We start from the raw sequence: 114,812 nt of genomic DNA on the forward strand, positions 1-114,812 counted from the left end.
TCCCCCGCGGGGTGTGCGCCGTCGGGGCGGTCGCCGACGCCGTGCGGCCCGGTGTGCGGCTCCGTCATGGTCAGGCCATCCGCTCGTAGGTGCGGCGGTCGAGCGCCCAGCGGAGCGGTTCGCCGAGCGTCCACCGCTCGAACTCGCCGACCACCAGGTCGCCCAGGCGGCGGCGCTCCAGCGCCTGGCTGCCGGCCAGGTGCGGGGTGACCACGACGTTCGGCAGGGTGAACAGCGGCGAACCGGGCAGCGGGGGTTCGGGGTCGGTGACGTCCAGCACGGCGAACAGGTCCGGCCGTTCGGCGAGCACGTCGAGCAGGGCGGGCTCGTCGAGGACGGCGCCGCGGGCGGTGTTGACGAGCGTCGCACCGGGCTTCATCGAGGCGAGCAGGCGCCGGCCGACCAGCCCCCGGGTCTCCGCGGTGAGCGGCGTGTGGACGGTCACCACGTCGGCGGTGGCGAAGAGTTCGTCCATGCCGACCGCCTCCACGCCCGGTGGCGGAGCGGTGTAGGGGTCGTGGGCGATCACCCGCACGTCGTAGTCGCGCAGGCGCTCGCAGACCAGCCGCCCGGTCGCGCCGAGCGACAGCACGCCGACGGTGGCCCCGTAGGCGCCCGGGGCCCGGCCGACGCGGACCGGCGCGCGGGCGGAGCGGGCGGCGAGCACGTGCCGCCAGCCGTCCTTGAGCGCGTAGACGATCTGGGCGACGGTGAACTCGGCGACCGGCAGGGCGTTGGCGTGGGCGGCGGTGACGATCGGGATGCCGGCGGCCCAGAACTCCGGGGTGGCGATCCGGCGCACCGATCCGGCGCCGTACAGCACCAGGGCGAGCCGGGGCATCCGGGCGAGCGCGGCCGAGTCGAGGACGGGGCCGCCCCAGCCGGTGAACAGCACCTCGACGTCGCCCAGGGCGTCCGGATCGGCGGCCAGCCGTTCGGTGCTCCAGACCCCGCCGGGGGCGTCCGGGTCCTCGACCGGTTCCGCCCGCGCGGTCACCCGGGCGCACGCCTCGGGGCCGTACACGTCGGGGAAGCGGAGGGGGTCCATCGCGAAGGCGGCCGCGAACATCCGGGTCTCCTTTGGTCGAGTGCCCACGGAGAGTTTCTATCACACTGAGAAATAGTGGGCGATGGAGAGGCCCGGGAAGGACCGGTGAGGACCGGTGAGGATGGCGAGGGGCGGCTGAGGGTGCGGAGGGTACTGAGGGCGTGGCGGGGCCCGGAAGGGGTGCGGCGGAGCGCGGGAGGGGGCCGGAAGCGGCGGGGCGCGCGTCCGCCCCGCTCGTCCGGCCCGCTCGTCCGCCCCGCCGCCCGGCTCAGCGGGTGATGAAGGTCGCCCCGTCGGCGAGGCGTACGGCGGAGGCGGCCGCGCCGACCAGCTCGGTCGTGGTCGAGTGCACCACCATCAGGCGCGGCAGCACCGGGACCCGGCCCTGGAGGCGGGATTCGATCGCGGGCAGCATCTCGCCCCCGCTCTCCCAGAGCAACCGGCCGCCCAGCGCGACGAGTTCGGGGCCGAGCACGCTGGTCAGGTTGGCCACCAGCAGGGCCAGGTCGTCGGTGAACTCGTCCACCAGCCGGACCGCCGCGGGCTCTCCCTCGCGGGCCAGCCGGAACAGTTCGGCGACCCGCTCGGCCGAGGTGCCGGTGACGGTCAGCCCGGCCTCGGTGATCCGCCGGTCGACGGCGTGGTCGCCGATCCGCGACTGGGTGTCTCCGGTCCGCCCGAGCGGCCGGTCCAGGGCCCGGCGGTCGGCCATCAGGTGGCCGAGCGCACCGGCGGAGCCCAGCCGGCCCCGGTGCAGCCGCCCGCCGAGCACGATGCCCGCGCCGACCTCGATCCCGACCACCACCGCCGCGAGGTCGCCCACCCCGGCGCCGGCCTCGCTGTGCTGGACGGCCAGCGCGACCAGGTCGACGTTGCTCTCCACCGCGACCGGGATGCCCAGCCGCTCCTGGAGCAGCGCGCGGAGCCGCATCCCGGGCCAGTCCAGCGCCGGTGCGAACTCCACCAGCCCGGTCCGGTCCCGGACCACCCCGGGCACCCCGACGACCAGGGCGCGCGGGGCCCCGGCGTGCCGGCCGGCCCACGCGCGCAGGCCGTCGACCAGCGCCAGCAGCGGCCCGGTGAGGTCCTCGGCGGACGGCTCGCGGCTCCGGTCGGGGCCGAGACCGGTCCAGTGGTGCTCGGTCTCGTGCAGCACCGTGCCGTGCAGGTCGGCGACCACGCCGACGATGCGGCGCGGGCGCATCGCCACGGCGAGCACGGTCTGCGCGCCGGCGTTGTAGCGGACCAGCTGCGGCGGCCGCCCCCCGCTGGACGGCGCCCGCTCCGTCTCCACGATCACCAGGCCGGCCGCCCGCAGCACCTCGACCAGGCGGTGCACGGTCGCGGTGGACAGGCCGCTCTCCGCGGCCAGCCGTTGCCGGGAGAGCGAGCCGTGCCGGCGCAGGACCTCCAGCAGCACGGTCTGGTTGACCTGCGCCACGGTCTGGGTGGTGGCGGTCGCGGGGGTGCGCGGCGCGGTCCGTGCCGCGGTGCGGGGTGTGGTGCGCGGGGGCTGGGGCACCGGGTGCTCCTCGGGCGGGGACGGGCGGGGCCCGAGCGGGCGGGACTTCGTCTCGGCCCGAATATATCCGACCGGTCCGGCGGCGGGCCCGGCCTTCGTCGGACGGGAACGGCCGAAGGGCCCGGCCGCGCGGATCGCGCGCGGCCGGGCCCTGTCGTCACCCCGGTGGTCCCTGTCCGACCCCGGGGTGAGGGGGGACAGTTGGTCCGGTAGCCGTCGTGCCGTCCGTGTGTGCGGACGGGAGGGGCGGCTTAGTACCAGTGGTGGTTCTGCCAGAACGTCCAGGCGGCGTTCGGGCTGCCGTAGCGGGAGTTCATGTAGTCCAGCGCCCACTTGATCTGGGTGGTCGGGTTGGTCTTCCAGTCGGCGCCGTGCGTCGCCATCTTCGAACCCGGCAGCGCCTGCGCCAGGCCGTACGCGCCCGAGCTCGGGTTGGTCGCGGTCACGTTCCAGCTGGACTCGTGGGCGATGATGTTCTTGAACGAGGCGAGCTGGCCGGCCGGCACGATCTGGGCGGCGATGGCCTGCGGCGAGGCGGTCGCGGCCGAGGCGGTGGCGGGCACCAGGCCGGCGCCCAGCGCGGTCAGACCGGCGGCACCGGCGAGAAGAGCGGCAGAGGTGCGCATACGAAGCTTGAAAGCGGGCATGAAGAACAAGACCTCAATCAGGTTGGGCCGGTGCACGCCCCGCCCCGACCGCGGCCGGACAGGGGCCGAAACGGTCGCGGGGCGTGCCCGGCGAAAACTTTGCGGAAAGCCGCTCCCGGTGGGACAGGTACCGGGGGCGGCTGACGACTGAGCCATTGTTGCCAGACCCGCATGGCGCCCGCCAAGACCCCCCGGCTACGACGCCCCGTCGTAGCCGGGACCGGGCCCGTGAATCGAAGGCGGTCCGGCGTCGGGTGCCGTGGCGCCCGCTGAGCTGTGCCGATGCGCGGAGCGGGCGGGGCGTCCGGCCGCGCCCGGGGCGGGCGGTCCGGCCACTACGTGCCGTCGTGGCCGTCGATTCCCTGTGAGCGCACTCACCGCGCCGACCTGCGGCACCGTCACCGACCGGTGTTCCGCCGCCACCACGGGTGCAGAGGATCTGAGAGCGGCGCCACAGCCGGGGGGCGCCACAGCCGGGGTCGTCGGGGCCGGAGCCGTCCGGGCCGACGGTGCCAGGGCCGGAGCCGTCCGGGTCGACGGTGCCAGGGCCGGAGCCGCGGACGCGGTGGTCGCGCCGGTCCCACGGGATCCGGGGTTCACCGTGCGGTCGCGTCTCCCAGCAGCCGGTGCCGCCGGGCCCGCGCGGCCGACCGCTCCGCCTCCGGCACGCCCGACAGCGCGCCGAGCGCGTCACCGACGGCCCGCCCGAGCCGCTCGCAGAAGGCCGCCGGCTCCTCGGCGGCGTCCGGGAGCTCCGGCACGACCACGTCCACCAGCCCCACCCCGGCCAGGTCGTACGCGCCGATGCCCTGCGCCCGGGCCAGCTCGGCGGCGTGCGCGCCGTCCCGGTGGACGATCGCCGACGCGCCCTCCGGCGGCAGCGGTGCCAGCCAGGCGTTCCCGGCGGCGATCACCCGGTCCGCCGGCAGCAGGGCCAGCGCGCCGCCGCCCGACCCCTGGCCGAGCAGCACGGCCAGGACCGGGGTGCGCAGCGCCAGCAGGGTGGTCAGGCAGTGCGCGATCTCCACGGCGACGCCGTCCAGCTCGGCCTGGACGGAGAGCTCGGCGCCCGCCGTGTCCACCACCGTGACCAGCGGCAGTCCCAGCTGCTCGGCGAGCCGCGCGGTCCGTCGGACGGCGCGCAGGTCGGCGGCGGTGAACGGCCGCTCGCGGTCGCCGGCCTGCCGCTCCTGTCCGACCACCAGGACGGCGTGCCCCTCCAGGACGGCGAGCGCCCGCACCAGGGCGCCGCCCCGGCCGCACGGCGTGTCCAGCAGCACCAGGTCCTCGGCGGTCCGGCGCAGCAGCTCGCGGGTTCCGGGCCGGTCGGGGCGGCGGGTGCGGCGGACGGACTCCCACGGGTCGGGGCGCCCGGTGGGCTCAGGGGGAGTGGAGGGCTCGGGGTGTTCGGCGGGTGGAGCGACCGGTGCCGCGCGGGTCAGCACGGACAGCGACCGGCGCAGCACCTCGCGCAGTTCCTCCGGCGCCACCACCGCGTCCACCAGGCCGCGGTCGGCCAGTGTCTCGGCGCGCTGCACGTCGGCGGGCAGCTCCAGGCCCCGCAGCTCCTCGTAGACGCGGGGGCCGAGGAAGCCGAGCCTGGCGCCCGGCTCGGCGAACACCAGTTGCCCCAGCGTGCCCCAGGAGGCGAACACCCCGCCCATGGTGGGGTTGCGCAGGTAGGTGAGGTAGGGGAGCCCGGCCGCGCGGTGGGTCTGGACGGCGGCGGTGATCCGCAGCATGCAGAGGAAGGCGGCCGACCCCTCCTGCATCCGGGTCCCGCCGGAGACCGGCAGCGCGACCAGCGGCAGCCGCTCGGCGGTCGCCCGCTCCACGGCCCGGGTGATCCGCTCGGCCGTGGCCACCCCGATCGATCCGCCGAGGAAGCCGAACTCCGACGCGACCAGGGCCACCGCCTGCCCGCCGATCCGCCCGGCCCCGGTGACCACGGCCTCGTCCAGACCGGTCCGCTCGCGCGCCCGGTCGAGGCTCGCCCGGTACCCGGCGTCCGCCGTCTTCGGGGCGACCGGTTCGTCCCAGCCGTGGAAGCTCCCGGGGTCCAGCAGCAGCCCGAGCAGCTGACGTGCCGTCAGTGAGATTCCCACCTGGTCCACCCCGTCACCCGATCCACCCGCACCCGACGAAGATCACCCTAGGGGGAGGGCGGCCGGCTGCGGGGGATTGGCGGTCGGGTGTGAGGAGGCCGACAGCTTCGCGGGCGGAGCGGGCGGAGCGGGCGGGGGAGCGGGGGTGTGAGCGCGAGGGGGAGAGGGGGAGGCGTAGGCGGGGTTCCCCCGCGTGGGGGAGGGGGATCGGGCCTCCGCACGATTCCGCACGGTCGGCGGGCGCGGAGGCTGGACGCATGACGAACGCCGAGCTCCTCCGACCGACCGCCACCGCGACCGCCACTGCCTCCGCGACCGCCACTGCGACCGCGCCGGCGCCGGCGGCGGCGACTTCGACCGGGACTGCGGCCGGGGCCGGGCCGACCGCGGCCGCCGGGATCCGACCGGCCACCGCGCGGCCCGTCCCCCGCTGGGCCCTCGGGGTGGCGCGGGCGATCCCGCTGCTGGCCCTGCCGGTGTGCCTGTGGCGGTTGCCGATCGGCTTCGGCTTCCTGATGGGGATGGAGATGCCGAAGGCCGCGCAGCCGCTGTGGGTCACGGTGCCCTACGTGCTGGCGCTCAGCCTCCTCTCGGAGGCGTTCGCCCTGCTCTGCTCCGGACTCGTGCTGCCGTGGGGCGAGGTGCTGCCCGCCCGGGTGCCGTTCCTCGGCGGCCGGCGCGTGCCGCCGCTCGCCGCCGTCACGGCCGGTGCGGTGGCGGGCGCGGGGTTCACCCTGCTGGCCGTCGACTGGGTGCTCACCACCTTCGGTCTGGCCGGGTTCGCGGAGGTCGGCTTCGCCAACGGCTGGTGGCGGGCGCTCGCGACGGTGACCAGCGGCCTCTTCGTGCTGTGGGGGCCGCTGATCCTGGCGCTGACCTGCGCCTACCACCGTCGCCGCCGTGCGGAGCGGTAGGCGTACGACGGCCGGCGCGTGGTGCGCGCCGGCCGGTGGCAGGGGGAAGGTGGCCGGGGAGGGCGGACCGGGGCGGGGTCAGTGCGCCCCGGCCAGGGCGCGCCGGTCGGCGCGGGCCTGGTCGTAGCGGAGGGCGACGAGCCTCGCGACGGCGTCGTGGGTGCCGAGGGGAGCGCCGGTCCAGCGGGCGGGCGTGGCGGCGGCGCGGGCGGCGAAGAAGCCGGGGGCGAGCAGATGGGTGGCGACGGCGACCCGCCGGTGCCCGGCGGCGTGCAGGGCGGCCACCGCCTGCTGCGGGGTGGGGCGGGCGGCCGAGAGGTAGGCGGGGACGACGGGCCGCCCGTCGGCGAGCCGGTCGGCCAGCAGCCGGGCCATCCGCGCGGTGTCGGCGTTGGCGGCGGGGTCGGAGGAGCCCGCCGCGGCGAGGACGACCGGCCCGGCGTCCGCCGGTCGGCCGCTGTCGGCGAGCCGGTCGGCGAGTGCGGTGGCGAGCAGCGGGTGGGGCCCGAGGGCGGGGGCGAGCGGGAGGTGCGCCAGTCCGGCGGCGGCGAGCGCACCGGGGAGGTCGACGCGCAGGTGGTAGCCGCCGCCGAGCAGCAGCGGGACGAGCACGGCGGGCCGTCCGCGCAGCGCGTCGAGGGCCTCCGGGAGCGACGGTCGCGCGAGGTCCAGGAAGCAGTGGCGGACGTCGAGTTCGGGCCGCAGTTCGCGGACGCGCCGGAGCAGCGCGTGGCTCGCGGTGACCCCGGCGGCGGACCGGCTGCCGTGGGCGACGGCGAGCAGGACCGGGGGATCGCCGTCGGGCACCGGCGGACCGGAGCCGCCGGGGCCGGACGGATCGGGGCCGGACGCATCCGGGCCGGAAGCGCCGGGGACCGGCACACCGAGGACCGGCGGATCGGCGTCCGGCACGCCCGGGCCGGGTCGCACGGGGCCGCACGCACCGGGCGCGCCGGGCGTGCCGAGCACGGCGGTCGCGGTCGCCGTCCGGAGCCTGGCGGCGGTCCGGAGTCGGGCGGCCATCAGTCCGCCGCCAGCCGGTAGCCGCGTTTGGGCACGGTCCGGATCAGCCGGGCGTGCGGCCCGAGCGCCGCCCGCAGACGGCCGACCGCCGCCTCGACGGCGTGCTCGTCGGCGGCCGCGTCGGCCCAGGCGGTGCGCAGCAGGTCGGCGCGGCTGAGGACGTGGCCGGGGCGTTCGGCGAGGGCGCGCAGGACGGCGGCGCCGCGCGGGCTGAGCCAGCGGCTCTCGCCGTCGACCAGGACGGCGTTCCCCTGGAGCGTCAGCACCCGCCCGCCCAGGGGGAGTTCGCGGCGTCCCCGGCTGGGCAGGGTCTCGGCGAGCAGGCGGACCAGCGCGCCCAGCCGCCCCCGTTCGGGGAACTCCGCGGGCAGGCCCAGATCGGCGAACGGCCGGGCGCACAGCGCGCCGACGCAGACCGCCAGGACGTCCCCGCGCAGCGCGTCCAGCAGCTGTTCGCGCAGACCGTCGGCGGCGGCCGTCTCGACGAACGAGGTGACGGCGGGGGCGCTGGTGAAGGCGAGGGCGTGCACCTGGCGGCGGACGGTCTGCTCGACCAGCCGCCGGACCGGGGCCGGATCGTCCGGCGGCGCCCAGCGGTAGACGGGGACGGAGATCACCTCGGCGCCGCGTTCGCGCAGTGCCGCCGCGAAGGCGTGCAGCCGGATGCCGTGCTCCTGGACGGCGATCCGGCGGCCGGCCAGTGGCCGGGCGAGCAGCCAGGTCAGCAGTTCGTCGGTGGCCTCGGAACCGGGGGAGAAGCCCTCGCCGAGGCCGCTGGCCCGGACCGCGCCGGTGGCCTTGGGGCCGCGGGTGAGGACGACGGCGTGCCGGCAGGCCTCGGCGAGGGCGACGCCACGGCCCCAGCCCTCGGCGGCGCTCATCCAGCCGCGCCAGCCGACACCAGTGGTGGCGACGACGTAGTCGAGCGGGGCGGCCAGGCACTGTTCGGTGGCCTGGCGCAGGGCGAGGTCGTCGGCGAGCGGCATGATCTGCAGGACCGGCGCCTCCACCACCTGGGCGCCGCGCCGGGTGAGCAGCGCCACCAGCTCGTCGCGGCGGCGGGCGGCGGTCACCCCGATGGTGAAGCCGGTGAGGGGTCCGGGCCGCGGGGTGGGGCGCGGTCCGGTGAGGGTGGTTGTTGCCATGGCCGAAAGGGTGCGGGGCGCGGGTTACGGGCCGATTGCCCGCCGGTCACCTGCGCGTTAGTGAAACGGCTGCTCCGGTTACGGCGGATGTCCTGCGGCGCACCACGGGTGCCGGACGGCGTGAGGTACGCGTGCCGCGCACGCAACACGGCGGACCCGGCGGCGAAACGACGGGCGGCCACATTTTCTGCCATGCCCCCCGCCGCCGCCACCGCCCTCACCGCTCTCACCGCCGTCCCCACCGCCACCGCCGTCCCCACCGCCACCGCCGTCCCCACCGCCACCGCCGTCCCCACCGCCACCGCCGTCCCCACCGCCACCGCCCGAGAGTGAGCGGCGCCCGAGAGTGAGCGGCCCCCGCACCCCCCACCACCCGTCCCACCGCCCCGCACCACCCCGAGGAGTCACGCCATGACGTCGCACACGCCCGACCGGCCGCGCGAGCTCGTCCTGGTCGGCCACGGCATGGTCGGCCAGCGCTTCCTGGAAGCCTGGACCGAGCAGCCGGGCGCCGACCGCTGGCGGGTCACCGTGCTCGCCGAGGAACCCCGCCCCGCCTACGACCGCGTCCACCTCAGCGCGCTGTTCGACGGCCGCACCGCCGAGGACCTCACGCTCTGCCCGCCCGGCTTCCTCACCGAGCACGGCATCGACCTGCGGCTCGGCGACCCGGTCGCCGCCGTCGACCGCGCCGCCCGCACCGTCACCACCCGGGCCGGCCGGCGGTTCCGGTACGACGCCCTGGTGCTGGCCACCGGTTCGGTGCCGTTCGTGCCGCCCGTGCCCGGCCACGACGCCGCCGGCTGCCACGTCTACCGCACCGTCGAGGACCTGGAGGCGATCCGGGCGGACGCCGCGGGGTCCGCGACCGGTGTGGTGGTCGGCGGCGGACTGCTCGGCCTGGAGGCGGCGGGCGCGCTCCGGGCGATGGGACTGGCCGCCCACGTGGTCGAGTTCGCGCCCCGGCTGATGGCCGTCCAGGTGGACGAGGGCGGCGGCGCGGTGCTCCGCCGCAAGATCGAGGACCTCGGCGTCACCGTCCACACCGCCGCCGGTGCGAGCGGCGTCGCCACCGGCCCGGACGGCCGGGTCCGCGCCCTCACGCTCTCCGACGAGCGCGAACTCGCCGCCGACCTGGTGGTGTTCTCCGCCGGGATCCGTCCGCGCGACGGACTCGCCCGCGACTGCGGCCTCCCGGTCGGCCCGCGCGGCGGCGTCGTGGTCGACGAGCGCTGCCGCACCGAGGACCCGGCCGTGCTGGCGATCGGCGAGTGCGCCCAGGCCGCCGACGGCCGGGTCTACGGACTGGTCGCCCCCGGCTACCAGATGGCCGAGACCGCCGCCCGCGAACTCGCCGGCCGCCCCGGCGACGGCTTCACCGGGGCCGACACCTCCACGAAGCTCAAGCTGCTCGGCGTCGACGTGGCCAGCTTCGGCGACCCGCACGGCACCGCCGACGGCGCCCTCGACGTGCTGTACAGCGACAGCCGGCTGGGCGTCTACCGCAAGCTGGTGATCGGCCGCGACGGCGCACTGCTCGGCGGGGTCCTGGTCGGTGACACCGAGTCCTACGGCGTCCTGCGCCCGCTCGCGATGGCGGGCAAGCCGCTCACCACGCCGCCCGAACAGCTGGTCCTGCCCGCCGGGTCCGCCGCCGCCGGCCCGGTCGCACTGCCCGACGACGCGGTGCTCTGCTCCTGCCACAACGTCACCCAGGGCGCCGTCCGCACCGCGGTCCGCGACCAGGGCTGCGAGACCGTCGCGGCCGTCCGGACGTGCACCCGGGCCGGGAGCGGCTGCGGCAGCTGCCTCAAGCAGCTGACCACCGTGGTCGGCGAGGAGCTGGCGGCCGCCGGCGCGGCCCCGCAGACCGGACTCTGCGAGCACTTCCCGCAGACCCGCGCCGAGTTGTACGAGATCGCCCTGGTCACCGGGATCACCGGCTTCTCCGGTCTGGTCGACCGCTACGGCACGGGCGAGGGCTGCGACATCTGCAAGCCGACCGTCGCCTCCATCCTCGCCAGCCTCTCCAACGGCCACATCCTGGACGGTGAGCAGGGCGCGCTCCAGGACTCCAACGACCATTTCCTCGCCAACCTGCAGCGCAACGGCTCCTACTCGGTCGTGCCCCGGGTGCCCGGCGGCGAGATCACCCCGGACGGCCTCATCGCGATCGGCGAGGTGGCCCGCGACTTCGGCCTCTACACCAAGATCACCGGTGGCCAGCGGATCGACCTGTTCGGCGCCGGCGTCGACCAGCTCCCCGCCATCTGGAGCCGCCTGGTCGACGCGGGGTTCGAGTCCGGACACGCCTACGGCAAGGCGCTGCGCACCGTGAAGTCCTGCGTCGGCGAGACCTGGTGCCGCTACGGCGTCCAGGACTCCGTCGCCCTCGCCATCGAACTGGAGCTCCGCTACCGGGGACTGCGCTCCCCGCACAAGCTCAAGTCGGCCGTCTCGGGCTGCGCCCGCGAGTGCGCCGAGGCCCGGAGCAAGGACTTCGGCGTCATCGCCACCTCCGCCGGCTGGAACCTCTACGTCGGCGGGAACGGCGGCATGACGCCCCGTCACGCCGACCTGCTCGCCGCCGACCTGGACCGCGCCACCCTGATCCGCACCGTCGACCGGTACCTGATGTTCTACATCCGCACCGCCGACCGCCTGGAGCGGACCTCCGTCTGGCTGGAGCGGCTGGAGGGGGGCCTGGACCACCTGCGTGCGGTCGTCCTCGACGACTCGCTCGGCATCGCCGCCGAGCTCGACCAGCTGATGGCCCGTCACATCGGCTCCTACCAGGACGAATGGGCCGCCACCCTGGCCGACCCGGACCGGCTGCGGCGGTTCGCCTCCTTCGTCAACGCCCCCGGCACCCCCGACCCGGCCGTCACCTTCGTCCCCGAACGCGGCCAGATCCGCCCCGCCCGCCCCGACGAGGACGGGCGCCTGCTCACCGCCTACGCCCCCGCCCCTTCCCCCGGCCCCGCCCTTTCCCCCGCCCCGGTCCTGGTGGCCGGTCCCCGACTGGAGGTGCTCGCCAAGTGACCGTGGAGATCCACGACGGCAGCCGCTGGCAGCCCGTCTGCACCCTCGACGACCTGCAGCCCGGCCGCGGCGTCGCCGTCCTCCTGACCGCCGCCGCCGACGACGCCGCCGCCGACGCCGACGACGCCGCCGACACCGACACCGGCACCGGCACCGGCGTCCAGGTGGCCCTCTTCGTCGACCGCGCCGGCACCCTGCACGCCGTCGACAACCGCGACCCGTTCAGCGGCGCGCACGTGCTCTCCCGGGGCCTGCTCGGCAGCCGCGGCGGCCGGCCCACCCTCGCCTCGCCGATGTACAAGCAGGTCTTCGACCTCACCGACGGCCGCTGCCTCGACGAGGACACCGCCCCCGACGGCAGTCCCGCCGTGCTCAGGCTCTGGCCCGTCCGCACCACCGCGTCGCACACTGCTGCGGACACCACGTCAGGAACCGCCCCGCACACCGCCCCGCACACCGCCCCCACACCCCGGGAGGACCAGGCATGAGCACCGCCGTCGACACCCCGCCCGCCCGCGCCGCCAGAGCCGGCGCGCCCACCATCACCCACTGGGACCCGGAGGACACCGACTTCTGGGAGCGCACCGGAGCCCGGACGGCCCGCCGCAACCTGATCTACTCGGTGGCCTCCGAACACATCGGCTTCTCGGTCTGGAGCCTCTGGTCCGTCCTGGTGCTCTTCCTCGGCCCCGAGTACCACATCGACCCGGCCGGGAAGTTCACCCTCACCGCCCTGCCCACCGCACTCGGCGCCGCGCTCCGCCTCCCCTACACCTTCGCCGTCGCCCGCTTCGGCGGCCGGACCTGGACGGTGGTCAGCGCCCTGCTGCTGCTCGTCCCCACCTCGCTCGCCGCGCTGATCCTCACCCCCGGCGTCTCCTACGGCACCCTGCTCGCCGTGGCCTGTGTCGCCGGGGTCGGCGGCGGCAACTTCGCCTCCTCGATGGCCAACATCAACTCCTTCTACCCGCACCGCCTCAAGGGCTGGGCGCTCGGCATCAACGCCGGCGGCGGCAACCTCGGCGTCCCCGCCGTCCAGCTCCTCGGACTGCTCGTCCTCGCCACCGCCGGGGCCGGCCACCCGCGGCTGCTGCCGCTGCTCTACATCCCGCTGATCGTGCTGGCCGCCGTCGGCGCCTGGCGGCGGATGGACAACCTGCCCGCCGCCCTGCGCGGCGCCGACCGCTCACTGCGCGAAGTCGCCCGCGACCCCTACGGCTGGGCCGTCTCCACCCTCTACATCGGTACCTTCGGCTCGTTCATCGGCTTCGGCTTCGCGTTCGGCCAGGTCCTCCAGGTGCAGTTCCACGACCGCTTCGACACCCCGGTCAAGGCGGCGGCGCTCACCTTCCTCGGTCCGCTGCTCGGCTCCCTGCTGCGCCCGGTCGGCGGCCGGCTCGCCGACCGCTGGGGCGGCGCCCTGGTCACCCTCGTCACCTTCATCGCGATGGGGGCCGGCACCGCCGTCGTCCTGGCCGCCTCGCGGGCGGGCTCGCTGCCGCTCTTCCTCTCCGGGTTCATCGCGCTCTTCGTGCTGAGCGGCATCGGCAACGGCTCGACGTACAAGATGATCCCGGCCCACTACGAGGGCCTGGTCCGCACCGCGGTCGTCGCGGGCGCGGACCCGGTCGAGGCCGAGGCCGCCGGCCGTCGCCGCACCGCGGCCCTGATCGGACTGGCGGGCGCGATCGGCGCCTTCGGCGGGGTGCTGGTCAACCTGGCCTTCCGGCAGTCCTTCCTCGCCAGCCACAACGGTGACGCCGCGTACCTGGCCTTCCTCGCCGCCTACCTGTTCTGCTCGGCGCTGACCTGGGTGGTCTGGCTCCGGCCCGGCGCCCGCCGCTGACGGGCTCGGCCCCGCCCGCGGGGCGCCCGGCACGTCGGCGCCGGTGCGGCGCCGGTCCCGGACGCGGCGTGCACGCGTCCGGGACCGGTGCTTCGGTGCTCCGGTGCTTCGGCGCTGCGGAGGCGGGAGCGCCGCCCCGGCGGCCGGGGACCGTCAGCTGTGCATGGTGCTTCCGCAGGCGGCCGGCGGCAGCGGCAGGAAGCCGTGGCTGCGGATGGCGGGGAGGCCGCCGTCCTGCCGGCAGACCCAGCCGTTGCGGCCGAGGATCCGCTGCAGCGCGGTGCCGTGCGCGTCCGTCGACAGCCACTCGTACTCGCGCACGGTGTTGACGAGCACCCGGCCGTACCGGGTGGCGGCGAAGGACGTGTTGATGGTGTGCGTGGCGGCGCTGACCGGCTGGACGCCGTCGAGCGCGTGCGGGACGAGCAGGCCCGGGTTGTCCGTCGGGGTGGTGTGGCCGCCGTAGGCCTGGCCCAGGTAGCGGCCGACGGAGTACGGGACGATCGCGTTGGGGTCGTGCAGGATCGCGTCGACCCCCTGGTTGTCGCGGTCGACGGGCGTCACGCACGGCCCGGGGACGAGCCCGTGGTCCCGGCCGGACTGGTCCAGGGCGTGGTTGAGGTAGGCCGCGGTGTCGGAGGCGAGGTACACGTCCCCGTTCTCGAAGACGCGGAAGTACCCGGGGAGCACCGGCCGGATGACGGCGTCCGGGAGGGCCGGGTCGATCTGCCGCCAGTTGGTGATCTGGCAGTTGTAGATGTACTTCAGCTGGGCGGCCGACAGGCTGGCCGGGGCGTTGCCGCCGGTCGGGGCGGCCCAGCTCACGGCGTCCTTCGCCAGGGCGACGAACCACGCCGAGGTGGGATCGCCGATTTTCGGCGCCCGGGCGCTGCGGGCGAAGTCGACGGTCCGGCTGCTGTTGGCGAGGAGCGAGACCACGGCGCCGTCGGAGTTGTACGGTCGGACGATCGAGTCGGCCCCGGTCTTGGGGGTGATCGTGTACGACCCGGTGGAGTCCCAGCTGTAGAGGCGCGGTGAGCCGGTGTCCCCGGCGGCCGTCAGCGAGGCGTTGTACTCGGCGGAGAACTGGTTGAACAGCGACTCCGTGACCTGGGCGCCCACGCCGACGATGTCGACGGCCCTGGGCGGGGGGACGGGGATCGGCACGGGCGGGTCGGCGAGTGCGGGCGCGGTGGTGGCGAGGGCCAGCGCGGAGGCCAGTGCGAGGGTCGAGGCGACCCGGGTGACGAGGCGCAGCATGAGGTGGACTCCCGGTCGGGGTTGGGTGGAGGGTCTCCGGGATCATCGGAGGGCCGGTCCGCCCCCGGGAAGATCCCAGGCTTCTGGGGGGCCCGCGGGCCTCGCAGGTCACCCCCGGTGTCCGCGTGTCCGGGCCGCCGCCTGTTCTTCCACCGGCCGCCCCCCGTCCACGCCCGCTCCGGCGGTGTCCGGCACCCGCCCGTCGGGCCGGCCACCGCGTGCCGGTGGCGGGCCGGGGGGGGGAGGGCCGAGGGCCGTTCGTGCGGAGGAGAGGTCCTACATGTGGGTGATCGATCCGCAGGCGCCGGGGGGAATCACCAGGAAGCCGTGGCTGCGGATGCCGGCCAAGGCAGCGGGGTCCCTGCAGATCCACCCGATGACGCTGAAGATGCGGCGGAGGGCCTGCGTGTGGGCGTCGCTGCCGTTCCACTCCGCGGCGCGGACGGTGTTGTAGAGGACGTACCCGTACGGTGACGCGGCGAACGTCGCGCTGATGCTCGTGGTGCTGATCGGCTGGATCCCGTTGAGGGCGCGCGGGACGAGCGCTCCCGGCTCGTCGCCGGGGCCGGTGTGTCCGCCGTACGCCTGGCCGAGGTAGCGGCCGACCGAGTAGGGCACGACGGCGTTCGGGTCGTGGAGGACGGGGTCGGTGCCCTGGTTGCCCCGCTCGACGACGGAGACGCACGAGTGGTCGGTCGCGTTGTCGTTGAGCAGGATGCCGTGGTAGTTGATCTTCGCGAGGAAGTAGGTCGTGGTGTCGGTCGCGAGGCCGTAGGCTCCATTCCGGTCCACCGCCATGTGACCGGCCACGACGGGTCGGATGGTGGCATCCGGCAGCGCCGAGCTGATCTGCCGCCAGTTGGTGATCTGGCAGGAGTAGATGGCGCCCAGCTGGGCGGTGGTGAGGTTGGCCGGGGCGTTGCCGCCGGTCGGGGCGGCCCAGCTGACGGCGTCCTTGGCCATGGCGACGAACAGCGTGGTCACCGGGTCGCCGAACTGGGGCGTCCTGGTGTCCCGGCTGAAGTCGAGGGTGCGGCTGGTCGTGGCGCTGAGAGCGGTGATGCCCGCGCTGGATTCGAACGGGCGGACGATGGTGTCGGCCCCCGTTTTGGGGGTGATCGTGTTCGACCCGGTGGAGTCCCAGCTGTACAGGCGGGGCGAGGTGGAGTCGCCGGCGGCGGTGAGGGAGGCGTTGTAGTCGCCGGAGAACTGGTTGAACAGGGACTGCGTCACCGACGATCCGACGCCGACGATGTCGGCGGCCTTGGGCGGGGGCACGGGGATCGGCGCGGGCGGGTCGGCGAGCGCGGGGGCGGCCGTGGTGAGTGCCACGGCGGTGGCGAGCGCGAGGGCCGAGGCGGCCCGTGCGGCGAGGCGTAACATGGAGGCAACTCCAAGCAGGGGATGGGTGGTTGGGGATCCATCGGTATCCTCGGTGGAGCCGGACGGCAGCCGGAAGTCCCCGGCGGGCAGGTCGGCCGGGGCAGCCGCAGGTCACCCCGGGTCGGCCGGTGTGCCGACCGCCGCCTGTTCTTCCACCGGCCGCCCCGCGGTCACCGCCGGGTCATCGCGGTCGGCCGACGGCGCCCACGGCGCCGGGTGACCGCGATCCGGTGGTGCGGCGGTGCATGGAGGGCGGGCGACGGTTCGGTCGGCGTTTCCGGTGGAAAACGCCCGAGTTGCTAGGGTCGGGGCATGGCAGCGAGCGGCGCCGGCGGCGCGAACCCCCCGGGGCGGATGCGGCGCGACGCGCAGCGCAACCGCGATCTACTGCTGGCCACCGCCCGTGACCTGTTCGCCCGGCACGGGCTGGACGTGCCGCTGGACCAGATCGCCAAGGACGCGGGCGTCGGGAACGCCACGCTCTACCGGCACTTCCCGACCCGCGAGGCGCTGATCGGCGAGGTGTTCGCGGACGCCGCGACGCTGCTCGGCGACGCCGGCGCGGAGGCGCTGGCCGCCGAGGACGCCTGGGGCGCCATCGAGCGCTACTTCGAGCGGATCTTCGAACTGGTCGCCGCCGACCGGGGCATCAACGACCTCGTCACCCAGGCCATCCCCACCGTCCCCGGGATGATCGAGATCAGCCGGCAGAACGCCGAGACGGTCGGCGCGCTGGTCGCCCGGGCGCAGCGGCAGGGCACCATGCGGGCCGACGTCGTGACCATGGACCTGCTCTTCATGCTCGGCCCGCTCTGCCGCGCGCTGCCCGCCACCACCGACCTCCGCCCGGACCTCTGGCGCCGCTACCTGGCCCTGCTGCTCGACGGCTTCCGCGCCCGGGCCGCCCACCCGCTGCCGGTCCCGCCGATCGGGGACGAGCACCTGGACAGGATGTTCGCCGACCTCTGGGAGGCGGACGGGCCGGGCGCCTGAGGCCGGCCACCCACGCCCGCCGGCGCCCGCACCCGCGCCCGCGTCCGCCGGTCACCCGCGCCCGCGTCAGGAACCCGTACGGACCGCCCGCCCGCGCGTCAGGGGTCCGTCAACGAACGGCCCGATCCCCTCCGCCGGGGCTTGGCTGGAGCTGAGCACCAAGACAGCGAACAGCCATCCGGAAGGACGGACAGGGCCATGGCGGACAACGGCGCCGGCACCCACGCGGACGAGCCGATCGGCCCCCCGGTCGGCCCACGGAACGGGGCGGCCGCGGACGGCCGGTACGGGGCGGACGCGAACCCCGCCGCCGGGAACGGCGCGGACGGCGCGGAGGACGCGGACGTAGCGGACGGCGCGGACGACGGCGACCGGGGCCGGATCGTGGTCGGCGTCAGCGGCTCGCTCGGCAGCCTCGCCGCGCTCCACCGCGCCGTCGCGGAGGCCCGCCGCCTCGACGCCGAAGTCCTCGCCGTGCACTGCTGGACCCCGGCGGGCGGCGAGTTCGGCTACCGCCGCTCCCCGTGCCCGCCGCTGCTCACCGCGTGCCGCGACGCCGCCGCGGCCCGCCTGCGCGAGGCCCTCGACCAGGCCTTCGGCGGCGTCCCGGCCGGCGTGCGGCTGCGCAGCGTGGCGGTCCGGGGCGAGACCGGGCAGGCCCTGGTCCACTGCGCCGACCGGCCCGGCGACCTGATCGTCCTGGGGGCCGGCGGCCGGGGCGCGCTCGCCCGGGCGCTGCGCCCGTCGGTCACCGCCTACTGCGTCCGGCACGCGAGCTGCCCGGTGCTGGCGGTCCCGAGGCCGCCGCTGCAGCGCGAGCTGGAGGCGTTCCGGCACCACCGCCGCATCCGGCTGTCGGTGCCGGCGTGAGCGCCCGCCTCGCCCCCGCGATGTCCGGCGCCGTCGCCCTGACCGCCTCCGCCGCGCTCCTCCCCGTGCTCGCCGTACTCGGAGAACTCCGGCCCACCTGGGTCGCGTCGGCCGCCTACGCCGCGCTGTGCGCCGGCGTCGGCCGCTCCGCGCGCCCGGCCGCCGCCCCGCTGATCGGCCTGGCCGCCTGGCTCTTCCACAACGGCTTCGTCGAACACCGTCACGGTGCACTCGGCTGGTCCGGCGCCGCCCCTGAGTTCGGCCACCTCCTCCTGTTCACCGCCGCCGCGCTCGCGCTCGCCGTCCTCACGGGCCTGCGCCGCGGCCGCCGCGACCGGCTTCCGCGGCCCCGCGGCCGCCGCCCCGGCGGCCGGTACGGGCTGACGGCCTGAGCGGCGGGCGGTCCGAGCGGCGGGCGTCCCGAGCGGTCCCGGCGGTGCGGCGGCCATCCGGGGTTCTCCCGTGGTTCGGACGACTGTTCCGAGCTGGTACTGTTCTTCTCGTCGCGAGGGAGATGATCTCTCGTCAGGCGTCAGTGGTGCTACCAGAGCACGTCCTACTTTCAGTAGGGAGAGTCCGTGCGACCCGGGCCTGGCGCTCCAAGTCGGACGGGGTCCGGCACCTGTGAGGGTGCCGGGCCCCGTTCGCGTTTCCGGGCCGGCGGGTGTGCGGACCGGGTTTCGTGGCAGGGGCTCTGACCTGCTAGTCTTCTTCTCGTCGCGAGGGAGACGATTCCTCGTCAGGCGTCAGTGGTGCTACCAGAGCACGTCCTACTTTCAGTAGGGAGAGTCCGTGCGACCCGGGCCTGGCGCTCCAAGTCGGACGGGGTCCGGTACCTGAGAAGGTGCCGGGCCCCGTTCGCGTTTCCCCGGCTCCCGGCCGCCCCGGCCCGCTTCGTCCCGGCCCGTCGTCCTTCGTCCGCCGCCGACGGCATCCCGGTCTTCCGGCGGCGCGCCTCGCGGCTCCCCTATGATGTGTCAACTCGCTGACAGGCAAGGGATGGGGATCTCGGTGTTCGAGCAGGCGAAGGAATCGGGCGCGGCGGTCGGCACGGTCGGAGCGGTCGGCGACGGCGTGAGGGCACTCGACTTCCTGGTCTCCATCGACGACACGGAGCGGGAGCGGTCGGCCGCGGTGGGCGAGAAGGGCCTGTTCGGCCGCCGTGACGGGGCACCGGGCGAGGCCTCCGTCCGCAGCATCCCGGTCTCCGTCCTCCGCGAGAACCTCCAGCGGACCGTCGACGGCCTCCAGGCCGTTCTCGGGGAACTCCGGGTCCCGGAGGGCGGTATGCCGCTCAAGCAGGCCCAGGTCGCCTTCGAGGTCACCGCGAGCGGCGGGATCACCCTGGTCGGCACCTCGGCGCAGGTGGCGGCCAAGGGAGCCATCACGCTGACGTTCGGCTCCTGAACCGCCTTCCAGCACACACGATGAACGGATCCTTCCGCGCCCTGCTGATCGGCGTGCCCGAGTACCGCGACGGCGCGATCCCCGACCTGCCCTTCGTCACCGACGACATGGCGGAGCTGGCCGACGCACTGGCGTCGGTCGGCTACGAGGTGGCGGTCCACGATCCCGGTGAGACGGACCGGGACGGCATCGACGCGGCGGTCGAGGAGTTCTTCCAGACCGCGGCCGAGGGGGAGACCCTCCTGCTCTGCCTGAGCGGCCACGGCATCCACCACGGCGGGGTGGACTACCTCGTGCCGAGGGGAGCCCGGACGAGCGCGCACGACTTCCCCGCCAAGTGCCTCTCCCTGGACTTCGGCCCGTACGTCGAGCGGAGCCTGGCCGGGGACGTCGCGGTCTTCGTCGACGCCTGCCGGGAGGGCATCACGCTCAGGACGATGTCCGTCGGCAACGCCATCCGCTGGTCCGACATGGAGGTGGACCGGATCGGCGACCGGCACTACGGCTACGTCTACGCCTGCTCGCCGGGGGAGTCGGCCCGGTACTTCAGGGAGCCTGGCACGGCGTTCAGCTTCTTCTCCCGGGCCCTCAGCACGGTGGTGGCGGACGAGGCCGGCCCGCGCACCCTGGCCGAGTTGAGCGGGCGGCTCCAGCGCGAGCTGGACCGGCTGAGCGTCGAACACGGCGCCGACCGCCAGCGGGTCCGGATCCGGACCGAGACCGGCCTCGACGACTTCGTGCTGTTCGAGCGGCCGGAGCGGACCTCCCAGGAGGCGGACGGGGAGCACCCGTGGGTCGGCCTGGTCGGCGAGCACCCGGCCTGGACGCTCGCCGGGGCCGGCCGGGGCGCCGAGGCGATGCGCGAGGCCGCGACCGCGCTGGTCGTGCGGCTGGCCCGGGAGGCGGACCGCGACAAGCAGCGGCTCAGCGCCGATCCGTGGCAGGTCTCCGACCTCGCGGAACGGATGACCGGCCGCCTGGGCTGGCTGCTGTCGAAGGTGATCGCGGCGGAGAAGCCGGCAGCCGGGGCGGAGAAGCCGGTGCTCGCGGAGGAAAGGCCGGCGCTCTCGCCCGCCGAGGCGTTCCTCCTCGCGGTCGTGCCCTTCCTGCACGTGGCCGCCGCCAACCGCGCGGCGGTCCAGGCCCTGCCGGTCGGTCCCACCGACCTCGCGGCAACGGCGGATCCGTCCCGGGAACGGGCGGGGTACGAGCAGTTCACCGCCCGCCGGGCGCGGCTGGTCCGCCGTGCGGCCCAGTCCGCGAGGGCCGGCGACGACGCCGGCGCGGCCGGGATCGCGTGGTGGCTGTTCCGCCAGTGGCTGGCGCAGGAGCCGGGCGGGCGCTACCAGCGGATCGTGGCCGACCTCCGGGGCCCGGTGGAGTGCCTCACGGAGGGAGTCGGCGCCGAGGCCGATCGCCGGCTGATCGCCGGCCTGTTCGAACTCGGCACTCTCGACACCCTGTTGCGGGCGCTCCGGAGCAGCTACGACCCGACCACGATCCGCCCGGTGCGCCAACTGGCCGGCTCCACCGTGGCGGAGCAGAACCTCCGGGAGCAACTCCTGGTCGCCCTCCTGACGGTGGCGCACCACCTGGCGATCGACCCGCTCCGGCTGCCGGACGTGGTGGTGGACCACCTCGGGATCTCCTACGCGGTCGACCTGGGCGAGCTGCACCGGACGATCCTCGGCGCCGGCTGGGAGACCCGCGGCCGGACCCGCGTCCTCACGGCCGCCTGCCACCACCCCGCCGTGGGGCTGGCGCTGCGCGAGCACGCCGCCTCGCTGGACGCCTTGCTGCGGGCGATCGACATCCAGACGGGCAGTGACCCGCAGCTCGCCCCGCTCCACGCCCTTCCGCCGCACGCGACCGCGGACCAGGTGCGTGCCGCCGTCGACGCGCAGGGCAGGCCGGTCTACGAGTCGACCGGTCTGCGGTTCCGGCTCGCGGACGACCGGATCCAGGAACTCCTGATGGGCGAGCAGCTCTACGGGGACCCCGCGCTGGCGGTCCGCGAGCTCTACCAGAACGCGCTCGACGCCTGCCGCTACCGCGAGGCCCGGACCGACTACCTCCGGCTCCAGCGTCCGCGCCTGTCGAAGTGGTCGGGGCGGATCGACTTCGAGCAGGGGGTGGACGACCAGGGCCGCGCGTACATCGAATGCCGCGACAACGGCATCGGCATGGGCGAGCGCGAGCTGCGCGAGGTGTTCTCGCACGCCGGGATGCGCTTCGCGGACCTCCCCGAATTCGTCGACGAGTACGCGGCCTGGCGGGCCAAGGGCATCGACTTCCATGCCAACAGCCGTTTCGGCATCGGGGTCCTGAGCTACTTCATGATCGCCGACGACATCGTGGTGAGCACCTGCCGCCTGGACCGCGAGGGCCACCCCGGGAAGCGGCTGGAGGTGCACATCGCCGGTCCGGGCTCGCTCTTCCGGATCCGCGACCTCGGCCGCGACTACGACGCCGGCACCTCCGTCCGCCTCTACCTGCGCAGCCCCGACACCGCCCCGTCCTGCACCGACCTGCTGCGGCGCCTCCTCTGGCGTTCGCAGTACACCGTGACGGCGCAGGGCGAGGGCGATCCCCTGCGCTGGGAGGCGGGCGAGCTCTCCCCGGTCGCGCCGCTGGGGGCCAGGGACCCCTACGAGAAGGGCGCGACCCGGGCGCCCGACGCACGGGCCGATGCGACGGACCGGGCCGACGTCTGGTGGGTGGACTGCGGCGGCGGTGTGCTGGCGGACGGCCTCTGGGTCGGCCTGCCGCTGTTCGGCGCGGTCGTCGACCTCGGCGGGGACAACGCGCCCCGCCTCACCGTCGACCGCCGGGAGGCGCTGTCGTACGACACCGGCCACGTCGCGGACGTCCTGCGCCGGCAGATCCCGGCACTGCTCCGTCCGGACGCCCGGGTGCTGGACCACGCGTGGCTGTCCGAACTGGTCGATCACGACCCGGAACTGGCCGACGCCGTGGCCGAGGAGGCCGCCGCCCGGGGGTTCGTCCTGCGGCTGTCGAGCGGGTACTCGGCCGACATCGCGGTCGTCGGCTGCTTCCCTGCCGATGTGGAGCTCTTCCGGAGGGAGCACTCGGGACGACCGCTCTTCCGTGTTCCTCAGGACATGCCCGCCTATCTCGCCGACTGGCGGGCCTTGGCCTGGGTCGCCGGCGGGGGCTTCGCGGGGGTGGCCGCGACCGGCCCGGGGCCGCGCATCGTCGCCCGCCCGACGGACCGCCACATGCTCGTTCACGTTCGCCGTGCGAAGCACGTGTCCCTGCCCATGGTGGACGACGAAGGTCGCAACAACTGGTTGGAGACCGGCCTACCCGTTCCGACCGGGCACGTGCTCGCCGTGGCCGCACGGCTCAAGCGTCCGCCCTCGGCCGTGTCGGCCCGACTGGCGGAGTTCGGCCTGCGAGGACCCGAGGGTGCCCTCGTGCCGGCCGATGCGGACCCCGACGACCTCGTGCTCCTCAGTGAGGGGCTAGACCGGGGTTGGCCGTGGTTGGACCAGAGGAGGACGGTCCGCATGCACCATGTTCTCCGGTGCGCGCAGAAGTTGGGGTGGTCACCACCCGCAGTGGCGGCACGGTTGACGGCATTCGGGTTCGGCCTGCCCGAGGGCGTGATCGTCCCGGAGGCGGTGAACCCTGCCGACCTGACCCTCCTCGAAGCGGGCCAGAGTGTGAGCGCCTACCGGCTGGGCCATGATCGGGTCGCCCTGGACTCCGTTCTGGTGGCCGCAGAGAGGCTGGGATGGTCGCCGCGGGTGGCGGCGGCACGGTTGGAGGAGCTCGGGTTGGCCCTGCCGGACGGCACGACCGTCCCGGAGACGATGGAGCCCGGGGACCGGCGGATCGTGGGGGGAAAGGGCCCTCTCTGGACGACGCCGGGCTTCGAAGGCCGGCTGTGGTTGGGACACGTGCTGTGGTGCGCCGCGGAGTTGGGGTGGTCGCCGCAGGCGGTGGTGGCGCGGTTGGAGGAGTTCGGGCTCGCTCTGCCGGCGGGGGCGGCGGTCCCCGAGAGCGTGGAACAGGAGGATCTGCTACTCCTCAGTGAGGATCGCGACGGGGTTGCGCCATGGCTGAACCACTCCAGCCCGGTGCCGATCGGTCACGTTCTCGTGGTCGCCGCGCAGTTGGGGTGGTCGCCGCAGGCGGTGGTGGCGCGGTTGGAGGAGTTCGGGTTCTCGCTGCCGGTGGGTGCGACGGTCCCGGAGACCGTGGAGCAGGAGGATCTGCTGCTCCTGTGCCGCGAACTCGACCTGGACGAAGGCTGGCTGGAGTTCGAGGACCCGCTGCTGCTGAAGCACGTCATGGATGCGGCCGTGCGGCTGCGCCGTGAGCCTGCGAAGGTGGCGGCCCGGCTCCGAGAACTCGGGCATCGTCTGCCCGAGGGCTGCTGCGTGCCGGATTCCACCGATCCCTTGAGCCTCGCCGTCCTGGGTGTGGAGGTCGGCCGACGGCCGGACCCGCTGACGATCCACGAGTTGTCCTCGCTGGGGCGCGTTCTCAGGGTCGCCCACCGGGTGAAGTGTCCGCCGTCGGCGGTGCAGGCCCGGTTCAAGGAGCTGGGATTCCACCCGACGGCCGACTGGGACCTCCCTGCAACGGTGACAGCGGAGGACATCGAGATGATCGAACTGGACCGGGGCCGAGGAGACGGCCAGGTGCTCGACCCCCGGGAGCCGGTCGGGGTGGCGCACGTTCTCCAGGCCAGCTCGGGCAAGAGCAGTCCGGCCGACGTGGCCTCGCGGCTGGAGGCCCTCGGGTTCACCCTGTCGGGCGACGTCACCTACACGACGCCCGAGGGGTGGGGAACCCGGTCCGCCTGACGTCCCCTCGTGGTTCGGGCACCCGCTCTGACCTGGTAGTGTTCTTCCTGTCGCGAGGGAGATGATCTCTCGTCAGGCGTCAGTGGTGCTACCAGAGCACGTCCTACTTTCAGTAGGGAGAGTCCGTGCGACCCGGGCCTGGCGCTCCAAGTCGGACGGGGTCCGGCACCTGTGAGGGTGCCGGGCCCCGTTCGCGTTCCCGGGCCGGCGGGTGTGCGGACCGGGTTTCGTGGCAGGGGCTCTGACCTGCTAGTCTTCTTCTCGTCGCGAGGGAGATGATTCCTCGTCAGGCGTCAGTGGTGCTACCAGAGCACGTCCTACTTTCAGTAGGGAGAGTCCGTGCGACCCGGGCCTGGCGCTCCAAGTCGGACGGGGTCCGGTACCTGAGAAGGTGCCGGGCCCCGTCCGCGTTTCCGGGCCCGTGCGGGAGCGGGTGCTCCCGGCCGGCGGCCGGTGTCGGGCGGCCCGTCAGGCGACCGGCCGGTCGGAGCCGAGTTCGCGGGAGATGCGCAGGCCGACCTGGGCGACGACCGGGCCGAGCGCGCGGACGCGGGCGGCGGTCATCCGGGAGGTGAGGCCGGAGACCGAGAGGGCGGCGGTCACCTCGCCGGTGTGGTCGAAGATCGGGGCGGCGACGCAGCGGACCTCGGGCTCGTTCTCGCGGTCGTCGATCGAGTAGCCGCGGGCGCGGATCCGGGCGAGGTCGGCGCGCAGGTGGGTCTCGTCGGAGATGGTCCACGCGGTGACCGGGCGCAGGCCGGCGGCGACGACCTCGGTGACGGCCTCCTCGGGCAGCCAGGCGAGGATCGCCTTTCCGGTGGCGGTGCAGTAGGCGGGGGCGCGGCTGCCGACCCGGGAGGCCATCCGGACGTTGGTCTCGTCCTCGACCTTGTCGAGGTAGACGATGCCGGGTGCCTGCCAGACGGTGAGGTGGACGGTCTCGCCCGCCTCGCGCTGGAGCCGGCGCAGGTGCTCGGCGGCGACGCTGCGCAGGTCGAGGGTGGAGAGGTAGGCCTGGCCGAGCCGGAGCGAGCCGTGGCCGAGCCGGAACCAGCCGGTCTCCCGGTCGCGGTCGAGGAGGTGCTCGTCGAGGAGCGGTCCGGTCAGCCGCAGGACCGTCGACTTGTTGAGGTCGAGCGCCTCGGCGAGCTGGGCGAGCGGGACGCCGCGGCCGTCGCCGTGGTCGCGGACGTAGCCGAGGACGGAGAGCGCGCGGCGCAGGGAGGACGACTGGTTGCGCTCGCCCGTGGTCTTCCTGGGCTTCCCGGGCTTCCCGGAGCCGTCCGCCGGGGCGCCGGCCGGGCCGCCCGCGGGGGCTTCGGCGGTGCCGCCCGCCGGGGCGTCCGCCGCGGTGTCCGCGGTCGCGCCGCCCGCCGGGCCCGCGCTGCCGGCCGCGCCGACCGCCTTCTCCGTCATCGGTCCGTTCCCCTCTCGTTCCGCCACCGACTGCGGCGGTTGTCGAACCGTACCCCCTCGCACCACGGTTACCGCGTTTTCGATACAGCGTTGTGCATTGCAAAACTTCCCGAACGGCCTCTTGTTGGCCGCGAGCGCCCGCGCCTAACGTCCGTGGCATCGAGCAGGCGACGCAGCCCACCCGAGCGGTCGCTCTGCCGTACCCCCACATCAATGCGTTCACGCACCCACCATCGGCCCCGGTCAGGGCCTGCTTCGACGTGCTCGTCCCCAGCGGCGCACGTCTCGGCGGCAGCTGTCGGGAGGGGAGGTCTCCACCCATGCGAATCGTCAGACTGACCGCCGCGGCCACCGTCCTCGCCGCCACCTGTCTCGCGGCGGCCGCCTGTTCGCCCGGCACCGCACTGCCGGCCGGCGACAAGGCGGGCGACGACAAGACCGGCACCCTGCAGGTCTGGCTGTACAACGAGGCCGGCAACGCCGCGAAGGAAGCGGTGGTCGGCAAGGCGGTCGCCGAGTTCCAGGCCTCCCACCAGGGCGTCACCGTCAACGTCAGCTACATCGACACCGACGCCTCGGCCCGCGCCGCCAAGATGAAGGGCGCGTTCAACGACCCCAACAGCGCTCCTGACCTGGTCGAGTTCGGCAACACCGACCTCCCGGGCTACGTCGCGGCCGGCGGCCTCGCCGAGATCGGCGCCGACCTCGACAAGTGGAAGGAGAAGGGCGACCTCGACCCGGCGATCGCCAAGACGGCGGTGCTCGACGGCAAGACCTACGGCCTGCCCTGGTGGGTCGCCGTACGGGCGCTCTACTTCCGCACCGACCTGTTCACCGAGGCCGGGCTCGCGGCCCCGACCTCCTACGCCGAACTGGTCGCCGCCACCCAGAAGATCCACGCCGCCCACCCGGACACCTTCGGCATCGCGGTCGGCGGCAAGTACACCTTCGGCGCGCTCCCCTTCGTCTGGGACGCGGGCGGCGACATCGCCACCAAGGACGGCGGCACGTACAAGCCCGCGATCGACTCGGCCGCCTCGCAGGCCGGCATCAAGCGCTACACCGACCTCTTCGGCGAGAACGGCTGCCCGGCCCAGCAGTGCGCCGACCTCACCGGCGGCAAGACCGTCGACCTCTTCGCGGCCGGCAAGTCCGCGATGGCGATCCTGCCCAACTCCAGCCGCAGCAAGGTCGACGCCGGCCCGGTCAACGGCAAGTACGGGGTCGTCCCGCTGCCCGGGGAGAAGGCCGGTTCGATCGCCCCGGCCTTCGCCGGCGGCAACAACCTCGGCGTGATGAAGGCGGCCAAGCACCGCACCCTGGCCGTCGAGTTCGCCGAACTGCTGGCGAGCCCCGCGTACCAGGAGCAGATGTACGACGCGATGGGCAACCTGCCGACGCTGAAGTCGGTCAACGGCAAGGTCACCGCCAAGGACGCCTTCCTGAAGCCGTTCACCGACACCATCGCCGCCGGCACCAAGTTCGTGCCGCTGCACCAGGGATGGGCGCAGATCGACGCGCAGGCCGTCATCCCGACGATGCTCCAGCAGGTCGTCACCGGAAAGGCGGACGTGGCGAAGGCGTCGGGAGACGCCGCCACGCAGATCACCTCGGCCTTCGCGGCCCACTGATCGCCGGCCCCGCGAGAGAAAAGGTCCCGCACGTGTCAGCACCCACCACGACCGCCCCGGCGGCGCCGCCCTCCCCGAGCGGGCGGCGCCGGGGCACCGGCCCGGCCGCGCCCCCGCGCGGCCGGCGCCGCCCCCCGCTGCTGCTCCTGCTCCCGGCCGCGATCATCATGATCCCGCTGGTGGCCTACCCGATCTACCAGCTCGGCCTGCTGTCGGTGCTGGACTTCGGACAGGCCCAGGCCTCCGGCGGTGTGCCGACCAGCTTCGTCGGCCTCGGCAACTACCGGAAGATCCTCGGCGACGGGCAGTTCTGGTCGGTGCTGACGCAGACGATCGGCTTCGCCGCGTTCTGCGTGGTCGCCACCCTGGCGGTCGGCGCCACCCTCGCCGTCCTGCTGACCAGGGTGGGCCGGGTCTCCCGGCTGGTGCTGACCACCGCCGCCATGGCGGCCTGGGCGGCGCCGGCGATGACCGGTTCGACGGTGTGGAGCTTCCTCTTCGACACCAACCTCGGCCTGGTCAACAAGACCCTGGTGAGCATCGGGCTGAACGGCTTCCACGAGTTCAACTGGTTCTACGACAAGTGGACCGCGTTCCTCATCGTGGGCGCCGTGGTGGTCTGGCACTCCTTCCCGTTCGTCATGGTGACGCTCTACGCGGGCATCAGGGCGATCCCGAGCGAGGTCCTGGAGGCCGCGGCGCTGGACGGCGCCGGCACCTGGGCCACCTTCCGCCGGATCACCGCCCCGATGCTCCGGCCGATCCTGACCATCGTGGTCATCCAGTCGGTCATCTGGGACTTCAAGGTCTTCACCCAGATCTACGTGATGACCGAGGGCGGCGGGATCGCCGGGCAGAACCTCGTGCTCAACGTGTACGCCTACCAGAAGGCGTTCGCCTCCTCCCAGTACGGACTCGGTGCGGCCATCGGCGTCATCATGCTGCTGATCCTGGTGATCCCGACGGTCCTCTACATCCGCTCGCTGCGACGGACGGGGAATGAACTGTGAACACCCGTAGCCGCCGGCGGCTCGCCGCCAACTCCATCGCCCTCCTGGTGGCCGCGGTCACCGCCTTCCCGATCTTCTGGATGGTGCTCTCCGCCTTCAAGCCGAAGGGCGAGGTCCAGTCGCTCGACCCCCGGCCGTGGACCGCCCACCCGACGCTGGAGAGCTTCCGCCAGGTGCTCAGCGTCGACGGGTTCGGCCGGTACTTCCTCAACAGCCTGGTCATCGCGCTGTCCGTGGTGGTGCTGTCGGCGCTGGTGGTCTTCCTCGCGGCGGTCGCGGTGACCAGGTTCAGGTTCAGGTTCCGCACCACCATCATGGTGATGTTCCTGATCGCCCAGATGATCCCGGTCGAGGCGCTGACCATCCCGCTGTTCTTCATGTTCCGCGACGCGGGCCGGCTCGCGCCGGGCGTCGGTCTCAACACCCTGGCCTCGCTGATCCTGGTGCAGCTGGCGTTCTCACTGCCCTTCGGGATCTGGATGATGCGCGGCTTCGTCGCCGCCGTACCGGTCTCCATCGAGGAGGCCGCGCAGATCGACGGCGCCAGCCGGTCCCGGATCCTGTGGCGGATCCTGCTGCCGCTGGTCGCCCCGGGCCTGGCCGCGACCAGCGTGTTCTCCTTCATCGCGGCCTGGAACGACTTCGTCTTCGCCAAGACCTTCATCATCAGCGCGACCGAGAACCAGACCCTCCCCTCCGCGCTGCTGGTCTTCTTCAAGCCGGACGAGAACGACTGGGGCGGCATCATGGCGGCCTCGACGCTGATGACCGTGCCGGTGCTGATCTTCTTCATCGCGGTGCAGCGCAAGCTGGTCTCCGGTCTGGCCGGCGCCGTGAAGGACTAGGGGTCCCGGCCCCTGGACCCCGCGTCCCTCGTGCAGGGGGAAATACCGCGGTGGAGGAGCTGAGGCGGGTGTAGCGTCCCGGTCATGGAGGTGGGGTCCATGAACCGGGAACGCGCCGACGGGCAACTCGCCCAGATCGCCGAGACGGTGGGCCTGGCCCGCCGTCTCGGCATTCGCGTCTGGCTGCGCGGCGGCTGGGCGGTGGACTTCTTCCTCGGGGAGCTCACCCGCGACCACGAGGACATCGACTGGTTCGCCGCGGCCGCCGACGCCCCCGCGCTCGCGGCGGGTCTGCGCGGGCTCGGCCACCGTCCGCTGGAGGGTGCGCCCCCGGAGCAGCAGCTCGACTTCGTCAGGGACGGCCTGGAGTCCTCCTTCGCGCTGGTCGAGCCGCTGCCGGACGGCCGGGTGCTGGTCGCCGGCGGCCCGTGGGCCGGGACGGCCTGGCCGGAGGGGCTGCTGGACGGCCCGGTCGGGCGGCTCGGCGGGGTGGAGTGCCCGGTGGTCGGCCCCGGGGCGCAGATCGAGATCAAGCGGATGATGCCGGTCTGGGACCCGCGCCGGCCCCGGCGGGCCAAGGACGCCGAGGACATCGCCCGGTTGCGGGCGGCCCTCGGCTGAGCCGTGGCGACTGCGGGTCGACAGCCGGCCCGGGTGCGTGCGGGCCGGATGCCGTGCGGCCCGGGTGCGTGCGGGCCGGGTGTGTGCGAGCCGGGTCGTCCGGTGCCGGCCGGGCCGCACGCGGCGTCTCAGGCGGCCGGAGGGGTCTCCGTCGACGGGACGCCGATCAGCGTGAACTCCGCCCCGCCGTCGTCCCGGACCACGGCCCGCCGCCCGAACGGGGTCGGCGCCGGTGCGGCCGCCACCACGCCGCCCAGCTCGCGCACCCGCTCGGTGGCGCGGTCGGTGTCGGCGGCGCCGAAGTGGACGCCCCAGGCGGACGGGGCAGCCGCCCGGCCGTGCCTGTCCGGGGCTCCCCGGTCCGTTCCCGCGTCCGCGGCCGCCGGGGTGGCCGCCGGGGTGGCGGTACCCGCGATCGCACCCGTACCGGTACCCGTATCCGTACCCGTGCCCGTCGCCGTGCCCGCCTCCGCCGTCGGGGCCCGGCCGATCCCGCCTGCCACGGCTCCGCCGACCCGGAACACCGTGCCGCCGTCCGCGCCCGTCGCGTACTCGTACCCGAAGACCCGCCGGTAGAAGTCCCGGGCCGTGTCCGGCTCGGGGGAGAGGAGCTCGCTCCAGCTGAACGCGGACGGCTCGTCGACGAGGCCCGCGCCCTGCCAGAGCAGTCCGCACCGGAGCCCGAACACCGCCCCGCCCGGGTCGGCCGCGACCGCCGCCCACCCCTGCTCGGGCACCTCGAACGGCTCCCGGAGGATCCGCCCGCCGGCCGTCCGCACCCGCTCGGCCGCCCGTCCGACGTCCGCCACCGCGAGGTACGTGGTCCACGCCCGGGCCCCGTCCGACGGCCGCGCCACCAGGCCCGCGACCTGCGCCCCGCGCAGCGTCGCCACCGTGTAGCCGGGCAGCCCGACGAACTCCCACCCGAACAGGCCGCCGTAGAACGCGCGGGCCCGGGGGAGGTCCGCCGCGCCCAGCTCCACCCAGCAGGGGACGCCCTCGCGGTACCTGTCCGCCTTCGGCATGCCGGCCTCCTCGCCGCCGGGACCACCCGCGCCCCGTGGCCAGCCTCCGCCCCCGCCCGGCAGCCGGCAAACCGGGCGGGACCCGGCCGGGCACCCGTACCGGTCAGAGCACCCCGCGCGGCCGGAACTGGACGCTGATCCGCGGTCCCACCGGCCGGGCCGTCTTCGGTACGGCGTGTTCCCAGGTCCGCTGGCACGAGCCGCCCATCACCAGCAGGTCCCCGTGCCCGACCGGGTACCGCACCACCGGGCCGCCACCGCCCCGCGGGCGCAGCAGCAGCGCCCGCGGTTCCCCGGTCGAGACGATCGCCACCATGGTGTCCTCGCGCGCGCCGCGCCCGATCCGGTCACCGTGCCAGGCCACGCTGTCCCGCCCGTCCCGGTAGTAGCAGAGCCCCAGGGTGCTGAACGGTTCGCCCAGCTCGGCCGCGTAGTGCGCGCCGAGCGCCGCCCGGGCCTCCCCGAGCACCGGGTGCGGCGGCTCGTCCTCCTCCCGGTAGGAGGCGAGCAGCCGGGGCACGTCGACGGTCCGCTCGTACATCTCGCGCCGCTCCGCCCGCCAGGGCACCTCGGCGGCCAGCCGTTCGAACAGCTGGTCCGCCCCGCGCAGCCACCCCGGCAGCAGGTCGACCCAGGCGCCCGCGCCCAGCACCGTGCGCCGGACGCCCGCCAGCGGTCCGAGCGAGATCCCGGCCGGGCCGGTGTCGTCGAACAGGGAGGGTTGGAGCGGGAGGGTGCCGTGCATGGGTCCAGCGTACGCCGATATCGAACAGGTGCTCGAATATTGTCGAGCGATGGCCCGCCCGGCACCGCACCTCACCCGCTGTGCCGAAACGCGATAGGTGTCACCTGCTCGCGGTAACCGTCACCGTCGTGGCCACGGCCGAGCCGTGCCGACGTGAAGCGGGTGTCGCGACGGCAGCGCGTGCGTGGCCTGCTCCGACCTGGCGGCATCCGGCAAGGTGCTTTCCGCCCGGGACGTCCGCCCCGACACCGGCCTGGCCCGTCTCTCCTACGGCCAAGCCGCCCGCGCACTGCTCGACCCGCACACCGCGCACACGGAGCCGGGCACCGGCCGGGACCTGCACGAGTACCGCCACTCCGGTCTGACCCGCCTCGGCGAGCAGGGCGCCTCCGAGCTGATGCTGTGCCTGCAGTACCGACCCGGCACCCTCGACGCTTCACAGCGGGTACCAGCCTGACCCTCGACGCGCCGCACGCCTCCTGACCAACCGAAGTCAGCAGGCGTGCGGGGCACCGGGGGGCCGCGGCTCAGGGGAAGGTCACCTCGTAGTTGCCGTTCTTGAGCGTGAAGTGGGCGACACCGGTGACACCCTCGTAGGCGTAGTTGCCACCGGTGATCGTGCCGTCGAACTCCTTGGCGGCCCCATCACCGAGGGGAACGACCACGGACAGCGTGACCTGCTTCTCCGGGCCGTACTTGAGCAGGCTGGTGCAGTACAGCTGGTCGGGGCCGGCCTCGACCTTGCTGCAGGTGGAGTAGATCGTGCCGATGGTGTTCTCGCCGTACTGGTCGAGGAGTGCGGTCCGGGTGCCGAAGGAGTTGCCCAGCTCCTGAGGGACTCCGCCCTGGGCGGTGGTGTACCCGCTGCTGCTGATGGTGACCCACGGGATCGACACGGCCCGGTGGTGGGCTCCGCCCGGGTTCTGCCCGTCCGCCAGGGCCGGCGCACTGAACGCGGCGGCCGCGCCGAACGCCGTCCCGGCCAGGACGAGGGCGAGCGTGCGCTTGGTGCGCAGGGCATGGTGCATGGAGTCCTCCTCGGACACGGCGGGCTCTCTGCCCGCATCGGGGGGTAGTCGAGCACACCGGGGCCGGCTGGCGAGGTGCCCGCAGGTGCCCTCTCCGACGGTGGCTGAGGCAGCCGCTTCTCCTTGGGGCGCAAGCGGATCAGTCGCCTGCGGACCTCGTGCGGCTGGGCCGTCCGCGTGGTCACGACCCTCACTCGAACGCCCGCCAGATTCACCCGAAGGCCCCGCCGGCGCTCGATGCACCCGTCACCTGAGGTGCCGCCGTCCACGCTCATGAGGGGCCTGCGGGATCGCGCTGTCCACGCGAGTCCGACGCTGCCCGTCCCGCCGTCGGCGGGACGCACCCCTGGCGGCAGGTGACGGAGAGCGCGAGCACCGCCCGCAGGTGACGACTACCGCGTCTCCGGGGGCCGGCGGCGTGCCCGGTCGGGGCGCGCCCGTTCGGCGCCAGGGGCGGCCCCGGGCCCCGGGCCGGCCGCCGGCTCGGGCCGGACCCGGTGGCCGTACCCCAGCACGGTGGCGGCGGCGAGGAGGGCGACGACGCCTCCCAGCACCATCACGGTGGAGGGGGAGGAGCGGTCCACCACGAGGCCGCCGGTCAGGGCGCCGATCGACAGGGTCGCCTGGAAGGACGAGGTGAACAGCACACCGGCCGCCTCCGGGGCGTGCGGGGCCGCGGAGAGGAACCAGGTGAGGGAGCAGACCGGCACGGCGCCGTACGCCGCGCCCCAGAGCATCAGCAGGACGGCGGCGCCCGGACCGCCGGTGCCGAGCAGGGGCAGCAGCAGGGTCGAGGCGGCGAGCAGCACGGCGGCCGTGCCGAAGACCGGACGGAGGGCGCCCGCCGCGCGCCCGCCGGCGAGCACGTTGCCGAGCAGTCCGGCGGCGCCGTACGCGAGCAGGAGGCCGGTGACCAGGCCGGGGCCGGCGTGGGTGGTGGCCGCGAGGAACGGGGTGACGTAGGTGTAGCTGCCGAAGTGGGCCAGCACGATCAGGAAGGTCACGGCGAGGCCGGTCCGGGTGCCCCGGCCGGCCAGCAGCCCGCGCAGCACGCCCAGGCCGGTGGCGGTCGGCGGAGGGAGGGGCGGAAGCGACACCAGCAGGGCGGCCAGGGCCAGCAGGGTCAGCACGGCCATCACGAGGAACGCGGCGCGCCAGCCGGCGAGCGATCCGAGGAACACGCCCGCCGGTACGCCGAGGACCGAGCCGAGCGGGACGGCGGTGAAGAACAGGGTGGCGGCCCGGCCCTGCCGGTGCTCCGGGACGAGCCGTGCGGCGAGCCCGGAGCCGATCGACCAGAAGGCCCCGATGACCAGGCCGAGGGTGACCCGGGCGGTCAGCACGGCCCAGTAGGCGGGGGCGAAGGCGTTGAGCAGGTCCGCCAGGACCAGGAGCAGCAGCAGGGCGCAGAGCACCGTCCGGCGGTCGGCGTGCCTGGTCGCCACGGTCACCACCGGTGCGGCGACGGCGGCGACGATGCCCGGGAGCGTCATCATCAGCCCGGCGGTGCCGTCGGAGATCCGGAAGGTCGCGCCGATCGGGGTCAGCAGGCCGATCGGCAGGATCTCCGTGGTGACGATGGAGAACACGCCCGTGGTGACGGCCAGTACGGCGGGCCAGCCACCGCTCCGCCCGGGGGAGTCCGGGCGGCGGGGGCCCCGGCCGGGCGGGCGCGAAGCGGGGTGGAGGGCGGTGTCGGCCATGCCGGAGGTCCTGTCCGTGGGCGGTGGGTGTCACCACGAAGTCCACCAAGCGGGCAGGGGGTAGGTCTGGCGTGAATCCGACCTCGACGTCCGGGCCGTCCCGTTCGCGGCCGGGTCGGCGGACGGGCGACTGCGCCCCCGGGCGGGTCGGCCCACCGACTTCCCGCGCTCCGGTGCCGGTCGCGCTCCCGGTCGCGCCCCGGTCGGCGCCGCGAGGAGGCCGCCCGGACCCCCGGCCGGACGGGCGCGGCCCTCAGCCCACCGCGCGCTTCAGGAGCTCGGCGATCTGCGCCTCCGCCTCGGCCGTCACCTCGGTCAGCGCGAAGGCGGCCGGCCACATCGTGCCCTCGTCCAGCTTCGCGAGGTCGCTGAACCCGAGCGTGGCGTACCGTGCCTTGAACTTCTCGGCGCTCTGGAAGAAGCAGACGACCTTGCCGTCCAGCGCGTAGGCGGGCATCCCGTACCAGAGCTTCGGCGCGAGGCCGGGGGCGTTGGCGGCGACGAGGGCGTGCACGCGCTCGGCCATGACCCGGTCGGAGTCCGGCATCTCGGCGATCTTCGCGAGGACGTCCCGCTCCGCCTCCGCCGCCTTGTCGGCGCGCGAGCCCCGGCGCGAGGCCGCCTTCATCTCCTTGGCGTGCTCCTTCATCGCGGCCCGCTCCTCCGCGGTGAACCCCTCGTACGCGCCGCCGTCGGTGTCACCCATGGCAGAACTCCCCCCTTGACGGTCTCGGTGGGCCGGGATCCCCGGTGCGGGATCAGGGGGGACCATATCCTGACCCGTCGACAGCTTCGCGTCCCCGCGGTCACCTTGGCCCCAGGAGTCCCCGGGTGGAGCAGGGGGCGGTTCGGAGCGGGAGTGCCGACCCGGTCCGTACGAGGGGACCGGTGGCGTGGGGCCGTGGCCCGTCCGAGGGCCGACCGCCGGGCGCGGGAACCCCGGGTGGTGATCGTGCCGGTCGCCGGGACCGCGTCGAAGCGCACGCCGGCGGGGTGGTGCCGTTCGCTCGGCGGGGCGCCGTCGTTCGCCCTGACGGGTCGCTGCCGTTCGCCGGGTGTTCGATTTCTGATCAGGCCTGACGTCCTGCTAGTGTTCTTCCCGTCGAGAGGAAACGATCTTCGCGAAGCGAAGGGCGGCCTCCCGAGCAGGCGTCAGTGGTGCTACCGGAGCACGTCCTACTTTCAGTAGGGAGAGTCCGTTCAACCCGGGCCTGGCGCTCCATCCGAAGCGGTCGTTCCCCTCCAGGGGAGCGGCCGCTTCGTCGTTGTGCCGCCCGGCCCCGGCCCTGGCCCCGGTTTCGGCCCGCTCGCCCGGACGGTCCTATCGCAGGATCCGGCCGAAACCCATCGGCGTCGGCGACAACCCGCCAAGGTCGGGCTCCAGGTGGGTCGGCCACCCTTCGGGCACCCACTCTCCCGGGCTGCGGATTTGCGGGCCCCCATGACCTGACGGACCGTCAAAGGATGGCTGAAAGTAGGCCCCAATGGTGTGAATATGCCATTGGAACGTTCGTCGTACTGGATCGGGCAGTAGCCTTCCGTGTCGAACCCGCCACTGGTCGTGGTGGTCCGGCCGGTGCCGCGCGGCCTGGAGGTGTGCGCGCCCGGCTGTCCGGAACCCTCCCCGAAGCCTTCCGGTCCCCCGAAGCCACCTCAGCAGAGCCGTCCCGAAGCCGTCCCGAACCCTCCGAAGGAGCCCGAGTGCCGGGTATCGACGAATGCCTGTCCCAGGCGATGGCGATCGCCGGAGCCTGTGCCGCCAGTCTCATCGACTGGAGCAGCGGACTCGCACTGGGCAGCGTCGGAGTCAGCCCCACCGGCGACCACGATACGTCGGCCGCGGAGGCAACCGACTTGGTGCGGGCGGCTGTTGAGAGCCCGACCTTCACCGGGGCGGAGGACCGGCAGGCACCTCTCCAGGACATCATCGTGACTGCCGGGCGCAGTTACCACCTCCTTTGCTTCATCGATACCGTCTTCGACAGCCGGCTCGTCCTGCACCTCTGGCTGGACCGGAGCGAGGGCAACCTCGCCGGCGCCCGCTACCGTCTCCAGTCGCTCGCCGAGGAACTGGTGCTCGGATGACGAACTCCTCGACGAGCGGCATGGGGGTGGCGGCCCGGACCGTCGTCGGCTTTCGGCCACCGGCCGGGTGCCCGACGGTGCCGCCCCAGGCAGCCGGGCCCGGCCACGGTTCCGACTCCGTTCCGGCCGCCCGCACCGCTCCCGACGGGGGTTCCGCCCCCGGCCCGACCCCTCCTCCCGGCGCCGGTACCGGATCGGGCGCCGGCTCCACCCGCGGCCTCGGCCGGGCCACCGAGACCGGCTCCGTGGCCGCTCCCGCTCCCGCTCGCGCCGCCGCCCCCCTTCCCGTCCACCCCGGGTGGACGGCCGGCGCGGCCGTCGAACGGCTGGCCGCGGAACACGCCACCGGCGCCCTGCGCGGCCCCGCGGGCACGGTCTACCTCGTCGACGGACTGATCGCCCACGCCGAGTCCGACCGGACGCCCGACCTGGCCACCGTGCTCACCGCCTCGGGCCGGCTCACCCCCGAGGCCTGGCGGGAGGAGGTCCACCGGTCGGGCCCGTACGCCCGGGTCGGGGAGGCCCTGGTCGAACACGGCAGGCTCACCCGGGGGGAGCTGGAGCTGTGCCACCTCGGCGCCCTCTACGACGCGGCGTGCTTCCTCCTCGACACCCCGGACTCCCTCGCCTTCTGGACCTTCGCGCCGGGCGTCCGGCACTGGCTCGGCCCGGTCGCGGGGGTCGGCGTCCCCCGGCTCCGCCGGGAGGTCGAGCGCCGACGGCTCCTGCTGGACCGGATCTGGCCGTGGCCCCGGCTCGACACCGAGCCGGTCCGCCCGGCCCCGCAGCGCCTCGTCGTTCCCGGCCGCCACGCGCGCCGGATCCGCCCGCCGAGCCGGTACCAACGCGACCTGCTCGACCACGCGGACGGCCGAAGAACCCCGGCGGAGCTGGCCCGGCTGCTCGGCCGCTCGGCGTTCGCCACCATGGTGGACGTCCGCCGACTGGCCGCCGACGGACTGCTGCTCGGTCCCGGCCCGGAGCCCGGCCACGGCTCCGGAGCCGTGGCCGGGCCGGAGGCGGGCGCGGCTCCCGGGGGCGGGCCGAGAGGTCCGGCCGCCGCCGGGGCGCCGCCCGCGTCCGGTGGGCTCCACCGGCGCGTCCCCGGTGCGGCCCTGGCCGCGCTGGCCCCGGCGGCCCGTGCGGCAGCCGCTGCCGCTGCCGCCGCCGCTGCCGCCGCCGCGTCCGCCACTGCCGCCGCCGGTGCGCCGGCCGCCGGATCCGACCGACCACCTGGTCCGGCGGCGGCCCACCCGTTGACCGCCCCCGATCCGGACATCGCGCTGCTGATCCGGGTCCGAACCCTTCTGGAGGCCCGACTTTGAACCACTCTCCGCCCGCGACCCCGCCCTCACGGCCATGAGGCGGGCGCTCAAGCAGCGTGTCGGAAGGAGACAACTGATCGCCTTGGAGACCGAGCTGCTCGCCGAACTCCGCGCTCTCAGGCACCGGGTGCCCCACCTCGCGGGCGGACTGGTGGCCGGCGTGGACGGCCTGCTGGTCGCGCACGACACCCACGGGGCCGACCCCTCGGGCCTGGCGGCGATGACCGCAGCCTCGCTCGGCCTGGCCCAGCGGCTCGCGGACAGCACCGGCCAGGGCGACTTCCGGGAGTCGCTGGTCCGCGGCGAACACGGCTACGTCGCCACCTACGCGGCCGGCGGGAGCTGCGTCCTCACCCTCCTCGCCCACCCGGACGCGAACGTGGGCCGGCTGAACCTGGAGGCCCGCCGCTCCGCCAAGCGCATCGCCGCCCTCCTCGACGACACCCTCGCGCCCAAGGACGTGCGGGAGTCCCGGGAGGTGTTCTGACCCGCACCGCGCACCACCCGGCCGGCCGCCTCGGCCCGCCGGACCTCGAACATCCGTCCCAACCCCCCCCGATCCCTCCGATCCCCCCGACCAAGTCCGACCGGACAACCCACGACCGAACCGGAGAACAGACATGACGGACGCAGCAGGCGCGCTCAAGCAGGCCCTGACCGTGATCGACGGCGCCATAGGAGCAGCCCTCGTCGACTACAACAGCGGGATGGCCCTGGCCACCCTCGACGGGGGCGGCTCCCTCGACCTCAACGTCGCCGCGGCCGGGAACACGGACGTGGTCCGGGCCAAGATGCGCACCATGGACATGCTGGGCCTGAAGGACGGGATCGAGGACATCCTCATCACGCTCAGCAGCCAGTACCACCTGATCCGCCCGCTCACCAGCCGCACCGGCGGCGGCCTCTTCCTCTACCTGGCCCTGGACAAGGGCCGGGCCAATCTGGCGATGGCCCGCCACCAGCTGACGAAGATCGAGGCGGACCTGGAGGTCTGACCGTCCGGTCCGGCCCGGGCCCTCTCCCGGGCCCCGCACGGGCGACGGACCCCGCGACGCGCGGCGCGGGGTCCCGGCCGATTGTCAGTGCCGTCTGCAAGGCTGACGTCCGTTCACCAGAGCGGCCGTCAGGACGGCCCGTGACGAGAGGGGCTCCGCCTTGTCGACCAAGATCTTCGTCAACCTCCCCGTGAAGGACCTCGCCAGGTCCATCGGGTTCTTCAACGCGCTCGGGTACGCGGCCAACCCGAAGTTCACCGACGAGAAGGCGGGCTGTCTGGTCATCAGCGACTCGATCTTCGCGATGCTGCTGACCGAGCCGTTCTTCAAGTCCTTCACCGACAAGGAGATCCCGGACACGGCGGCCACCGCCCAGACGATCCTGGCGCTCGGTGTCGACAGCCGCGCCGAGGTCGACTCACTGGTGGACAAGGCGGTCGCGGCCGGTGCCGTCGAGCCGCGCGAGGCCACCGACGAGGGCGGCTTCATGTACGGGCGGACCTTCGCCGACCTCGACGGACACCTCTGGGAGGTGATCTGGATGGACCCGGCCGCAGCCCAGGGCTGACGGGCAGCCGACGGCTCCGGGCCGACCGGCGCGGGGCGCGATCAAGGCCGCGATCCAGGGCGTGCGGCAGGCTCAGCCGGCGTCGGCCGCCGACCACACCACCTCGCCGCCCGGCAGGCAGGTGCAGACCGCGCCCCCGGGCGTGAACACGCTCCACGGTGCGAGCCGGGCATGCGGTGGGACGGACAGGGCGCCACCCCCGTCGAAGGCCAGTTCCAGACCGCCCGCCATGGTGACCCGGGCCGCGCCGACGGCCCGGCCCACGAGCCGGAGCAGCGCGCCGGTCGGGCGGAAGGTCAGCTCCGGGTAGAAGTGCTCCACCCCCGAGGGCGCGGCGAGCCGGAACTCGTGCGCCACCCGGACGGTCACCGGGCCGTCGAGGGTGAGGTCGAGCCGTCCGCCGCCGCTGACCGACGCCACCCGGCGGCCGGCCAGCACGTCCTCGATCGCCTGCTGTACGCGGATCCCGTTCTGCATGCGACCAGTGTGGACCGGCGGCCTGCGGCCTGTCCCGTCATCGGCCCCGCCACCCGTCGCGTGCGGCCGAGGCCCGTCGCCCCCCACCTGCCGTCTTCCGGCCGTCGCCCCGTGCCCGGTGCCGTCACCGTTCGCGTCCGGCGGCACCCGGGCACGCCCGTCCGGGCGCCCGGAGCCGGGTGCTCAGCGCGCGGGGCGGCCGCCGACCAGCTCGGCCGGTCCGCCCGGCCGCCCTCGGGCGGCCAGTGCGGCCGAGGTCCGCGCCCAGGACGAGGCCGACAGCAGGGCCCGGGCCTCGGCCGGCCCGCAGAACCGCCATTCGGCCAGTTCGTCCTCGGCCGGCACGATCGTGGCGAGCCGCTCCTCCGTCACCGTGCCGCCGTCGAACACGTACACCAGCACCGCGGTGTCCCGGGTGCCCGCCGGGTCCGTCTCCCGGCCGGGCAGCCAGTCCAGGGCCAGCAGCCGGCCCGGCTCGCACTCCCACCCCAGCTCCTCGCGGACCTCACGGGCGGCCGCCGCCCGGGGCGGTTCCCGGTCCGCCTCGACGCCGCCGCCCGGCAGCACCCAGTACGGCACCTCTCCGCCCGGGCCGTCCCACGGGCGCAGCCGCACCAGCAGCACCCGGCCCGCCGGGTCGGTGAACAGCGTCCGCGCCTTGGCCCGGATCCGCGGCCGGGTGGCGATGTAGGTCTCCCGGTCCAGCGGGGGAGCGGTGGCGGTGCCGGTTCCGGACGGCTCGCCCGCGAGCGGCAGCCCCTCCAGCCGGACACCCGCCAGTCCGGTGTACGCGGGCGGCGGCCCCGCCGTCAGGTGGTCGAGGGTGTGTCCCACGGGCAGGCCGTCCTCCAGCTCCAGCGGTCCGGCCCAGCGCGGTGCCCGCAGGCACGCCGTCACCCGTCGGGAGAGCCGCGGCGGCAGTGCGTGCGCCGCCTCCTCGGGGGTGAGCCAGGCCCAGCCGCCGACCTCGGCCCGGTCCGGCGTGATCGCCGCCGTCTGCTCCGGTGTCAGCGGCTCGGCCCAGTACAGGTGGGCCGCGATCGGCGGACGGAAGGGGTCGAGCGTCCAGTCGAGGCAGGCCAGCGGCCCGAGGCGGGGCGTGAACCCCAGCTCCTCGGCGATCTCCCGGACGGCGGTCGCGCGCGGCGACCGGTCCTGCGGCTCCCAGCCGCCGCCCGGCACGGCCACCGGGTGCTCCGCGTCGTACGGGAGCCGGACCACCAGGACCCTTCCCCGCCCGTCGGGGAACAGCACCCCGGCCGCCGCCAGTGCCTCACGCCCCGAACGATCCGTCACCATCCGCGCTCCCACCCCGATTGCGCCGCCACTCCGGCACGCCTACCCACTGTGACACCGGCCGTCACCCCCGCGGTTCCCGGCCCCGCCACCGCGCGCCACGGTCGTCCGGCCCGGGCCGTCCGGCCGCGACGGTCGCCGGACCGTCCACCCGCGACGGATGCCCGGGTCCGCCCGGCGCCCCGCCGAAGATGATCACAAGTGCGTGACGGCCCTTCCGCCCGGCCCGCACCCTGCAGGAGGCTGCCGCCCGTGACACTCCGATTCCGGCGGACACTGGCTCAGCTCCTCGTCGTCGCCCTCCTCCTCCAACTCGTCCTGTTCGGCTTCCTCGCCGGGGCGCCCGGTGCCCTCGTCGGCGTCGTGCTCGGCTACCTGCTCGGCAGGCTCCTCCCGGACCTGTGGGCGCTGCTGTTCGCGGCGCCCAGCGGCGTCCGGATCACGTCCGTCCGGTACGGCAGGGGGCGGGTGCTGTTCAGCGGGACCGTGCGGGGCGTGCCGGTCCAGCTGGCGTGGCTGCCCACCCCCGAGTTCCTGGTGACCTGGGTGCTCGTCCCCGCGCGGGCGCTGCGGTCGCGGCTCTGGCTGTCCTCGGTCGGCCTGTGGGTGGTGCAGCCGGCGCTCGGGGTATGGCTGGTGTCCGCTTCGCCGGGCCTGGTCCGGGGGATCGGGGCGGCGCTGCTGGTGCAGGCCGTCGGCTGGATGGTCGCCTCACCGGCGACCCCGGTCGCCTCGTTCTGGGCCGTGGTGCTCCTGCCGTTCCGCCCCTCCGCGGTCACGGGGCCGCTCTGGCACCCCGACCTCCTGCGCGCGGAACTCCTGCTCTGCCGGGGCCGGGTCCGGGAGGCCCGACAGGCACTGGACGTCCTGCCTGCGGATGCCGGGGCGAGCCTCACGGCCCTCGGCGTCCTCCTCGCCGAGGGCCGCTACGCGGAGGCCGAGGAGGAGGCCCGGGAGGTCCTGCGGACCGGTGACGCCTGCTGCCACGGGGTCGCGTACTCGGGCCTGGCCCGCGCGGCCGTGGCCGCCGGGGACGCGGGCGAGCTGTCGCGCGAGCAGGTGCGCGCCCGGGTCGACTTCGCGCTGGAGGCCCTGCAGGCCGGCAGCGAACGGGCCCTGCTGCGGATCGTCCCCCAGGTCGCCGACGCCGCGCTGCTCAGCCACCGGCCGGAGGTCGCCGCGCGGTACGCCCGACGGTGGGCGGAGGCTGGACCGTCCCCGTTCTGGCGGGCCGACTCCTACTGCTCGCTGGCCTCGGCGCTGGGGGAGCTCGGCCGCCGTGACCAGGCCCGCGCCGCCCTCGCGAAGGCGCGGAGGCTCTACCCGGAGCTGGCCCGGATCCGGCACGTGGAGCGGAACCTGGAGGCGGCTCAGGAGCGTTCACGGTCGGAACCCGCGCTCCGATGACCGTTCTGCCCGGGTCCGCCCGGCCTGGGTCCGCCCGGCCCGATGACCGTTCGGCCCGGGTCCGCTCCGTCGCGGTGTTTCGCGTCGTCCGGCGGGAGGTCCGGGGACGGGTGGGGGCCCGGGGCGCGGACGTCGGAACGACGCCCGGGCGCACACGGTTCCTGCGGGCGTTCGGACACGGTTCACGCGGCCTTCGGCCTTGCCGGAACCCCACCCGCGGTCGAGACCGGCCGTAGCGGCGTCGAGGCCTTGGCGGGGGAGGCCGGTGAACGAGCGGGGTCGGTGCGGGGCGTCCTGTCCGGCCTCGCGGATCCGGTCGCGCGGATCCGGTCGCGCGGGAGGGCACCGGGGCGGTCGGCCACGCGGCCGCGGAAGCATCGCTCCAGGTCGTCGGCCGGCGAGTCCGGACGGGCGATCCTGGCGGCCGGTAGCCTGCCCTGCCCTGCCCTGCCCTGCTCGCCGCTCGGTGCGGGGGCCGGTCGCCGCACGGTCCAGGAGGTGACCCGGCCGGGGTCGGCGGTGTCCGCGCGCCGACCGGTTCGGCGGTCCCCCCGTGCCGGGAGGCGACATGGCGGGGGACGGCCTGGACGCTGCCCCGGCGGCCGCGTTCGAGGGTCTCCCGGACGAGTTGCCGGGCGTCGGAGCACCCTGCGGTGGGCCGACTGGTCACGGCTCGAACGGATCGGTCGGCGCCTGTCGGCCTTCCCCGAACCCCCTGGCGGAAGCGAGGGGTTCGCCGGCCCCCGTCCTCCGGCCGGCGATGCACGCGCCCGGGCGCCGCGGCCTCGTCCGACCCGGGCCGGCAGGACACGCCCCGGCCGGACCGGCGCAGGCGTCGGCCGTCGGCTTCACGGGGGCGAGCACCGGCGCCCGGCTCGGTCGGAGCGGCCGGGGGAGCGGACTTCCGGGACCGGCGGAATCCGCGCCCGGTGACGGGACACGCCGTTCTCACCGACAGGTGCGACCGCCGCCGATCGCACCCCGGTGCCTCAGGTGCCGGACGGGACGCGGCCCTCGCCGCCCTCCGCGGGACGGACCTCCGGCCCCGGGGCGGCGAGGGCGCCCGGGGTACCGAGGGCCGCCAGGGCGGTGCCGGTGGCGCGGGCCATCTGCTCGTCCTGCCGGAGCGTGCCGCCGCGCAGACGCGCACAGCCCTCGACCGCCGCCAGCGCGAGCAGCCCGGGAAGCAGGTCGGTGCTGCGGTCGACGACCCAGCGGGTCCCCCGGGTGGCCATCCACCAGACGTCGGCCAGGGTGCCCGGCGGCGGTTCGACCGGTTCCGGGACGGGGGCCGGGCCGAGCGGGCGCCCGGCCTCGGCCAGCAGCCCGTGGAAGGCGCGGGCGATCAGGTGGTGACCCTCGGCGCTGGGATGCAGGCGGTCGACGCTGAGCAACTGCCGTTCGGCCGTCCAGGGCAGGTCGGCGATGTGCAGGTGGACGCCCCCGTGGCGGGCGGAGAGGCTGTGCACCACCGTGTTCACCGCGCGCATCCGGCGGGCCAGCGGTCGGGCGAGCGGACCCGGCAGGCGCAGCAGCGTGCCCGGGTCGGGCAGACAGGCGGTGAGCACCAGCGCGCCGCCGTCCGTGAGCCGGCCGAGGACGGTGTCGAGGGCCCGCGCGGTCCGTGCGACGTCGAAGCCGGACCGCAGGGTGTCGTTGCCGCCGGCCACCACGGCTGCCAGCTGCGGGCGCAGCGCGAGGGCCGCCGGCAGCTGCTCGGCCGTCAGGTCGGTCGTGAGCGCGCCGCTCCGCGCCAGGTTGGTGAACTCCACCGCCGCCCGCGGCGGGGCCGGCGACCGGGCGAGCAGGGCCGCCCAGCCGCGCCACCCGTCGGCGATGGGGTCGCCGATGCCCTCGGTGAGCGAGTCCCCGAGCGCCACGAACCGCACCGGTTCGCTGGTCCGCCGTCCACTCGTCCGTGCTGCTCCGTGTGTGGCACCCGACAGGGTGCCGCCTTCCTCGTCCAGCGCCGCGATCGTGTTCATCGCACCTCCCACACCTTCCCGGGCCCTCCGGCCCGGCCGTTCCGTCCTGCGTCCGTGCGTCCGTGCGTCCGTGCTTTCCTACGTCCGTGCGTCCCTGCGTTCACCGGAGCGGGAAGTCGGCGGGATCGACTTCCCACGCCCTCCCGCGCCGTCCTGCGGCCGCCCGGGATCCGGTACCCGACTGGGGCCCGTCGTCGTCGTGATGCTTGCCCTGGGTGCCCGGACCGCCGGGCGCGGGCCGTCGTGGAGCAGGAAGTCGGCGGGGCCGACGTCTCGCTCCGCCTGCCGCCACGGCGCCGCCCCGCCGCAGTGCCGTTGCGCCGGAGCCCCGTGCCCCCGTGCCTCCCGCCTCCGCTACTCCGCGCCGTGGGCGGCGAGGAAGGCGGCCACGGCGGCGGGCCAGCCGTACCGTTCGGCCTGGGCGCGGGCGGCGGCGCGCCGGGCCGGTTCGGGGCGTGCGAGCAGATCGTGCACCGCGTCCGCGTACCCCGAGCCTGTGGGTTCGGCGGCCACACCCGCCGGGCCGACCAGCTCCGGCAGGGCGGAAGACCGGTTGACCGCCACCGGGGTGCCGCAGGCCAGCGCCTCCATCGCCGCCAGCCCGAAGGTCTCCACCGGCCCGGGGGCGAGCACCACGTCCGCGCAGCCCAGCAGGCGGGCGACGGCGTCACGCCCCGCGAGGTGACCGAGGAAGTGCACGCGAAGCCGCTCGCGGGCCGCGCGGGCGGCCAGGCGTGAGCGGAGCGGCCCGGTGCCGGCCACTGCGAGGACGGCGGGTCGGCCGCGCAGGCGCAGCTCGTCGAGGGCGTCGAGCGCCTGCTCGGGGCGCTTCTCGGTGGAGAGCCGGGAACAGAGGACCAGCAGCACCTCGCCCGGTGCCGCGTACCGCGCCCGTTCCTCCGCGCGTTCGCCGGGGGTCGGCGGGCGCAGGGAGGGGAGGTCCACGCCGAGCGGCGCGCGCGCCACGTTCCGCACGCCGAGGCGGCGGAACTCGGCGGCCGCCCAGTCCGTCGTGCAGATCACCGTGTCGTAGGACCGGGCGGTGCGGCCGTTGAGCCGGTCGGCCGCCGCGCCGGCGACCGGGCCGGGCAGGCCCCAGGTGCGCAGCAGCCCGGCGGCGCTCTCGTGCGAGACCATCGCCGAGCGGACGCCGTGCCGCCGTGCCCAGGCGCCGGTCCAGCGCAGGGTGGTCCGGTCGGAGACCTCCAGCCGGTCCGGTGCGAGCCGCTCCAGCTCGGCGGCGACCGCGCGCCGGTCCGTGAGCAGCCGGTAGCCGCCGCTGCCGGGCAGGACCGGACCGGGGAGGGTGACCACCAGCCCCTGCTCGTCCTCCTCCACGGCACGCCGCTCTCCGGGCACGACCAGCACCGGCGTGTGCCCGGCGGCCCGGTAGCCCGCGCCGAGGTGACGCAGCGCCGTCCGCAGTCCGCCGGAGACGGGGGTGACGAAGTTCGCCACCCGGACGATCCGCAGCGGTCCGGCGGTCATGCCGTCAGCTCCTCCGTGACCGGAGTGCCCGCGGCGGCACGGCCGGTGCCCTCCGTGCTGTCCCGAGCCGTGCGCGCGCCGTCCGGGCCGGGGGCGCCGGCCGCGGTCGGGGCCGCTGCAGGAACCGCTGCCGTGGGAGCCGGAGCCGGAGCCGGAGCCGGAGCTGGAGCCGGAGCCGCCGCAGGAACCGCTGCCGCCGCGCGGTGCTCCGCCAGTACCTCCGCGTAGTGCCGCAGCAGCATGTCGCCGACCGCCTCCCAGGTGCGGGCCGTCACCTCCGACCGCCCCGCGCTGCCGTACGCGGCCCGCAGTCCGGCGTCCTCGGCGAGCGCGGCCACCGCCCGGGCCACCGCCGCGCCGTCCCGGGGCGGGACCAGCAGACCGGTGCGGCGGTGCGCGACGAGGTCCAGCGGTCCGCCGGCGGCCGGGCCGACCACCGGGACCCCGCTGGCCATCGCCTCCTGGATGGTCTGGCAGAACGTCTCCAGCGGACCGGTGTGCACGAACACGTCCAGCGTCGCGAAGCACCGGGCCAGCTCCTCCCCGGTGCGCCGGCCGAGGAAGACCGCGCCGGGCATGGACGCCTTCAGCCCGGGCGCGGACGGCCCGTCGCCGATGACCACCACCCGCACCCCCGGCAGCGTCGAGGCCTGGGCCAGCAGGTCGACCCGCTTCTCGGGCGCGAGCCGTCCGACGTACCCGACCAGGACCTCGCCGCCGGGTGCGAGCGCCCGGTGCAGCGCCTCGTCGCGGTGGCGCGGGTGGAAGCGGGCCGAGTCGACGCCGCGCGGCCACAGCTGGACCCGCTTGACGCCGTGCGCGGTGAGGTCCTGGGCGGCCGGGGTGGACGGCGCGAGCGTCCGGGCGGCAAGGCCGTGGACGGTGCGGATCCGGTGCCAGGCGGCCGCCTCGCCCAGCCCGCGGCCGGCCCGGTAGGCGTGGGCGTACCCGGCGAGGTCGGTCTGGTAGACGGCGACGACCGGCAGACCGAGCCGCGCGGCGACCTGCGCGCCGCGCGCGCCGAGTACGAACGGGCTGGCCAGGTGCACCAGGTCGGGCCGGTGCCCCCGAATCGCGGCCGCCAGCTGCCGGCTGGGCAGCGCGATCCGGACCTGTGGGTACCCCGGCAACGGGACGGACGGGACCCGCACCACCGGGATGTCGGCCACGGCCGGGCCGGCGCCGAAGGTGTGCGACGGGCTGTGGGCGCCGCGCGCGGGCGCCGGGGTGACGACGAGTGGCTGGTGCCCCCGGCGGAGCAGGTGCTCGGCGGTCCGCAGCACGCTGTGGGCGACGCCGTTGACCTCGGGAGGGAAGGACTCGGTGACGATGACGACACGCATGCCTGAGTTCTGTCCGGGTCCGGCGTGCACGTGGCCAAAGGGATCTGTCGAACAAACGAACGCGGGTCGGCGATTTGCACCGCCGACCCGCATCCCCGCCCGCCGAGGGCCCAGGGCCTCTCTTTCGGATCTTGCCGGGCGCGCGACGCCGGAGCACGCGCTCCCCCAGCCTTCGGCCGGGAGGTGCCCCCACGCCGGCTTGTCGTCAGTCGCCGATGGCCCCCAGCCTTCGGCCGGGAGGTGCCCCCACCGCATGGATTCCATCCTCCGCACCGCCGATGCACGCACTCCAACGCCGCGCGCTGATCCGACAACATCCGAAAGAGAGGCCCTACCGGGGCGTTCAGACCGCCCCGGCGGCCGCCTCCTTCAGCTCGGCGTAGGGCGCGAGCTTCCGGATCGACTCGATGCTCTTGATGCAGTCGTCCCGGCTCTCCTGCGGGTCGCCCGTCACCACGACGGTGCCGTTGCTCGCCTTGAGCCGGAACCGGTGCATGCCGCTCTCGTCGGTGTACAGCTCGAACTTTCCTGCCATGGCAGTGTTCACCTCTCGTCTGGCTAGCCCCCTCGAACGGCAACGTAGGCCCAAATCGGCTCTGCTGCTTGCCAGATGAAGCATTCGGGTCCCCGCCAAACGGGTCACGGACGCCTTGGCGGGGGTGCATCCGCGCCCCCTTTCGGGTCCGTTCCGGGGGCATGTCGGCAGTGGGGGACGCAGGCGAGCCGTGAGGCGGACGGCGAGCCGGCCCGGGGCGGGGGTCCTCGCCGGTTCGGCAGCGGGTCGCGCCGCGGGGGCGGGTGACCGGTCCGGGGAGCCGGTGTCGTGCGTGAGTAGGGTCGGGGCGTCAGCCCGCACGCACATGAGGAGGGCCCGGTGCCGGGTTCCGAGTGGCAGGTCCACGGTCGGCGGCAGGTCTACGGGTCGTCCTGGGTCGAGCTGTGGCTCGACGACGTGGACGTCCCCGGCGTGGGCCGCATCGACCACCACGTCGTCCGCATGCCCCGCGCGTCCACCAGCGCCGTCGCCACCAACGACGACGGCGAGTTCCTGCTGATCTTCCGGCATCGCTTCATCACCGGCCGCTGGGGCTGGGAGGTCCCGGCGGGCTGGGCCGATCCGGGCGAGGACCCGGCCGCCGCCGTCGCGCGCGAGGTCGAGGAGGAGACCGGCTGGCGGCCCGGCCGGGTGGAGCCGATGACCGAGTACGACGCCATGTCCGGCATCTCGGACGCCCACTTCCACGTCTACCACGTCACCGGCTGCACACGGATCGGCGAGCCGGAGGACGTCTCCGAGGCGGCCCGGGTGGAGTGGGTGCCGGAGGCCGAGGTGGTCGGGCTGCTGACCGGCGGCCAGATCGTGGACGGGCCGTCGCACGCCGCGCTCTCCTTCTACCTCGGCCCGTACCGGCTCGCCCGTGCGGCCGGGGGCGGGTGAACGGCTCGGCAGGTGCCGGCTCCCCGGTGGGGTGTGCCACCGGGAGCGGGGCCTCGGCGGACGTGGGTCCGCACCCACCGGCCCCGGGGGCGGTCGTGCGCGCCGTGTCGGCGTGGGGCGGGCCGTCCCGGTCGGCAGCGCTGTCCCCGGGGCCGGGGTGCGGGCCGCCGCCGGGGGTTCCGGGTGGGAGCGCCGCCGTACGAGTGGCGGCCCGGCGCGCCGGCGGGGGAGGCTGGACTGGACGGACGCGCGTGCTCCCGGCACCGAGGAGTGGTCATGGGTGACACCGAGGTACTGGTCGTGGGGGCGGGGCCGGTCGGGTTGACGGCTGCCGCGGAGCTCCGCCGCCGGGGCGTCGACTGCCGGATCGTCGACCGGCTGCCGGCCGCCCAGCCGTACGCCAAGGCGGTCGGCATCCAGCCCCGCACCCTGGAGGTGTGGGACGCCATGGGCCTGGTGCGCGAGGTCCTGGACGAGGCCGTGCCGATGCTGGGCCAGTTGATCTTCGTGAACGGCGAGCCCGGGCCGCGGATCGAACTCGACCTGCCCGCCGACGTGCCGTACCGCTTCGCGGCGCTCCCGCAGTACACCACGGAGCGGCTGCTCGCCGACCACCTCGCCGGCTACGGGACGGCCGTCGAACGCGGCACCGAGGTGCTGGAGCTGGAGCAGCGCGACGACCACGTCCGTGTCTCGCTGGCCACGCCGGACGGGCCGCGTGAGCTGGCCGCCCGGTACGTGGTCGGCTGCGACGGCGCGCACAGCCGGGTGCGCCGCGCGGCCGGGATCGCCTTCGCGGGCGACGCCTTCCCGGAGCAGTACATGCTGGGCGACGTCGAGGTCGACTGGGACCTCCCCGAGGGCTACGGCCTGCGCGCCTCCCACCGGAACGCCGACGGCGTCACGGACGACATCCTGGTCTGCATCCCGCTGCCGGGCCGTCGGCGGTACCGGATGTCGATGCTCGTCCCGCCCGAGCTGGCCACCCCGCCCGCGGGCGGGGTGGCGCACGGTCTCGAAGGCGGCCGCGCCCCGGAGCTGCGGCACATCCAGGCCGTGCTCGACCGGCTGTCGCCGCGGCCCACCACGGCGACGGCGCTGCGCTGGTCGTCGGTCTTCCGGATCAGCCACCGGCTGGCGGACCGGTACCGGGAGGGGCGGTCGTTCCTCGCCGGGGACGCGGCCCACATCCACCCGCCGACCGGCGCCCAGGGCATGAACACCGGCGTTCAGGACGCGTACAACCTGGCCTGGAAGCTGGCCCTGGCGGTGCGCGGGGTCGCCGCCGACGGGTTGCTCGACAGCTACCAGGCGGAACGCCACCCGGTGGGGGAGGAAGTGGTCGGACGCACCGTGCGGCACGCCCGTGCGGGCTACGAGGCCGAACCCGACGACCTGACCACCGTGCTGCTCCGGGAGGCACAGCTCCTGCTCGGGTACCGGGGCGGGCCGCTGACCGGGCCCGCGCCCGGGCCCGGCGAAGGCCGGGGCGGCGACGGCGACGGGCAGGGTCCGGCCGCCGGGGACCGGGCGCCCGACTGCGGCGGGCTGGAGCGGCCGCTGACGGCCTTCCCGCAGCGCCTGTTCGACCTGCTGCGCAGCCCCCGCCACGCCCTGCTGCTGTACGCGGACGCCGGGACACCGGCGGAGCACCTGCACGGGACGGCGGCCGCCGCGCGTTCGGCGGCCCACGGCCTCCTGGACGTCCACGTCGTCCTCGCCCCGGAGGCGGACGCCAGGCCGGACGGCCTGCGGCTCCCGTTCGTCCGGGACGCCGCCGGGGCGTTCCGGGCGGCGTACGCGGCGGACGAGGGGGCGGCCTTCCTGATCCGCCCGGACGGCTACCTGGCCGCCCGCCTGCCGGCCGGTGACCCGGGCGGCCCGGCCGCCCACCTCCGCCGTACCTTCGCGGCCCCCGGCGCGGCGGGCAGCGCCGCCTGACGCGAAAACGGGCGGCGGCGCGGTGGCGCGCCGTGTGACGATGCCCGCAGCCCGCAGCGCAGTCGGATGGGCGGGGGATGGCCGGGGGAGGCCGTGGATGCAGTACGTCGACCTCGACGCGACCTCGGGAGGGCTGACCGGGATCATCAGCCCGGCCGCCTACCTGGAACGGCTCCCGGCACTCGCCGGGGCCCTGCCCGAGGGGGCGCGTGCGTTCGCGCTCGACGCGGACCACTACGACTTCCCCGGCAGGCGGTGCGTGAAGGACCTGGTCCTCGACCCCGCCCGGTCCGGTGAACCGGGCGGCGGCGGGAGCGGTGTGGTCGAACTCCGGTTCCGGCACAACTGCCGGAAGCACGAGGAGGACCTGGTCATCCGCTACACGGGAGTCGCCGCGTTCGAGGTCGAGACCCCCACCGGTCCCGACCGGGCGGGCCTCGGAACCGTGATCCTGGACGAGATCCTGCCGCACCCGGTCGGCTGCACCCACGAGATCGCCTTCCGCCCGGGGACGCTCACCGTGACGTGCCGTGACCTGACGGCGACCTGGACGGAGGCCGAGTGTCCGGACCGGCCGTGAGCAGGTCCGCCCCGGGCCGCCGGTGGCGGTGGGACCGGCTGCCCGGTGCCGCGCCCGCCTGCCGTCCGGGCCCGCCGCGGCAGAGTCGTGACCGACGTTGATCGCCACCAACTCGCCGACAGAGACACGGACTTCGCCGGATCGAGTGAGAGCCGTCGGGACACGCCGAGAGACCCGGTGAGGCGCTGCCAGGATCGGGGACCGCACCGGCGAGACCCCCCACCCCTCCGCAGCGAGCCGCCCGGCTCCGCTGCCGCCCGAGCACGCCCGTCGGCGGTCGGGGGCGGGACCGCCCGTGGTGTGACCGCCGACCGGAAGACGACCCAGGGAGCAACGTGACCCAGCCCCACGCGGATCAGGACCACCCGGATCAGGAGCACCCCGAGCACGACCACCAAGAGCACGACCACCCCGGACACGACCACCCCGGACAGCCCCGGAGCGACCGGGAACCGGGGCAACCCGGGCAACAGCAGCAGTTCGGGCAACAGCCGGAGCACACCGAGGAGTTCCGCGCCCGCTTCCACGGTGACAACCGGGTCAAGGCCGCTGCGTCGATCTCCACCCTCGCCATGATGCGCCGCCTGCCCCACCTGGTCCGCCGGGCCCTGTCGCTGGCCTGGCGGGCCGACCGCTCGGCGACCGTGCTGCTGCTGGTCTGCCAGGCCCTGTCCGGCGTGTTCGGCGCCCTCGCCCTCTACTTCACCACCGGCACCCTCGACGCCCTGCTCGTCCCGGGCCCCGTCGCCGACCACCTCCGGGACGCCGCGCCCTCCCTCACCGTCCTCACCGCCTCGGCCGCGCTGCGCGCCGTCCTCGCCATCGCCGTGACCAGCCTCTCCGGGCGGGTCTCGCCCCGGATCAACCGGGAGGCGGACCTGGCGCTGATCGAGGCCGGGTGCGCCGCCGAGCTCGCCGCCTACGACGAACCCGCCTACGCGGAGAGCTGGGAGGCCGCCGACCGGGGCGCGGCCACCACGCCCGACCTGCTCTCGAACGCCCAGGACGTGATCGCCTCCGCGATCAGCCTGCTCGCCGCGGCCGGGGTCCTCGCGACCCTGCACCCGTGGCTGGTCCCGTTCCTGCTGCTCGGGGCGGTGCCGACGGGCGTCGCCGCCGTGCGGACCGCCCGCATCCACTACCTCGCCTCCGTCACCACCAACGAGGAGCGGGCGGCGCTGCGGATCTACCGCTGGTTCCTGATCGACAAGGGCCGCGCCGACCAGGTCCGGTCCGACCAGGTGACCCCGTTCATGCTGGACAAGTACCGGCAGACCGAGAGCCGGATCGCCGCGGCCACCGACCGGGCCACCCGTCAGGCCGCCCGGGTCTCGCTGTACGCGGCGGTGGGCACCGGCGCGGGAGCCGCCCTGATCTGGGGCACCCTGCTCTACCTGGTCGCCTCCGGGCGGATCGGGCTGGCCGCGGCCGGCTCCGCGACGTTCGCGCTGCGCACCGCCGGCAGCGGCATCCAGGGTGTGGTCGGCAACGGTGCCCGGCTCTACCGGATGGGCCTCTACCTGGACGACTACTTCCGCTTCCTGGACGAGGCGGGCGGCCACCGGATCCGGCGGGGCACCGTCGTCCCGGGCGCGCCGGCGACCGTCGCGGTCACCGATCTCAGCTACGCGTACCCCGGCGAGCAGCAGGAACCGGCCCTGCGCGGCGTCAGCCTGACCCTGCGCCGCGACGAGATCGTCGCGGTGATCGGGCAGAACGGCAGCGGCAAGTCCACCCTCCTCAAGCTCCTCTCGGGCCTCTACCTCCCGCAGGGCGGCCGGATCACCTGGGACGGCGTTCCGATCGAGGAGCTGGACGCCGACGGCCTGTGGCGCCGGGTGGCGCGCGTCCCGCAGGAGTTCGCGCGCTGGCCGCTGAACGCCACGGAGAACATCCACCTCGGACACTTCGGGAACCCGGGGCACCCCGGCGACCCCGGTCACCCCGGGCGGGCCGGCGACCCCGGGCGGGCCGGCGACCCCGGCCGGGCCGGTGACGCCGCCACGGCGGAGGTGCGCCGTGCCGCCGGGCACACCGGCTTCGACGAGGTCGTCGCCCGGCTGCGGTCCGGCTGGCAGACCCTGCTCGCCCAGGGCTGGATGGGCGGCGCCGAACTGTCCGGCGGCGGCTGGCAGCGCGCGGCGGTCGCGCGCGCCTTCTACCGCACCACCCTCAACCCCGGCCTGCTCATCCTCGACGAGCCGACCTCCGACCTCGACCCGCGGGCCGAGCACCGCATCCTGCACGCCCTGCGCGGGTTCGCGCCCGGCCGGATCACCCTGCTGGTCACCCACAACATCGCCAACGCCCGCCTCGCCGACCGCGTCATCGTCATGGACCAGGGCCGCATCGTCCAGGCGGGCACCTGGGAGGAACTCGCGGCCCGGCCGGGCGGGCTGTTCCGCGAGCTCCTGGACCTCCAGCGCGACCGCGCCGTCCCCGCCCAGCGCCCCGCCGCCGGTTCCTGACGGCCGGCCCCTGCCCCCCGCCCGGCGGGCCGGCCACCCCGGCCGGCCCGCCGGGCCCCGACCCGCCCTAGCCGCGCGGGTCGGTCCCGTCGTGCGGTCTCGCCCGCTGCTTGTGCAGGTTCCGCGCCGTGCTGCGCCGCTCGGCGGCGTCGGCGGCGCCGAACAGCTGCGCCGCGTGGTCGATGAGGAGCCCGATCCCGTCCAGCCGCCCGGTGCTGCCCACGCAGAGCATGTCCGGCGAGGGCACCGGCGGCGCGTAGAGGGCGAACACCGCGGTGCACCGGAACAGCGAGTCCATCGCCCAGCAGGCCGGTCCGTCCAGTCCCGAGGTGGTGGCCCTGGCGGTCGGCCGGACGCCCTCGGCCAACTCGACCACGGTGGACGCGGCACTGCGCGCGTCGGCGTGGGCGAAGCGTCCGGCCCAGCGCTGCAGGGGGTGGGGGTGCCGGATCTCGGCGAGCCGGAACAGCGCGCTCTGGTCGGCGTGCCCCTCCATGCCGGGCAGCCCGATCGCCCAGCCGTAGGGGGCCGTGTAGCGCTCGCCGAACTGGTGCACCAGGTCGTCGCGGGCCGCCTCGATCCCGGCGATCGTGTCGGCGGAGAGCGACTCCCACCCGAGCTTCTCGTAGTGCGCCTGGTGGAGCCGGGCGTCGCCCGCGTTGTGGACGATGTCGTGCAGGAGGAACCGCTCGGCGAGGTCGGTGAAGGCCGGGACGCGTCCGAACTCGGCCAGGACCTGGGCGACCACGGACACCTCGTGCAGGGTCCGCCAGCGGGCGAACGCCGTGTCGACGGATCCCCGGTCCAGGTCGTCGTGCACGTCCCCGGCCACCTGGACGGCGCGGGCCTGCAGCCGGGAGAGCGCCTCGAAGTTGGCGTCCTGTCCGGCGGCGGCGTCCGCGGCACAGGTCTCGTGGAGGTCGCTCCGCAGGTCGAGGACCGCGGCGAGGACGAGTCGGTAGGCGTCCAGCGCCGGGCCCCAGTGCCGCCGGACGGCGCGGCGGAACCGGCGCTCCGTGCGGTCCTCGGCGAGCAGCCGTTCCGGCCCGCGGGCGAGGAAGCGGCGGGCGTAGGCGGCGGCGTCCTCCGCGGCGGGGTCCGGGGGGTTGGGGCCGGCCGACGGCGTGCCGGCGATGCGGGTGTTGCCAGGAGCAGTCACGTGAGCGTAGCTCTCTCGGGTGATCGGGCAGGAGTGACCGGGGCGCCTCAGCGGCCGGGGACTCGATGCCGTAGAGGAATCCGGTCCGGTTCGGGGTCTGGCTCGGGGCCTGGTTCTGGTGGTGGTCCGGGGCTGTCCGACCGGCTCGACGCGTTGTGCACGACGGCATCCTTGCGCAGATGCGGCGTCGGGTGGGTCGTTTCGGCACGGTACTTCTCCGGCGCGGTGGTGCGTCGCGACGGGTGCGCGCGGCGGGGACGGGCGGACCGGTCCGCCGGGGCGTCCGGTCGGCCCGGCCGCCGCCGGGTGCGGGCACCCCGGTCGGCCCGGCCGCCGTCCGGGTCGGTGTCGGTGGGGCGGGCTAGGGTGGGAGGCCCGTCGTCCACGTACGGCCGGAACCACTGCCGCCCGCCCCCCGAGAGGCCCCACCGCCGATGTACGCCCTGCACGCACTCTGGCGGGACGACGGCCGGCTCGCCGTGTGGGCGGAGGACGCCGCCGCGTACCTGGTCGGGGGCGGGGCCGCGGAGCGGGGCCGGGGCGGTCACCCGTTCGCGTGCGCGGCGGGTGAGGTGGTGCGGCTGCTGGGTGCGGTCGGGCCGGGTGTGGGGTGGCTGGCGGAGCAGGCGGCGGAACGCTGGACCGGTCTGCTGCTGCCCTCGCTCGGCGGCCGGCCGGTGCCGTCGCCGGACCTGCCGGTCGGTGCCGCGCCGCGCGGGGTGGGCCTGGTTCCGTGGCGGGTGCCGACGCTGCTGTTCGATCCGGCGCAGGCCGCCCAACTGCTCGGCGCGCTGCACGATCCGCACTGGCCGGGGGCGACCGTCCAGCTGCCGGACGGTACGTCGGCGGAGCTGGCGTACGGCGCCTCGGTGCGCTGGCTGACGGCCGTGCACGACCTCGCCTGGCGGCTGGTCGGCCGGGGGCGGCTGCTGCCCGCGCTGACGGAGGAGGCGGGGGAGTGGCACGCGCGGTGGCGCCCCGCCCCGGACGCTCCGGCCCGCCGCGAGGTGGCGGCGCTGGCCGCGGGGTGCCCGCCGGTCTGCCGTGCGGAGTCCCACCCGGCCGTCGCCACCACCGCTCCCGCGCGGACCCCGGTCTCCTCCGCGTCCTCCGCTTCCCCTGTGTCCCCTGTGTCCCCTGTGTCCCCTGCTCCCGCCCAGGCCCCCGCGCCCACCGCTGCCGCGCTGCTCGCCGAGGTGCTCGGCACCCTCGTCGACCAGGAGGCCCGCGCGGCCCTCGCGGACGTCGACCCGCCCGCCGATCCGTTCCTGGCCGCCCTCCACACGCCCGACGGCCGCCTGGGCGGGGCGCCGCCCGCCGGGCTGCCGGACCGGCTGACCGCCTGGCAGGCGGCCCGGCCCGCGGACGGGCCGGTGCGGCTCGGCTTCCGGCTCGCCGAACCGCTCGGCCCCGATGCACTCGGCCCCGATGCACTCGGCCCCGAGGCACTCGGCGCGGACCCGGGCGGCCCCCACCCCGGCGGCCCCCACCCCCGTGACCCCGGGCCGGACGGGCCGCACGGGCCGCACGGGCCGCACGGCGGGGCGGCCGCGGACACCTGGCGGCTCGACCTGATGGTCCAGTCGGTGGAGCGGCCGTCGCTGGTGATCCCGGCCGACGCGCTGCGCCCGGGGTACCCGGATCCGGCGTACGAGGCGCTGGCCCGGCTGGTCCCCGACCCGGCCGAGGCGTTCCTGGCCGAGCTGGAACGCGCCGCCCGGGTCCACCCGCCGTTGCGCGCCGTGCTGTCGGGCCCGCTGCCCACCGGGACGGACCTCGACCGGGAGGGCGCGCTCCGCTTCCTGCGCGACGGCGCCCCCGCGCTGACCCGCGCCGGTTTCGGGGTGCTGCTGCCCGCCTGGTGGCAGCGGCGCCCCCGGCTGGGGCTGGTCCTGACGGCGGGTGCCCCCGCCGACGCCCCGGGCGCGGTCAAGCGGACGGCCCAGGTCGACCGGGACGCGGTGCTGGCCTTCCAGTGGCAGCTCGCCATCGGCGGACTGGCCCTCACCGAGCAGGAGTTGGCCGAACTGGCCGCCGCCCAGCAGGGCCTGGTCCGGCTGCGCGGCCGCTGGGTCGAGGTCGACCAGGCCCAGCTCGCCGCCGCCGTGAGGTTCCTGGCCGAACGGGGCAGCGGCACCATGGCGGCGGTCGAGCTGCTGCGGCTGGCCGTGGACGACGGCGCCGTGGTGGACGGTCTGCCGGTGACGGCGGTGCACGCCACCGGGCCGATCGGCGACCTGCTGGCCGGCCGGCCCGGACCGGCCGACCGGGTGCCGGGGGTGCCGGCCGGGTTCGCCGGGACGCTCCGCCCCTACCAGCGGCGGGGGCTGGCCTGGCTGGACGCGCTGGGCCGGCTGGGCCTCGGCGCCGTGCTGGCCGACGACATGGGCCTGGGCAAGACGGTGCAGGCCCTGGCGCTGCTCGCGCTGGAGAAGGAGCGCGGCGAGACCGGGCCGGTGCTGCTGGTCTGCCCGATGTCGGTGGTGGGCAACTGGCAGCGGGAGGCCGCCCGGTTCACCCCGGGCCTGCGGGTGCACGTCCACCACGGGGCGGACCGGGTCGAGCCCGGCCCGGCGGCCGACTCCGCCGATCTGGTGATCACCACGTACGGGCTGGTCCAGCGGGACGTCGCCGAGCTGCGCCGGATCCGCTGGCGGCGGATCGTCGCGGACGAGGCGCAGCACGTCAAGAACCGGTCCGCCCGGCAGTCCCGCGCGCTGCGTTCGCTGCGTTCGGGCCCGCGGATCGCGCTGACGGGCACGCCGGTGGAGAACCGGCTGGCCGACCTGCACGCGGTGCTGGACTTCGCCAACCCGGGGCTGTTCGGCACCGCGGAGGGGTTCAAGGAGCGGTTCGCGATCCCGGTGGAGCAGGCCGGCAGCGCCGATGCCGCGGCGCGGCTGCGGCGGGTCGCCGGACCGTTCCTGCTGCGCCGGCGCAAGAGCGATCCGCTGATCGTCCGGGACCTCCCGGCGAAGCAGGAGTTCACCGTCCGCTGCACGCTGACCGCCGAACAGGCGGGCCTCTACCGGGCGGTGGTCGCCGACCTGCTGGAGCGGCTGGGCGGGCTGCGCGGGGTGGAGCGCAAGGGCGCGGTGCTGGCGGCGATCGGCCGGCTCAAGCAGGTCTGCAACCACCCGGCCCAGCTGCTGCACGACGGGACGGCGCTGGAGGGCCGCTCGGGCAAGGTGGAGCGGCTGGTGGAGGTGCTGGAGGAGGCGCTGGCGGAGGGGGACCGGGTGCTGGTGTTCACCCAGTACGCGGAGTTCGGCACGATGCTCCGGCCCTATCTGAGCCGGAGACTGGGCGAGGAGGTGCTGTACCTGCACGGCGGGGTGCCGCGGGGGAGGCGGGACGAGCTGGTCGAGCAGTTCCAGGCGCCGGACGGGCCGCGGGTGTTCCTGCTCTCGCTGAAGGCCGGGGGCACCGGGCTCAACCTGACCGCCGCCAACCAGGTGGTCCACCTGGACCGCTGGTGGAACCCGGCCGTCGAGGACCAGGCCACCGACCGCGCGCACCGGATCGGGCAGCGCCGCGAGGTGCAGGTCCGGCGGCTGCTCTGCGTGGGCACGGTCGAGGAGCGGATCGACGAACTGATCGCCGCCAAGCGCACGCTGGCCGACGCCGTGGTCGGCGACGGCGAGCAGTGGCTCGCCGAACTGCCCGCCGAGCGGCTGCGCGAGCTGCTCACCCTGTCCGCCGATTCGATCGGGGAGTGATCCGTACCGTGTCCGGACCAGCGCCGGGGGAGCGGCCGCTCGCCGACCGCCTCGACACCTTCTGGCAGGGGAGGGTGCCCGCCGCCGCTGAGGACGACGGCGAACACCCCACTGCCCTGGACGAGTTGGGCCCGTCCGGGATCACGCTGGGCGGCCGGTCGCCGGGTGGCCGGTCGCTGGACGCCGCCCTGGCGGCCGCTTACCGGCGGTTCACCGGGGCCGGTTGAGCGCGTTACCGGCCGAGCGCGTACCCGGCCGAGCGCGCATCCGGCCGAGCGCACCCGGCCGGGTGCGCCGGGGCCGTGGCCCACCGGGCACCCGGTGGCTAGCCGGCCGTCACCGGGTAGTGGTCGGAGAGGTCCGTGTAGGTGTAGTTCTTGCCCCAACTGCTCACCGTCCAGGGGGAGCTGTGGAAGCGGACCACCGTGTTGCCGTAGGTCGCGGGGCGTGCGTGGTCGGCCCGGTAGAGGACGTAGTCGAGGTCCTCCTTGGGCTCGTCGGGGTAGCGGTAGGCGGCGATCGAGTTGTCGGCGGTGTCGAAGGAGTCGGCCCAGCCGGTGCGGGTGTCGGCGGGGGCGACGCCCGCGTTGGCGAGCAGCGCGGGGTACTCGGTGCCGTGCGAGTCGATGTTGAGGTCCCCGGCCAGGACGACCGGCTCGGCGGCCGGGATGTTCTTGGCGTCGACGAACGCCTTCATGGCCTTGAGCTGGGCGGCCCGGACGGCGGCCGGCTCGCCGGCGGAGCAGCCGGTGTCGGTGGACTGCAGGTGGGTGCCGATCACGTGCGTGCGCAGGCCGTTGACGTCGAGCACGGCGTAGACGAAGCCCTTGTTGGACCACCAGTCCGCCCCGCAGGCGTCCTTGAAGACGTACTGCTCCTTGCGGAGGATGGGCCACTTGCTGAGCAGGGTGACCCCGCCGTCCTCCGGGGTGGTGGAGCTGTAGCTGCCGGCGGTGGCGTCCCAGCCGCTGGTCGACCGGCCGACGACCGGCGTGTGGTACGGGTAGGCGGCCGAGGCCTGGGCGACGAGCTGGTCGGAGGCGGCGTTGTCGAAGGCCTCCTGGAGCACGACCACGTCCTGGCCCTGGAAGAAGCCGGTGGCGGGGATGGCCTTGGCCCGGTGGTCCTGGCCCCAGTTGGGGTAGAGGTTCTTGCTCATCAGGAAGACGTTGTACGTCAGCACCTTGAGCGCGGGGACGCCGGGCAGTGCGGCGGCGGTGGTGCCGGCGGCGGTGCCGGCAGGGGCCGGGGCGGCGGCGAGGGCGTCCGGCGCGGCGGCGAGCGGGGCGAGCAGCGCGGCGGCGGCGGTGCAGACGGCGGCGAGGCGCGCGCCCGGGCGGCGCGTGGAGGGAGTTGGCATGCGCGCAGTCAATGCGGGGCGGGTCACGTCCGGCAAGACAGTGAACGATAACCATATGAACTCATTGGTAACTTAAAGCTGTCTGGCCAACTCCTCCTTGGGCGGAGGAACTTGCCTGGCCAACTTGCTCGGCCACCACATGTGCCGGTCCAGGTCCATCGTCACCGCGGTCACCAGGACCGACCGCACCACCAGCGTGTCCAGCAGCACCCCGAGCGCCACCGCGAAGCCGATCTCGGCGAACCCGACGATCGGCAGTGTGCCGAGCACCGCGAAGGTGCTCGCCAGGATCAGCCCGGCCGAGGTGATCACCCCGCCGGTCGCCGCCAGCCCGGCCACCGCGCCCTCCCGCGTGCCGTGCTGGGCGGACTCCTCCCGCACCCGGGTCATCAGGAAGATGTTGTAGTCGATCCCCAGCGCGACCAGGAAGACGAAGACGAACAGCGGGAACGCCTGGTCCTGCCCCTCGAAGTGGAAGACGTGCTCGAAGAAGAACGCGCTGATCCCGAGCGCCGCCGCGTACGAGAGCACCACGGTCGCGATCAGCACCAGCGGCGCCGTCACCGCCCGCAGCAGCAGGGCCAGGATCACCAGCACCACGCCCAGCACCAGCGGGATGATCGTCCGGTTGTCGGCCGCCGCGGCCCGCCCCGCGTCCAGGACGACCGCCGTCGAACCGCCCACCTTGGCGTCGGCGCCCGGCACGGCGTGGACGGCGTCCCGCACCCGGTCCACGGTGTCCTTGGCCGCCTGACTGTCCGGCGGGTCGGCCAGGGTGGCCTGGAACATCGCCTCCCCCTCGTGCACCACCGGCACCGTGGCGGAGGCCACCCCGGGGGTCGCCACCGTCACCTCGCGCACGGCCCCGGCCCCGGCCGCGGTGCTGATGACGGTCAGCGGTGCGCCCGTGCCGCCGGGGAAGTGCTGCTCCAGCACCTCCTGGCCGTACACCGAGTCCGGCTTGTCGGTGAAGGTGCCGGCCGTGCTCAGGCCGGTGGCGTTCAGCGAGACCAGGCCGATGCAGCAGGCCCCCAGCGCCAGCGCGGTGCCGATCCAGACCTTGCGCGGACGCCGCCCGATCCACGCCCCGACGTGCGCCCAGCGGCCGGTGCGGGTCGGCTCCGGCGTCCCGAACGCGGGCCTGACCGGCCAGAACACCCAGCGCCCGACGATCACCAGCAGGGCCGGCAGCAGGGTCAGCATCGCGGCCAGCGCCACCAGCACGCCGATCGCGCAGACCGGGCCGAGGCCCCTGGTGGAGTTCATCTCGGCGACCAGCAGGCAGAGCATCGACGCGACCACGGTGGCGGAGGACGCCAGGATCGCGGGCCCGGCCCGGTGCAGGGCGAACGCCATCGCCTCGTGCCGGTCCTCGTGGCGCCGCAGTTCCTCCCGGTAGCGGGCGGTGAGCAGCAGCGCGTAGTCCGTGCCGGCGCCGAGCACCAGCACGATCAGGATGCCCGCGCTCTGCGCGTTGACGGTCAGTCCGCTGTGCTCGGCCAGCAGGTAGATCACCGCCTGCGCGACCACCAGCGCCCCGGCCGCCGAGAACAGCGGCAGCGCCCAGAGCACCGGGCTGCGGTAGGTGAGCAGCAGCAGGATGATCACCACGCTGACGGTGGCGGCGAGCAGGGTGCTGTCGATGCCCGCGAAGGCCTCGGCCTGGTCCGCGCCGATCCCGGCCGGGCCGGTGACGTGCGTGGTCATGCCGAGGCTGTTCGCGGCGGCGGTGGCGCGCAGGCTGTCCACCGCGGGGCGCAGGTCCTGCCAGCCGCCGGTGCCGATGTCGATCGGCACGATGGTCTGCATCGCCTGGCCGTCGGCCGACTCCACCGGTCCGACCACCCGGCCGAGCACGTGCGGGGCGGCGGCGAACTCCGCCGCGTCGCGGGCCGCCTCGACCTTGTCGGCGGGGGTGATCCCCCCGTCCCGCTCGTAGACCACCACGGCCTGGGCGGTGTCCACCGGCTGGAACGCGCGCTGCTCGGTGATCACCTGGGTGGACTCGGCGTTGCCGGGCAGCCAGCTGGACGCCTGGTTGTCCTCGGCGTCGGTGAGCTTGCCCGCCAGCGGGCCGGCCACCACCAGCAGGACCAGCCAGAGGGCCAGCACCACCCACTTGCTGCGGCGTCCGCAGGGCAGCGTGGCCAGTCTCCGGGTCGGGCTCATCGGGAAATCCCCAGCCTGTGAGGCGTCACTCGCTCCAGCCTGACACCGCCCCCGCGGCTCGGCAGCCCGGGTTGGGCCGAACTGTGCGGCCGGGCCGGGCCGGTGCGCCGGCCGCGGTCCGCACCCGGGCGGGAAGGGGTCGGGCGCGGCGGCGGGCGCGGTCCGCATCCGGGCCGGGCCGGCGGCTCCACCGGCCCGCCCGCCGGTCAGGCGGGCGAGTCGGCCGCCGCGTAGACGCCGGTGCGGCTGCCGCGGTAGACGATCCCGCCGTGGGCGGCGAGCGACAGACCGGAGTACTCGGTGCCGAGGGCGGACGGCTCGTCGCGCCACCGGAGCCGCCCGGAGGCGAGGTCGAGCGCGTGCAGCCGGTCGTCGTTCAGTGCGACGTAGACCATGCCGTCGGCGGCGGTCGTGCTGCTCATCCCGGCGCCCAGGCCGGACGGCACCGTCACGCTCCACCTGGTCTCCCCGGTGGCGGAGTCCAGCGCGGTGACCCGGTCGCCCCGGTCCAGGCAGAGCGTCCCGTCGGCGACCGAGCGGGGTGCGAGCAGGCAGAAGCCGAGGTCCGAGCGCCGCCAGCGCACCCGGCCGGTCGCCGCGTCCAGGGCGAGGACGGCCGGGGCCCCGGGGTCGGCCGTGGTCACGTGGACGACGCCCCGCCCGACCACCGGCGTGCCGGTGAGCCCGCCGAAGGCCCGCTGCTCCCAGCGGCGTTCGCCGCCGGCGGCGTCCAGTGCGACGACCCCCTCCTCGAAGCCGGCGAGGTACACCGTGCCGTCGGCGACGACGGGAGCGTGCGCGCCCGCCATCGCGGCGCTCCAGCGCTGCTCGCCGGTGGCCGCGGCGTACGCCTGGAGCCGGTCCCCGTACGTCGCGAGGACGGCGCCGCCGCCCACCGCGAGGCCGCCGGGCGGGCCGGGCACCAGGGCCTCCGGCGGCCTCGCGGCCCACCGGAGGGCCCCCGAGGCGGCGTCCAGGGCCTGTACGTGGGAGTCGGTGGCCACGCAGACCAGCCCGTCACCGGCGGCGATCGGCCAGCCGGACGAGGGGTTGGCGGGCTCGCGGGAGCCGACCGCGGTGCTCCAGCGCGCGGCGCCGGTCCGCAGGTCGAGGGCCGCGACCGTGCCGTCGAGTCCCGCGGCGTACAGCTCGGAGCGCGGGGGCGCGGACAGGGCGATCCGGCCGCCCGTCCCAGTCCGGCTCCACAGCCGGTGGCTGGTGTCCGGGTCCCGGCGCACCCACCAGGCCGCGCCGCCGACGGCGGCGAGCGCCGCGGCGCCTCCGGCGGCGCTGAGCAGGAGACGCCTGCGGCTGGGGTGCCGGTGCGCGGGTTCGGACTGTCGTTCGTCTGCGTTCACACCGAGGACGACCGCTCACGGCCGCGGTCGGTTCCCGCCGCCGCGCACGGGTTCCACCTGCTCCGCGGGGTGTCCGCGCCGGTCGGACCGCCGGTCAGACCGCCGGGACGGCCGCCCGGGCGCGCAGCTCCTTCAGTGCGGTGATGTCCAGCGCGTGACCGGTGCCGTCGCCGCCGTGCTTGCGGTCCGGGGTCTCCACGACCAGGGGGACGCCGGCCGTCGCCGGGTGCTCGAACAGCTCCCGGAACGGTTCGGCGCCGATCAGCCCGGCCCCGATGTTGGCGTGCCGGTCCTTGCGCGCGCCGACCGCGTCCTCCGAGTCGTTGGCGTGGATCAGCCGCAGCCGGCCCGGTCCGGCGGCCGCGACCAGTGCGTCCAGCGTCTCCCGGACCCCGCCCGGCACCGACAGGTCGTGACCGGCGGCGAAGGCGTGGCAGGTGTCCAGGCAGACCCCGACCCGGGGGTGGCCGTCCAGCGCGTCCACGTACGCCGCGAGATCCTCCATCCGCGAGCAGAGCGAGCTGCCCTGGCCGGCCGTCGGCTCCAGCAGCAGCCAGGGCGCGTCCTCGCCGAGCGCGTCGAGCTCGTCCAGCAGCGGCCGGACGTCCTCCCGGACCTGCGCCATCGCCTCGTCCCGGCGCGAGCCGCCGCCCGGCGCCGAGCCGACCGCGGAGCCCGTGTGCAGCACCACGCCCAGGGCGCCGATCGCGTGCCCGCGCAGCAGCGAGTGGCGCAGCGATTCGGCGGAGCGCTCCCTGGTCGCCGGGTTGTCCGAGCCGAAGTTGATCAGGTACGGGGCGTGCACGTACGCCGGGAGGGCCTGCTCGGCGCAGGCGGTCCGGAACTCGGCGTCCTGCGCCGGGTTGCCCGGGGGAGTGGCCCAGCCGCGCGGGTTGGCCACGAACACCTGCACCGCCTCCGCGCCCACCCGCCGGGCGTAGGCCAGTCCCGTCCCGGCCAGCCCGCGGGCGGCCACCGGCACGTGGGCGCCGACCGGGTTGCGGCCGGCGGCGGACGGCGCGGCCGCGGCGGGGCCGGGCACGGCGGGCGCGGTGGGCGTGGCGGCGGGCGGAGCGGCGGCAGGCGTGGTGGCGGGGGCGGTGGCGGTACTCATGGCCCCGAGCATGCCACGCGCCGGACCGGTGCCCGGGCGGGTGCCTGCCGCGGTGCCTGCCGGGTGCCTGCTCCGGTGTCCGGACGGTGGCCCGGCCACGCCCGCACAGCCACCCTCGTACCCGCCCTCCTACCCGCCCTCGTACCCGCCCCGCCTGCGCCGAACGGCCCCGGCCCGGGCGCGGGGCCGGTCCGACGCCCCGTCAGTCCGGCAGCCCATCCCTGGTGGCGGGGGCCCGGGAGCGCACCTAGCGTCGGTTCGGCCGACACCCACCGGCCGTCATCTCCCACACACACCGCGTCACCGCGCCGGCGTCCCCCGAGAGCGCGCCAGAAAGCAGGTCACCACTCATGCCCACGCGACGGGTCCATCACCTCGCCGCGGCCACCGCCGCCGCCACGACCGCCCTGACCACCGTCCTCACCGCCGTCGGTGCGGCCCCGGTCCACGCCGCCGCCGGCGGGCTGCACCTGGTCCAGCCCGGAGAATCGATTCAGCAGGCCGTCGACGCGGCCCTCCCCGGCGACACGGTCCAACTGCTCCCCGGCGAGTACCGGGGCAGCATCCGGATCACCACCCCCGGCCTCACCCTGCGCGGCGCCGGGCCGACGTCCGTGATCCTCCCCGCCGACACCACCCGGGCGGGGGCTCCGGCCGCCGAGACCGCCGCCGCGTGCGCGGCCGCCGGGCACGGCCTCTGCGTGGTCGGCACCGACGACCGGCCGCTCACCGGCGTCACCGTCGAGGCGCTCGCCGTCACCGGCTTCCGCAAGAACGGGATCAACGCCACCGGCACCGACGGCATGACCGTCCGCGCCACCCACGTCCACGACAACGGCCAGCAGGGCATCAGCCAGGAGAAGTCCACCCGGGGCGTGATCACCGCCAACGAGTCGACCCGCAACGGCCAGTCCGGTGTCTTCCTCGCCAACTCCGTCGACAGCGAGGGCGGCGCGCTGTCCGCCGCGGGCACGGTGGTGAGCGGCAACCAGCTCACCGACAACCGGATCGGCGTCACCGTCCGCCGGCTGCGCGACCTGACCGTCGAGCAGAACGAGATCCACGGCAACTGCGGCGGCGTCTTCGTCGTCGGCGACGAGGGCGTGCCCCGGGCCGGCGCGCTCACCGTCACCCGCAACCGGGTCGTCGCCAACAACCGCTACTGCCCGCCCAACCCCCGGCTGGACCACATCCAGGGCGCCGGCATCGTGCTGACCGGCGCCGAGGAGACCACGGTGACGGAGAACCACGTCCGCGACAACGTCGGGGCCTCGCCGTTCTCCGGCGGCATCGTGCTCGTCCACAGCGTGGTCGGCGTGGCCAACGCCCGCAACACCGTCGCCGACAACTTCCTCGCCGGGAACGGGCCGGCCGACATCGCCGACCGCGACACCGGGTCGGACAACTCCTTCGCCCGCAACCAGTGCGCGGTCTCCGAGCCGGCCGGCCACTGCTGACCGGTCCGGCCCGACCCTCAGCCCCCCGGCCCTCAGCACCGCCCCGTCCGCCCCGTCCGCCCCGGCACCGCCCCGTCCGCCGCGCCCCCGGGCCCGGCGGCTCCCCTCCCGGAGGGCGTCGGCACCCCGCGCGCTCCGGCCCCACCACAGACCGCAGCAACCCGCAGAACCCTGCAGAAAGCAGAGAGACGGCACATGACCACCGCACCCGCCACCACCCCGCAGGCCGCCATGCGCCTGCGGGAGCTCGTCTTCGGCGCCGCCTGCGCCGCCGCCGTCCGCGCGGCCGCCCGCCTCGGCGTCGCCGACGCGCTGGGCGACAGCCCCACCACCGTCACCGACCTCGCCGCCGAACTGGGCACCGAACCCGGGCAGCTGCGCCGTCTGCTGCGCGCCCTCACCTGCTACGGCATCTTCGAGGAGGCCGGCGGCGACCGCTTCGAGCACACCGACATGTCCCGCCTGCTGCGCGAGGACGCCCCCAACAGCCTCCGCTACATCTCCCTGTGGTGCACCGAGCCGTGGACCTGGGAGGCCTGGCCGAAGCTGGACGAGGCGGTGCGCTCCGGCCGCAACGTCTTCCCCGAGCTGTTCGGCAAGGAGTTCTTCGACTACCTGCACAGCGACGCCGGGGACTCGGCGAAGGTCTTCGACAAGGCGATGACCACCTCCAGCCGGCAGTCCGCCGCCGACTTCGCCGCCTACCTCGACCTCACCGGGATCGACTCGGTGGTCGACATCGGCGGTGGCCAGGGCCACGTCCTGGCCAGCCTGCTGGAGAAGCACCCGGCGCTGCACGGCACCCTGCTGGACCTGCCCAAGGTGGTCGCCGGTGCCGACCCCCGGCTGCGCGACGGCGGCGCGTTCGCCGGGCGGGCCCGGCTGGTGCCGGGCGACTGCCGGGACGACATCCCGGTCCGCGCCGACCTCTACATCATCAAGAACATCCTGGAGTGGGACGACGGGAGCACCCGCCGCACGCTGGCCAACGTGGTCGCGGCGGCCCGGCCGGGCGCCCGCGTCGTGGTGGTCGAGAACCTGGTCGACGACAGCCCGTCGATGCGGTTCACCACCGCGATGGACCTCATGCTGATGCTCAACGTCGGCGGGGCCAAGCACTCCGAGGCGAGCCTGGTCCGGCTGATGGAGGAGGCGGGCCTGTCCGTGGCGGAGGTCCGCCCGGTCAACCCGTACCTGCATGCCTTCGAGGCCACCGTCCGCGGCTGACCGGATCCCCCGCCCGGCCCGTCGCACCCGGGCCGGGCGGAGGCCTGCCGCGCCCCCGGGGCCGCGACGACGGAGTCCGCCGGTTCCCCCTCCCCGCGGGGAGGGGGAACCGGCGGACTCCGTCGTCCCGCCGCCGGCTCAGGCCTTGCGCGAGGACTCCAGGTGCGCGAAGACCACCACGTTGTCCAGGTAGTCCCGGCGCTTCTTGTCGTACACGCCGCCGCAGGTGATCAGCCGCAGCTGGGCGTCCGGCGTCTTCCCGTACACCTTCTGGTCGGGGAAGGCGTCCTTGGCGAACGTCTCGACCGAGTCCACCGAGAAGACGGCGACCGTGCCGTCGGCCCGCTGGACCTCCACCTTGTGGCCCGGCATCAGCAGACTGAGCAGCAGGAAGACGGCCGGACCCTTGGTGGTGTCGACGTGGCCCGCGACCACCGAGGCGCCGCGTTCGCCGGGGGTCGCGCCGTCCCGGTACCAGCCGACCAGGTTCTTGTCCTCCGGCGGCGGGGCGGAGAGCTGGCCGGCCGGGTTCAGGGTGAGTTCGGTGAACGGGGCGTCCACGCCGATCTGGGGGATCCTCAGCCGGGTCGGCTTGGACCGCTTCAACGCGGGCGCGGCAGGCGCCGAGGCCTTGGCGGGTGCGGCCGGTGACGCCGTGGCGGGCGCCGCGGCGGGGGACCCGGCGGGTGCGGCGCCGGGTGTGGCGGGTGCGGTGGCCGCGGCCGGAGCGGCCTGCCCCGGCACCGCCTCGTCGGACGGCACAGTGTCCACCGAGTTGTAGATCAGCAGCAGACCGACCGCCGCCGCGCCCATCCCCGCGCGCAGCAGCCGGGACGTACCAGGGACCAGACCGGCCATCGCGCCGGCTCCTCTCCTCGGGCGTGTTTGCAAAGTCGCGTCGGACCAGGCCGCGGCGTTGGGCGCCCGGCCGGGCGTGCGCCCGGATCGCCCTCGTACTGGACGTACTTGGGCGATTCGGGCGTGCGTCCAGCCGGGATGCCCGGCGTCGCGGCCCCGGCGGGACTTTGCAAACACGCCCTACGGCCCGGCACCGCGGGCCCGACACGGCGAAGCGCCGCCCCGCGTGCCCCCGCCGCGACCGGCGCACCGGGCACCGGTCACAACGGGGACGCAGCGGGAACGGCGCGGGATCAGATGGCTGCGTCGGCGCTGCGGCGACCGCGGCGCAGGGCGATCGCGCCCGCACCGAGGCCGCCGAGCAGCAGGACGGCGCCGGAGGCCAGACCGCCGCCGGAGAGCGCGAGCCCGCCGCCACCGGTGTGCACGCCACCGTGCGGGGTCTTCTCGTCGGCCTTGTACTCGCCGCCCTTGGACTCCTCGGCCTTGTGCTCCTCGCCGGAGGAGCCCTTCTGCTTCTCCTCCCAGCTCTTCTGGCCCTCGGGGCTGGAGCCCTTCTCCTGCTTCTCCTGCCAGGTCAGGTTCTTGCCCTGGTCGGATGCGCCGTCCGCGTAGGCGAGCGGGGCACCGACGGTGAGGACGGCGGCGACGGCCGCTCCGGCGAGCAGGGTGCGTGCAGAACGCATGATGATGATCCTTCCGGCGCGGGGCCGCGATAGCCGACACGTCGTCGGCCAGGGGAATCGCGGAAAGGGCGCCTGATCCACCGTCATCCACGGTGGCCGCCGCTGCCACCGGAGGGCGGCAGCGGCAGGCGGTGCGGTGCGCCCTTCGGGTGGACTCCTCGGCGTGTTCACCCGGGTGCCCTGCGCGATCCGGGTGAACGGGCCCCGCCCGGGTATCCGTCCCGCGCCGATCACCCCGTCGGTCCCGTCGAGTTCACCCGAAGGGTCCCGTGCGGCCCGGTCGCGGCCCGGTCGCGGCCCGGTCGCGGCTGTCGGGTGCGGGCACGGGACGGGGGTGAGCCGGGGCACGGATGGGGAGACTCGGCGCATGGCTGAGATCTCGAAGGACGTCCGCGAGCGGATCGAGGCGGGACACATCTGGTACGTCGGCACGGTCAACGCCGACGGGTCGCCGCATGTGAGCCCGATGTGGGTGGGGATGGAGGGGGACCTGCTGCTGTTCAACACCTCGGTCGGCCGGGTCAAGGAGCGGAACCTGCGGCGCGACCCCCGGGTCTGCCTGTCGCTCGCCGACCCGGCCGACCCGTACGACCGGGTGCAGATCCGGGGGCGGGTGGTGCGGTTCGTCGAGGGGGAGGAGGCGGACCGGAACATGGACCGGCTGGCCCGGACCTACCTCGGCGCGGACGGGTACGGCTGGCGGATCCCCGGGGAGCGGCGGGTGGTGGTGCTGGTCGAGCCCACCCGGGTCAGCCGGGTGACCGGGGTCGAGCCGCTGCCGCCGGGCGCGCCGGGCAGTACCGCGTCGGGCAGGGCGCAGGCCGACCGGGCCTGACCCGCCGTCCCGGCCCACCCGTCCCCGTTCCGTCCGTCCTGTTCCGCCCTCCAGTGTGCCCGGGCCGTGGCCGCTCGGCGCCGGAGAGCGGGGCCGGAGCCCCGGGGAACCGATCGGTCCCGTCCGCGTCTATCTTGAGGGGCCACGGACACGAGAGGGGCGGAACATGGGGACGGTCGGTCGGAAGGTGGCCGCCGCGGCGGCGGCGGGTGTGCTGCTGGGGACGCTGGCGGCCTGCGGATCCGGGGGGTCGGGGACCTCCCGCGACGCCGCCGGGAGTCCGGCGGCCGCCCCGGCGAGCCCGGGCGGCTCGGAGGGCACGGCGGCCGCCGCGTCCGGCACCGCGTCCTCGGCCCCGACCGGCAGCGCGGACCCGGGTGCGGCCTCGGGTGCGGCCTCGGGTTCGCCGGGCGGCACCCCGTCGGCCGGTACGGCGACGGGCGGTGCCACGACGGGCGGCGGGACGGGCGGTGCCACGGGCGGTACGGCCGGCGCCACGACGGGCGGGGCGTCGGGCGGCGCGGCCACGGCCGGTGCCGCCGGTACCGCCGCCGGTGCGGGCACCGCAGGCACCGCGGGCGGCGGTGCTCAGCCGGCGGCCGGTCCGGACTCGGACACCCTGCTGCTCGACGACAGGCTCGTCCTCCAGGTCCTGCCCGACCAGAAGGCGATACCCGGCTGGGAGGAGGAGAAGCGGAAGGTGGACACCGCCGACCACGCGACCACCTGCACCGCCGCCACGCCCTGCACCGGCAAGCCGCTCAGCGGCTCGGGCCGTTTCGCCTCCGGGGAGGTCACCGCGCGCTTCGCCGTCGACACCCTGGCCGGAAAGGCGGAGGCCAAGGAGCGGCTGAAGGAGGCGTACGCGGCCTACGGCGACGGCAGGTACAGCTCGCTCGACCTCGGTGTGCTGGGGACCGAGAGCCGCGCGTTCCAGGGGCAGATCGCCGGCCGGGACGGCGTGAGCATCGTCCTGCGGTCCGGCACGGTGGTCGCCAGCGTCACGACCGAGGGCGGCCCGGTCGACCCGGCCGGCGCCCGCAGGCTCGCCGCGATGCTGGTCAAGCGCATCGAGCAGGCCCAGGCCGGCCGCACCCCGGACGCCGTCCTCGACCCGGCCTGACCGGCACCCCGCCGACACCTGACCGGCACCTGACCGGCGCCCTGCCGACAGGCGCCCGAGCGGTACCCTGCCGACGCCCGAGCGGTGCCCGCGGCCCCCGGACCCCCAGCGGTCCGGGGGCCGTTCCGCTGCGGATACCACGGTGGAACCACGGGCAAGTGACGGAACGTCAGCACTTCACCGGTTCCGGCCAAGTTGAGGGCGTCCGTCCGCTGGCCGGAAAGTATGAGTCCGAATACCGGACGCAGCGGTGGACAGGAAGCCCCGGTCGCGGCGGTGGAGCGACGGCGCTGGTCCCGCTTGCGGAATCGGGTCGCGGGCCGCGGGGCGTGACATAAGGGGCGGCTAAGGGAAGCCTGCGTGACCGGCGTGATCCGGTCGTTCGGGGGGAGGGCCGGAAACGAGCCAGACGGTTGCCCGGTAGCGAATCGGTAACCGAGAGTCGTACTGATGAACGACAAGCCCAGTCCGCCCCGCACCCGCCCGTCGGCCAGACGCGACTTCAGACTCCTGCTCTCGGGAGCCGTCGCGGCTCAGGCGGGCACTCAGGTGACCCTGGTCGCGCTGCCCCTGGTCGCGGTGGTGGAACTCGACGCCTCGCCCTTCCAGGTCGGCCTGCTGACGGCCGCCGAGACCGCCGCCTTCCTCCTGGTCGGCCTGCCCGCCGGTGCCTGGCTGGACCGGATGCGCAAGCTCCCCGTCCTGATCCGCGCCGACGTGCTCCGCTGCCTCGCCGTCGGATCGATCCCGGCGGCGGCCGCGCTCGACGCGCTCACCCTGGTCCAGCTCTACCTGGTGGCCCTGGTCACCGGGGTGGCGACGGTCTTCTTCGACGTCGCCCACCAGTCCTACCTGCCGGTGCTGCTGCCGCGCGAGCGACTGGTCGCGGGCAACGGCGCGGTCGAGACCGTCCGCTCCTCCGCGCAGATCGCCGGACCGGGGCTCGGCGGCGGGCTGGTCCAGCTGCTCGGTGCGCCGCTGGCGATCGTCGCCGACGCGGTCGGCTACCTCGTCTCGGCGGCGCTGCTCTCCCGGATCCGCGCCGACGAACCACGGCCGCACGCCGAGCCCGGCCGCTCGCTGCGCGCGGACATCGCCGAGGGCGTCCGGTTCGTCACGGGGCACCCCCTGCTCCGGGTGATCGCCGCCGCCACGGCCACCTCCAACCTCTTCAGCGCGGTGCTGATGGCCGTGCAGACGGTCTTCTGGGTCAGGGTCCTGGGGCTCTCCCCGGCGGCCATCGGCGTGCTGCTCTCCGTCTCGGCGGTGGGCGGCCTGGCCGGGGCGCTCTGCGCTGGCCCGCTGGCCCGGCGGATCGGCCAGGGCCGGCTGATCTGGCTCGCACCGCTGGTGACCGGGCCGTTCGCGCTGCTCTGGCCGCTCGCGGACGGGCGCGCGGGGGCGGTGCTGTTCGCGGTCGGCGGCGTGGCGGTGCTGTTCGGCGCGGTGGTCTACAACGTCGCCCAGGTGAGCTTCCGGCAGAGCCTCTGCCCGCCCGAGCTGCTCGGCCGGATGAACGCCACCATGCGCTTCCTGGTCTGGGGCACCCTGCCGCTGGGAGCCCTGCTCGGCGGCGCCGTCGCCGACGCGGCCGGGCCGCGCGCCGCGCTCTGGGTCTGCGCCGTCGGCATCCTGGCGGTGCCCGTGCCGCTGCTGCTCTCGCCGCTGCGCGGCATGCGGGACCTGCCCGCCGGGCCGGACCACGGGGGGCCGGACCACGGTCCGGAGCCGGAGCCGGACTCGGAGCCGGACCGTGCCGACCCGGAGGGTGCCGACGCCGTCAGACCGGTGCGCTGAAAGGCCCGCACGCCCCGTCCACCCGACCCCACCCCACCCGCATCCCCGCGCCCGTGCGGTCCGTCCGCACGCCCCGCCCCGGCCGGCCGCCCGGACACCGGGGCGCCGCGCCGTACCGGGCCGCCGCCCGCCGCCATCCCGCACCGGCCACCGGACCTCCGAACGCCCCGAACCGAAAGCGGAGACCTTCCGTGCACTCCAGCATCACGGCCGCCTACCTCGCCCGCTACCGGTCCGTCCTCGACGCCGCACCCGCCCCGGCGGAGCTGCTCCCGCTCACCGGCGCCCAACGGCGGTTCCTGATCACCCGCCGGCGCGACCTGCGCGGCCGGGCCGACATCGTGCCGCTGTTCTTCGCCTTCCCGCGCGGCACCGTCGACCTGCCGCACCTGCGCCGCGCCGCCGTCCGGCTGGCGGCCCGCCACCCGGCGCTGCGCGGCGCGTTCACGACGGTCCGCGGCACGCCCGTCCTGCGGCTCGGCGGACCCTCCGTCGAGGTGGCCCGGGTGGCGACCGACCCGCCGGGGCCGGACGGGGCCGCCGGGCCGGACGGCTCCGCCGCCGCCGCGCTGCGCCGTGCACTGCTGGACTGGCCCGCCGACGGGCCGGTGCTGCGCCTGCTGCTGGCGGCCGCGCCGGACGACGAGGAGGAGCTGCTGGCCGTCGCGCTGGACCACGCCGCCTGTGACGAGCAGTCGCTCGGCCTGGTGACGGCGGATCTCACCTCGGCGTACGAGCAGGACCGGGGGCAGGACCGGGAGCAGGAGCAGGGGGAGGAGCAGGACCGGCGGGACGGTCAGGGCGGCGTCGAGGCCTACCGGGCAGCGGTGGAGGGCCAGTTGGCCGCCGAGGCGGCCGCCGCGAGCGAAACCGCGCAGGTCCACTGGGCGGCCCGGCTCGGCGCCCTGGACGAAGCGCCCCCGGACGAAGCGTCCCGGGGCGGAGCCGCCGTCGGCGGGGTCGCCTGGTCCACCGGGATGGTGGCCCACCGGCTGCCCGCCGCCACCGGGGCGGCCCGGGGCGGGGTCTTCCCCGCGCTGCTGGACGCGGTCGGCGTCGCCGCCCGCCGGCTCACCGGGGACGAGCGGGTGCTCGCGCTCGGCTACCCGTGGGGCGGTCGCCCGCCCGGTGCGGAGCCCGTCCTCGGCTGCTTCCTGAACACCCTGGTCCACCCGGCGCCGCCCGGACCGGCGCGGGGGCTCGACGAGCTCGGCGCCGAGTGGTGGGACGACCTCGACCACGCGGACACCCCGTACGACGAGGTGGTGCGCGCCGCCCGCTCGGCCGGTGCGCGCTGGTCCGGCGCCCTGGACGGCCTGCTGACCTTCGAGGACCTGAACCGCCGCCCGCCGCTGGTCCTCGGCGGCACCGCCGGCCGGGAGACCCACCTGGGCGGTCGTCCGCTGGCGGCGCCGCTGGCGGTCTCCGCCTCGCACGGCGAGGACCTGCTGGTCCGGCTGGCCTGGGACCGCGACCGCTACCGGGACGCGGACGCCGAGGCGGCGTTCGGGGCGCTGCTGGCGACGCTCCGCCGCCACCTCGGCCCGGCCGACTGAACCCCGCCGCCCGCCGCCCGCCGCCCGTCACCTGCCTGCCTACCACTGGCCACTGACCACTGACCACTGACCACTGACCGCCACCCACACCGACCCGAACAACCCGCCGCGCGCGCCACCACCCCCGGCCCGCCCGGCAGAGGCGGGCTGACCGTGCCCGCCCGTCCCGTCGAACCGCATACCGACCCGCCACCACCGTAAGGGAGTTGCCCATGTTCGCACTCTCCTCGTCGCAGGAGATCGTCTGGCTGCACGAGCAGATGCTGCCCGGCAGTCGCGCGTACAACTTCACCGCGGCCCTCGACCTCTGGGGACCGCTCGACACCGACGCGCTCCGGGCCGGTCTGGCCGCCGTGATCGCCCACCACCCGGGCCTCCGGCTCGAACTGGTGGCCCGCTCGGAGGGGCTGCCGCTCCAGCGGGTCGGCGCCCGGACCGAACCGCGCCTGCGCACCAGCGACTTCTCCGCCGACCCCGACCCCGAGGCGACGTTCCGGACGCTGCTCGCCGCCGAGGCCGAGGAGCCGCTGGACACCACCCGGGCCCCGCTGCTGCGCTGGCACCTCGTCCGGCTCGCCGACGACCACCACCGGCTGATCCACGTCGAGCACCACCTCATCCACGACGGGCGCTCGTTCGCGATCCTGCTCCGGGACCTCTTCACCGTCTACCGGGCGCACGTCCTCGGCGGGACCGCCGAACTGCCCGCCGCCCCCTCGTACGAGGACCACGTGCGCGCCGCCGGTCCCGCGCAGGACGCCGCCAGGGAGCGCGGACTCGCCTACTGGAAGCGGGAGCTGGCCGACGCGCCGGTCGACCTGACGCTCCCCGGACTGGCCCGGCCCGGAGCCGTGCGCCGCCACCGCGGCGGCCAGCTGCGGCAGTCGATCGGCGCCGACCTCGCCGAGCGGCTGCGCGAGCGCGGCCGGCGGGACGGGCACACCCCGTTCTCCACGCTGCTCACGCTCTTCGCCGAAATGCTGCGGCGGCACAGCGGCCACCGCGAGCTGATGGTCGGCACCGCCGTCGGCAACCGCCCGCCCGGCTTCGAGGGCACCGTCGGCATGTTCGTCAACACCGTCCCGCTGCGCCTGCGGCTCGACCCCGCCGCGCCCGGCACCGAGACGGTCGACGAGGTGACCGACGTCCTCTTCCGTGCGCTGCCCCACCAGGACGTGCCCGTCCAGGAGCTGACCCGTGAGCTGGGCCGGCACACGACCGGCGCGGACAACCCGCTGTTCAGCGTGATGTTCAGCGCGCACGACGCACCGCTGCCCGACGTCCAGGCGCCCGGGCTGGAGGTGTCGCTGTACGAGGGGTTCAACACCGGCACCACCCGCTTCGACCTCGACCTGGTGCTGCTGCCCGACGACCGCCGGGTGGTCGGCGAGAAGCTCGGCGCGCCCGGGATGACCCTGGTCTGGGACTACGACGCCGACCTGTTCGCGGAGGAGACGGCCGGCCTGCTCGCCGAGCGGCTGCTGGGGCTGCTCCGCGACTACCTCGACCGGCCGGAGGCCGCGCTCGCCGACCTTGCACCGGCCGCGCCCGCCTCCGGGCCCGCCGTCGAGCCCGCCTCCGGACCCGCCTCGGTGCACCCGGAGCGGGCCGCGTCCGACCCGGCCGTGCTCGACCCGGCCGCCGCCCACGACCCGAGCGCCCTCGCCCTGCTGGCCGGTACCGAGCGGCTCTCCTACGGCGACCTCGACCGCCGCGTCGACGCCCTCGTCGAGCGCCTGCGCGCCGCCGGCGTGACGCCCGGCCAGCCGGTCGCCACCGTGCTGCCGCGCGGTGTGGACAGCGTGGTCGCGCTGCTCGCCTGCCTGCGCCACGGCGCGGTGTACGCCCCGCTCTCCGCCGAGGACCCGCAGGCCCGGCTCGCCCTGCTGCTGGAGCGGCTCGCCCCGGCACTGGTCCTCGCGACCCGGCAGAGCGCGCTCGCGCTGCCCGGCACCGTCGCCCCGGCCCTGCTGGACGGCCCGCCGTTCCCGAAGGCCGAGCCCGCCGCGGTGCTCGACGGCGCCGCGTACGTGGTCCACACCTCCGGCTCCACCGGCGTGCCCAAGCCCGTCCTGGTCGGCCGCGCCGCACTGGCCCACTACACCGCCGCCGTCGCCGCCCGCTACGGGCTCGGGCCCGCGGACCGGGTGCTGCTCTTCGCCCGCCCGTCCTTCGACGTGGCGCTGGAGGAGGTGCTGCCCTCGCTGGCCGCGGGCGCCGCCCTGGTGCTGCCGCAGCGCGAGGTGCCGACCGGGCCCGAGCTGGTCGCGGTGCTGGCCGCCCGCGGCGTCACCGTCGCCAACCTGCCGACCAGTTACGCCCTGGCGGTCCGCGAGGACCTGCGCGAGGCGCTGGCGGACGGCCGCTGGTCCCCGCGCCTGCTCGTCCTCGGCGGTGAGCGGCTGCCCGCGCGGGCCCTGCGCGGACTGACCGCGGGCACCGCCGTGACCGTGCTGAACGCCTACGGGGTGACCGAGGCGACCGTCACCTCCACCGTGCACGAGATCACCGACGCCGACCTGGCGGAGACCGGCGCGGCCGAAGCCGGACCGGCCGACGCCGATCCCGTCACCGCCGACGCCGCCGTCGCCGCTGAGGCTGCCGTCACCGCCGACGCCGCCGAGATCCCGCTCGGCACCGAGCTGCCCGGCGTGCGCGTGCACGTCCTGGACGAGGGCCTGCGCCCGCTGCCGCCCGGCGCGGTCGGCGAGCTCGCCGTCGGGGGCGACGCGCTGGCCGACGGCTACCTCGGCCTGCCGGAGGTCACCGGAGCCCGGTTCGTGGCCGTCCCCGCGCTCGGCGGGGAGCGGGTCTACCGCACCGGCGACCGCGGCTTCCGCGGCCTCGACGGCCGGCTGCGCTTCCTCGGCCGCCAGGACAACCAGGTGAAGCTGCGCGGCTTCCGGATCGAGCTGGAGGAGATCGAAGCCGCCGCCTCCGCCGAACTGGGCGGCCGCTCCTGCGCCGTCGTGCTGCACCGGGACGCCACCGCCGGCCCGCGCCTGCTCGGCTTCCTGGAGGGCGGCGAGCAGCCCGACCAGGCCGCGCTGCACGCCGCCCTGGCCCGCCGCCTCCCGGCCGGACTGGTCCCCGCGTCCTGGACGGCCCTGGCCGCGATGCCGCTGCTGCCCGGCGGCAAGCCCGACCGCGCCGCCCTGGCCCGGATCGCCGCCGAGGCGCCCGACGAGGCCGCGGCCGCCGCGGCCGAACCGCAGGCCTTCACCGGCCCCGGCGAGGCCATGGTCGCCGAGGCCTGGCGCGAGGTGCTCGGCCACGACCGGTTCGGCGCCGACTCGCACTTCTTCGAGGTGGGCGGACACTCCCTGCTCGCCGCCCGGCTCGCCGCCTGGCTGGAGCCGCGCCTGGGCGCCCGCCCGCCGCTGCGCACGCTCTTCCAGCACCCCGTCCTGGCCGACCAGGCCCGCGCCCTGACCGGAGCCGACCAGTGAGCCTCTCCGCCCCCTCCGCCATACTCGAAGCCGGCCACCGCGAACTCACCGACGCCTTCGAGAGCTTCGTCCGCCGCGAACTCGAACCCCTGGCCGCCGAGTTGGGAGAGTCCGCCGAGCAGCCGCCGGCCGACCTGCGGACGTACGTGCGCAAGCGCTCCGCCGCGCTCGGCTTCTACGCCGGCGACTACCCGGAGGAACTCGGCGGCGCCGGCATGCCGTTCACCGCCGTCGTGCTGCTCCACCACGCCGCCGGGCGCAGCGGCTGCGCGCTCGCCCCGTACGCGCTGGCCGGCTCCGACGGGCCCAGCCCGCTGCTGCGGCACGGCACGCCCGAGCAGGTCGAACGCCACCTCGTCCCGCTGGTCCGCGGCGAGCGGACCCGCTGCCTGGCGCTCACCGAGCCGCAGGCCGGGTCGGACGCCTTCCGGCTCACCACGACCGCCGTCAGGGACGGGGACGGCTGGCTGCTGAACGGCCGCAAGACCTTCGTCAGCAACGCCGACCGGGCCGACCTCGCCCTCGTGGTCACCGCCACCGACCTCGGCGACGGCGCAGGGCCCACCGCCGGCGCCACCGCCTTCGTCCTGCCGATGGACCACCCGGGCCTGCGGATCGGCCAGCGCTACGAGGGGATGTCCGGCGAGCCGCTGTTCGAGCTGACGCTCGACCGGCTGCACGCCCCGATGGCCTCGGTGATCGGCGGCGAGGACGGGGTCGGCGCCGCCACCGCGCTCGCCATGGACAGCCTCTCCCGGGGCCGGCTGGTGGTCGCCGCGATGTGCAACGGCATCGCCGAGTACGCGCTGCGGCTCGGTGTCGAGTACGCCCGCGAGCGGCAGGCCTTCGGGCAGCGGATCGGCGACTACCAGCACATCCAGGAGCACCTGGTGAGCACCCGGGCCGAGGTCGAGGCCTCCAAGCTGCTCACCCTGGCCTGCGCCCGGCTGGTGGACGACGGCACCGAGGCCCCCGAGAACGCCGCGCTCGCCAAGCTCACCGCCTCCGAGACCGCCGTCAGGGCGGTCGACCGCTCGCTCCAGGTGCACGGCGCCACCGGCTGGGTGCGCGGCCACCCGCTGGAGTTCCTCTACCGCTACGTCCGGATGACGACCATCATCGAGGGGACCTCCGAGGTCCAGAAGGTGATCGTCGCCAAGGCCATGGGCCTGGGGTGAACCCGTGACGACCACCCGATCGACGCTTGGAGGAGAAGCCATGACGAACCCCCGGTCCGCCGTTCGCGAGTCCGACTCCCACCAGTCCGGTGCCAGCATCGCCTACGGCCGCCCGCACCAGGACGGCGCGGTGCTCGACCTCTTCACCAGCTGGGCCCGCCGCACCCCGCACGCCCCGGCGCTGGTCGACGGCGAGCAGACCCTGAGCTACGCCGAACTCGACGCCCTCGCCGACGAGTTCGTCGAGACCCTGGCCGACCGGGTCCACCCCGGCGACCTGGTCGGCCTCTGCCTGGACCACTCCGCCGCCCTGGTCGCGGCCACCGTCGCGGTCGCGAGACTCGGCGCGGTCCACCTGCCGCTCGGCCCGCGCCCGGGCGAGCGCAGGCTCCAGGCCGTCGCCGAACAGCTCCGCCCCGCCTGCCTGGTGGGCGATCCGGCGCTGCTGCCGCCCGCCCACCGGGACGGCCTCCACCGCCCGCTGGACGCCCCCGGCACGCCCGGCGTCGTCGCGGCCTTCGCCGCCGACCGCACGACGGGCGTCCGCACCCCCGCCGGCACCCTGTACACCGTGCTCACCTCGGGCTCCACCGGGACCCCGAAGGCCGTCGCGGTCGCCGAGTCCGGGCTCGGCGCGCTGCTCCAGTGGTACCGCGAACTGACCGGCCTCGGGCCCGGCGACCGGCACAGCCTGCTGATCGGCGTCGCCTTCGACCCGCACCTGATGGAGCTGTGGGCCGCGCTCACCTCCGGCGCCGCCCTCAGCGTCGCCCCCGACGCCGTCCGCTGGGACCCGGCCGCGCTCACCGACTGGTGGCGCGCGGCCGGCATCACCGTCGGCGTGCTGCCCACCCCGCTGGCCGAGCCGGTCCTCGACCGCCCCTGGCCCGCCGGACTGACCCTGCGCCACCTCATGGTCGGCGGCGACCGGCTGCGCCGCACCCCCGGGGCGGACGTCACCGCCACCGTCCACAACGCCTACGGCCCGGCCGAGGCGACCGTGGTCACCACCGTGCACAGCATGCCGCCCGGTGCCGACCACGGCACCGGCGCGCCGCCGATCGGCCGCCCGGTCCCCGGCGCCGTCGTGCTGGTCACCGACGAGGAGGGCCGCCCGGTGCCGCGCGGCCACGCGGGCGAACTGCGGATCGGCGGACGGGGCCTGGCCATCGGCTACCTCGACGCGGAGCTCACCGCCCGCCGCTTCGTCTCGGCCCCCGACGAGGTCGAGGGCACCGACCGGGTCTACCGCAGCGGCGACCGCGTCCTGATGCGCCCCGACGGCGTGGTGGAGTTCCTCGGCCGCCTCGACGACCAGGTCAAGGTCAGCGGGGTGCGGATCGAGCCGGCCGAGGTCGAGGCCGCGCTCGAACGCGACCCCCGGGTCCGCCGCGCCGCGGTCGCCGCCCGGCCCGGTCCGGCCGGCGGGGCCCAGCTGCTCGCCTTCGTCCAGCCCGCCCCGGAGGGCCCCGCGCCCACGGGCGCCGAACTGCTGGACGCCGTCCGGCCGTGGCTGCCCGAGCAGGCCGTGCCGGGCACCCTCCGGCTGGTCGACGCCTTCCCGCTGGACGCCAATGGCAAGATCGACCGGGCCGCGCTGCTCAAGGCCGAGGAGGCCGCCCAGCAGGCCGGACCCGGGCCCGAGGAGGCCGCCACCCCCACCGAGCGGACGGTGCTCCGGCTCTGCCGCGGGCTGCTCGGCCGCGCGGACCTCGAACCGGCGGACAACTTCCTCGACGTGGGCGGGACTTCGGTCGCCGCCGCCCGGCTGCTCGCCGCGCTGGAGGAGGAGTACGGGGTACGGCTGCGCGCCCCGCTGCTGCTGCGCCAGCCCGACCTGCGCGCCATCGCCCGGCTGATCGACGACCGGCTCGCGGACGCCGTCGCCGCCGACTGACGGGCCGCCGCCGCACCTCCCGACCGCCGCCGCAGGGCACCCCGGCCCGCCGCCGGGGTGCCCGGAAGGGAACCACCCCATGACCTCCGCCGCCACGCCCACCCCTGCCGCCGTGCCCGCCGCGCCCGCCGAAACGGCCCTCGCGCCCGCGCCCGCCGTCGCCGCCACCGTCCCGGAGCTGATCGCCCGGCAGGCTGAGCTGAGCCCCCTGGCCCTCGCCGTGACCGACGGCTCGACCGCCCTGACCTACCGGGAACTCGCCGCCAGGGCCGCCGTGCTGGCCGCCGAGCTGGCCGCCCGCGGGGTCGGCCCCGGCACCGCCGTCGGACTGCTCTGCGCCCGCGCCACCCGCCAGGCCGTCGCCCAGCTCGCCGTCTGGTGGGCCGGCGGCCACGTGGTGCCGCTCGATCCGGCGTACCCGCGTCCGCGCCTCACCGCGATGCTCGACGACGCCGGCGTCCGGCTGACCGTCGGCGACAAGGCGCTGCTCGCCGACGCCGGCCTCGCCGCGGACCGCTCGCTGGCCCTCACCGAGTCCGGTCGCGCCGCGTCCGGCACGGTCGACGCCGCCGGGGCCGCCGAGGTCCCCGCTCCGGCCGGGGCCGACCCGGCCGCGGTCGCCCTCGTCTACTACACCTCCGGCTCCACCGGACGGCCCAAGGGCGTCCGGGTGCCGCACCGCGCCGTCACCGACCTGGTCACCGCGCCGGACGGGATCGCGCTCCGCCCCGGGGACCGCGTCCTGCTCCACTCGCCCGCCGCCTTCGACGCCGCCACCTTCGAACTGTGGGCCCCGCTGGTGCGCGGCGCCGCCGCCGCCGTCTCGCCGGCCGAGCGCCCCACCCCCGAGGAACTCGCCCGCGACATCGAGCGGTTCGGCGTCACCACGGCCTTCCTCACCACCGCGCTCTTCCACCAGCTGGCGGCCCGCCGCTCGCGGGTCTTCGGCGTTCTGCGCACCCTGGTCGTCGGCGGCGAGGCGCTCTCCGCCGAGCACGCGGACGCGGTGCTGCGCGCCTTCCCCTGGCTCGACCTGGTCAACGCCTACGGACCCACCGAGGCCACCACCTTCACCACCCTGCACCGGGTCCGGCCCGACGACTGCACGGGCCCGGTCCCGATCGGCCGGCCGTTCGGCGGTGCCCGCACGGTCGTCCTCGACGAGGACCGGCGGCCCGTCGCCGACGGCACCCGCGGCGAACTGTGGATCGCCGGTGCCCGGCTGGCGCTCGACTACCTCGGCCGTCCCGAGCTGACCGCCGAGCGCTTCGCGGACGTCCCCGGCCTCGGCCGGGCGTACCGGACCGGCGACCGCGTCGTCCGGCGTCCCGACGGGACCCTGGAGTTCCACGGGCGGCTGGACGACCAGGTGAAGGTCCGCGGCTTCCGGATCGAGCCCGGCGAGGTCGAGCACGCGCTGCGCAGCCTGCCGGACGTCGCCGAGACGGCGGTGGTGGTCCGCCGGGCCGGCTCCGAGGACGCCGCGCTGACCGCCTACGTCGTGCCCGCCGACGGCACCCGCCCGACGCCCGAGACCCTCCGCCGGCAGCTCGCCGAACGGCTCCCGGCCCACCTGGTGCCCACCGCCTGGACCGTGCTGGACGCCCTGCCGCTCACCGGCAGCGGCAAGGTCGACCGCCGCGCCCTGGCGGCGGAGGACCGGCCCGCGCCGGGCGGGGCCGCCGGTCCGGGGACGGGCGCGGAGCTCACCCCGATCCAGGAGGTCGTGGCCGCGGCCTGGTCGCGGGCGCTGGAGCACCGGGTGGCCGAGCCCGACGCGGACTTCTTCGCGGAGGGCGGCCACTCCCTGCTCGCCATGTGGGTGGTGGACGACCTTCGTGAGGACCTCGGGGTCGAGCTGCCGCTCGGCGACTTCCTCGACCACCCGACCGTGGCGGGCCAGGCCGCGCTGATCGAACGCGCCCTCCTCGCGGCCGAGTCCGGTGCGACCGGCGGGTCCGCCGACCTCGTCGGGCCTGCCGATCGCGCCGACACCGCGGATGCCGACACCGATGCCGATGCCGACGCCGACGCCGATCCCGACGTCGATGCCGACGCAGAAGCCGCCGCGCGGCCCGCCGCCCACTCCCAGGAGCCCACCCGATGACCGCCCCCGCCGACCGGCCCGGACCGGCCTCCCCGGTCGACCAGGCCGCCCTGCTCCGTCGCGCCCGCCTCCGGGTCGCGGACACCACCGCCGACCGGGCGCCCGAACCCCCGGACGCCGCCCGGCCCACCGCGCAGACCGCCGCCGGCCCCGCTCCCGCCGCGTCCACCGGCCCCGGCCGGAGCACGGGCCCCGGCCGGGGGACCGGGCCGGTGCCGCGCACGGACGCCACCGGCCCGGCGCCGCTCTCCCACGCCCAGCACCGGATGTGGCTGATGGAGGGGCTCGGCCAGGGCGGCGCCCGCTACCACGTGCCGCTCGCCACCCGCCTGCGCGGCCCGCTGGACGTCGAAGCGCTCGCCACCGCCCTCACGGGTCTGACCGCCCGCCACGCCGTCCTGCGCACCCGCTACGGCCGGAGCGACGACGGCCCGTTCCAGGAGACCGGACCGGTCGTCCCGGTCCCCCTCCCCGTCCTGCCCGCGGCCCCGGACACCCCGGGCACCGACGCCCCCGGATCCGCGGCCGCACTGCTGCGCGCCGAGGCGCTCCGCCCGTTCGACCTCGCCACCGGCCCGGTGCTCCGCGCGCTCCTCCTCCGGCACGCCCCCGACGACCACACCCTTCTCCTGACGCTCCATCACATCGCCGTCGACGGCGGCTCCCTGCCCACCCTGGCCGCCGACCTCGCCGCCCTCTACACGGCCGCCGCGGAGCAGCGCCCGGACACCCTGCCCGACCCCGGGCTCCCGTACGCCGACTACGCCCGCTGGGAGCGCGGCCGCGACGGCGAGCTCGCCGCCGCGGCCGCCGCCCGGGCCGCCCGGCTCGCCGGCGCCCGCCCGCTGCCCCTGCTGCGGCCCGTGCCGCCCGGCACTCCGGAGCGGCCGGCCGCCCTGCACAGCGCCCCGCTCGACGCCGACACCCTCGACGGCCTGCGCCGGTTCGGCGCCCGGCACGGCGCGACCCTCTTCGCCGTCGTGCTGGCCGCCGCGTTCGCGGCCCTGCGCACCGCCACCGGCGAGCCCGACCTCGTCCTCGGCTGCGCCGGCGGCCACCGGGCCCGGCCCGAACTGCGCCGGTTGGTCGGACTCCAGGTCAACACCCTGCCCGTCCGCGCCGAACTCCCCGGCGGCGACCCGGCCTTCACCGAGGTCCTGGCCCTCGTCCGGACGGCGCTGCTCGACGCCCAGGCGCACCACGACGTCCCGTTCGACCTGGTCGTCGAGCGGCTCGGCGCCGCCGCCCGCGGCGCGGACGGCACGGCGCTGCTCTCCGTCAGCTGCGACCTGGTCGGCCCGCCGGAGCCGCTCGGCCTGCCCGGCCTCACCGCCGAGGCCGTCGACATCGACCTCGGGCTCGCCAAGTTCGGCCTCACCCTGCTGGTGGAGGACGGCCCGCACCCGCGCTGCCTGCTCCAGCACGACCCGGCCGCACTCGACGAGGCCACCGCCTGCCGTCTGCACGCCGCCTTCGCCGAGCTGCTCACGGCCGTCGCCGCCGGCCCTCCCGGCGCCGACCGCCCGCTGTCCGAGCTCCCCGGCACCCGCCTCCCCACCACCTCGACGGTGCCCGGCGGGCCGGAACACCCGGCCGTCGCCGCCCTGCTGGCCGACCCCCGGGTCGCCGAGGCCGCGGTGTTCAGCCCCGGGCACGGACCGGCCCTCGCCTACGCCGTCGTCCGGGGCCCCTCCGCGCCCGGCGGCACCGACCTGCGGGCCGCCCTCCGCCGCCACCTGCCGCCCGACCGGCTCCCGGCGGCCGTCACCCTCCTGGACGCCCTGCCCCGCCGCCCCGACGGCACCGTCGACGCCGCCCGTCTCCCGGGCGCGCCCGGCGCCGGCGCCAGCACCACTTCCACCGCCACCGCCACTTCCACCGCCACCGCGACTGCCGCCGGTGCGGACACCGTCGCCACGGACCCGGCCCATCTGGCGGCGGTACTGGCGGCCTTCGGCGAGCTGCTGGGCGGGCGCCCGGCGGCGGACGGGGACTTCTTCCGGCTCGGCGGCCACTCCCTGGTCGCGGTCCAGCTGGCGGAGCGGCTGCGCACCGGTACCGGGCTGCCGCTGACCGGCCTGGACGTCCTCGAACAGCGCACGCCGCAGGCCCTCGCCGCGCTCCTCACCACCCGCGCCGACGACCGCCGCTCCGCCACCGCGGCCGTCCGTACCGCAGGGGCCCGCGGCGCGGGGGCCCGGGGCGCGGCCGTCCGGGCCGGCACCGTGCTGCTGACGGGGGCCACCGGGGGCGTCGGCGCGGCCGTCCTCCAGGAGCTGCTCGCCCAGGGCCGCCCGGTCCGTGCACTGGTCCGGGCCGAGTCCGCGCACCTGGTGGCCCGCAGCGGAGTCGAGATCGCGGAGGGCGACCTCGGCGATCCCGACAGCCTGCGCCGGGCCGTCGAGGGCGTGGACGCGGTCATCCACTCCGCCTGCACCTTCACCGAGCACGCCGTCGACGTCGCCGCCATGCGCGCCCTGGTGGAGGGCCGGCGCGGCGGGGGCGGTGGGGGCGGCTTCGTCTTCGTCAGCAGCATCGACGCGTACGGCCGCCCCGCGCCGGGCGAGGTCGCCGAGGCAGGACCGTCCGTCGAACCGGTCAGTGCCTACGGGCGGGCCAAGCTGGAGTGCGAGCGGATCCTCCTGGAGGCCGCCGACCTCCGGGGACCGGTGACGGTGGTCCGCTCGCCGCTGGTCTGGGGCCCGCACCGGCGGCTGCGCGACCAGCTCCGCTGGGGGGCCACCGGCGCGCTCTACCAGGACGCCCTGGCGGGGCGGCCGATCATCCTGCCCCGCCCGGCACCGGAGGGCGGCGACGACTGGTACGGCGCGAGCTGGGTGCACTCGGCGGCCCTCGCCCGGGCCCTGGCGGCCTGCACCACCCGCACACCCGGGCGGGTGGTGAACGCGGTGACCGGCCACGTGGCCTGGGTGGACTTCGCCGCCGAACTGGTCCGCCTGCTCGGCTCGTTCAGCACCGTCACCGTCACCGAGGCCGTCACCGAGGCCGGGGGCGCGGATCCCGAGCTGCGCCGCCCCTGGCGCTACCGCGCCGAGGCGCTGGCCGACCCGCTCAGCCCGGAGCCCGGTGAGGACTGGCGCGCCGTCCTCGCCGCCATGACCGGGCCGACCGGCTGAGCGTCCGACCGGCGCCCCGCCCCGCCCGCACGAGCGGACACTCCGCACCCCGCACCCCGCACCCCGCACGAGCGGACACCCCGCAGGCCTCGGGCCGCGGGGTGTCCGCTCGACTGCCGCCACCGGCGGCTCAGCCGGTGCGCTCCCAGCGGTAGAACTCACGCGCCATCGCGTCCTTCGGCCCGCGCCAGGTGGCCGGGTCGTACGCCTGGACGTACGCGGTGAGCGCGTCGCTGACCGCCCGGAACTCCGGGTGGCCGACCACCTGGGCGACGGCCGGGCCGGGCGGCCGGTCCGCCTCGATCAGGTGGAGGTACACGTCGCCGAACTGGAACAGGCTCCGCCCGGTGACGCCGATCAGGTGGGGCAGCTCGCCCCGGTCGGACTCGGCGAACACCTGGGAGATGCCCTGGGCCGCGTCCGGCTTCATCCGGGCGACGATCAGCGCGCGGTGCGTCTGCGTGGTGAGGGGAGGTGTCGTGCTCACAGCTCCGCGGCCCTCTTCTCGACCTTCTCGCGGATCAGCTGCATCTGGATCCGGGAGTTGCGGTTGATGTGGTTGACCATGCCGTCGTCGTCGACCGGCGCGGTCGGCTTCATCGAGAAGTCCTGCACCCAGCGCATCTTGGTGCCGGACGGGACCTCCGCGTACTCCCAGCGGATGTCCATGAACTCGAACGGTCCGGGCTCGACCCGCCGGGCGCGGACCGCGAGCGAGGACCGGTCGGTGGTGCGCTCGGAGACCCAGCTCCACACCTTCCCGTCGTCGTCGGGGTGCATGGTCAGCCGGAAGGTGACCCGGTCGCCGTCCCGCTCCAGTACCTCGACCGAGGCGTACTCGCTGAAGAGCTGCGGCCAGTTCTCCAGGTCGTTGGTGATCTCCCAGACCAGGTCGAGCGGTGCGTCGATGACGATCTCGTTGTCGGTGTGGCCGGGCATCTCAGGCACCCGCCTTCGCGGTGACGACGGAGTTGACCAGCTCCAGGAACTCGGCGGGGGTCTTCGCCGACTCCGCGCCGTTGGTGACCTTCACGCCGTGCCGGTTCTCCAGCTCGCCGACCACGCCGAGCAGGCCGAGGGAGTCCACGCCGAAGTCGTCGAAGCTGGCGCCGGGGCGCTCCAGTTCGAGCGGGTCGACGGCGACGCCGGCCCGGGCCTGGATGAGCGTCGCGAGTTCGGGATAGCTGAGGGTGTTGCTCACGGGATGTCCCTTCATAGCGAGCGAGTTGCGGTTGAGCGGTCGAGCGGTGGGACCGACGGCCGGGGCGGGCTCGGGTCGGTGGAGCAGCGGTGGAGCAGTGGTGGAGCAGCAGGGCGGTGGGGCATCGGAGCGGCGGGCCGTCCGGGCGTGGGCCCGTCAGGCCTCCTGTCCGCCGCGCCGGAGCACCAGTGCCGAGTTGGAGCCCATCAGTCCGCGGCTGAGCACCAGCGCGGTGCGCAGCTCGGCCGGCCGGGCGCGTCCGGTCACCAGGGCCAGGTCGTGCCCGACCTCGGTGACGTTGGGGGTGGGCGGCAGGACGCCGTCCTCCATGGCGAGTACGGCGGCGGCCGTGTCCAGCAGCGGCGCGCCGCAGTAGGCCCGGCCGGTACCGGACTTGGGGGCGGTGACCGGGACGCGTTCGGCGTACGGGCCGAGCGCGTCGGCCAGGGCGAGCGCCTCGGCGCGGTCGGCGGCGGGCACGCCGAGGGCGTCGGCGAAGACCACGTCGACCTCCTCCGGCGAGATCCTGGCCTCTTCGAGGGCGATCCGGATGGCCGCGGCCAGGCCCTCCCGGGAGGCCTCCCAGCGGGAGGCGCCGGTGAAGGTGGCGCCGTGGCCGGCGATGTGCGCCCGGACGGCGGCCCCGCGCCGGAGGGCGGTCCGCTCGTCCTCCAGCAGCAGCATGGCGCCGCCCTCGGCGGGGGCGAAGCCGGCGGCCGCGGGGGAGAACGGCAGGTAGGCGCGGTCGGGCTGGTCGGAGAGGCTCAGCTCGGGGTAGCCGAGCTGGCAGACCATCGAGTACGGCGCGAGCGGGGCCTCGGCGGCGCCGGCCACCACCGCGTCGGTGCCGCGTTCGATGGCGCGGGCGGCGTGGGCCAGGGCGTCCAGGCCGCCGGCCTCGTCGCTGGCGACCACCCCGCACGGGCCCTTGTAGCCGCCGCGGATGGACACCTGGCCGGTGCTGGCGGCGTAGAACCACGCGATGGACTGGTAGGGGCCGACGAACTGCGGTCCCTTGCCCCACAGTTGCTGGAGCTCGCCCTGGCCGAACTCGCCGCCGCCGGACCCGGCCGCGGTCACCACACCGACCGCGTACGGGTCTTCGGGGTCGGGGACGTACCCGGCGTCCGCCACCGCCTGGTCGGCGGCGGCCATCGCGTAGTGCGTGAAGCGGTCGGTCTGCACCAGGTAGCGGCTGTCGACGGCGGCTGTCGGGTCGAAGTCCCGCACCTGGCCCGCGATGCGCAGCGGGAGGTCCGCGCAGCCCTCGCGGGATATCCGGTCGAGGACGCTCACGCCCTGCCTGGTGGCCTTCCAGAAGGCGTCGGCCCCCACGCCGTTCGGCGCCACCACGCCGAGGCCGGTGATCACCGCCCGGCGATTCTGCTGACGTGACGTCATGGATCTCACCCCGTTCTTGTGAGCACGACGGCGGACTGGAATCCGCCGAACCCGCTGCCGACCGAGAGGATGTGGCGCAGCGGCATCTCCCGCGCGGTGCGCGGTACGTAGTCGAGGTCGCACTCCGGGTCGGGTGTCTCGTAGTTGGCGGTCGGCGGGACCACCCCGCGGTCGAGTGCGAGGGTGCAGGCGACCACCTCGATCGCGCCGATCGCGCCGAGCGAGTGCCCGACCATGGACTTGATCGAGCTCATCGGCGTCCGGTAGGCGTGCTCGCCGAGCGAGCGCTTGACGGCCGCCGTCTCGTGCCGGTCGTTCTGCTTGGTGCCCGAGCCGTGCGCGTTGACGTAGTCGACGTCGGTGCGCTCGACCCGGGCGTGGGCGAGTGCGTGGTCGATCGACCGGGACATCTCCAGCCCCTCCTGGGTGAGGCCGGTCATGTGGTACGCGTTGCCGAAGGTCGCGAAGCCGCCGACCTCGCCGTAGATCCGGGCGCCGCGCCGCCGGGCGTGCTCCAGCTCCTCCAGGACGAGGACGGCGCCGCCCTCGCCGAGCACGAAGCCGTCGCGGTGGGCGTCGAACGGCCGGGAGGCGTGCGCCGGGTCGTCGTTGCGTTCGCTGGTGGCCTTGATGGCGTCGAAGCAGGCGACGGTGATCGGCGAGATCGGCGAGTCGGAGGCGCCGGCGATGCAGATGTCGGCGCGCCCCTCCTCGACGGTCTGGAAGGCGTACCCGATGGCGTCGAGGCCGGACGTGCAGCCGGTGGAGACGGTCTGCACCGGGCCGCGGGCGCCGGTCCGCTCGGCGACCGCCGAGGCGAGCGTGGAGGGCGCGAAGGCCCGGTGCAGTTGCGGTTCGGCGTGCCGGTGGTCGACGTCCCAGCGGGCGCCGCCGGCGCTGACCAGGGCGTAGTCGTGCTCCAGCCGGGTGGTGCCGCCGACGGCGGTGCCGAGCGAGACGGCGATCCGCCACGGGTTCTCGGCGGCCAGGTCGAGCCCGGCGTCGGCGACCGCCTCGTCCGTCGCCACCATGGCGAACTGGACGTAGCGGTCGGCCCGTTGCACGTCGTCCGGGCCGAGCCCGTGGGCGCCCGGGTCGAAGTCGCACTCGGCGGCGATCCGGGAGCGGAACCCGGTGGGGTCGAAGAGCGTGATGCCCCGGGTCGCCGTCCGCCCGGAGGTGAGCAGGTCCCAGAACGCCGGGACGCCGACTCCGCCGGGCGCGACCACGCCGATTCCGGTGACGGCGACCCGTCGCCGGCTCACGAGGCCACCTTGGCGTGTTCCGGCGGGGCGGAGGTGCCCACCGGCTCGGTCTCCTCGGTGTCGACGTGGCCGAGTTCGGGGCGGGGTGCCAGCGGGCCGAGGTGGAAGACCATCCGGGCCTCGGTGTCGCCGACGTTGCGGAACCGGTGGCGCATGTCGATCGGGATCATCAGGCCCTGCTCGGGCTTGAGCACCCGGGTCTCGCCGTCCAGGTCGACCTCCAGGTCGCCGGAGACGACGAAGACGAACTCCTCGGAGTACGGGTGGTAGTGCTCACCGATCCGCTCGCCGGGCTGCACGATGGCCAGCCCCATGAACCCGCTGGTGGCACCGCAGGTGTTCGGGGTGAGCATGGCGCGCAGGTCGCCGCCGCGCCGGCGGTTCTCCGGTGCCTCGGAGACGTGCACGATCCGTGGGTACTGCGTGGACATGGTTTCTTCCTTACGGATGTCGGGACCGGTGATCGGTGATGGGGCGGAGACGGGACGTCGGTGATGGGAGAGCCGCTGAGGGGGAGCCGGTGACCGGGGCCGCGACCGGCCCCGGTGACGGGCGCTCCGTCAGACCGGCTGGGAGGTGCGGTCGGTGACCGGGCTCATGGCGCGGGCGGCGAGGACGGCGCTGAGGCCGGCGACGGTCCGCAGGTCCCCCTCGGAGCCGAGGTCGAGCAGCCGCCCGAGGACGGCGGCCTCGCGCTCGCCGGCGACGCCGAGCGCCGCGGCCGGGTCCGCCTCGGCGGGCACCCGGAGGTCCACCAGGCGGACCACGACGTCGTCCCGGTGGAACACGGTGCTGGTGACCACCGGGCCGGTCGGGTCGACGGTGGCCAGGTTGTCGTAGTCGGCGAGCAGGTCGGCCACGGCCTGCCCGTTGCCGGGCCTGACCGGGTAGAGCACGGCGTGCCGGTGCAGCCGCCCGGAGGCGGGGGTGCCGGCGATCGCCTGGTGCTCGGCGGGCAGCGCGGCCCGGGCGAAGAAGGCGCGCGCCGCCTGCGGGTCGCCCAGCTGCCGCGCCTCCTCCAGGTACGGGTTGATGGCCTCCTCGACGGCCCGCACCTCGGGCTGCATGGCGACGTGCCGCAGCGCGTCGCCGAGGCTGCCGATCACCTCGACCGCCCGGACGACCCGGTTGCCGTGCATGAACAGCGAGGTGCGGCGCAGCCGGGTGGTGTCGTCGACCTCGGCGCGGGGCGAGGTGTAGCCGGACAGGATCCGGGCGACCTCGTGCTCGCTGCCGGGCTTGACCGTGAAGGTCAGGGCGTGCCGGACCACGCCGTCGGGGCCGGGGTCGGCCTTGGGCGGGCCGGCCTGTCCGGTGGGGGCGGTGCGCGGCAGGCCCTCCGGTACCTCCTCCGGGGCCCGGGTGCCGGTGGCGCCGGCGGCCGAGGTCTCGCGGAGGATCGTGTAGCGCAGCGAACGGAAGGTGTCGCTGACGCAGCCGTGCATCGGCTTGACCATCTCCCGGTGGGCCGGGCTGTCCACCCACTGCAGGAAGGTCTCCTGGTCCTCCCACTCGCTGGTGATGAGCCACTGCCGGGGGTCGTTGATGGACTGGCAGAGCTGGTCGCTGACATGGCCGGGGACGCCGGCCACCTGGTGGCGGAGCTGCTCGTACACGTCCATGAAGCGCTGCTGCGCGCCGTCCTGGATCTCCAGCATCAGCACCACCCGCAGGCGGGTCTCGGATTCGGAGTGCTGCCGTGCGGGCGGTTCGGACAGAGTCGTCATGATCCACTTTCTGCTTCTGGGCCGTACGCGTCGGGGGCCGCGTGCGGCGGCTCCGGGCCGGAGGGGCCGGGTGGCCTCCGGCGGGGGAGGGCGGTGCGGTGGCGGTCGGCCGGTCGGGGTCGGCGCCAGGCCTGAGGTCGATCGTGCGCGGCGGCCACGGGCGGCGCGAGATATGCGGGCCATCCGGGCGAAGAGGCGGCAGAACGCCCCCGGCGCGGGGGATGGAAGAACGGGGCCGCTGTGTCCGCGGGCCCCGTCGAGGGCGGCTCCGAGCCCGCATCAGGGCCCCGAACCTCCGTACAGGCTGGAGCAATTGATGAATCCGAAGGTTGACGACCGGGTGCCGGTCCTGATCGTCGGCGGCTCGCTGGTCGGGCTGTCGGCCTCGCTCTTCCTGGGCCGACTGGGTGTCAGACACCTGCTGGTCGAGAAGCACGCCGACACCTCGCATCACCCGCGTGGCCGAGGCAACAACGTCCGCACGATGGAGCTGTACCGGGTGGCCGGGATCGAGCCGGCGATCCGCGAGGCGGCCTCGGTGCTGGCGCCGAACCACGGCATCCTCCAGGCCCCGTCGCTGACCGGCGAGGAGCAGGAGTGGCTGTTCCGGGAGATCGACCCGGGCGGGCGGCTCGCCCGCTTCAGCCCCAGCGCGTGGTGCCTGTGCAGCCAGAACGACCTGGAGCCGGTGCTGCTGCGCACGGCCCGCGAGCTGGGCGCGGACATCCGGTTCTCGACCGAGCTGGTCTCCTTCGAGCAGGACGCCGAGGGCGTGACGGCGCTGCTGCGCAGCCGGGAGACCGGCGAGGAGCGGCGGGTGCGGGCCGACTACCTGGTCGCGGCGGACGGCCCGCGCAGCCCGGTCCGGGAGGCCCTGGGGATCGGCCAGAGCGGCAAGGGCGAGCTGTTCCACAACGTGAGCATCACCTTCCGGGCGAAGCGGCTGGCCGAGGTGGTGGGGGACCGGCACTTCATCGCCTGCTACCTGACCGCCCCGGAGGCGGACGGCGCGCTGCTGCCGGTGGACAACCACGAGGAGTGGGTGTTCCACGCGCCGTGGCACCCGGAGCACGGCGAGCCGCTGGAGGCGTTCACCGACGAGCGCTGCGTGCGGCACATCCGGGCCGCGGTCGGCGTCCCGGACCTCGACGTCGAGGTCACCGGGAAGGCCCCGTGGCACGCGGCCGAGCGGGTGGCCGACCGCTACTCCGCCGGTCGGGTGTTCCTGGCCGGGGACTCGGCGCACGAGATGTCCCCGACCGGGGCGTTCGGTTCCAACACCGGCATCCAGGACGCCCACAACCTGGCCTGGAAGCTGGCGGCCGCGCTCTGCGGCTGGGGCGGCCCGGGCCTGCTGGAGACGTACGGGAGCGAGCGGCGCCCGGTCGCCCGGGTGACCGGTGAGCGGGCCTCGGCGCGGTCGGCCGAGCACAGCCACCCGGGGTACGCGGTGGTGCCCGGCGTCGGCCGGCAGGCCGGGGTGCTGTCGGTGGCGCTCGGCTACCGCTACCGGTCGGGCGCGGTGACCGGGACCGATCCGGCCGGTCCGGTGGTGCCGGAGGCCTTCGAGTCGGCCGGCGAGCCGGGCAGCCGGGCGCCGCACCAGTGGCTGCTGCGCGCGGGGGTGCGGCTGTCCACCCTCGACCTGTACGAGCAGGCGGTGGTGCTGCTGACCGGTCCGGAGGGCGGGCCCTGGCACGCGGCGGCGCGGCGGGCCGCGGACCGGCTGGCCGTCCCGCTGGACGCGTACCGGATCGGCGACGGCGTCGAGGACGACCTGGCGCCGGAGCCGGGCGGCGACTTCGCCGCGCTGCACGGGGTGCGCCCGGACGGCGCGCTGCTGGTGCGTCCGGACGGGTTCGTCGCCTGGCGCTCCGAGGGCGCGGCCGACGACCCGGAGGCGGCGGTGGAGCGGGCGCTGCGCGCGGTGCTGTCGCTGTAGCGGCCGCCCCCGCCCGCGGCAACGGGACGGGCCCGCCGGTCGACCGGCGGGCCCGTCCTTCGCTGTGCCGGGGTGTCCGACGGGGTGTCAGTGACCGCCCGCGTCGACCACCTCGACGTCCTCGATGTTCTGCTCGATCACCTCGGCCGGCAGGGCGACGCGGATCGCCCAGAAGTAGACGACCAGGGAGAAGGCCGCGACCGCCGCCATGTCCCACCACATCGGGATGCGTCCGGTGCCCTCGCCGAAGCCGCCCTGCCAGGAGATCAGGCCGAGGCCGAGGAGGTAGGCGGGCAGCCACTGGGCGGGCCGCCAGTCCATCCGCGGGGCGTTCGGCAGGCCCTTGCGGGTGGCGTACAGGGCGTAGCCGCCGAGCAGCAGGTACCCGATGACGATGGCGATGCCCAGGCGGGACAGGGTGTGCCAGCCGGACCAGTAGATGATCAGGCTGGAGACCACGAAGGACATCGGGGCGATGACGGCGCCGCCGGGCAGGCGGTACGAGCGCTCGCGGGCGGGCAGCCGGCGGCGCAGCGCGCCGAAGGCGAGCGGGGCGCCGGCGTACATCAGCACGCTGGCGGAGACGATGAAGCCGACCAGCTCCTGCCAGCTCGGGAAGGGCAGGAAGCAGATCACGCCGGTGACGAAGGACATGACCAGGCCGAACCACGGCACGCCGCGCCTGTCCACGCGCTCGAAGAGCTGCGGCGCGTAGCCGTTCTTGCTGAGGCCGTACGCGATGCGCGAGGTGGAGGTGGTGTAGATCAGGCCGGTGCCGCCGGGGGAGACGATGGCGTCGAAGTACAGCACCCAGGCCAGCCAGCCGAGGCCGACCAGGGTGGCGAGGCCGGCGAACGGGCCGTCGATGCCGGGGAAGTCCAGCTGGTCCCAGCCGTCGGCGAAGGACGCGGCGGGCAGGGCGGCGATGAAGACGACCTGGAGCAGCACGTAGATCACGGTGCCGATGGCCACCGAGCCGAGGACCGCGCGGGGGATGTCGCGCTTGGGGTTCCTGCTCTCGCCCGCCAGCTGGATCGCCTGCTCGAAGCCGAGCAGGGCGAAGATGATGCCGCTGGCGCTGACGGCGGTCAGCACGCCCTTGATGCCGAACGGCGCGAAGCCGTGCGAGGTGAAGTTGGAGCCGTGGAAGTTGGTCACGGCCAGGACGAAGATCGCGAACAGCGGGACGAAGATCTTCAGCCAGGTGGTGGCGCTGTTGGTGCGGGCGAGGACCCGGACGCCGAGGAAGTTCACCGCGACGAAGAGGCCCATCAGCAGCACCGCGACGACGAAGCCGCTGGGGGTGAGGGTGCCGTTGTCGTTGAGGAGGTTCTTGGCGAACTCCCAGTGGCCGGCGTAGCCGATCATGGCCTCGACCTCGATCGGCGCCACGGTCGCCGCCTGGAGCCAGGAGAACCAGCCGAAGGACATGCCCGCCAGGCCGCCGAAGGCGTAGTGCGGGTAGCGCGCGGTGCCACCCGCCACCGGGAACATGCCACCGAGCTCGGCGTGCACGAAGGCGAGCAGGACGATGGCGACCGCGCCGATGCCCCAGGAGATGAGCGCCGCCGGTCCGGCGACGACGACGGCGTTCTTGGCGCCGTACAGCCACCCCGATCCGATGATCGAGCCGACGGAGGCCCACATCAGGCCGATGAGGCCGATCTCGCGGCGGAGCGACCGGTGGGTGGTGGCTCCGCCGTCGGGTCCGGCGCTCGTGCCGGGCGGGGAGAGCTGGTTGAGGGATGCCATGCGCGGTCTCTCTGTGGTGAGGGGGCCCCGGCGGACGGGGCGCAAAGAGTTGCCACACAGTAGGCGTATTCATAGAGCTCTGCACAGATTTCATTACTGAATGTTTACCTACTTCGCGGGATATTCCCGCAGGTAGGAGGCGCTGTGTTCATGAGCCCGTTACGTGACCGACGGGTAGTTTCGGTATTTGAGCGCGAATTGAGCTTCGCCCCGGAGTCGTGCAATATGGACGGCCAATGGGTTTATAGAAATAGCCGCCTGCGCATATCGATACCGCCGCGTGGCGCGCCCGCCCACCGGACCCGCCCCCGCCTAGCCTGGGGCGATGACCGACCGCCCCGCCGGGCCCCGTGCGCAGGTGCGCTACCGACCGCTGTCGCCGCTGCGCGAGCACCTGCGCGAGTCGTTCTGGTTCGCACCGCTGCTCGCCTGCGTCGCCGCCCTGCTGCTGGCCGGGCTGACCGCTGAACTGGACGAGGCGGCCGTCTCGCAGAGCGTCGCGGAGTCCGGCTCCGCCGACGAGCTGATGCGGTTCAACAGTGCGGCCAAGTCCGTCGTCTCGACGGTCAGTTCGGCGATGCTCACGTTCATCGGCGTGGTGTTCTCGATCTCCCTGGTCGCGCTCCAGATGGGCGCCAGCCAGTTCTCCCCGCGGGTCCTGCGGCTCTACGTCCGCAGCCGGCTCACCAAGGCGACCTTCTCGGCCTGCCTGGCCACCTTCCTGTTCGCGCTGCTCGTCCAGTTCAGCTACGACGACTCCACGGACCCGACGCAGGTCACCTCCGTCCCGGTCTTCTCCGGCGTGGTCGCCGTCCTGCTGGTCCTGCTCAGCATGGGCCTGTTCGTGCTGTACGTGCAGGCCACCATGCGGCTGCTGCGGGTGCCGCACGTGATCGACCGGGTCGCGCGCGAGTCGGTGGACGTGCTGCTCCAGTACCGGCTGATGCGGCCCGAGCCGGCGCCGCCCGCCCTCCCCGACGACGCGTTCACGCTGCTGCACGAGGGCCGTTCGGGGGTGCTGCGCGACGTCAACATCGGGCGGCTGCTGAGGGTCGCCCGCAAGCACGGCGCGGTGCTCCACCTGGTGCCCCGGATCGGCGACTTCATCGCGCCCGGCACCCCGGTGGTGCGGGTGGCCTGCGCCCGGCCGCCGCGCCCGCACCGGATCGCCCGCGCGCTGAACGTGGGCGTGGACCGCACCATGCACCAGGACCTCAGCTTCGGCTTCCGGCAGCTCGTCGACATCGCGATCCGCGCGCTCTCACCGGCCGTCAACGACCCGACCACCGCCGTGCAGTCGATCGACCGGATCCACCAGCTGCTGGCCATGCTGGTGCACGAGAGCTTCGGCGACCTCTGCTTCCGGGACCGGCAGGGGGCGGTCCGCCTGGTCGAACCGGTGCCGGACTGGCAGTGCATGGTGGACCTCGCCTTCACCGAGGTCCGCCTCTGCGGCGCCGGACACCCCCAGGTCACCCGCCGGCTGGCCGCCGCCCTGGACGACCTGCTGCGGATCACGCCGCCCGACCGCCGCCCCGAACTCCTGGAACAGCGCGCGCTGCTGGACCGCGCGGTCGCCGAGCAGCTGACCGACCCGGAGGTCCGGGCCTTCGCCCTGCGCCCGGACCGCCAGGGCATCGGCTGAACCGCCCCGCCGCCGGACGCATCGCCGGGCCGGCCCGGCCCGGGTGCGGCGTAGGGTGAGCCCCATGCGTTCCCGGATCCTGCCGCCGCCCGTCCGCTAGCGGGCGGCCCCTCCACGCACAGCCTGCCCGGCGGCCCGCCGCCACCGGGCCGATGAGTGCCGCCCGCGCCACCGGTGGACCTCATCCGGCCGGGCCCCGCCCGGCACCCCGTCGTGGAGAACGAACGCATGACCACTCATGCCGCCGTGCCGGTCCGGCACGGCCTGCTGTCCATCTCGGCCGCCGCCGTCGCCTGGGGCACGGGCGGAGCCGTCGCCGTCCTGCTGCTGCGCACCGGAGGGCTCGGCCCGGTGGCCGTCTGCGCCTGGCGGTTCGCCGTCGCGGCCGGCTGCCTCGCCCTGCTGCCCGTCCTGCGGCGCACGGCCCGGGGGCGGGGTGCCGGCGCGCCGCGCCGGGCGGCCGTCCTGACCGGGCTCGGGCTCGCCGTCAGCCAGTGCGCCTACTTCGGCTCGGTCCAGTACGCGGGCCTCGGGCCGGGCACCCTGGTCACCATCGGCGCCGGGCCGGTGCTCACCGGCCTCGGCGCCCATCTGCTGCTCGGCGAGCGGCTGACCGGCCGGGCGGCGGCCGCGATCGTGCTCGCGCTCGGCGGGCTGGCGCTGCTGGTGGCCGCACCGGCGGCCGGTCCGCGTCCGGAGCTCGGGCTGGCGCTCGCGGTGCTGGCCGGGGCCGGGCAGAGCGGACTGACGCTCTGGGCGCGCGGCGGCGGTTCGGCGCGCGCCTCGACCGGGGCGTTCGCCACCGGACTGCTCTGCCTGCTGCCGCTCGCCCTGGCGGAGGGCGGCGTCCTGCCCGGCGCCGGGGAGCCGCTGCTGACCGCGGGGGCGCTGCTGTTCCTCGGCACCGTGCCCACCCTTTTCGCCTACCGGTGGTACTTCGCCGGGTTGACGGTCGTACCCGGCGCCACCGCCGCCGTGCTGGTGCTGCTCGAACCGGCGACCGCGGCGGTGCTGGGCGTCGCCTGCTTCGGCGAGCCGCTCACGCCGGCCCTGCCGGCCGGCTCGGCGCTGCTGCTGACCGCCGTCGCGGTCCTCACCCGCGGCACCCGCTAGCGGGACGCGGCCCCCGGCGGTCCGCGCTCAGGCGGCCGCCGGGGGAGCGCCGGGGGACCGTCCCGTCACGGCACCGAGCGGAGTGCCGGCTGGCCCGGGACGAGCGACCGGAGCACCAGGTCGACGTGGACGTGCGCGGCCCCGGCGCGCAGCAGGGCGATGGAGACGGCGCGCAACTCGTCCGGGCCGGTGCAGGCGAGCCGGAGTTCGAGGTCGGCGTCGCCGGCCAGTGCGAGGCCGCTCTGGACGGCCGGGAGCTCGGCGGCCAGCCGGTCGAAGTCGAGCGGGACGGGGCCGAAGCTCACCCGGGCGAGGGCCAGCAGCGGGCGGGCCTCCTCGGGCCCGGGCGCGCCGGGGACGAGGTGGAGGGCGCTCACCGGCGCTGGAGCTGTGCGGCCGGGCGGTCGGCGGCGGAGGGGCGGGTCGTGCCGTCGGCCACCGGCGGCGCGACCAGGCGCGGGTCCAGGACGAGGTCGCGGACGCCGAGCGGGGCGGTGAGCGCGCGCAGGGCCGGTTCGCCGAGTTCGACGGCGGCCTGCCCGGCACCGAGCAGGTCGGTCAGTGCGGCGGCGGAGCTGAAGCCGACCGCGCAGCGGCGGCCGTCGCGCAGACGGAAGAGGCGGAGAGCGGTGGTCCGTCCGGTGACGGTGACCGGGACGTGCCAGACGACGACGCGGGCCATGCGGGTGCTCCCGAGTGGTGGAGGGGCCTGCCGGAACTGCTCCTCCGACGCTAGGGCGGCTCCGGGCGCCCGGACGCCGTCCTGACGCAGCGTTGACCGAATGCGGCGCTGCGTTGACGGAGTCCTGACGGTCGGGTGCACCGCTCACCGGACACCGTTCCCTATCCTTCCCTATCGATCCCTGTCTCATGGTAGTTTGCGGAGGTAAGGAGTAATCGAACGGAAGGTGTCCGGTGCCGGAGTACTACTCGGTGGAGCAGGTGGCCGAACTACTGGGCCTGCACGTGCGGACGGTCCGCGGCTACGTCCGGGACGGCCGCCTCCGGGCGACCAGGATCGGCAAGCAGTACCGGATCGCCCGCCGCGACTTCGAGTCCTTCACCGGTGCCGAATCCGAGGCGCCGCCGGCGGCGGAGCCCGGCCCGCTGCACGTCGAGGCGTCCACCGTCGTCCAGATCGACGGCATCGGCACCCGGGAGGCCGTCCGGCTGTCCAACACCCTCGTCGCGATGGTCTCCGGCCCGCGCGGGAACACCGTCCCGGTGCGGGTGGAGTCGTACCACAACGAGGAACGCGCGACGCTCAAGTTGATCATCCTCGGCGATCCGGCCGACACGGCCGAGCTGCTCGCCGTCATCCATTCGCTGACCACGGAGAACCGCCATGTCTGAGCCCGCCTCCCCGCCCGCCCCCGCCCCCGCCCCCGTCGTCCCGCCGGTGGCTCCGTCCGCGGCCCCGCCCGCCGCCCTGCGGCTGCCCGCCGAGGGCCCGGCCATCGCGGACGAGGCCGCGGCGATGGACGTCATCGGCGAGGCGTTCGGCTGCGACACGGCGTGGGCGGTCGTCCCGGCCGCGCGCTTCCCGGACGAGTTCTTCGACCTGGGCACCCGGATCGCCGGTGCGATCGTGCAGAAGTTCGCCACCTACCGGGTCGGGCTGGCGATCGTCGGCGACATCTCCCGGCACACCGCGCGCAGCGGCGCGCTGCGCGACTTCGTCCGGGAGGGCAACCGGGGCGGGCAGCTCTGGTTCCTGGCCGACGAGGCCGAGTTCGACGCGCGGCTGGCCGCCCGTGACGCCGCCCTGGCCGCCGCCCGTGACGCCGCCCTCACGGCCGCTCGCGACGCCGCCCGCCGGTAGCCGGCCGCGCGCTCGGCTTGCCCCGGGCGCGCGGCGGGACGACCGTGGAGCTGACCGCCGTCCCGACCGCACCCCCGGCCCGGGCGCACTCCGGCCCGGACCCCCGGCCCGGACACTCCGGCCCGGACCCCCGATCCGAGGCCTGATCCGGAGGCCCCCGGACATCCGGACCGGGGGGAGGTGGAGCAAAGGGCCGATCACGAGATATCTTGACGTCAAGACGTTGGAGACGTGAAGCGGAGTACCGATGACTGACTCGACCATCATCTATACGCACACCGACGAGGCGCCGGCCCTGGCAACGTACTCGTTCCTGCCGGTCGTGCAGGCGTACGCCTCGACGGCGGGCGTGAAGGTGGAGACGCGCGACATCTCCCTCGCCGGGCGGATCATCGCGAGCTTCCCGGAGCGTCTGGAGGAGGGCCAGCGGATCGGCGACGCCCTCGCCGAGCTGGGCGCGCTCGCCAAGACCCCGGGCGCCAACATCATCAAGCTGCCGAACATCTCGGCGTCCATCCCGCAGCTGAAGGCGGCCGTCGCCGAGCTGCAGGCGCAGGGCTACGCGCTGCCGGACTACCCGGACGACCCGCAGACCGACGAGGACAAGGACGTCCGCGCCCGTTACGACAAGGTCAAGGGCAGCGCCGTCAACCCGGTCCTGCGCGAGGGCAACTCGGACCGCCGCGCCCCCGCGTCGGTCAAGAACTACGCCAAGACCCACCCGCACCGCATGGGCGCGTGGTCGGCCGACTCCAAGACCAACGTCGCCACCATGGGCGAGAACGACTTCCGCTCCACCGAGAAGTCCACCGTGATCGCCGAGGACGGCGCGCTGCGCATCGAGCTGCTCGCCGAGGACGGCACCACCACCGTCCTGCGCGAGTCGGTCCCGGTGCTCGCCGGTGAGGTCGTCGACGCCTCCGTGCTGCGCGCCGCCGCCCTGAACGAGTTCCTGGCCGCCCAGGTCGCCCGCGCCAAGGCCGAGGGCGTCCTGTTCTCGGTGCACCTCAAGGCCACCATGATGAAGGTCTCCGACCCGATCATCTTCGGCCACGTGGTCCGCGCCTTCTTCCCGAAGACCTTCGACCGGTACGGTGCCGCGCTCGCCGCCGCCGGCCTCAACCCGAACAACGGCCTCGGCGGCATCCTCGCCGGCCTCGACGCGCTGGAGAACGGCGCCGAGATCAAGGCCTCGTTCGACGCCGAGCTGGCCGACGGCCCGGCCCTGGCCATGGTCGACTCGGACAAGGGCATCACCAACCTGCACGTCCCGAGCGACGTCATCGTCGACGCCTCGATGCCGGCCATGATCCGCACCTCCGGCCACATGTGGGGCCCGGACGGCCAGGAGGCCGACACCCTCGCCGTGCTGCCCGACAGCAGCTACTCGGGCGTCTACCAGGCCGTTCTCGACGACTGCCGCGCCCACGGCGCCCTGGACCCGGCCACCATCGGCTCCGTCCCGAACGTCGGCCTGATGGCCCAGGCCGCCGAGGAGTACGGCAGCCACGACAAGACCTTCGAGATCGCCGCCGCCGGCACCGTCCGCCTGGTCGACACCGAGGGCAACGTCGTCCTGGAGCAGGCCGTCCAGCCGGGCGACATCTTCCGCTCCTGCCAGACCAAGGACCTGCCGATCCGCGACTGGGTCAAGCTGGCGGTCACCCGCGCCCGCGTCAGCGGCGACCCGGCCGTCTTCTGGCTGGACGAGACCCGCGCCCACGACGCCGTCCTGATCGAGAAGGTCAAGGCGTACCTGCCGGAGCACGACACCACCGGCCTGCAGATCGAGATCAAGGCGCCGGTCGACGCCACCACGTTCTCCCTGGAGCGCATCCGCCGCGGCGAGAACACCATCTCGGTCACCGGCAACGTGCTGCGCGACTACCTGACCGACCTCTTCCCGATCCTGGAGCTGGGCACCAGCGCCAAGATGCTGTCGGTCGTCCCGCTGATCAACGGCGGCGGCCTGTTCGAGACCGGCGCCGGCGGCTCCGCCCCGAAGCACGTCCAGCAGCTGGTCAAGGAGAACTACCTGCGCTGGGACAGCCTGGGCGAGTTCTTCGCGCTGGCCGCCAGCTTCGAGCACCTGGCCCGCACCACGGAGAACGCCCGCGCCCAGGTGCTGGCCGACACCCTGGACCGCGCGACCGGCACCTTCCTCAACGAGGACAAGTCGCCGAGCCGCCGCCTGGGCGGCATCGACAACCGCGGCAGCCACTTCTACCTGGCCCTGTACTGGGCCCAGGAGCTGGCCGGCCAGACCGCGGACGCCGAGCTGGCGCAGGCCTTCGCGGGCCTCGCCGAGGCGCTGGGCGAGCAGGAGCAGGCCATCGTCGACGAGCTGGTCGCCGTCCAGGGCGCGCCGGTCGAGCTCGGTGGCTACTACCAGCCGGACCCGGCCAAGGCCGCGGCCGCGATGCGTCCGTCGAAGACCTTCAACGAGGCGCTGGCCAACCTCGGCTGACCGTACCCGAGCCGAACCGGGAGGCCCCGGGGATCCGCAGGAGCGGATCCCCGGGGCCTCCCGGCGTTTCCCGGGCCGCCCCGCCCACGGCAGCCGGCGGGCAGGCGGGGCAGGCGGGGCAGGTGGGGGCGGCGGCGCGGCCCGCGGGGCTCAGTGCTCGCCCTCGGGGCGGGCCCGGCGGGGCAGCAGGAAGGCGACCAGGAAGGCGAGGGCCAGCAGCCCCGCGGCGAGCCCGTACGTCCGTCCGGCCGCGTGCTGGAAGCCGTCGCCGCCGGCCCAGCCGAAGAACGCGGTGCCGAGCAGGGCGACGCCCACCGAGCCGCCGAGCTGCTGCTGGGCGTTGAGGACGCCGGAGGCCGAGCCGGTCTCCGCCTCCTCCACGCCGGCCAGCGCGATGTCGAAGAACGGCGCCATGATCAGGCCCAGTCCGAGGCCGGTGACGGCCAGCGCGGGGAGCAGGTCCCAGCTGGTGAGGCCGGCGGCCCAGTGCTCGACCGAGAACCAGAGGCCGAGCGCGCCGGCGGCGGCGACGACCATGCCGCCGTGCAGCACCCGCCGGCCGTGGCGCGGGGCGAGGAGGGCGCCGGAGAGGACGGCCCCGGCGACCACGCCGAGCGAGAGCGGGATCATCGAGAGCCCGGCGTGCAGCGGGGTCCAGCCGAGGCCGAGCTGCAGGTGGAGGGTGAAGACCAGCAGCAGCCCGGAGAGTGCGGCGAAGAACACCAGGCCGGTGGCGAGGGCCGAGACGAAGGCCCGCTTGCCGAACAGCGAGGGCTCGATCAGCGGGGTCCCGCCGCGCCGCAGGACCCGGCGCTGGTGGACGGCGAAGAGCCGGAGCACCGGCAGGGAGGCGGCCATCGCCACGAAGGTCCAGAGCGGCCAGTCCAGCTCGCGCCCCTGGACCAGCGGGAAGACCAGCAGCAGCACGGCGAGGCTGAGCAGCAGCACGCCCACCGGGTCGAGCCGGCCGGCGCCGGTGGTGCGGGTGACGCGGTCGGCGGGCAGGATCCGGCCGGCCAGGAGGACGGTCAGCAGGCCGAGCGGCAGGTTGATCAGGAAGACGGTCCGCCAGCCGAGCCCGAACCAGTCGGCCTCGGTGAGGTAGCCGCCGAGGGTGGGCCCGAGGACGGACGAGAGCCCGAGGACGGGGCCGAACAGGCCGAACGCGGCGCCCATCTCCTTGGGCGGGAACATCGACTTGATCAGTCCGAGGCCCTGCGGGATGAGCAGCGCGGCGAACAGGCCCTGGACGCTCCGGGCGGCGATCAGGGTGCCGGCACCGGGCGCGGCCGCGCAGAGCGCCGAGGCGAGGGTGAAGCCGGCCGCGCCGAGGGTGAAGAGGCGCTTGCGCCCGAAGAAGTCGCCGAGCCGCGCCCCGGTGATCAGCAGTACGGCGAAGGCGAGCGTGTAGGAGGCGGAGATCCACTGGATCTGGGCGTCGCTGCCGCCGAGGTCCTGGCGGATGGCGGGTGAGGCGACGCCGACGATCGTGGTGTCGAGGAGGTCCATCACCTCGGCGCCGAGGACGACGGCGAGTCCGGCCCAGCGCAGCCGGTAGCCGGCCGGCCGGTCCACGGCGGACGCCGGGGGCGCGGGCTCGGGGGGAGCGATCTGGTTGGTCATGGGTGTGCTCTCCGGATTCGGGGCGTTGACGAACGTCGTTCGTCTCAACGAACACTGTTTTTCAGAACGAACAGTGTTCTCCCATGGAACGGTGTTCGTGTCAAGTACTCTGAGAACCGTCACCGACCACGAAGGAGCCCCCATGACCAGTGCCGCCCCGCGTTCCGGCTGGTCCGAGCACTGGCAGGAGAAGGAGAAGGCCGCGCCGAAGAGGCAGCCGCTGAGCCGGGAGCGGATCGTCGAGGCCGCGCTGCGGATCGTCGACGGCGAGGGCATGGACGCGCTCAGCATGCGCCGGGTCGGCCAGGAGCTCGGCACCGGCGCCGCGAGCCTGTACGCCCACGTGGGCGGCAAGGAGGAACTGGTCGAACTCGTCCTCGACCTCGCCTACGCCGAGATCGAGCTGGAACGGCCCGATCCGGCCGAGTGGCAGGAGCAGCTGAAGCGACTGCTGCGCCGCTCCCGCCAGGTGCTGCTCTCCCACCGCGACCTGGCCAAGGCGGCCGTCGTCGCCAACGTCCCGGTGACCCCGCACGCGATGGACATCGCCGAGGCCATGCTGGGCATGCTGCGCGCCGGCGGCCTCGACGAGCAGACCGCCGCCTACGGGGTCGACCTGCTCGGGCTCTACACCACCGCGACCGCCTTCGAGGCGTCCACCCGCGGCGGCGGGAACAGCGAGGAGTTCACCGAGCAGATCCGGCGCTACTTCGACACGATCCCGGCCGAGCGCTACCCGATGATCACCTCGATGGCGGTCGCGCTCACCCGCAACGTGGGGGACGAGCGGTTCGAGTTCGGACTGGACATCCTGGTCGCCGGGCTGGCCCGGGAGCCGCGCGCGACCGGATCGACCGGGGCGGCCGGATCGACCGGCTGAACCCCGGCACCGGAAACGACGGAACCCCCGCCGGGGGCGGGGGTTCCGGAGCGGGGCGCGCGGGCCGTGCTCAGCCGGCGTCGGCCGCCGGTGCGGGGCGCTGGCTGCGCTTGTCCAGCGAGGCCAGGTACGCGTTGTACGCCGCCAGCTCGGCGTCGCCGCTGCGGTCCTCGGCGCGGTCCCGGCGGCGGGAGAGCCGCTGCTCGGAGCTCATCCACTGGTAGACCAGGGCGATCAGCACGATGGCGGTCGGGATCTCGCCGAACGCCCAGGTGATGCCGCCGGCCAGCTTCTGGTCGGCCAGCAGGTCCGTTCCGGGCGGCGCGCCCTCGGCGGTGAAGGTCTTCACCAGCGGCTGGCCGGCCATCATCACCGCCACGCCGAAGAAGGCGTGGAACGGCATGCCCATGAACAGCTCGATGATCCGCATCACGTGGCCCGACCGGTTCGGGCCCGGGTCCACGCCCATGATCGGCCAGAAGAAGGCGAGTCCGGTCGCCAGGAAGTGCACCATCATGAAGATGTGCCCGAGCCGGTACTCCATGAGGAAGTCGAACAGCGGGGTGAAGTAGACCCCGTACAGGCTCGCGATGAACAGCGGGATGGTGAACGCCGGGTGCGAGACCACCTTCACGTAGGTGCTGTGCAGCAGTGCCACCAGCAGCTCGCGCGGCCCGCGCGGGCGGCCCTTCCCGGCCGGCCGCAGCGCGCGCAGGGCCAGCGTGATCGGCGCCCCGAGCAGCAGCAGGATCGGCGAGAGCATGGAGAGCACCATGTGCTGCATCATGTGCGCGCTGAACAGGACCATGCCGTAGTCGTTCAGCCCGGTGCAGGTGACCAGGATCACCGACCCGGTGCCCAGGACCCAGGCCGCGGTGCGCCCGACCGGCCAGCGGTCACCGCGCCGGTTCAGCCGGACCACACCGGTGACGTACAGCGCCAGCGCCGCCAGGCTGCCGATCAGGAACACCCAGTCGGGGGACCAGGTCAGCACGTTGGAGAGCGAGAAGGGCCCGAGTTCGGTCATCCCGCCGTGGTGGTGCATTCCTGACATTCCGTCGCCCATCGGCGGGTCCTGCTTTCCATCCTCGCGGCCCCTGGATGGGTCCGGTTCGCCCGTTTTGCTTCGCCGTACAGCCTAGGCGGGCCTTACTCCGGATCGTCCGGCGCCCCCCGTGCGAGCGCCCGGCGTCCCCCGTGCGGGCGGCTCGGCCGCGCAGGGCGCGGGTGTTCCCCGGTGGCCGTGACCCGGTGGGCCCGCCGGGCGGGCGCGGCGGCCCCTGCGTGGCCGCCGCGTGGCCCCCGCCCGCCCGCCGGCGGGCGGGGGCGGCTCAGCGGGTGGTGACCAGGCGGCCGGCGGTGAGGGTGAGGACGGCGTCCGCGGCGTCGAGGGCGGCGTGGTCGTGGGTGATCAGGAGGGTGGTGCGGCCGCGGGTGGCGTCGAGGACGTCGGCCAGGACGGCGGCGGCGGTGTCCGGGTCGAGGCCCTCGGTGGGTTCGTCCAGGACGAGCACCGGCGGGTCGGCGAGCAGGGCGCGGGCCAGCAGCAGGCGTTGGCGCTGGCCGCCGGACACGGTGGCGCCGTCCCCGCCGAGCACGGTCTCCCAGCCGTCGGGGAGGGACTCGATCCAGTCGAGCAGCCGGGCCCGGCGGGCGGCCTCGCGCAGGGCGTCGTCGTCGGCGTCGGGGCGGGCCAGGCGCAGGTTGGCCCGGACCGTGGTGTGGAAGAGGTGGGCGTCCTGGGTGACGCCGGTGATCACGCGGCGGACGTCGGCGCCCGCGCAGTCGCGCAGTTCGCGTCCGCCGACCCGGATGCTGCCGCCCTCGTAGGGGACGAACCGCATCAGTGCCGCGACCAGCGTGGACTTGCCGGAGCCGCTGGCGCCGAGCAGCGCGACCCGGTGGCCGGCCGGCAGTCGCAGGCTGACGCCGTCGAGGGCGGCCGGGCGGTCGGGGCGGTGGCGCACCCGCAGGTCGGTGATCTCGACGCCGAGCGGTCCGTCGGCGGGCAGCGGGACCGGGTCGGCCGGGTCCGCGACCGGGGCCGGGGCGTCCATGAGGTCGGCGAGCCGGCGGGCCCGGGCCCGGACGTCGGCGAGCCGGCGGGCGGCGGCGGGCAGGGCGGCCAGGGCGTCGAAGGAGACCAGGGCGAGCACCGCGAGCACGGTCAGCTGCACGGCGGGCAGCCGGCCCTCGGCGTGGGCGCGCAGGCCGAGCCGGATGACGCCGACCGTGGCCGCGGCCTGGAACAGCAGGACGGCGGCGGAGGCGAGCGAGGTGGTCAGCGCCCGGCGGCGCTCCAGGGCGGCGATCCCGGCGGTGGCCGCGCCCGCCCTCGCGTGGGCGCGGCCGCGGGCGCCGTACGCGGCGAGGTCCGCGGCTCCCTCGGTCAGGTCGACGGTGAGCGCGGCGAGTTCGGCACGCGCCGCCTGCTCGGCGCGACCGGCCCGGCGGGACAGCGCGAGCACCAGGGCGGGCACCAGCAGGCCCGCCACGGCGATCAGCGCCCCGAGCAGCAGTCCGGCCGGGGGGAGCAGGGCGAGGGCGGTGCCGGTGGCGGCGAGTGCGACCAGGCCGGCGGCGGTGGCCGGGAGCAGGACGCGAAGCAGCAGGTCCTGGGCGGCGTCGACGTCGTCGACCAGGCGGGTCAGCAGGTCGCCGCTGCGGAACGCCGGGGTGCCGGCCGGGGCGAGCGGGACGAGCGCCTCGTACACCCGGGCGCGGAAGTCGGCGACGGCGCGCAGCGCACCGTCGTGGCCGAGCAGGCGGTCGGCGTAGCGCAGGGTGCCGCGGCCCAGGGCGAGGGCGCGGACGGCGACGACGGCTAGGGCGACGGCGGAGACCGGCGGCTGTTCGGCGGCGCGGGTGATCAGCCAGGCGGCGGTGGCCGTCAGGGCGGCGCCGCTGAGTTCGCTGCCGGCGGCGGCGAGGGCGGCGGGCAGCAGCCGGCGCCAGTGCGGGAGCAGGTGGCGCAGCAGCCGGGCGGTGGGGTGGGAGGTGGTGGCGGGGCGGGTCGGGCGGTTCATGAGCGGACCAGCCCGTCGTCGGCGGTGAGGACGCCCGCCCGGACGGTGACGATCCGGTCGGCGTGCGGCAGGAGGCCCGTCCGGTGGGCGACCACGATCGCGGTGCGCCCGCGCATGAGCTCGGCGGTGGCCCGGGTGACGGCGGCATCGCTCTCCGGGTCGAGGTGGGCGGTCGGCTCGTCGAGCAGCAGCACCGGGGCGTCCTTGAGGAACGCGCGGGCCAGGGCGATCCGTTGGCGCTGTCCGGCGGACAGCCCGGCGCCGTGCTCGCCGAGCGGGGTGTCGTACCCCCGGGGGAGCGCCTCGACGAAGCCGTCGGCGCAGGCGGCCCGGGCGGCCGTCCGGACCTCGGCGTCACTCGCGTCGGGGCGGCCGAGGCGGATGTTGTCGGCGACGGTCGTGGCGAACAGGTGCGGGCGCTGCGGTACCCAGGCCACCTGGGCGAGCCAGGCCTCCGGGTCGAGCACGGCGAGGTCGGTGCCGTCGACCAGGACCCGGCCCGTGTCGGGGGCGGTGAAGCCGAGGAGCAGCGCGAGCAGGGTGGACTTCCCGGCGCCGCTCGGGCCGACCAGGGCGAGGTGCTCGCCGGGCCGGACGGTGAGCGAGACGGTGTCCAGGGCGGGCGCGGCGCGGCCGGGGTGGTGCACGGTGACCCCGTCGAGCCGCAGCCGCGCGGTGCGGGCGTCGGGGGCGGGGGCGGGCACGGGGGCGGGGGCGGGCACGCTCCGGACGGGCCGCACGGCGGGCGACTCCTCCTCGTCGAGGAGGGCGAAGACCCGCTCGGCCACCGCGATGCCCTCGGCGCTGTCGTGGAAGGCCGCGCCCGCCGCGCGCAGTGGCAGATAGGCCTCGGGGGCGAGGAAGAGCACGACCAGGCCGGTGCGCAGGTCGAGTTCGCCGCCCAGCAGCCGCAGGCCGACCGGGACGGCCACCAGCGCCACCGACAGGGCGGCGACGGTCTCCAGCACGAGGGAGGAGAGGAACGCCACCCGCAGGGTCCGCATGGTGGCCCGGCGGTGGGCGTCGGCCATCTCCCGCACCACCGCGCCCTGGTGGTGCTCGCGGCCGAACGCGCGCAGCGTCGGCAGCCCGGCGAGCACGTCGAGGAAGTGGCCGCCGAGCCGGGCGAGCAGCCGCCACTGCCGGGCGGTGCGCCGGGCGGTGTGCGTCCCGACGAGCGCGCCGAACACCGGGATCAGCGGGAGCGTGATCACGATGATCAGCGCCGAACTCCAGTCGGTCCACCACAGCCACGCCACGACCACCGGCGGGACGGCGGCGGTGGCGGCCATGGTGGGCAGGTAGCCGGTGAGGTACGGGTCCAGGGCGTCCAGGCCGCGGGTGAACAGGACGGCCGTCTCGCCGTGCCGGCGGGCGGCCAGGCGCCGGGGGCCGGTGTGCCGCAGGTGTTCGGCGAGGCGGTCGCGCAGCACGCGCTTGACCTCGGCGGCGGTGCGCTGGGCGAGGGTGCCGCGGGCCCAGGCCGACAGGGCGCGCAGGGCGAGGACGGCGCCGAGGGCGGCGAGGGCGCCGGTCTGCGGGCGGTGTCCGGCGAACCCGTCCGCGAGCAGGCCGGCCAGCAGGACGGCCTGGCCGATGAGGAACCCGGCGTCCAGCAGGGCCAGCCCGGTGGAGGTGGTCACGTGGTGGCGCAGTGCCGGGAGGTCTCGCCGCAGACGGCGTTCGGCCGGTTTCATCCGCTGGTCCCTTTCAGCCGGTGGCGGTCGCTCAGAAGTAGTCGGGGTGGCGCTGCCCGGTCCGGCCGCGGAACACCCACCAGCTCCAGGCCTGGTAGGCGAGGATCACCGGGACGACCAGCACACCGAACCCGGTCAGCAGCTTCAGCGTGGCCCCGTCGGCGACGGCGTCGTCGACGGTGATCCCCGCCCCGGAGGACGCGGTCAACAGGTACGGGTACTGGCCGGCGCCGATCAGCAGGACCGGCAGCGCGGTCGCGGCGCAGGTGGCGGTGAACGCGAGGGCGTCGTGCCCCCGGACCAGGCACCACCAGCCGGCCGCGCCGGCGGTCACGACGAGGGCGAACAGGACGGACGAGGTGCCCGTCCTGGTCATCGAGGCCCCCGCTCCGAACAGCGAGAGCACCAGCGCCAGGGCTCCCGGGAGCCCGGCCGCGGCGATCAGGGCGGCGCCCACCCGCCGTGCGGTGGCGGCGAGTCGGGGTTCCGAGCGCAGTGCGACGAAGGCCGCGCCGTGCCCGGCGAAGAGCAGGGCGGTGGCGGCCCCGCAGGTCAGCACGAACGGGGCGAACACCTCGCCGGGGCCGACGTGGAAGGAGCCGTCCGCCCGGCGCGGCACGCCGTGCAGCAGCAGCCCGACCACGATGCCCCAGCAGACCGCGGGCAGCGCGCCGCCGAGCACCACCAGGGCGTTCCAGCGGCGGACGGCCCGGGGGGTGCGGGAGCGTCCGCGCAGCTGGATCGCGGCGTTGCCGAGCACCAGGCCGACCAGGATCGCCACGATCAGCGGGTACAGGCCGGACAGCAGGCTGCCCTCCAGGTGCGGGAAGGCACCGAACATCACGCCGGCGAAGGCGACCAGCCAGACCTCGTTGCCGAGGAAGAACGGGGCGATCGCGTCGAGCGCGGCGTTCCGCGCCGGCGGGCCGTCCGGGGCGGGGCCGCTCGGAGCGGGGGCGTCCGGGGCGGGGCCGCTCGAAGCGGGGCCGTCCGGGGCGGGGCTGCTCGGGGCAGGGCGCGGAGCGCCGAGGAACGGGGACAGCATCTGGACGCCGTAGTCGTAGCCGCCGAGCACGAAGTAGCCGGCGAGCAGCAGGCCGAGGAGGGCCAGCCAGAGGGTCTCCAGGCTCATGTATCCCAACCTTCCGTCATGTGAGGGGAGTTCATTGCGGCGCCGGGGCCGGGGCCCGGCTCAGAAGGCCGGGACCGGCGGCTTCTCGTCGGCGCGGAGCCCGCCGCCGAGGCCGTCGCCGGGCCCGCCGCCGAGCTGGGCGCCGTCCGGACCGAGGCGGGCGAAGCGGGTGATCAGCGTCCAGTTGGTCACCGCGAGGGCGGCGAAGAGGGCGATGAACACCGTGCAGGACACCAGCAGGGATCCCCGGCCGACCTTCGAGAGCGCGTCCTCGACGGTCAACTCCCCGTAGACGAGCCATGGCTGGCGCCCCATCTCGCGCACCACCCAGCCGCCGACGGAGGCGATGAAGGGCAGCGGGATCATCGCGGTCATGGAGTAGGCGAGCCAGCGTTTGCGCACCAGCACGTCCTTCAGCAGCAGGAAGGCGGCGACGAACGTGATGGTCGACACCGTGTTGCCGAGGATCGTCATGAGGTCCATGGAGTTCTTCACCCAGCCGCCGCCGTCCAGCAGGGCTGCCTTCGTCGGCTGGGTCCGCTCGATCACGGGCAGCTGCAGGTTGCCGACGATGATGACGAAGAACGAGGACAGCATGCCCACCCAGACGCCCAGCCGCAGCGAGCTGCGGAACAGCGCGGTCTCCCGGGTGCCCTTGGCGAAGTGCCAGGCGCTGATGCCGGCGACGAACACGCCGCCGGTGGTGAGCGCGGCGAGCGCGATGTGCGCGAGGGCCACCAGGGCGTTGGGGTTGGTCAGCAGCGCGCCGAAGTCGGTCAGGTGGGCGACGCCGTCGCGCACCTCGTAGCCGACCGGGTGCTGGAGGAAGCCGTTGGCGATCAGGATCCAGAACGCCGAGGCGTACGCGGTGAGGGCGACCAGCCAGATCAGCGCGACGTGCACGCCGCGGCGCAGCCGGCCCCAGCCGAAGATCCACATGCCGAGGAAGGTGGACTCGGCGAAGAAGGCGATGAGGGTCTCCAGCGCCAGCGGGGCGCCGAAGACGTTCCCGGCGAACCTGCTCAGTCCGCTCCAGCTGAGTCCGAACTGGAACTCCATGACGAGGCCGGTCACGATGCCGACCGCGTAGTTGATGACGTAGAGCTGGCCCCAGAAGCGAGTCATGCGTTCCCGGACCGCGCGGACGGCGGGCTCCCGGGTGTACGCGGCCCGGGTGTGCATGACCGCCACGAGGGGGACCAGCCCCATGGTGAGGATCACGAACAGCCAGTGCACGCTGGTGGTGGCCGCGAACTGGAGTCGGGCCAGGTCCGCAGCGCTCATGATGAGACCTTCCTGGGGGGCGGTGTGCCTCCGGGTCGGTGGACGGAGGAGGGGAGAGGGCGGCGGGGTCCTCGCCTCGTGGGTACGGGTGGCGGGCGCTCCGCCCGCCACCCGGGGCGACGAGCCCCACCCAGGACGTTAGGCGTGAATTGCTCATGCCTTCCAAGACCGGTTTTGCTATGTGGTGATAACACGTCAGGCATGAACAGAGGTGAACCGTGGATTTGCTGCAGCTGCGCTACTTCCAGGCCGTCGCGCGTATCGAGCACATCAGCCGCGCCGCCGAGGAGCTGAACGTCGCCCAGCCCTCGCTCAGCCGCACCATCGCCCGGCTGGAGGCCGAGCTGGGCTCGCCGCTCTTCGACCGGCGGGGCCGGCGGATCCGGCTCAACCAGTACGGTGCGGTGTTCCTGCGCCACGTCGACCGGGCGCTGAGCGAGCTCGACGACGGGCGCCGGGCGCTGCGCGAGGCCCGGGAGACCGGGCTCGGCCGGGTCGGCGTCGCCTCCGAGACACTGCTGACCATCACCCATCTGATGGGCGGCTTCCGGACCGCCTTCCCGGGCGCCGAGGTGCGGCTCTTCCAGTCGACCGTGGACGAGATGGACCGCCAACTACGCGCCGGGGAGGTGGACTTCTGCATGGCCTCGCAGCCGCTGGCCGGTTCGGACCTGGAGTCCGTCGAGCTGCTGCGCGAGGAGGTGCTGCTGGCCGTCCCGCGCGGGCACCGGCTGGACGGCCGGGAGAGCGTGACGATCGCCGAGATCGCCGAGGAGCCGTTCGTCACCACCCGCCGGGGCCACTGGCAACGCGCCCTGCTGGACCGGCTGTTCGCCGCCGAGGGGCTCACCCCGCGGCTGTCCTGCGAGAGCGACGAGCCGGGGGCGAGCCAGGACATGATCAGCAGTGGTCTGGGAATAGGCCTCATCCCGGCGATGTCCCGGCTGGCCGGCACCGACACCCATGTCCCGGTGGCCTGGGTGCGGATGGCGGCGCCGAACTGCCACCGGGTGCTGAACCTGGTGTGGCACCGGGCCGCCTACCATTCCGAAGCGGCCCGCCACTTCCGGGAGTTCACCGTCAGCAGGCCGCTCATGACGCACCGCCGACCGGGCCCCGGCCGAGCCGCCGGCGGGAACTAGGGCGTGCGGGTGACGGATGCCGGCGCCGTGGGAGCCCGAGTCGATTCCGGTCTTTCGGGCGTCGACGTCGGCATCCGTCGACGGCTGCGGGCGTCGGTGTTCGGTGCCCTCCGGCCGGACGGTAATTCAAGTGACAACGCATCCCAGCCGGTCTACGTTGTGCATCGACGCCTCCCGATGCGCTGGGTCCTCCGGTTACTTCTCTGACTACCTCACACCGGCACCTGCTTCTGATCACGGGGGGCGTTTTCTCGACGTGCCGTCATCCGGCCTCTTCCGCATGCCCGCCAGGGGGACTTCCTGTATGACCCGGTTCAATCGTCAGCGCATCAAAGCCGCCACCAGGGCGGAGATCCGCACCGAGACACCGGAACTCTTCGCCGCCGGCGCGAGCGGGCAGTTGGCGGTCCGGGGCAGGTGGCCGATCGCCCCGCGGCCGGCGTACGCACATGCGACCGCTCCCGAACCCTCGGCCCTGACCAGCGCCTGGCCCACCAACCACCAGGGCGGCGCCGGTTGGCAGCGCGACCCGCGTACCGACCTGTTCGTGCTGGCCGTGACGCACTTCTCCGGGCAGCACAGCTTCTACGAGAGCGCCACCGATCGCGAGGAGCGCTTCACCACGCTGGTCCGCCGCTTCGCTCTGGAGGATCCGCTCTGGACGCTCGGCCTGCTGCGCTGGCTGCGCGGCGAGGCGCAGATCCGCTCCGCCGCCGTGGCCGGCGCCGTCGAGTTCGCCCGGGCCCGGGCCGAGGCGAAGGCTTCCGGCTACTCCCGGCAGGCCGTCGACGCGGTACTCCAACGCCCGGACGAGCCGGGTGACTTCCTCGCACTCTGGACGGCCAGGCACGGCCGCCGGCTGCCCCAGCCGGTCCGCCGCGGCCTCGGCGACGCGGTCCGCCGGCTCTACACCTCGCGCGCCGTGCTGAAGTACGACACGCCGTCACACGCCTTCCGGTTCGCCGACGTACTGGAGCTCACCCACCCCGCCCCGGCCCGCGACCGCCCCTGGCAGGGCGAGTTGTTCCGATACGTCCTGGACCGGCGGCACCGCCCGCAGCAGGCCGTACCGCCCTGTGGCGAATCCGTACTGGCGGCCCGGCAGCGGCTGGCCCTGCTTCCGGTCGCCGAACGCCGGGCCGTGCTCGCCGCCCCCGACGCGGCCGATCGGCTGGCTGCCGCCGGGATGACCTGGGAGGCGCTCGCGGGCTGGCTGCAGGGTCCGCTGGACGCTGCAGCCTGGGAGGCGGTGATCCCGTCCATGGGGGCGATGGCGCTGGTACGCAACCTTCGAAACTTCGACCACGCCTCGATCGACGACGCGTCGGCGGCGCTGGTCGCGGCCCGGATCGCCGATCCGACGCAGGTCGCCCGCTCCCGCCAGTTCCCGTTCCGCTTCCTCGCCGCGCACCGGGCCGCGCCCGGCCCGCGCTGGGCGGCCGCGCTGGAGGCGGCGCTCGGTCACTCGCTCGCCAACGTCCCGCGCCTGCCCGGTCGTACGCTGGTTCTGGTGGACCGCTCGGGTTCGATGTTCGGCGTGCCGGAGGGCCGTACCGAACTGACCCGGGCCGATGCTGCGGCGGTGTTCGGCAGCGCGCTCGCGCTGCGCGCCGAACAGGCCGACCTGGTCGAGTTCGGCACCGGCAGCCTGCCGGTTCAGGTGGCGCCGGACGATTCGCTGCTCGCCACCGTGGGGCGCTTCCACGACATGGGCGGCACCGACACGGCCGGTGCCGTCGCCCGGCACTTCGACGGCCACCACCGCGTCGTGGTGATCACCGACGAGCAGCCCGGCCACTTCGGGCCGCTCGACCCGTTCGCCCCCGTCCCGCCCGACGTCCCGGTCTACACCTGGAACCTGTGCGGCTACCGCACCGGCCACGCACCGCCGGCCCCGAAGCGGCACGTCTTCGGTGGCCTGTCCGACGCCGCCTTCCGACTGGTACCGCTGCTTGAGGCGGGCGGGACCGAGCAGTGGCCCTGGGAACCACCGCCCGTCGGCTGAGGCCCCGGCCCTCATGCCCCGCCGGCGCAGTCCGTGCCCGGG

90 protein-coding genes and 1 pseudogene (1 of these 91 only partly in view) are annotated in these 114,812 nt (G+C 75.3%); 47 read left to right on the top strand and 44 right to left on the bottom strand.

Annotation, left to right across the window (positions count from 1 at the left end):
* From OG550_RS31920 to OG550_RS31940, 5 genes are all read right to left on the bottom strand, one after another.
* Positions 1-68, bottom strand: the 5' end (the start) of a protein-coding gene (locus OG550_RS31920; RefSeq protein WP_327683420.1) for a sulfatase family protein. Its footprint begins 1,321 nt before the window's first position; 68 of the gene's 1,389 nt are visible here — the first part of the coding sequence; it begins with the start codon at positions 66-68; its stop codon lies off the left edge, out of view.
* 2 nt (positions 69-70) lie between these two features.
* Positions 71-1,096 (bottom strand): hydroxyacid dehydrogenase, encoded by a 1,026-nt coding sequence (locus OG550_RS31925; protein ID WP_327683421.1) that lies wholly within the window; start codon positions 1,094-1,096, stop codon positions 71-73.
* 220 nt (positions 1,097-1,316) lie between these two features.
* Positions 1,317-2,570, bottom strand: coding sequence for an ROK family transcriptional regulator (locus OG550_RS31930; RefSeq protein ID WP_327683423.1), 1,254 nt, complete (start codon positions 2,568-2,570; stop codon positions 1,317-1,319).
* Positions 2,571-2,821: 251 nt separating this feature from the next.
* Positions 2,822-3,196: a transglycosylase SLT domain-containing protein gene (locus tag OG550_RS31935; RefSeq protein WP_327683425.1), complete on the bottom strand. Its 375-nt coding sequence runs from the start codon at positions 3,194-3,196 to the stop codon at positions 2,822-2,824.
* Between the two features lie 617 nt (positions 3,197-3,813).
* Positions 3,814-5,322 carry a carboxyl transferase domain-containing protein gene (locus tag OG550_RS31940; protein ID WP_327683427.1) on the bottom strand — a complete coding sequence of 503 codons (1,509 nt, stop codon included), beginning with the start codon at positions 5,320-5,322 and terminating at the stop codon, positions 3,814-3,816.
* A gap of 257 nt (positions 5,323-5,579) precedes the next feature.
* Between OG550_RS31940 and OG550_RS31945 the strand changes: the two genes are divergently transcribed.
* Positions 5,580-6,236, top strand: a complete 657-nt coding sequence (locus tag OG550_RS31945) for a hypothetical protein (RefSeq protein WP_327683429.1) — start codon at positions 5,580-5,582, stop codon at positions 6,234-6,236.
* A 78-nt stretch (positions 6,237-6,314) separates the two neighbouring features.
* Here OG550_RS31945 and OG550_RS31950 read toward each other — a convergent pair whose 3' ends face one another.
* Both OG550_RS31950 and OG550_RS31955 read right to left on the bottom strand, forming a co-directional pair.
* The gene (locus OG550_RS31950) at positions 6,315-7,259 is read right to left on the bottom strand and encodes a sirohydrochlorin chelatase (RefSeq protein WP_327683431.1); all 945 of its coding nucleotides are present in this window, start codon (positions 7,257-7,259) and stop codon (positions 6,315-6,317) included.
* Complete coding sequence (locus OG550_RS31955) at positions 7,259-8,404, bottom strand: uroporphyrinogen-III synthase (RefSeq protein WP_327683433.1); 1,146 nt, start codon at positions 8,402-8,404, stop codon at positions 7,259-7,261. Before OG550_RS31955 ends, OG550_RS31950 begins: the two co-directional genes overlap by 1 nt.
* A gap of 192 nt (positions 8,405-8,596) precedes the next feature.
* Between OG550_RS31955 and OG550_RS31960 the strand changes: the two genes are divergently transcribed.
* The 4 genes from OG550_RS31960 (at position 8,597) to OG550_RS31975 (ending at position 13,292) form a co-directional block, all read left to right on the top strand.
* Positions 8,597-8,737 carry a hypothetical protein gene (locus OG550_RS31960; protein ID WP_327683435.1) on the top strand — a complete coding sequence of 47 codons (141 nt, stop codon included), beginning with the start codon at positions 8,597-8,599 and terminating at the stop codon, positions 8,735-8,737.
* 78 nt (positions 8,738-8,815) lie between these two features.
* Positions 8,816-11,446 (top strand): nitrite reductase large subunit NirB, encoded by a 2,631-nt coding sequence (nirB, locus tag OG550_RS31965; protein WP_327683437.1) that lies wholly within the window; start codon positions 8,816-8,818, stop codon positions 11,444-11,446.
* Entirely contained in the window at positions 11,443-11,934 is a 492-nt protein-coding gene (locus OG550_RS31970; RefSeq protein ID WP_327683439.1) for a nitrite reductase (NAD(P)H) small subunit, read from the top strand. Before nirB ends, OG550_RS31970 begins: the two co-directional genes overlap by 4 nt.
* Positions 11,931-13,292 (top strand): nitrate/nitrite transporter, encoded by a 1,362-nt coding sequence (locus OG550_RS31975; RefSeq protein ID WP_327683441.1) that lies wholly within the window; start codon positions 11,931-11,933, stop codon positions 13,290-13,292. Before OG550_RS31970 ends, OG550_RS31975 begins: the two co-directional genes overlap by 4 nt.
* Positions 13,293-13,445: 153 nt before the next feature.
* Here OG550_RS31975 and OG550_RS31980 read toward each other — a convergent pair whose 3' ends face one another.
* Positions 13,446-14,552, bottom strand: coding sequence for a substrate-binding domain-containing protein (locus OG550_RS31980; RefSeq protein ID WP_327683443.1), 1,107 nt, complete (start codon positions 14,550-14,552; stop codon positions 13,446-13,448).
* 276 nt (positions 14,553-14,828) lie between these two features.
* Complete coding sequence (locus tag OG550_RS31985) at positions 14,829-15,935, bottom strand: substrate-binding domain-containing protein (protein WP_327683445.1); 1,107 nt, start codon at positions 15,933-15,935, stop codon at positions 14,829-14,831.
* 312 nt (positions 15,936-16,247) lie between these two features.
* Between OG550_RS31985 and OG550_RS31990 the strand changes: the two genes are divergently transcribed.
* The 5 genes from OG550_RS31990 (at position 16,248) to OG550_RS32010 (ending at position 24,040) form a co-directional block, all read left to right on the top strand.
* Positions 16,248-16,928 carry a TetR/AcrR family transcriptional regulator gene (locus OG550_RS31990; RefSeq protein WP_327683447.1) on the top strand — a complete coding sequence of 227 codons (681 nt, stop codon included), beginning with the start codon at positions 16,248-16,250 and terminating at the stop codon, positions 16,926-16,928.
* A 198-nt stretch (positions 16,929-17,126) separates the two neighbouring features.
* Positions 17,127-17,798 carry a universal stress protein gene (locus tag OG550_RS31995; protein ID WP_327683449.1) on the top strand — a complete coding sequence of 224 codons (672 nt, stop codon included), beginning with the start codon at positions 17,127-17,129 and terminating at the stop codon, positions 17,796-17,798.
* Positions 17,795-18,190: a hypothetical protein gene (locus OG550_RS32000; protein WP_327683451.1), complete on the top strand. Its 396-nt coding sequence runs from the start codon at positions 17,795-17,797 to the stop codon at positions 18,188-18,190. Before OG550_RS31995 ends, OG550_RS32000 begins: the two co-directional genes overlap by 4 nt.
* Positions 18,191-18,797: 607 nt before the next feature.
* Positions 18,798-19,205: a Pepco domain-containing protein gene (locus tag OG550_RS32005; RefSeq protein ID WP_327683453.1), complete on the top strand. Its 408-nt coding sequence runs from the start codon at positions 18,798-18,800 to the stop codon at positions 19,203-19,205.
* A gap of 20 nt (positions 19,206-19,225) precedes the next feature.
* Positions 19,226-24,040, top strand: a complete 4,815-nt coding sequence (locus tag OG550_RS32010; protein WP_327683454.1) for a wHTH domain-containing protein — start codon at positions 19,226-19,228, stop codon at positions 24,038-24,040.
* Positions 24,041-24,508: 468 nt separating this feature from the next.
* Here OG550_RS32010 and OG550_RS32015 read toward each other — a convergent pair whose 3' ends face one another.
* Entirely contained in the window at positions 24,509-25,456 is a 948-nt protein-coding gene (locus OG550_RS32015; RefSeq protein ID WP_327683456.1) for an IclR family transcriptional regulator, read from the bottom strand.
* A 320-nt stretch (positions 25,457-25,776) separates the two neighbouring features.
* On the opposite strand from OG550_RS32015, the gene OG550_RS32020 reads away from it, so the two are divergent.
* From OG550_RS32020 to OG550_RS32035, 4 genes are all read left to right on the top strand, one after another.
* The gene (locus tag OG550_RS32020) at positions 25,777-27,087 is read left to right on the top strand and encodes an extracellular solute-binding protein (RefSeq protein WP_327683458.1); all 1,311 of its coding nucleotides are present in this window, start codon (positions 25,777-25,779) and stop codon (positions 27,085-27,087) included.
* Between the two features lie 32 nt (positions 27,088-27,119).
* A complete protein-coding gene (locus OG550_RS32025; RefSeq protein WP_327683460.1) occupies positions 27,120-28,097 on the top strand; it encodes a carbohydrate ABC transporter permease in 978 nt (325 codons plus the stop codon).
* Positions 28,094-28,942, top strand: coding sequence for a carbohydrate ABC transporter permease (locus OG550_RS32030; protein WP_327683462.1), 849 nt, complete (start codon positions 28,094-28,096; stop codon positions 28,940-28,942). Before OG550_RS32025 ends, OG550_RS32030 begins: the two co-directional genes overlap by 4 nt.
* 99 nt (positions 28,943-29,041) lie before the next feature.
* Positions 29,042-29,563, top strand: coding sequence for a nucleotidyltransferase domain-containing protein (locus OG550_RS32035; protein ID WP_327683464.1), 522 nt, complete (start codon positions 29,042-29,044; stop codon positions 29,561-29,563).
* Between the two features lie 128 nt (positions 29,564-29,691).
* Here OG550_RS32035 and OG550_RS32040 read toward each other — a convergent pair whose 3' ends face one another.
* Together OG550_RS32040 and OG550_RS32045 are read right to left on the bottom strand one after the other, a co-directional pair.
* A complete protein-coding gene (locus OG550_RS32040; protein WP_327683466.1) occupies positions 29,692-30,588 on the bottom strand; it encodes a VOC family protein in 897 nt (298 codons plus the stop codon).
* Between the two features lie 103 nt (positions 30,589-30,691).
* Complete coding sequence (locus OG550_RS32045; RefSeq protein ID WP_327683468.1) at positions 30,692-31,333, bottom strand: alpha-ketoglutarate-dependent dioxygenase AlkB; 642 nt, start codon at positions 31,331-31,333, stop codon at positions 30,692-30,694.
* 184 nt (positions 31,334-31,517) lie between these two features.
* On the opposite strand from OG550_RS32045, the gene OG550_RS32050 reads away from it, so the two are divergent.
* Complete coding sequence (locus OG550_RS32050; RefSeq protein WP_442906115.1) at positions 31,518-31,790, top strand: hypothetical protein; 273 nt, start codon at positions 31,518-31,520, stop codon at positions 31,788-31,790.
* Positions 31,791-31,860: 70 nt separating this feature from the next.
* Here OG550_RS32050 and OG550_RS32055 read toward each other — a convergent pair whose 3' ends face one another.
* The 3 genes from OG550_RS32055 to OG550_RS32065 form a co-directional block, all read right to left on the bottom strand.
* Positions 31,861-32,361, bottom strand: a complete 501-nt coding sequence (locus OG550_RS32055) for a hypothetical protein (RefSeq protein WP_327683470.1) — start codon at positions 32,359-32,361, stop codon at positions 31,861-31,863.
* Between the two features lie 392 nt (positions 32,362-32,753).
* Positions 32,754-34,064: an MFS transporter gene (locus OG550_RS32060; protein WP_327683472.1), complete on the bottom strand. Its 1,311-nt coding sequence runs from the start codon at positions 34,062-34,064 to the stop codon at positions 32,754-32,756.
* A gap of 253 nt (positions 34,065-34,317) precedes the next feature.
* Positions 34,318-34,770 (bottom strand): iron chaperone, encoded by a 453-nt coding sequence (locus OG550_RS32065; RefSeq protein ID WP_327683473.1) that lies wholly within the window; start codon positions 34,768-34,770, stop codon positions 34,318-34,320.
* A gap of 995 nt (positions 34,771-35,765) precedes the next feature.
* Between OG550_RS32065 and OG550_RS32070 the strand changes: the two genes are divergently transcribed.
* The 5 genes from OG550_RS32070 (at position 35,766) to OG550_RS32090 (ending at position 39,037) form a co-directional block, all read left to right on the top strand.
* Positions 35,766-36,149, top strand: coding sequence for a hypothetical protein (locus tag OG550_RS32070; protein ID WP_327683474.1), 384 nt, complete (start codon positions 35,766-35,768; stop codon positions 36,147-36,149).
* Positions 36,146-37,474 (top strand): hypothetical protein, encoded by a 1,329-nt coding sequence (locus OG550_RS32075; protein ID WP_327683476.1) that lies wholly within the window; start codon positions 36,146-36,148, stop codon positions 37,472-37,474. The genes OG550_RS32070 and OG550_RS32075 overlap by 4 nt, the downstream gene beginning before the upstream one ends.
* An 82-nt stretch (positions 37,475-37,556) precedes the next feature.
* Positions 37,557-37,961, top strand: a complete 405-nt coding sequence (locus tag OG550_RS32080) for a roadblock/LC7 domain-containing protein (RefSeq protein WP_442906116.1) — start codon at positions 37,557-37,559, stop codon at positions 37,959-37,961.
* A 133-nt stretch (positions 37,962-38,094) separates the two neighbouring features.
* Complete coding sequence (locus tag OG550_RS32085) at positions 38,095-38,469, top strand: hypothetical protein (RefSeq protein ID WP_327683480.1); 375 nt, start codon at positions 38,095-38,097, stop codon at positions 38,467-38,469.
* A gap of 160 nt (positions 38,470-38,629) precedes the next feature.
* Positions 38,630-39,037, top strand: a complete 408-nt coding sequence (locus tag OG550_RS32090) for a VOC family protein (protein ID WP_327683482.1) — start codon at positions 38,630-38,632, stop codon at positions 39,035-39,037.
* A gap of 72 nt (positions 39,038-39,109) precedes the next feature.
* On the opposite strand, the gene OG550_RS32095 is transcribed toward OG550_RS32090, so the two are convergent.
* Both OG550_RS32095 and OG550_RS32100 read right to left on the bottom strand, forming a co-directional pair.
* Positions 39,110-39,514 carry a DUF6188 family protein gene (locus OG550_RS32095; RefSeq protein ID WP_327683484.1) on the bottom strand — a complete coding sequence of 135 codons (405 nt, stop codon included), beginning with the start codon at positions 39,512-39,514 and terminating at the stop codon, positions 39,110-39,112.
* 183 nt (positions 39,515-39,697) lie between these two features.
* Positions 39,698-40,813 carry an NUDIX hydrolase gene (locus OG550_RS32100; protein ID WP_327683486.1) on the bottom strand — a complete coding sequence of 372 codons (1,116 nt, stop codon included), beginning with the start codon at positions 40,811-40,813 and terminating at the stop codon, positions 39,698-39,700.
* A gap of 249 nt (positions 40,814-41,062) precedes the next feature.
* On the opposite strand from OG550_RS32100, the gene OG550_RS32105 reads away from it, so the two are divergent.
* On the top strand, positions 41,063-42,217 hold the full coding sequence (locus OG550_RS32105; RefSeq protein WP_327683488.1) for a hypothetical protein: 1,155 nt from the start codon (positions 41,063-41,065) through the stop codon (positions 42,215-42,217).
* A 989-nt stretch (positions 42,218-43,206) separates the two neighbouring features.
* Here OG550_RS32105 and OG550_RS32110 read toward each other — a convergent pair.
* From OG550_RS32110 to OG550_RS32125, 4 genes and pseudogenes are all read right to left on the bottom strand, one after another.
* Positions 43,207-44,202, bottom strand: coding sequence for an SGNH/GDSL hydrolase family protein (locus tag OG550_RS32110; protein ID WP_327683489.1), 996 nt, complete (start codon positions 44,200-44,202; stop codon positions 43,207-43,209).
* Between the two features lie 354 nt (positions 44,203-44,556).
* On the bottom strand, positions 44,557-45,690 hold the full coding sequence (locus OG550_RS32115) for a glycosyltransferase (RefSeq protein WP_327683492.1): 1,134 nt from the start codon (positions 45,688-45,690) through the stop codon (positions 44,557-44,559).
* 188 nt (positions 45,691-45,878) lie between these two features.
* Positions 45,879-47,033: pseudogene (locus OG550_RS32120) on the bottom strand (glycosyltransferase family 4 protein); the annotation flags it as partial.
* 343 nt (positions 47,034-47,376) lie between these two features.
* A complete protein-coding gene (locus OG550_RS32125) occupies positions 47,377-47,568 on the bottom strand; it encodes a YegP family protein (protein ID WP_327683494.1) in 192 nt (63 codons plus the stop codon).
* Between the two features lie 339 nt (positions 47,569-47,907).
* Between OG550_RS32125 and OG550_RS32130 the strand changes: the two genes are divergently transcribed.
* From OG550_RS32130 to OG550_RS32145, 4 genes are all read left to right on the top strand, one after another.
* On the top strand, positions 47,908-48,471 hold the full coding sequence (locus tag OG550_RS32130) for an NUDIX hydrolase (RefSeq protein ID WP_327683496.1): 564 nt from the start codon (positions 47,908-47,910) through the stop codon (positions 48,469-48,471).
* A 276-nt stretch (positions 48,472-48,747) separates the two neighbouring features.
* On the top strand, positions 48,748-50,412 hold the full coding sequence (locus OG550_RS32135; protein ID WP_327683498.1) for an FAD-dependent monooxygenase: 1,665 nt from the start codon (positions 48,748-48,750) through the stop codon (positions 50,410-50,412).
* Between the two features lie 97 nt (positions 50,413-50,509).
* On the top strand, positions 50,510-50,992 hold the full coding sequence (locus OG550_RS32140; protein ID WP_327683500.1) for a hypothetical protein: 483 nt from the start codon (positions 50,510-50,512) through the stop codon (positions 50,990-50,992).
* Positions 50,993-51,327: 335 nt separating this feature from the next.
* Entirely contained in the window at positions 51,328-53,460 is a 2,133-nt protein-coding gene (locus tag OG550_RS32145) for an ABC transporter ATP-binding protein (protein WP_327683501.1), read from the top strand.
* Positions 53,461-53,527: 67 nt separating this feature from the next.
* On the opposite strand, the gene OG550_RS32150 is transcribed toward OG550_RS32145, so the two are convergent.
* Complete coding sequence (locus OG550_RS32150; protein ID WP_327683503.1) at positions 53,528-54,619, bottom strand: DUF5677 domain-containing protein; 1,092 nt, start codon at positions 54,617-54,619, stop codon at positions 53,528-53,530.
* Between the two features lie 434 nt (positions 54,620-55,053).
* On the opposite strand from OG550_RS32150, the gene OG550_RS32155 reads away from it, so the two are divergent.
* Both OG550_RS32155 and OG550_RS32160 read left to right on the top strand, forming a co-directional pair.
* Positions 55,054-58,338 (top strand): DEAD/DEAH box helicase, encoded by a 3,285-nt coding sequence (locus OG550_RS32155; RefSeq protein ID WP_327683505.1) that lies wholly within the window; start codon positions 55,054-55,056, stop codon positions 58,336-58,338.
* A gap of 8 nt (positions 58,339-58,346) precedes the next feature.
* Positions 58,347-58,565, top strand: coding sequence for a hypothetical protein (locus OG550_RS32160; protein ID WP_327683507.1), 219 nt, complete (start codon positions 58,347-58,349; stop codon positions 58,563-58,565).
* A 98-nt stretch (positions 58,566-58,663) separates the two neighbouring features.
* Here the strand turns inward: OG550_RS32160 and sph are convergent, their stop codons facing one another.
* From sph to OG550_RS32180, 4 genes are all read right to left on the bottom strand, one after another.
* Positions 58,664-59,698, bottom strand: coding sequence for a sphingomyelin phosphodiesterase (gene sph, locus OG550_RS32165; RefSeq protein WP_327683509.1), 1,035 nt, complete (start codon positions 59,696-59,698; stop codon positions 58,664-58,666).
* A gap of 72 nt (positions 59,699-59,770) precedes the next feature.
* A complete protein-coding gene (locus OG550_RS32170) occupies positions 59,771-61,867 on the bottom strand; it encodes an MMPL family transporter (protein ID WP_327683511.1) in 2,097 nt (698 codons plus the stop codon).
* 206 nt (positions 61,868-62,073) lie between these two features.
* Complete coding sequence (locus tag OG550_RS32175) at positions 62,074-63,225, bottom strand: outer membrane protein assembly factor BamB family protein (RefSeq protein ID WP_327683512.1); 1,152 nt, start codon at positions 63,223-63,225, stop codon at positions 62,074-62,076.
* A 94-nt stretch (positions 63,226-63,319) separates the two neighbouring features.
* A complete protein-coding gene (locus OG550_RS32180) occupies positions 63,320-64,339 on the bottom strand; it encodes a deoxyribonuclease IV (protein ID WP_327683513.1) in 1,020 nt (339 codons plus the stop codon).
* Between the two features lie 350 nt (positions 64,340-64,689).
* On the opposite strand from OG550_RS32180, the gene OG550_RS32185 reads away from it, so the two are divergent.
* Together OG550_RS32185 and OG550_RS32190 are read left to right on the top strand one after the other, a co-directional pair.
* Complete coding sequence (locus OG550_RS32185) at positions 64,690-65,796, top strand: right-handed parallel beta-helix repeat-containing protein (RefSeq protein WP_327683515.1); 1,107 nt, start codon at positions 64,690-64,692, stop codon at positions 65,794-65,796.
* A gap of 195 nt (positions 65,797-65,991) precedes the next feature.
* On the top strand, positions 65,992-67,023 hold the full coding sequence (locus OG550_RS32190) for a methyltransferase (RefSeq protein ID WP_327683517.1): 1,032 nt from the start codon (positions 65,992-65,994) through the stop codon (positions 67,021-67,023).
* A gap of 138 nt (positions 67,024-67,161) precedes the next feature.
* Here the strand turns inward: OG550_RS32190 and OG550_RS32195 are convergent, their stop codons facing one another.
* Together OG550_RS32195 and OG550_RS32200 are read right to left on the bottom strand one after the other, a co-directional pair.
* On the bottom strand, positions 67,162-67,881 hold the full coding sequence (locus tag OG550_RS32195; protein ID WP_327683519.1) for a class F sortase: 720 nt from the start codon (positions 67,879-67,881) through the stop codon (positions 67,162-67,164).
* A gap of 293 nt (positions 67,882-68,174) precedes the next feature.
* Positions 68,175-68,567 carry a hypothetical protein gene (locus OG550_RS32200; RefSeq protein ID WP_327683521.1) on the bottom strand — a complete coding sequence of 131 codons (393 nt, stop codon included), beginning with the start codon at positions 68,565-68,567 and terminating at the stop codon, positions 68,175-68,177.
* A 367-nt stretch (positions 68,568-68,934) separates the two neighbouring features.
* On the opposite strand from OG550_RS32200, the gene OG550_RS32205 reads away from it, so the two are divergent.
* The 9 genes from OG550_RS32205 to OG550_RS32245 all read left to right on the top strand — a co-directional run bounded on the left by OG550_RS32205 (position 68,935) and on the right by OG550_RS32245 (position 85,646).
* Positions 68,935-69,402, top strand: coding sequence for a PPOX class F420-dependent oxidoreductase (locus tag OG550_RS32205; protein WP_327683523.1), 468 nt, complete (start codon positions 68,935-68,937; stop codon positions 69,400-69,402).
* Positions 69,403-69,568: 166 nt separating this feature from the next.
* Complete coding sequence (locus OG550_RS32210) at positions 69,569-70,525, top strand: hypothetical protein (RefSeq protein ID WP_327683525.1); 957 nt, start codon at positions 69,569-69,571, stop codon at positions 70,523-70,525.
* A gap of 450 nt (positions 70,526-70,975) precedes the next feature.
* Positions 70,976-72,322 (top strand): MFS transporter, encoded by a 1,347-nt coding sequence (locus OG550_RS32215; RefSeq protein ID WP_327683527.1) that lies wholly within the window; start codon positions 70,976-70,978, stop codon positions 72,320-72,322.
* Between the two features lie 191 nt (positions 72,323-72,513).
* Complete coding sequence (locus tag OG550_RS32220) at positions 72,514-73,878, top strand: non-ribosomal peptide synthetase (protein WP_327683529.1); 1,365 nt, start codon at positions 72,514-72,516, stop codon at positions 73,876-73,878.
* Positions 73,879-74,090: 212 nt separating this feature from the next.
* A complete protein-coding gene (locus OG550_RS32225) occupies positions 74,091-77,327 on the top strand; it encodes a non-ribosomal peptide synthetase (RefSeq protein ID WP_327683531.1) in 3,237 nt (1,078 codons plus the stop codon).
* The gene (locus tag OG550_RS32230) at positions 77,324-78,505 is read left to right on the top strand and encodes an acyl-CoA dehydrogenase family protein (RefSeq protein WP_327683532.1); all 1,182 of its coding nucleotides are present in this window, start codon (positions 77,324-77,326) and stop codon (positions 78,503-78,505) included. Before OG550_RS32225 ends, OG550_RS32230 begins: the two co-directional genes overlap by 4 nt.
* A gap of 40 nt (positions 78,506-78,545) precedes the next feature.
* A complete protein-coding gene (locus OG550_RS32235; protein ID WP_327683534.1) occupies positions 78,546-80,402 on the top strand; it encodes an amino acid adenylation domain-containing protein in 1,857 nt (618 codons plus the stop codon).
* A gap of 79 nt (positions 80,403-80,481) precedes the next feature.
* On the top strand, positions 80,482-82,509 hold the full coding sequence (locus tag OG550_RS32240) for a non-ribosomal peptide synthetase (RefSeq protein ID WP_327683536.1): 2,028 nt from the start codon (positions 80,482-80,484) through the stop codon (positions 82,507-82,509).
* The gene (locus tag OG550_RS32245; RefSeq protein WP_327683538.1) at positions 82,506-85,646 is read left to right on the top strand and encodes a condensation domain-containing protein; all 3,141 of its coding nucleotides are present in this window, start codon (positions 82,506-82,508) and stop codon (positions 85,644-85,646) included. Before OG550_RS32240 ends, OG550_RS32245 begins: the two co-directional genes overlap by 4 nt.
* Before the next feature lie 130 nt (positions 85,647-85,776).
* On the opposite strand, the gene OG550_RS32250 is transcribed toward OG550_RS32245, so the two are convergent.
* The 7 genes from OG550_RS32250 to OG550_RS32280 form a co-directional block, all read right to left on the bottom strand.
* Positions 85,777-86,133, bottom strand: coding sequence for a TcmI family type II polyketide cyclase (locus tag OG550_RS32250; RefSeq protein ID WP_327683539.1), 357 nt, complete (start codon positions 86,131-86,133; stop codon positions 85,777-85,779).
* Positions 86,130-86,585, bottom strand: coding sequence for an SRPBCC family protein (locus OG550_RS32255; RefSeq protein ID WP_327683541.1), 456 nt, complete (start codon positions 86,583-86,585; stop codon positions 86,130-86,132). Before OG550_RS32255 ends, OG550_RS32250 begins: the two co-directional genes overlap by 4 nt.
* A gap of 1 nt (position 86,586) precedes the next feature.
* Positions 86,587-86,847 carry an acyl carrier protein gene (locus OG550_RS32260; protein WP_327683543.1) on the bottom strand — a complete coding sequence of 87 codons (261 nt, stop codon included), beginning with the start codon at positions 86,845-86,847 and terminating at the stop codon, positions 86,587-86,589.
* Positions 86,848-87,003: 156 nt separating this feature from the next.
* Positions 87,004-88,248, bottom strand: coding sequence for a beta-ketoacyl synthase N-terminal-like domain-containing protein (locus OG550_RS32265; RefSeq protein WP_327683544.1), 1,245 nt, complete (start codon positions 88,246-88,248; stop codon positions 87,004-87,006).
* 5 nt (positions 88,249-88,253) lie between these two features.
* Positions 88,254-89,513 (bottom strand): beta-ketoacyl-[acyl-carrier-protein] synthase family protein, encoded by a 1,260-nt coding sequence (locus tag OG550_RS32270; RefSeq protein ID WP_327683546.1) that lies wholly within the window; start codon positions 89,511-89,513, stop codon positions 88,254-88,256.
* Positions 89,510-89,944 carry a cupin domain-containing protein gene (locus tag OG550_RS32275; protein ID WP_327683548.1) on the bottom strand — a complete coding sequence of 145 codons (435 nt, stop codon included), beginning with the start codon at positions 89,942-89,944 and terminating at the stop codon, positions 89,510-89,512. Before OG550_RS32275 ends, OG550_RS32270 begins: the two co-directional genes overlap by 4 nt.
* 129 nt (positions 89,945-90,073) lie before the next feature.
* Positions 90,074-91,240, bottom strand: coding sequence for a SchA/CurD-like domain-containing protein (locus OG550_RS32280; RefSeq protein WP_327683550.1), 1,167 nt, complete (start codon positions 91,238-91,240; stop codon positions 90,074-90,076).
* A gap of 316 nt (positions 91,241-91,556) precedes the next feature.
* On the opposite strand from OG550_RS32280, the gene OG550_RS32285 reads away from it, so the two are divergent.
* Entirely contained in the window at positions 91,557-93,182 is a 1,626-nt protein-coding gene (locus tag OG550_RS32285; RefSeq protein ID WP_327683552.1) for an FAD-dependent oxidoreductase, read from the top strand.
* Between the two features lie 87 nt (positions 93,183-93,269).
* Here the strand turns inward: OG550_RS32285 and OG550_RS32290 are convergent, their stop codons facing one another.
* Positions 93,270-94,934 carry an APC family permease gene (locus OG550_RS32290; protein ID WP_327683554.1) on the bottom strand — a complete coding sequence of 555 codons (1,665 nt, stop codon included), beginning with the start codon at positions 94,932-94,934 and terminating at the stop codon, positions 93,270-93,272.
* Positions 94,935-95,259: 325 nt separating this feature from the next.
* Here OG550_RS32290 and OG550_RS32295 point away from each other — a divergent pair, with 325 nt between their 5' ends.
* Together OG550_RS32295 and OG550_RS32300 are read left to right on the top strand one after the other, a co-directional pair.
* Positions 95,260-96,579: a DUF2254 domain-containing protein gene (locus OG550_RS32295; protein ID WP_327683556.1), complete on the top strand. Its 1,320-nt coding sequence runs from the start codon at positions 95,260-95,262 to the stop codon at positions 96,577-96,579.
* Between the two features lie 228 nt (positions 96,580-96,807).
* Positions 96,808-97,692 (top strand): DMT family transporter, encoded by an 885-nt coding sequence (locus tag OG550_RS32300; protein ID WP_327683558.1) that lies wholly within the window; start codon positions 96,808-96,810, stop codon positions 97,690-97,692.
* 65 nt (positions 97,693-97,757) lie between these two features.
* Here OG550_RS32300 and OG550_RS32305 read toward each other — a convergent pair whose 3' ends face one another.
* On the bottom strand, positions 97,758-98,069 hold the full coding sequence (locus OG550_RS32305) for a hypothetical protein (RefSeq protein WP_327683560.1): 312 nt from the start codon (positions 98,067-98,069) through the stop codon (positions 97,758-97,760).
* The gene (locus OG550_RS32310; RefSeq protein ID WP_327683562.1) at positions 98,066-98,374 is read right to left on the bottom strand and encodes an SAV_915 family protein; all 309 of its coding nucleotides are present in this window, start codon (positions 98,372-98,374) and stop codon (positions 98,066-98,068) included. The genes OG550_RS32305 and OG550_RS32310 overlap by 4 nt, the downstream gene beginning before the upstream one ends.
* Positions 98,375-98,607: 233 nt before the next feature.
* Between OG550_RS32310 and OG550_RS32315 the strand changes: the two genes are divergently transcribed.
* The 3 genes from OG550_RS32315 to OG550_RS32325 all read left to right on the top strand — a co-directional run bounded on the left by OG550_RS32315 (position 98,608) and on the right by OG550_RS32325 (position 101,981).
* A complete protein-coding gene (locus OG550_RS32315; RefSeq protein ID WP_327683564.1) occupies positions 98,608-99,045 on the top strand; it encodes a helix-turn-helix domain-containing protein in 438 nt (145 codons plus the stop codon).
* On the top strand, positions 99,038-99,514 hold the full coding sequence (locus OG550_RS32320; protein ID WP_327683566.1) for a DUF4180 domain-containing protein: 477 nt from the start codon (positions 99,038-99,040) through the stop codon (positions 99,512-99,514). The genes OG550_RS32315 and OG550_RS32320 overlap by 8 nt, the downstream gene beginning before the upstream one ends.
* Positions 99,515-99,761: 247 nt before the next feature.
* Positions 99,762-101,981 carry an NADP-dependent isocitrate dehydrogenase gene (locus OG550_RS32325; protein WP_327683568.1) on the top strand — a complete coding sequence of 740 codons (2,220 nt, stop codon included), beginning with the start codon at positions 99,762-99,764 and terminating at the stop codon, positions 101,979-101,981.
* A gap of 150 nt (positions 101,982-102,131) precedes the next feature.
* Here the strand turns inward: OG550_RS32325 and OG550_RS32330 are convergent, their stop codons facing one another.
* Positions 102,132-103,604, bottom strand: coding sequence for an MFS transporter (locus tag OG550_RS32330; protein ID WP_327683569.1), 1,473 nt, complete (start codon positions 103,602-103,604; stop codon positions 102,132-102,134).
* 142 nt (positions 103,605-103,746) lie between these two features.
* Between OG550_RS32330 and OG550_RS32335 the strand changes: the two genes are divergently transcribed.
* Complete coding sequence (locus tag OG550_RS32335) at positions 103,747-104,484, top strand: TetR/AcrR family transcriptional regulator (protein ID WP_327683571.1); 738 nt, start codon at positions 103,747-103,749, stop codon at positions 104,482-104,484.
* 70 nt (positions 104,485-104,554) lie between these two features.
* Here OG550_RS32335 and OG550_RS32340 read toward each other — a convergent pair whose 3' ends face one another.
* From OG550_RS32340 to OG550_RS32360, 5 genes are all read right to left on the bottom strand, one after another.
* Entirely contained in the window at positions 104,555-105,529 is a 975-nt protein-coding gene (locus OG550_RS32340; RefSeq protein WP_327684308.1) for a cytochrome c oxidase assembly protein, read from the bottom strand.
* Between the two features lie 286 nt (positions 105,530-105,815).
* Positions 105,816-107,510 (bottom strand): thiol reductant ABC exporter subunit CydC, encoded by a 1,695-nt coding sequence (cydC, locus tag OG550_RS32345; RefSeq protein ID WP_327683573.1) that lies wholly within the window; start codon positions 107,508-107,510, stop codon positions 105,816-105,818.
* The gene (gene cydD, locus OG550_RS32350; RefSeq protein WP_327683574.1) at positions 107,507-109,207 is read right to left on the bottom strand and encodes a thiol reductant ABC exporter subunit CydD; all 1,701 of its coding nucleotides are present in this window, start codon (positions 109,205-109,207) and stop codon (positions 107,507-107,509) included. The genes cydC and cydD overlap by 4 nt, the downstream gene beginning before the upstream one ends.
* 31 nt (positions 109,208-109,238) lie before the next feature.
* Complete coding sequence (locus tag OG550_RS32355) at positions 109,239-110,339, bottom strand: cytochrome d ubiquinol oxidase subunit II (RefSeq protein WP_327683576.1); 1,101 nt, start codon at positions 110,337-110,339, stop codon at positions 109,239-109,241.
* A gap of 60 nt (positions 110,340-110,399) precedes the next feature.
* Complete coding sequence (locus tag OG550_RS32360; protein WP_327683578.1) at positions 110,400-111,623, bottom strand: cytochrome ubiquinol oxidase subunit I; 1,224 nt, start codon at positions 111,621-111,623, stop codon at positions 110,400-110,402.
* Positions 111,624-111,841: 218 nt separating this feature from the next.
* Here OG550_RS32360 and OG550_RS32365 point away from each other — a divergent pair, with 218 nt between their 5' ends.
* Both OG550_RS32365 and OG550_RS32370 read left to right on the top strand, forming a co-directional pair.
* Positions 111,842-112,765 carry a LysR family transcriptional regulator gene (locus OG550_RS32365; RefSeq protein WP_327683580.1) on the top strand — a complete coding sequence of 308 codons (924 nt, stop codon included), beginning with the start codon at positions 111,842-111,844 and terminating at the stop codon, positions 112,763-112,765.
* A gap of 304 nt (positions 112,766-113,069) precedes the next feature.
* Positions 113,070-114,770 carry a TROVE domain-containing protein gene (locus tag OG550_RS32370; protein ID WP_327683582.1) on the top strand — a complete coding sequence of 567 codons (1,701 nt, stop codon included), beginning with the start codon at positions 113,070-113,072 and terminating at the stop codon, positions 114,768-114,770.
* The last annotated feature ends 42 nt before the right edge of the window (positions 114,771-114,812 follow it).

This window comes from Kitasatospora sp. NBC_00458 (assembly GCF_036013975.1).
In the GTDB taxonomy this organism is placed as follows: domain Bacteria; phylum Actinomycetota; class Actinomycetes; order Streptomycetales; family Streptomycetaceae; genus Kitasatospora.

What these genes read in the sequence shown, in the direction of transcription:
- OG550_RS31935 (WP_327683425.1), bottom strand. Translation starts at nt 3,196, where the DNA reads ATGCGCACCTCTGCCGCTCTTCTCGCCGGTGCCGCCGGTCTGACCGCG.
- OG550_RS31945 (WP_327683429.1), top strand. Translation starts at nt 5,580, where the DNA reads ATGACGAACGCCGAGCTCCTCCGACCGACCGCCACCGCGACCGCCACT.
- OG550_RS31950 (WP_327683431.1), bottom strand. Translation starts at nt 7,259, where the DNA reads ATGGCCGCCCGACTCCGGACCGCCGCCAGGCTCCGGACGGCGACCGCG.
- OG550_RS31955 (WP_327683433.1), bottom strand. Translation starts at nt 8,404, where the DNA reads ATGGCAACAACCACCCTCACCGGACCGCGCCCCACCCCGCGGCCCGGA.
- OG550_RS31960 (WP_327683435.1), top strand. Translation starts at nt 8,597, where the DNA reads ATGCCCCCCGCCGCCGCCACCGCCCTCACCGCTCTCACCGCCGTCCCC.
- nirB (WP_327683437.1), top strand. Translation starts at nt 8,816, where the DNA reads ATGACGTCGCACACGCCCGACCGGCCGCGCGAGCTCGTCCTGGTCGGC.
- OG550_RS31975 (WP_327683441.1), top strand. Translation starts at nt 11,931, where the DNA reads ATGAGCACCGCCGTCGACACCCCGCCCGCCCGCGCCGCCAGAGCCGGC.
- OG550_RS31980 (WP_327683443.1), bottom strand. Translation starts at nt 14,552, where the DNA reads ATGCTGCGCCTCGTCACCCGGGTCGCCTCGACCCTCGCACTGGCCTCC.
- OG550_RS31985 (WP_327683445.1), bottom strand. Translation starts at nt 15,935, where the DNA reads ATGTTACGCCTCGCCGCACGGGCCGCCTCGGCCCTCGCGCTCGCCACC.
- OG550_RS31990 (WP_327683447.1), top strand. Translation starts at nt 16,248, where the DNA reads ATGGCAGCGAGCGGCGCCGGCGGCGCGAACCCCCCGGGGCGGATGCGG.
- OG550_RS31995 (WP_327683449.1), top strand. Translation starts at nt 17,127, where the DNA reads ATGGCGGACAACGGCGCCGGCACCCACGCGGACGAGCCGATCGGCCCC.
- OG550_RS32005 (WP_327683453.1), top strand. Translation starts at nt 18,798, where the DNA reads ATGGGGATCTCGGTGTTCGAGCAGGCGAAGGAATCGGGCGCGGCGGTC.
- OG550_RS32010 (WP_327683454.1), top strand. Translation starts at nt 19,226, where the DNA reads ATGAACGGATCCTTCCGCGCCCTGCTGATCGGCGTGCCCGAGTACCGC.
- OG550_RS32015 (WP_327683456.1), bottom strand. Translation starts at nt 25,456, where the DNA reads ATGACGGAGAAGGCGGTCGGCGCGGCCGGCAGCGCGGGCCCGGCGGGC.
- OG550_RS32020 (WP_327683458.1), top strand. Translation starts at nt 25,777, where the DNA reads ATGCGAATCGTCAGACTGACCGCCGCGGCCACCGTCCTCGCCGCCACC.
- OG550_RS32035 (WP_327683464.1), top strand. Translation starts at nt 29,042, where the DNA reads ATGAACCGGGAACGCGCCGACGGGCAACTCGCCCAGATCGCCGAGACG.
- OG550_RS32040 (WP_327683466.1), bottom strand. Translation starts at nt 30,588, where the DNA reads ATGCCGAAGGCGGACAGGTACCGCGAGGGCGTCCCCTGCTGGGTGGAG.
- OG550_RS32045 (WP_327683468.1), bottom strand. Translation starts at nt 31,333, where the DNA reads ATGCACGGCACCCTCCCGCTCCAACCCTCCCTGTTCGACGACACCGGC.
- OG550_RS32055 (WP_327683470.1), bottom strand. Translation starts at nt 32,361, where the DNA reads ATGCACCATGCCCTGCGCACCAAGCGCACGCTCGCCCTCGTCCTGGCC.
- OG550_RS32060 (WP_327683472.1), bottom strand. Translation starts at nt 34,064, where the DNA reads ATGGCCGACACCGCCCTCCACCCCGCTTCGCGCCCGCCCGGCCGGGGC.
- OG550_RS32065 (WP_327683473.1), bottom strand. Translation starts at nt 34,770, where the DNA reads ATGGGTGACACCGACGGCGGCGCGTACGAGGGGTTCACCGCGGAGGAG.
- OG550_RS32075 (WP_327683476.1), top strand. Translation starts at nt 36,146, where the DNA reads ATGACGAACTCCTCGACGAGCGGCATGGGGGTGGCGGCCCGGACCGTC.
- OG550_RS32085 (WP_327683480.1), top strand. Translation starts at nt 38,095, where the DNA reads ATGACGGACGCAGCAGGCGCGCTCAAGCAGGCCCTGACCGTGATCGAC.
- OG550_RS32095 (WP_327683484.1), bottom strand. Translation starts at nt 39,514, where the DNA reads ATGCAGAACGGGATCCGCGTACAGCAGGCGATCGAGGACGTGCTGGCC.
- OG550_RS32100 (WP_327683486.1), bottom strand. Translation starts at nt 40,813, where the DNA reads ATGGTGACGGATCGTTCGGGGCGTGAGGCACTGGCGGCGGCCGGGGTG.
- OG550_RS32110 (WP_327683489.1), bottom strand. Translation starts at nt 44,202, where the DNA reads ATGAACACGATCGCGGCGCTGGACGAGGAAGGCGGCACCCTGTCGGGT.
- OG550_RS32115 (WP_327683492.1), bottom strand. Translation starts at nt 45,690, where the DNA reads ATGACCGCCGGACCGCTGCGGATCGTCCGGGTGGCGAACTTCGTCACC.
- OG550_RS32125 (WP_327683494.1), bottom strand. Translation starts at nt 47,568, where the DNA reads ATGGCAGGAAAGTTCGAGCTGTACACCGACGAGAGCGGCATGCACCGG.
- OG550_RS32135 (WP_327683498.1), top strand. Translation starts at nt 48,748, where the DNA reads ATGGGTGACACCGAGGTACTGGTCGTGGGGGCGGGGCCGGTCGGGTTG.
- OG550_RS32140 (WP_327683500.1), top strand. Translation starts at nt 50,510, where the DNA reads ATGCAGTACGTCGACCTCGACGCGACCTCGGGAGGGCTGACCGGGATC.
- OG550_RS32155 (WP_327683505.1), top strand. Translation starts at nt 55,054, where the DNA reads ATGTACGCCCTGCACGCACTCTGGCGGGACGACGGCCGGCTCGCCGTG.
- sph (WP_327683509.1), bottom strand. Translation starts at nt 59,698, where the DNA reads ATGCCAACTCCCTCCACGCGCCGCCCGGGCGCGCGCCTCGCCGCCGTC.
- OG550_RS32170 (WP_327683511.1), bottom strand. Translation starts at nt 61,867, where the DNA reads ATGAGCCCGACCCGGAGACTGGCCACGCTGCCCTGCGGACGCCGCAGC.
- OG550_RS32180 (WP_327683513.1), bottom strand. Translation starts at nt 64,339, where the DNA reads ATGAGTACCGCCACCGCCCCCGCCACCACGCCTGCCGCCGCTCCGCCC.
- OG550_RS32185 (WP_327683515.1), top strand. Translation starts at nt 64,690, where the DNA reads ATGCCCACGCGACGGGTCCATCACCTCGCCGCGGCCACCGCCGCCGCC.
- OG550_RS32190 (WP_327683517.1), top strand. Translation starts at nt 65,992, where the DNA reads ATGACCACCGCACCCGCCACCACCCCGCAGGCCGCCATGCGCCTGCGG.
- OG550_RS32195 (WP_327683519.1), bottom strand. Translation starts at nt 67,881, where the DNA reads ATGGCCGGTCTGGTCCCTGGTACGTCCCGGCTGCTGCGCGCGGGGATG.
- OG550_RS32200 (WP_327683521.1), bottom strand. Translation starts at nt 68,567, where the DNA reads ATGCGTTCTGCACGCACCCTGCTCGCCGGAGCGGCCGTCGCCGCCGTC.
- OG550_RS32205 (WP_327683523.1), top strand. Translation starts at nt 68,935, where the DNA reads ATGGCTGAGATCTCGAAGGACGTCCGCGAGCGGATCGAGGCGGGACAC.
- OG550_RS32210 (WP_327683525.1), top strand. Translation starts at nt 69,569, where the DNA reads ATGGGGACGGTCGGTCGGAAGGTGGCCGCCGCGGCGGCGGCGGGTGTG.
- OG550_RS32215 (WP_327683527.1), top strand. Translation starts at nt 70,976, where the DNA reads ATGAACGACAAGCCCAGTCCGCCCCGCACCCGCCCGTCGGCCAGACGC.
- OG550_RS32225 (WP_327683531.1), top strand. Translation starts at nt 74,091, where the DNA reads ATGTTCGCACTCTCCTCGTCGCAGGAGATCGTCTGGCTGCACGAGCAG.
- OG550_RS32235 (WP_327683534.1), top strand. Translation starts at nt 78,546, where the DNA reads ATGACGAACCCCCGGTCCGCCGTTCGCGAGTCCGACTCCCACCAGTCC.
- OG550_RS32240 (WP_327683536.1), top strand. Translation starts at nt 80,482, where the DNA reads ATGACCTCCGCCGCCACGCCCACCCCTGCCGCCGTGCCCGCCGCGCCC.
- OG550_RS32245 (WP_327683538.1), top strand. Translation starts at nt 82,506, where the DNA reads ATGACCGCCCCCGCCGACCGGCCCGGACCGGCCTCCCCGGTCGACCAG.
- OG550_RS32255 (WP_327683541.1), bottom strand. Translation starts at nt 86,585, where the DNA reads ATGCCCGGCCACACCGACAACGAGATCGTCATCGACGCACCGCTCGAC.
- OG550_RS32265 (WP_327683544.1), bottom strand. Translation starts at nt 88,248, where the DNA reads ATGACGTCACGTCAGCAGAATCGCCGGGCGGTGATCACCGGCCTCGGC.
- OG550_RS32275 (WP_327683548.1), bottom strand. Translation starts at nt 89,944, where the DNA reads ATGTCCACGCAGTACCCACGGATCGTGCACGTCTCCGAGGCACCGGAG.
- OG550_RS32280 (WP_327683550.1), bottom strand. Translation starts at nt 91,240, where the DNA reads ATGACGACTCTGTCCGAACCGCCCGCACGGCAGCACTCCGAATCCGAG.
- OG550_RS32285 (WP_327683552.1), top strand. Translation starts at nt 91,557, where the DNA reads ATGAATCCGAAGGTTGACGACCGGGTGCCGGTCCTGATCGTCGGCGGC.
- OG550_RS32290 (WP_327683554.1), bottom strand. Translation starts at nt 94,934, where the DNA reads ATGGCATCCCTCAACCAGCTCTCCCCGCCCGGCACGAGCGCCGGACCC.
- OG550_RS32295 (WP_327683556.1), top strand. Translation starts at nt 95,260, where the DNA reads ATGACCGACCGCCCCGCCGGGCCCCGTGCGCAGGTGCGCTACCGACCG.
- OG550_RS32300 (WP_327683558.1), top strand. Translation starts at nt 96,808, where the DNA reads ATGACCACTCATGCCGCCGTGCCGGTCCGGCACGGCCTGCTGTCCATC.
- OG550_RS32310 (WP_327683562.1), bottom strand. Translation starts at nt 98,374, where the DNA reads ATGGCCCGCGTCGTCGTCTGGCACGTCCCGGTCACCGTCACCGGACGG.
- OG550_RS32320 (WP_327683566.1), top strand. Translation starts at nt 99,038, where the DNA reads ATGTCTGAGCCCGCCTCCCCGCCCGCCCCCGCCCCCGCCCCCGTCGTC.
- OG550_RS32325 (WP_327683568.1), top strand. Translation starts at nt 99,762, where the DNA reads ATGACTGACTCGACCATCATCTATACGCACACCGACGAGGCGCCGGCC.
- OG550_RS32330 (WP_327683569.1), bottom strand. Translation starts at nt 103,604, where the DNA reads ATGACCAACCAGATCGCTCCCCCCGAGCCCGCGCCCCCGGCGTCCGCC.
- OG550_RS32335 (WP_327683571.1), top strand. Translation starts at nt 103,747, where the DNA reads ATGACCAGTGCCGCCCCGCGTTCCGGCTGGTCCGAGCACTGGCAGGAG.
- OG550_RS32340 (WP_327684308.1), bottom strand. Translation starts at nt 105,529, where the DNA reads ATGCACCACCACGGCGGGATGACCGAACTCGGGCCCTTCTCGCTCTCC.
- cydC (WP_327683573.1), bottom strand. Translation starts at nt 107,510, where the DNA reads ATGAACCGCCCGACCCGCCCCGCCACCACCTCCCACCCCACCGCCCGG.
- cydD (WP_327683574.1), bottom strand. Translation starts at nt 109,207, where the DNA reads ATGAAACCGGCCGAACGCCGTCTGCGGCGAGACCTCCCGGCACTGCGC.
- OG550_RS32355 (WP_327683576.1), bottom strand. Translation starts at nt 110,339, where the DNA reads ATGAGCCTGGAGACCCTCTGGCTGGCCCTCCTCGGCCTGCTGCTCGCC.
- OG550_RS32360 (WP_327683578.1), bottom strand. Translation starts at nt 111,623, where the DNA reads ATGAGCGCTGCGGACCTGGCCCGACTCCAGTTCGCGGCCACCACCAGC.
- OG550_RS32370 (WP_327683582.1), top strand. Translation starts at nt 113,070, where the DNA reads ATGACCCGGTTCAATCGTCAGCGCATCAAAGCCGCCACCAGGGCGGAG.